The 103,123-nt window shown below is 74.1% G+C and carries 98 protein-coding genes and 1 pseudogene (1 of these 99 cut by a window edge); 33 read left to right on the top strand and 66 right to left on the bottom strand.

The window, feature by feature from the left end; translation table 11 throughout:
• Positions 1 to 45 precede the first annotated feature (45 nt).
• From hypE to ACFCY1_RS01510, 15 genes are all read right to left on the bottom strand, one after another.
• The gene (hypE, locus tag ACFCY1_RS01580) at positions 46 to 1,131 is read right to left on the bottom strand and encodes a hydrogenase expression/formation protein HypE (RefSeq protein WP_375873148.1); all 1,086 of its coding nucleotides are present in this window, start codon (positions 1,129 to 1,131) and stop codon (positions 46 to 48) included.
• A gap of 7 nt (positions 1,132 to 1,138) precedes the next feature.
• Entirely contained in the window at positions 1,139 to 2,308 is a 1,170-nt protein-coding gene (gene hypD, locus ACFCY1_RS01575) for a hydrogenase formation protein HypD (protein ID WP_375873137.1), read from the bottom strand.
• On the bottom strand, positions 2,305 to 2,610 hold the full coding sequence (locus ACFCY1_RS01570; protein WP_375873136.1) for a HypC/HybG/HupF family hydrogenase formation chaperone: 306 nt from the start codon (positions 2,608 to 2,610) through the stop codon (positions 2,305 to 2,307). The genes hypD and ACFCY1_RS01570 overlap by 4 nt, the downstream gene beginning before the upstream one ends.
• Before the next feature lie 6 nt (positions 2,611 to 2,616).
• Positions 2,617 to 4,965 (bottom strand): carbamoyltransferase HypF, encoded by a 2,349-nt coding sequence (gene hypF, locus ACFCY1_RS01565; protein ID WP_375873135.1) that lies wholly within the window; start codon positions 4,963 to 4,965, stop codon positions 2,617 to 2,619.
• On the bottom strand, positions 4,962 to 5,753 hold the full coding sequence (gene hypB / locus ACFCY1_RS01560) for a hydrogenase nickel incorporation protein HypB (protein ID WP_375873134.1): 792 nt from the start codon (positions 5,751 to 5,753) through the stop codon (positions 4,962 to 4,964). The genes hypF and hypB overlap by 4 nt, the downstream gene beginning before the upstream one ends.
• 31 nt (positions 5,754 to 5,784) lie before the next feature.
• A complete protein-coding gene (gene hypA, locus ACFCY1_RS01555; RefSeq protein WP_375873133.1) occupies positions 5,785 to 6,141 on the bottom strand; it encodes a hydrogenase maturation nickel metallochaperone HypA in 357 nt (118 codons plus the stop codon).
• A 116-nt stretch (positions 6,142 to 6,257) separates the two neighbouring features.
• Positions 6,258 to 6,362, bottom strand: a complete 105-nt coding sequence (locus tag ACFCY1_RS01550; protein WP_375873132.1) for a DUF6893 family small protein — start codon at positions 6,360 to 6,362, stop codon at positions 6,258 to 6,260.
• Entirely contained in the window at positions 6,356 to 6,877 is a 522-nt protein-coding gene (locus ACFCY1_RS01545) for a hydrogenase maturation protease (protein ID WP_074002680.1), read from the bottom strand. Before ACFCY1_RS01545 ends, ACFCY1_RS01550 begins: the two co-directional genes overlap by 7 nt.
• The gene (locus ACFCY1_RS01540) at positions 6,874 to 8,319 is read right to left on the bottom strand and encodes a hypothetical protein (protein WP_375873131.1); all 1,446 of its coding nucleotides are present in this window, start codon (positions 8,317 to 8,319) and stop codon (positions 6,874 to 6,876) included. The genes ACFCY1_RS01545 and ACFCY1_RS01540 overlap by 4 nt, the downstream gene beginning before the upstream one ends.
• A complete protein-coding gene (locus ACFCY1_RS01535; RefSeq protein ID WP_375873130.1) occupies positions 8,316 to 8,960 on the bottom strand; it encodes a DUF6084 family protein in 645 nt (214 codons plus the stop codon). Before ACFCY1_RS01535 ends, ACFCY1_RS01540 begins: the two co-directional genes overlap by 4 nt.
• Entirely contained in the window at positions 8,957 to 9,604 is a 648-nt protein-coding gene (locus ACFCY1_RS01530; RefSeq protein ID WP_234348427.1) for a DUF5947 family protein, read from the bottom strand. The genes ACFCY1_RS01535 and ACFCY1_RS01530 overlap by 4 nt, the downstream gene beginning before the upstream one ends.
• Complete coding sequence (locus ACFCY1_RS01525) at positions 9,601 to 10,080, bottom strand: thioredoxin (RefSeq protein ID WP_375873129.1); 480 nt, start codon at positions 10,078 to 10,080, stop codon at positions 9,601 to 9,603. Before ACFCY1_RS01525 ends, ACFCY1_RS01530 begins: the two co-directional genes overlap by 4 nt.
• Positions 10,077 to 11,864: a nickel-dependent hydrogenase large subunit gene (locus ACFCY1_RS01520; RefSeq protein WP_375873128.1), complete on the bottom strand. Its 1,788-nt coding sequence runs from the start codon at positions 11,862 to 11,864 to the stop codon at positions 10,077 to 10,079. The genes ACFCY1_RS01525 and ACFCY1_RS01520 overlap by 4 nt, the downstream gene beginning before the upstream one ends.
• A gap of 157 nt (positions 11,865 to 12,021) precedes the next feature.
• Entirely contained in the window at positions 12,022 to 13,113 is a 1,092-nt protein-coding gene (locus tag ACFCY1_RS01515) for a hydrogenase expression protein HypE (RefSeq protein WP_375873127.1), read from the bottom strand.
• Positions 13,114 to 13,245: 132 nt separating this feature from the next.
• Positions 13,246 to 14,934 carry an enoyl-CoA hydratase-related protein gene (locus tag ACFCY1_RS01510; RefSeq protein ID WP_074002683.1) on the bottom strand — a complete coding sequence of 563 codons (1,689 nt, stop codon included), beginning with the start codon at positions 14,932 to 14,934 and terminating at the stop codon, positions 13,246 to 13,248.
• A 147-nt stretch (positions 14,935 to 15,081) separates the two neighbouring features.
• On the opposite strand from ACFCY1_RS01510, the gene ACFCY1_RS01505 reads away from it, so the two are divergent.
• Both ACFCY1_RS01505 and ACFCY1_RS01500 read left to right on the top strand, forming a co-directional pair.
• Positions 15,082 to 15,513, top strand: a complete 432-nt coding sequence (locus tag ACFCY1_RS01505; protein WP_375873126.1) for a GNAT family N-acetyltransferase — start codon at positions 15,082 to 15,084, stop codon at positions 15,511 to 15,513.
• 85 nt (positions 15,514 to 15,598) lie between these two features.
• The gene (locus ACFCY1_RS01500; RefSeq protein ID WP_375873125.1) at positions 15,599 to 16,054 is read left to right on the top strand and encodes a hypothetical protein; all 456 of its coding nucleotides are present in this window, start codon (positions 15,599 to 15,601) and stop codon (positions 16,052 to 16,054) included.
• 145 nt (positions 16,055 to 16,199) lie between these two features.
• Here the strand turns inward: ACFCY1_RS01500 and ACFCY1_RS01495 are convergent, their stop codons facing one another.
• From ACFCY1_RS01495 to ACFCY1_RS01480, 4 genes are all read right to left on the bottom strand, one after another.
• Positions 16,200 to 16,343 carry a hypothetical protein gene (locus tag ACFCY1_RS01495; protein ID WP_159028516.1) on the bottom strand — a complete coding sequence of 48 codons (144 nt, stop codon included), beginning with the start codon at positions 16,341 to 16,343 and terminating at the stop codon, positions 16,200 to 16,202.
• 182 nt (positions 16,344 to 16,525) lie between these two features.
• Positions 16,526 to 17,110 (bottom strand): TetR/AcrR family transcriptional regulator, encoded by a 585-nt coding sequence (locus ACFCY1_RS01490; RefSeq protein WP_375873124.1) that lies wholly within the window; start codon positions 17,108 to 17,110, stop codon positions 16,526 to 16,528.
• 48 nt (positions 17,111 to 17,158) lie between these two features.
• Positions 17,159 to 18,550, bottom strand: coding sequence for an amidase (locus ACFCY1_RS01485; protein ID WP_375873123.1), 1,392 nt, complete (start codon positions 18,548 to 18,550; stop codon positions 17,159 to 17,161).
• Positions 18,537 to 18,746, bottom strand: a complete 210-nt coding sequence (locus ACFCY1_RS01480) for a hypothetical protein (RefSeq protein ID WP_375873122.1) — start codon at positions 18,744 to 18,746, stop codon at positions 18,537 to 18,539. Before ACFCY1_RS01480 ends, ACFCY1_RS01485 begins: the two co-directional genes overlap by 14 nt.
• Before the next feature lie 149 nt (positions 18,747 to 18,895).
• On the opposite strand from ACFCY1_RS01480, the gene ACFCY1_RS01475 reads away from it, so the two are divergent.
• Positions 18,896 to 19,828: an MBL fold metallo-hydrolase gene (locus ACFCY1_RS01475; RefSeq protein WP_375873121.1), complete on the top strand. Its 933-nt coding sequence runs from the start codon at positions 18,896 to 18,898 to the stop codon at positions 19,826 to 19,828.
• A 197-nt stretch (positions 19,829 to 20,025) separates the two neighbouring features.
• A complete protein-coding gene (locus tag ACFCY1_RS01470) occupies positions 20,026 to 20,766 on the top strand; it encodes an MgtC/SapB family protein (protein WP_375873120.1) in 741 nt (246 codons plus the stop codon).
• Positions 20,767 to 20,773: 7 nt separating this feature from the next.
• Here the strand turns inward: ACFCY1_RS01470 and ACFCY1_RS01465 are convergent, their stop codons facing one another.
• Positions 20,774 to 21,922: a PP2C family protein-serine/threonine phosphatase gene (locus tag ACFCY1_RS01465; protein WP_117485875.1), complete on the bottom strand. Its 1,149-nt coding sequence runs from the start codon at positions 21,920 to 21,922 to the stop codon at positions 20,774 to 20,776.
• A gap of 303 nt (positions 21,923 to 22,225) precedes the next feature.
• Between ACFCY1_RS01465 and ACFCY1_RS01460 the strand changes: the two genes are divergently transcribed.
• Positions 22,226 to 22,717, top strand: coding sequence for a signal peptide protein (locus ACFCY1_RS01460; RefSeq protein ID WP_375873119.1), 492 nt, complete (start codon positions 22,226 to 22,228; stop codon positions 22,715 to 22,717).
• Positions 22,718 to 22,775: 58 nt separating this feature from the next.
• Here ACFCY1_RS01460 and ACFCY1_RS01455 read toward each other — a convergent pair whose 3' ends face one another.
• From ACFCY1_RS01455 to ACFCY1_RS01350, 22 genes are all read right to left on the bottom strand, one after another.
• Positions 22,776 to 24,830: a transglycosylase domain-containing protein gene (locus tag ACFCY1_RS01455; protein WP_375873118.1), complete on the bottom strand. Its 2,055-nt coding sequence runs from the start codon at positions 24,828 to 24,830 to the stop codon at positions 22,776 to 22,778.
• Positions 24,831 to 24,929: 99 nt separating this feature from the next.
• On the bottom strand, positions 24,930 to 25,298 hold the full coding sequence (locus tag ACFCY1_RS01450; RefSeq protein WP_117485879.1) for a hypothetical protein: 369 nt from the start codon (positions 25,296 to 25,298) through the stop codon (positions 24,930 to 24,932).
• Between the two features lie 128 nt (positions 25,299 to 25,426).
• Positions 25,427 to 26,455, bottom strand: coding sequence for a winged helix-turn-helix domain-containing protein (locus tag ACFCY1_RS01445; RefSeq protein WP_375873117.1), 1,029 nt, complete (start codon positions 26,453 to 26,455; stop codon positions 25,427 to 25,429).
• Between the two features lie 28 nt (positions 26,456 to 26,483).
• Positions 26,484 to 27,767, bottom strand: a complete 1,284-nt coding sequence (locus ACFCY1_RS01440) for a zinc-ribbon domain-containing protein (RefSeq protein WP_375873116.1) — start codon at positions 27,765 to 27,767, stop codon at positions 26,484 to 26,486.
• A gap of 3 nt (positions 27,768 to 27,770) precedes the next feature.
• Positions 27,771 to 28,334: a phage tail protein gene (locus ACFCY1_RS01435; RefSeq protein ID WP_375873115.1), complete on the bottom strand. Its 564-nt coding sequence runs from the start codon at positions 28,332 to 28,334 to the stop codon at positions 27,771 to 27,773.
• Positions 28,331 to 30,292, bottom strand: coding sequence for a putative baseplate assembly protein (locus tag ACFCY1_RS01430; RefSeq protein ID WP_375873114.1), 1,962 nt, complete (start codon positions 30,290 to 30,292; stop codon positions 28,331 to 28,333). The genes ACFCY1_RS01435 and ACFCY1_RS01430 overlap by 4 nt, the downstream gene beginning before the upstream one ends.
• On the bottom strand, positions 30,292 to 30,714 hold the full coding sequence (locus ACFCY1_RS01425; protein WP_049657621.1) for a GPW/gp25 family protein: 423 nt from the start codon (positions 30,712 to 30,714) through the stop codon (positions 30,292 to 30,294). The genes ACFCY1_RS01430 and ACFCY1_RS01425 overlap by 1 nt, the downstream gene beginning before the upstream one ends.
• A complete protein-coding gene (locus ACFCY1_RS01420) occupies positions 30,711 to 31,028 on the bottom strand; it encodes a PAAR domain-containing protein (protein ID WP_049657623.1) in 318 nt (105 codons plus the stop codon). Before ACFCY1_RS01420 ends, ACFCY1_RS01425 begins: the two co-directional genes overlap by 4 nt.
• A gap of 74 nt (positions 31,029 to 31,102) precedes the next feature.
• Positions 31,103 to 32,881 carry a VgrG-related protein gene (locus ACFCY1_RS01415; protein WP_375873113.1) on the bottom strand — a complete coding sequence of 593 codons (1,779 nt, stop codon included), beginning with the start codon at positions 32,879 to 32,881 and terminating at the stop codon, positions 31,103 to 31,105.
• Entirely contained in the window at positions 32,878 to 33,630 is a 753-nt protein-coding gene (locus tag ACFCY1_RS01410) for a LysM peptidoglycan-binding domain-containing protein (RefSeq protein ID WP_117485891.1), read from the bottom strand. Before ACFCY1_RS01410 ends, ACFCY1_RS01415 begins: the two co-directional genes overlap by 4 nt.
• A gap of 60 nt (positions 33,631 to 33,690) precedes the next feature.
• Entirely contained in the window at positions 33,691 to 34,116 is a 426-nt protein-coding gene (locus ACFCY1_RS01405; protein ID WP_049657629.1) for a phage tail protein, read from the bottom strand.
• A gap of 103 nt (positions 34,117 to 34,219) precedes the next feature.
• Positions 34,220 to 34,825: a hypothetical protein gene (locus tag ACFCY1_RS01400; RefSeq protein ID WP_375873112.1), complete on the bottom strand. Its 606-nt coding sequence runs from the start codon at positions 34,823 to 34,825 to the stop codon at positions 34,220 to 34,222.
• A 2,906-nt stretch (positions 34,826 to 37,731) separates the two neighbouring features.
• Complete coding sequence (locus tag ACFCY1_RS01395; RefSeq protein ID WP_181970396.1) at positions 37,732 to 37,890, bottom strand: DUF6760 family protein; 159 nt, start codon at positions 37,888 to 37,890, stop codon at positions 37,732 to 37,734.
• Positions 37,887 to 38,372: a hypothetical protein gene (locus ACFCY1_RS01390; protein ID WP_074002702.1), complete on the bottom strand. Its 486-nt coding sequence runs from the start codon at positions 38,370 to 38,372 to the stop codon at positions 37,887 to 37,889. Before ACFCY1_RS01390 ends, ACFCY1_RS01395 begins: the two co-directional genes overlap by 4 nt.
• Positions 38,369 to 38,809: a phage tail protein gene (locus tag ACFCY1_RS01385; protein WP_049660364.1), complete on the bottom strand. Its 441-nt coding sequence runs from the start codon at positions 38,807 to 38,809 to the stop codon at positions 38,369 to 38,371. Before ACFCY1_RS01385 ends, ACFCY1_RS01390 begins: the two co-directional genes overlap by 4 nt.
• Before the next feature lie 83 nt (positions 38,810 to 38,892).
• Positions 38,893 to 40,425 carry a phage tail sheath family protein gene (locus tag ACFCY1_RS01380; RefSeq protein ID WP_074002703.1) on the bottom strand — a complete coding sequence of 511 codons (1,533 nt, stop codon included), beginning with the start codon at positions 40,423 to 40,425 and terminating at the stop codon, positions 38,893 to 38,895.
• A 199-nt stretch (positions 40,426 to 40,624) separates the two neighbouring features.
• Entirely contained in the window at positions 40,625 to 42,739 is a 2,115-nt protein-coding gene (locus ACFCY1_RS01375) for an ATP-binding protein (protein ID WP_375873111.1), read from the bottom strand.
• On the bottom strand, positions 42,736 to 43,446 hold the full coding sequence (locus ACFCY1_RS01370) for a DUF4255 domain-containing protein (protein WP_117485899.1): 711 nt from the start codon (positions 43,444 to 43,446) through the stop codon (positions 42,736 to 42,738). The genes ACFCY1_RS01375 and ACFCY1_RS01370 overlap by 4 nt, the downstream gene beginning before the upstream one ends.
• Positions 43,443 to 46,685 (bottom strand): hypothetical protein, encoded by a 3,243-nt coding sequence (locus tag ACFCY1_RS01365; protein ID WP_375873147.1) that lies wholly within the window; start codon positions 46,683 to 46,685, stop codon positions 43,443 to 43,445. The genes ACFCY1_RS01370 and ACFCY1_RS01365 overlap by 4 nt, the downstream gene beginning before the upstream one ends.
• A gap of 184 nt (positions 46,686 to 46,869) precedes the next feature.
• Positions 46,870 to 48,561: a DUF885 domain-containing protein gene (locus tag ACFCY1_RS01360; protein WP_375873110.1), complete on the bottom strand. Its 1,692-nt coding sequence runs from the start codon at positions 48,559 to 48,561 to the stop codon at positions 46,870 to 46,872.
• A gap of 44 nt (positions 48,562 to 48,605) precedes the next feature.
• Positions 48,606 to 49,136: a GNAT family N-acetyltransferase gene (locus ACFCY1_RS01355; protein ID WP_375873109.1), complete on the bottom strand. Its 531-nt coding sequence runs from the start codon at positions 49,134 to 49,136 to the stop codon at positions 48,606 to 48,608.
• A 65-nt stretch (positions 49,137 to 49,201) separates the two neighbouring features.
• Positions 49,202 to 49,678 (bottom strand): MarR family winged helix-turn-helix transcriptional regulator, encoded by a 477-nt coding sequence (locus ACFCY1_RS01350; protein ID WP_117485905.1) that lies wholly within the window; start codon positions 49,676 to 49,678, stop codon positions 49,202 to 49,204.
• 70 nt (positions 49,679 to 49,748) lie between these two features.
• Here ACFCY1_RS01350 and ACFCY1_RS01345 point away from each other — a divergent pair, with 70 nt between their 5' ends.
• Positions 49,749 to 50,684, top strand: coding sequence for an alpha/beta hydrolase (locus ACFCY1_RS01345; RefSeq protein ID WP_375873108.1), 936 nt, complete (start codon positions 49,749 to 49,751; stop codon positions 50,682 to 50,684).
• Between the two features lie 143 nt (positions 50,685 to 50,827).
• Here ACFCY1_RS01345 and ACFCY1_RS01340 read toward each other — a convergent pair whose 3' ends face one another.
• From ACFCY1_RS01340 to ACFCY1_RS01325, 4 genes are all read right to left on the bottom strand, one after another.
• Positions 50,828 to 51,436, bottom strand: a complete 609-nt coding sequence (locus ACFCY1_RS01340) for an SMI1/KNR4 family protein (RefSeq protein WP_375873107.1) — start codon at positions 51,434 to 51,436, stop codon at positions 50,828 to 50,830.
• A gap of 425 nt (positions 51,437 to 51,861) precedes the next feature.
• Positions 51,862 to 52,017, bottom strand: a complete 156-nt coding sequence (locus tag ACFCY1_RS01335) for a hypothetical protein (RefSeq protein ID WP_375873106.1) — start codon at positions 52,015 to 52,017, stop codon at positions 51,862 to 51,864.
• The gene (locus ACFCY1_RS01330) at positions 52,005 to 52,268 is read right to left on the bottom strand and encodes a hypothetical protein (protein WP_375873105.1); all 264 of its coding nucleotides are present in this window, start codon (positions 52,266 to 52,268) and stop codon (positions 52,005 to 52,007) included. The genes ACFCY1_RS01335 and ACFCY1_RS01330 overlap by 13 nt, the downstream gene beginning before the upstream one ends.
• On the bottom strand, positions 52,265 to 52,633 hold the full coding sequence (locus ACFCY1_RS01325; protein WP_375873104.1) for an ATP-binding protein: 369 nt from the start codon (positions 52,631 to 52,633) through the stop codon (positions 52,265 to 52,267). Before ACFCY1_RS01325 ends, ACFCY1_RS01330 begins: the two co-directional genes overlap by 4 nt.
• Before the next feature lie 289 nt (positions 52,634 to 52,922).
• Here ACFCY1_RS01325 and ACFCY1_RS01320 point away from each other — a divergent pair, with 289 nt between their 5' ends.
• The 3 genes from ACFCY1_RS01320 to ACFCY1_RS01310 are packed head-to-tail and all read left to right on the top strand — an operon-like array spanning position 52,923 to position 54,380.
• The gene (locus tag ACFCY1_RS01320) at positions 52,923 to 53,771 is read left to right on the top strand and encodes a helix-turn-helix transcriptional regulator (RefSeq protein WP_063780053.1); all 849 of its coding nucleotides are present in this window, start codon (positions 52,923 to 52,925) and stop codon (positions 53,769 to 53,771) included.
• Complete coding sequence (locus ACFCY1_RS01315) at positions 53,768 to 53,989, top strand: DUF397 domain-containing protein (protein ID WP_375873103.1); 222 nt, start codon at positions 53,768 to 53,770, stop codon at positions 53,987 to 53,989. Before ACFCY1_RS01320 ends, ACFCY1_RS01315 begins: the two co-directional genes overlap by 4 nt.
• Positions 53,990 to 54,014: 25 nt before the next feature.
• Complete coding sequence (locus tag ACFCY1_RS01310) at positions 54,015 to 54,380, top strand: VOC family protein (RefSeq protein WP_375873102.1); 366 nt, start codon at positions 54,015 to 54,017, stop codon at positions 54,378 to 54,380.
• Positions 54,381 to 54,435: 55 nt separating this feature from the next.
• On the opposite strand, the gene ACFCY1_RS01305 is transcribed toward ACFCY1_RS01310, so the two are convergent.
• Entirely contained in the window at positions 54,436 to 55,173 is a 738-nt protein-coding gene (locus tag ACFCY1_RS01305) for a response regulator transcription factor (protein WP_375873101.1), read from the bottom strand.
• Between the two features lie 215 nt (positions 55,174 to 55,388).
• Between ACFCY1_RS01305 and ACFCY1_RS01300 the strand changes: the two genes are divergently transcribed.
• Entirely contained in the window at positions 55,389 to 56,795 is a 1,407-nt protein-coding gene (locus ACFCY1_RS01300) for a hydrolytic protein (protein ID WP_375873100.1), read from the top strand.
• A gap of 297 nt (positions 56,796 to 57,092) precedes the next feature.
• On the opposite strand, the gene ACFCY1_RS01295 is transcribed toward ACFCY1_RS01300, so the two are convergent.
• Together ACFCY1_RS01295 and ACFCY1_RS01290 are read right to left on the bottom strand one after the other, a co-directional pair.
• The gene (locus ACFCY1_RS01295) at positions 57,093 to 58,316 is read right to left on the bottom strand and encodes a GNAT family N-acetyltransferase (RefSeq protein WP_375873099.1); all 1,224 of its coding nucleotides are present in this window, start codon (positions 58,314 to 58,316) and stop codon (positions 57,093 to 57,095) included.
• 580 nt (positions 58,317 to 58,896) lie between these two features.
• Positions 58,897 to 59,550, bottom strand: a pseudogene (locus ACFCY1_RS01290) (flavin-containing monooxygenase); the annotation flags it as partial.
• 84 nt (positions 59,551 to 59,634) lie between these two features.
• On the opposite strand from ACFCY1_RS01290, the gene ACFCY1_RS01285 reads away from it, so the two are divergent.
• Both ACFCY1_RS01285 and ACFCY1_RS01280 read left to right on the top strand, forming a co-directional pair.
• The gene (locus ACFCY1_RS01285; RefSeq protein ID WP_375873098.1) at positions 59,635 to 60,864 is read left to right on the top strand and encodes a saccharopine dehydrogenase family protein; all 1,230 of its coding nucleotides are present in this window, start codon (positions 59,635 to 59,637) and stop codon (positions 60,862 to 60,864) included.
• Between the two features lie 136 nt (positions 60,865 to 61,000).
• Positions 61,001 to 61,726, top strand: a complete 726-nt coding sequence (locus tag ACFCY1_RS01280) for a DedA family protein (protein WP_375873097.1) — start codon at positions 61,001 to 61,003, stop codon at positions 61,724 to 61,726.
• A gap of 39 nt (positions 61,727 to 61,765) precedes the next feature.
• Here ACFCY1_RS01280 and ACFCY1_RS01275 read toward each other — a convergent pair whose 3' ends face one another.
• Positions 61,766 to 62,749, bottom strand: a complete 984-nt coding sequence (locus ACFCY1_RS01275; RefSeq protein ID WP_375873096.1) for an aldo/keto reductase — start codon at positions 62,747 to 62,749, stop codon at positions 61,766 to 61,768.
• A 157-nt stretch (positions 62,750 to 62,906) separates the two neighbouring features.
• Between ACFCY1_RS01275 and ACFCY1_RS01270 the strand changes: the two genes are divergently transcribed.
• From ACFCY1_RS01270 to ACFCY1_RS01245, 6 genes are all read left to right on the top strand, one after another.
• Positions 62,907 to 64,226 (top strand): cryptochrome/photolyase family protein, encoded by a 1,320-nt coding sequence (locus ACFCY1_RS01270; RefSeq protein WP_375873095.1) that lies wholly within the window; start codon positions 62,907 to 62,909, stop codon positions 64,224 to 64,226.
• A gap of 169 nt (positions 64,227 to 64,395) precedes the next feature.
• Positions 64,396 to 65,340 carry an ABC transporter ATP-binding protein gene (locus ACFCY1_RS01265; protein ID WP_375873094.1) on the top strand — a complete coding sequence of 315 codons (945 nt, stop codon included), beginning with the start codon at positions 64,396 to 64,398 and terminating at the stop codon, positions 65,338 to 65,340.
• Positions 65,337 to 66,185: an ABC transporter permease gene (locus ACFCY1_RS01260; RefSeq protein WP_117485935.1), complete on the top strand. Its 849-nt coding sequence runs from the start codon at positions 65,337 to 65,339 to the stop codon at positions 66,183 to 66,185. Before ACFCY1_RS01265 ends, ACFCY1_RS01260 begins: the two co-directional genes overlap by 4 nt.
• A gap of 120 nt (positions 66,186 to 66,305) precedes the next feature.
• Positions 66,306 to 67,580, top strand: coding sequence for a sensor histidine kinase (locus ACFCY1_RS01255; protein WP_375873146.1), 1,275 nt, complete (start codon positions 66,306 to 66,308; stop codon positions 67,578 to 67,580).
• Positions 67,577 to 68,254: a response regulator transcription factor gene (locus tag ACFCY1_RS01250; protein WP_049649771.1), complete on the top strand. Its 678-nt coding sequence runs from the start codon at positions 67,577 to 67,579 to the stop codon at positions 68,252 to 68,254. Before ACFCY1_RS01255 ends, ACFCY1_RS01250 begins: the two co-directional genes overlap by 4 nt.
• Before the next feature lie 279 nt (positions 68,255 to 68,533).
• Positions 68,534 to 68,941, top strand: a complete 408-nt coding sequence (locus ACFCY1_RS01245) for a hypothetical protein (RefSeq protein WP_375873093.1) — start codon at positions 68,534 to 68,536, stop codon at positions 68,939 to 68,941.
• A gap of 110 nt (positions 68,942 to 69,051) precedes the next feature.
• Here ACFCY1_RS01245 and ACFCY1_RS01240 read toward each other — a convergent pair whose 3' ends face one another.
• The 3 genes from ACFCY1_RS01240 to ACFCY1_RS01230 all read right to left on the bottom strand — a co-directional run bounded on the left by ACFCY1_RS01240 (position 69,052) and on the right by ACFCY1_RS01230 (position 73,423).
• Positions 69,052 to 69,540 (bottom strand): SitI3 family protein, encoded by a 489-nt coding sequence (locus ACFCY1_RS01240; protein WP_375873092.1) that lies wholly within the window; start codon positions 69,538 to 69,540, stop codon positions 69,052 to 69,054.
• Positions 69,541 to 69,725: 185 nt separating this feature from the next.
• Positions 69,726 to 71,714: a hypothetical protein gene (locus tag ACFCY1_RS01235; RefSeq protein WP_375873091.1), complete on the bottom strand. Its 1,989-nt coding sequence runs from the start codon at positions 71,712 to 71,714 to the stop codon at positions 69,726 to 69,728.
• A gap of 233 nt (positions 71,715 to 71,947) precedes the next feature.
• Positions 71,948 to 73,423, bottom strand: coding sequence for an MFS transporter (locus tag ACFCY1_RS01230; protein WP_375873090.1), 1,476 nt, complete (start codon positions 73,421 to 73,423; stop codon positions 71,948 to 71,950).
• A 231-nt stretch (positions 73,424 to 73,654) separates the two neighbouring features.
• Between ACFCY1_RS01230 and ACFCY1_RS01225 the strand changes: the two genes are divergently transcribed.
• Positions 73,655 to 74,494, top strand: a complete 840-nt coding sequence (locus tag ACFCY1_RS01225; RefSeq protein ID WP_375873089.1) for a helix-turn-helix domain-containing protein — start codon at positions 73,655 to 73,657, stop codon at positions 74,492 to 74,494.
• Between the two features lie 114 nt (positions 74,495 to 74,608).
• Here ACFCY1_RS01225 and ACFCY1_RS01220 read toward each other — a convergent pair whose 3' ends face one another.
• Positions 74,609 to 75,475 (bottom strand): GNAT family N-acetyltransferase, encoded by an 867-nt coding sequence (locus ACFCY1_RS01220; protein WP_375873088.1) that lies wholly within the window; start codon positions 75,473 to 75,475, stop codon positions 74,609 to 74,611.
• Positions 75,476 to 75,587: 112 nt separating this feature from the next.
• Between ACFCY1_RS01220 and ACFCY1_RS01215 the strand changes: the two genes are divergently transcribed.
• From ACFCY1_RS01215 to car, 3 genes are all read left to right on the top strand, one after another.
• A complete protein-coding gene (locus ACFCY1_RS01215) occupies positions 75,588 to 76,115 on the top strand; it encodes a hypothetical protein (protein WP_375873087.1) in 528 nt (175 codons plus the stop codon).
• 70 nt (positions 76,116 to 76,185) lie between these two features.
• Positions 76,186 to 76,896 (top strand): FadR/GntR family transcriptional regulator, encoded by a 711-nt coding sequence (locus tag ACFCY1_RS01210; RefSeq protein ID WP_375873086.1) that lies wholly within the window; start codon positions 76,186 to 76,188, stop codon positions 76,894 to 76,896.
• Between the two features lie 93 nt (positions 76,897 to 76,989).
• Positions 76,990 to 80,532 (top strand): carboxylic acid reductase, encoded by a 3,543-nt coding sequence (gene car / locus ACFCY1_RS01205; RefSeq protein WP_375873085.1) that lies wholly within the window; start codon positions 76,990 to 76,992, stop codon positions 80,530 to 80,532.
• A gap of 52 nt (positions 80,533 to 80,584) precedes the next feature.
• Here the strand turns inward: car and ACFCY1_RS01200 are convergent, their stop codons facing one another.
• The 3 genes from ACFCY1_RS01200 to ACFCY1_RS01190 form a co-directional block, all read right to left on the bottom strand.
• Positions 80,585 to 82,360 (bottom strand): glycoside hydrolase family 3 protein, encoded by a 1,776-nt coding sequence (locus tag ACFCY1_RS01200; protein ID WP_375873084.1) that lies wholly within the window; start codon positions 82,358 to 82,360, stop codon positions 80,585 to 80,587.
• Positions 82,354 to 83,109: a tyrosine-protein phosphatase gene (locus tag ACFCY1_RS01195; protein WP_375873083.1), complete on the bottom strand. Its 756-nt coding sequence runs from the start codon at positions 83,107 to 83,109 to the stop codon at positions 82,354 to 82,356. The genes ACFCY1_RS01200 and ACFCY1_RS01195 overlap by 7 nt, the downstream gene beginning before the upstream one ends.
• Positions 83,110 to 83,218: 109 nt before the next feature.
• Entirely contained in the window at positions 83,219 to 83,818 is a 600-nt protein-coding gene (locus tag ACFCY1_RS01190) for a TetR family transcriptional regulator (RefSeq protein ID WP_375873082.1), read from the bottom strand.
• A gap of 247 nt (positions 83,819 to 84,065) precedes the next feature.
• Between ACFCY1_RS01190 and ACFCY1_RS01185 the strand changes: the two genes are divergently transcribed.
• The 5 genes from ACFCY1_RS01185 to ACFCY1_RS01165 are packed head-to-tail and all read left to right on the top strand — an operon-like array spanning position 84,066 to position 89,490.
• Positions 84,066 to 85,622, top strand: coding sequence for an ABC transporter substrate-binding protein (locus ACFCY1_RS01185; RefSeq protein ID WP_375873081.1), 1,557 nt, complete (start codon positions 84,066 to 84,068; stop codon positions 85,620 to 85,622).
• Positions 85,619 to 86,587, top strand: a complete 969-nt coding sequence (locus tag ACFCY1_RS01180; RefSeq protein WP_375873080.1) for an ABC transporter permease — start codon at positions 85,619 to 85,621, stop codon at positions 86,585 to 86,587. Before ACFCY1_RS01185 ends, ACFCY1_RS01180 begins: the two co-directional genes overlap by 4 nt.
• Positions 86,574 to 87,476 (top strand): ABC transporter permease, encoded by a 903-nt coding sequence (locus ACFCY1_RS01175; protein WP_375873079.1) that lies wholly within the window; start codon positions 86,574 to 86,576, stop codon positions 87,474 to 87,476. The genes ACFCY1_RS01180 and ACFCY1_RS01175 overlap by 14 nt, the downstream gene beginning before the upstream one ends.
• Entirely contained in the window at positions 87,473 to 88,489 is a 1,017-nt protein-coding gene (locus ACFCY1_RS01170; protein WP_375873078.1) for an ABC transporter ATP-binding protein, read from the top strand. The genes ACFCY1_RS01175 and ACFCY1_RS01170 overlap by 4 nt, the downstream gene beginning before the upstream one ends.
• Positions 88,486 to 89,490, top strand: coding sequence for an ABC transporter ATP-binding protein (locus ACFCY1_RS01165; RefSeq protein WP_375873077.1), 1,005 nt, complete (start codon positions 88,486 to 88,488; stop codon positions 89,488 to 89,490). Before ACFCY1_RS01170 ends, ACFCY1_RS01165 begins: the two co-directional genes overlap by 4 nt.
• Before the next feature lie 18 nt (positions 89,491 to 89,508).
• On the opposite strand, the gene ACFCY1_RS01160 is transcribed toward ACFCY1_RS01165, so the two are convergent.
• A complete protein-coding gene (locus ACFCY1_RS01160; RefSeq protein ID WP_049649569.1) occupies positions 89,509 to 90,594 on the bottom strand; it encodes a DUF5937 family protein in 1,086 nt (361 codons plus the stop codon).
• A gap of 106 nt (positions 90,595 to 90,700) precedes the next feature.
• Between ACFCY1_RS01160 and ACFCY1_RS01155 the strand changes: the two genes are divergently transcribed.
• Positions 90,701 to 90,850, top strand: a complete 150-nt coding sequence (locus ACFCY1_RS01155) for a hypothetical protein (RefSeq protein WP_199823037.1) — start codon at positions 90,701 to 90,703, stop codon at positions 90,848 to 90,850.
• A gap of 139 nt (positions 90,851 to 90,989) precedes the next feature.
• Here ACFCY1_RS01155 and ACFCY1_RS01150 read toward each other — a convergent pair whose 3' ends face one another.
• The 4 genes from ACFCY1_RS01150 to ACFCY1_RS01135 all read right to left on the bottom strand — a co-directional run bounded on the left by ACFCY1_RS01150 (position 90,990) and on the right by ACFCY1_RS01135 (position 92,869).
• Entirely contained in the window at positions 90,990 to 91,286 is a 297-nt protein-coding gene (locus tag ACFCY1_RS01150) for a hypothetical protein (RefSeq protein WP_049649570.1), read from the bottom strand.
• A gap of 269 nt (positions 91,287 to 91,555) precedes the next feature.
• Entirely contained in the window at positions 91,556 to 92,284 is a 729-nt protein-coding gene (locus tag ACFCY1_RS01145; RefSeq protein ID WP_159028338.1) for a hypothetical protein, read from the bottom strand.
• Positions 92,281 to 92,595, bottom strand: a complete 315-nt coding sequence (locus tag ACFCY1_RS01140; RefSeq protein ID WP_375873076.1) for a hypothetical protein — start codon at positions 92,593 to 92,595, stop codon at positions 92,281 to 92,283. Before ACFCY1_RS01140 ends, ACFCY1_RS01145 begins: the two co-directional genes overlap by 4 nt.
• Before the next feature lie 37 nt (positions 92,596 to 92,632).
• Positions 92,633 to 92,869 carry a hypothetical protein gene (locus ACFCY1_RS01135; RefSeq protein WP_375873075.1) on the bottom strand — a complete coding sequence of 79 codons (237 nt, stop codon included), beginning with the start codon at positions 92,867 to 92,869 and terminating at the stop codon, positions 92,633 to 92,635.
• Positions 92,870 to 93,469: 600 nt separating this feature from the next.
• Between ACFCY1_RS01135 and ACFCY1_RS01130 the strand changes: the two genes are divergently transcribed.
• A complete protein-coding gene (locus ACFCY1_RS01130) occupies positions 93,470 to 95,221 on the top strand; it encodes a peroxidase family protein (RefSeq protein ID WP_049649574.1) in 1,752 nt (583 codons plus the stop codon).
• 123 nt (positions 95,222 to 95,344) lie between these two features.
• On the opposite strand, the gene ACFCY1_RS01125 is transcribed toward ACFCY1_RS01130, so the two are convergent.
• Together ACFCY1_RS01125 and ACFCY1_RS01120 are read right to left on the bottom strand one after the other, a co-directional pair.
• On the bottom strand, positions 95,345 to 96,034 hold the full coding sequence (locus tag ACFCY1_RS01125) for a response regulator (protein ID WP_375873074.1): 690 nt from the start codon (positions 96,032 to 96,034) through the stop codon (positions 95,345 to 95,347).
• The gene (locus tag ACFCY1_RS01120; RefSeq protein WP_375873073.1) at positions 96,031 to 97,182 is read right to left on the bottom strand and encodes a histidine kinase; all 1,152 of its coding nucleotides are present in this window, start codon (positions 97,180 to 97,182) and stop codon (positions 96,031 to 96,033) included. Before ACFCY1_RS01120 ends, ACFCY1_RS01125 begins: the two co-directional genes overlap by 4 nt.
• A gap of 167 nt (positions 97,183 to 97,349) precedes the next feature.
• Here ACFCY1_RS01120 and ACFCY1_RS01115 point away from each other — a divergent pair, with 167 nt between their 5' ends.
• Positions 97,350 to 98,540, top strand: coding sequence for an alpha/beta hydrolase family protein (locus ACFCY1_RS01115; protein WP_375873072.1), 1,191 nt, complete (start codon positions 97,350 to 97,352; stop codon positions 98,538 to 98,540).
• Between the two features lie 72 nt (positions 98,541 to 98,612).
• Here the strand turns inward: ACFCY1_RS01115 and ACFCY1_RS01110 are convergent, their stop codons facing one another.
• Entirely contained in the window at positions 98,613 to 99,527 is a 915-nt protein-coding gene (locus ACFCY1_RS01110; protein ID WP_375873071.1) for an alpha/beta hydrolase family protein, read from the bottom strand.
• 99 nt (positions 99,528 to 99,626) lie between these two features.
• Between ACFCY1_RS01110 and ACFCY1_RS01105 the strand changes: the two genes are divergently transcribed.
• From ACFCY1_RS01105 to pip, 3 genes are all read left to right on the top strand, one after another.
• Positions 99,627 to 100,217: a TetR/AcrR family transcriptional regulator gene (locus tag ACFCY1_RS01105; protein WP_375873070.1), complete on the top strand. Its 591-nt coding sequence runs from the start codon at positions 99,627 to 99,629 to the stop codon at positions 100,215 to 100,217.
• Between the two features lie 175 nt (positions 100,218 to 100,392).
• Positions 100,393 to 100,836: a hypothetical protein gene (locus ACFCY1_RS01100; RefSeq protein ID WP_117485973.1), complete on the top strand. Its 444-nt coding sequence runs from the start codon at positions 100,393 to 100,395 to the stop codon at positions 100,834 to 100,836.
• Between the two features lie 89 nt (positions 100,837 to 100,925).
• Positions 100,926 to 101,885, top strand: coding sequence for a prolyl aminopeptidase (gene pip, locus ACFCY1_RS01095; protein WP_375873069.1), 960 nt, complete (start codon positions 100,926 to 100,928; stop codon positions 101,883 to 101,885).
• Positions 101,886 to 101,922: 37 nt separating this feature from the next.
• On the opposite strand, the gene ACFCY1_RS01090 is transcribed toward pip, so the two are convergent.
• Positions 101,923 to 103,123: the 3' portion of a DUF2264 domain-containing protein gene (locus ACFCY1_RS01090; protein ID WP_375873068.1), read on the bottom strand. 860 nt of this gene lie beyond the right edge of the window; the window shows 1,201 of its 2,061 coding nt (coding positions 861–2,061); its start codon lies beyond the right edge, outside the window; it ends in the stop codon at positions 101,923 to 101,925.

Raw genomic sequence — 103,123 nt, 5'->3', positions numbered from 1 at the left:
CCCCGGGAATCGCCTCCCGGGGCGGCGGCGTAACCGGTCGGGCCCTCAGCAGATCCGCGGCAGCTGCTCGCCCATCGGCAGGTCGACCACCCGGGTGCCGCCGAAGCCGGTCCGGGCGACGACCATCCCCGGGTGCTCCTCGACGCACTCGCCGATCACCACCGCCTCCGCGCCGAGCGGGTGGGCGCGCATGGCGGCGAGCACGGCGTCCGCCGAGAGACGCGGGACGAAGGCGACCAGCCGGCCCTCGTTGGCGATGTACATCGGGTCCAGGCCCAGCACGGCGCAGGCGTTGGCCACCGGCTCCGGGACGGGGACGGCCCGTTCGCTGAGCACCACGCCCACCCCGGCCGCGACGGCGATCTCGTTGAGCGCCGCGGCCAGGCCGCCCCGGGTGGGGTCGCGCAGCACGTGCAGGTCGGCGGTGGCCGCGAGCATCGCCTCGACCAGGCCGCCGAGCGCCGCGCTGTCGCTGCGCACCTCGACCCCGAACTCCAGGCCCTCCCGGACGCTCATGATCGCGACCCCGTGCAGCCCGATCGGCCCGCTGACGATCACCACGTCGCCGGGGCGGGCACGCTGCGGCCGGATGTCGACCCCGGCCGGGACGATCCCGATGCCGGCGGTGTTCAGGTAGATACCGTCCCCGTGCCCGGCCTCGACCACCTTGGTGTCCCCGGTGGCGATCTCGACCCCGGCGGTACGGGCGGCGGCGCCGAGCGCCCGGGCGACCCGGTCCACCACGGCCATCTCCACCCCCTCCTCCAGGATGAAGCCGCAGGACAGGTAGGCCGCCCGGGCCCCGCTCATGGCGAGGTCGTTGACCGTGCCGTTGACGGCGAGGTCGCCGATGCAGCCACCGGGGAAGAACAGCGGCCGCACCACGTAGGAGTCGGTGGAGAAGGCGAGCCGGGCGCCGCCCAGCTCCAGCACCGCGGAGTCGCCGAGCCCGGCGAGCACGGGGCCGCCGAAGGCCGGCGCGAACAGGTTCTCCACCAGCTCGGCGGACATCGCCCCGCCGCCGCCGTGGCCCATCACCACCCGGGGGTGGTCGCGCAGCGGCAGCGGGCAGCTCCAGCCGGAGAAGTCGGGCCGCTCGGCGCCCGGGTCCGTGCCGGGCCCGCTGAGCAGTTCGGTGTCAGCCAACGCGACCCGCCTCCTGAGGCTCCTGAAGCTCCCGACGTTCCTGCGGTTCCTGGGCCCGGACGGACGTCCCCGGTACGCCCAGCCGCCGGTACAGGTAGTACGCCGCGCACGCCCCCTCGCTGGACACCATCGTGGCGCCGAGCGGCGTGCGCGGTGTGCAGACGGTACCGAAGGCCTCGCACTCGTGGGGCTTCAGCAGCCCCTGCAGCACCTCGCCGCTGCGGCACGCGGCGGGCTCGTGGGTCGTGATCCCGCCGACGTCGAAGCGGTGCTCGGCGTCGTGGTCGCGGTAGCGCGGGGAGAGCCGCCACCCGCTGCGCGGGATCACGCCGATGCCCCGCCAGGGACGGTCGGCGACCTCGAAGACGTCCTCCAGCATGGCGCGGGCCGCCGGGTTGCCCTCGGAGCGGACGGCCCGCGGGTAGGCGTTGTCGACGGTGTGCTCCCCGCGCTCCAACTGCCGTACGGTGCGCCGGATTCCCTCCAGGATGTCCAGCGGCTCGAAGCCGGTGACGACGATCGGCACCCGGTGGCGTTCGGCCAGCGCCGGGTACTCGGCGGTGCCCATCACGCTGCACACGTGCCCGGCGGCGAGGAAGCCCTGGACCCGGCAGTCCGGCGAGTCCATGATCGCCTCGATCGCGGGCGGCACCCGGACGTGCGAGACCAGCATGCTGAAGTTGCGCAGCCCCTGCTTCCTGGCCAGGTGGACGGCCATGGCGTTCGGCGGGGCGGTGGTCTCGAAGCCGATGCCGAAGAAGACCACCTCCCGGTCCGGGTTCTCCCGGGCGATCCGCAGGGCGTCCAGCGGCGAGTACACCACCCGGACGTCGCCGCCCTCGCCGCGGACCCGGAACAGGTCCCGGTCGGTGCCGGGCACCCGCAGCATGTCGCCGAAGGAGCAGAAGACCACCCCCGGCCGGGCCGCGATCGCCAGGGCCCGGTCGATCATCTCCAGCGGGGTGACGCACACCGGGCAGCCCGGCCCGTGGATCAACTCGACCTCCTCGGGCAGGAGTTGGTCGATGGCGTGCCGGATGATGCTGTGCGTCTGGCCGCCGCAGACCTCCATCAGCGCCCACGGCCGGGTGACCGTCGCCCTGATGTCGGCGAGCAGCCCGGCGGCCAGCTCGGGGTTGCGGAACTCCTCCAGGTACTTCACCGTCCGGCCTCCTCAACCTCGGCCCCAGAGCCCGCCGCCGCCCCGGCGGCCTCCCAGGGATCGCCGAACTCCTCCTGCAACAGCCCGAGTTCCTCGAAGAGGGCGAGGGTGCGCCGGGCCGACTCCTCGTCCAGGCGCTGCAGCGCGAAGCCCACGTGGACGATCGCGTAGTCCCCCACCGCCAGGTCCGGCAGGTACTCCAGGCACACGTCCTTGACCACGCCGCCGAAGTCCATCACCGCCATCCTCGCCCCGTCCCGCTCCCCGATCTCCGTCACCCTGCCGGGCACAGCCAGACACATCCGCTCTCACTCCTCCCGGGTGGCCGTCGACCGGGCGGCCACCATCAGCTGGCCGAGCGCCAGACCACCGTCGTTGGGCGGCACCCGGCGGTGCCGCAGTACCGTGAATCCGTCCTCCCCGAGGCCGCTCGCGCAGGCCGAGGAGAGCAGTGCGTTGGCGAAGACCCCGCCGCTGAGCGCCACCGTGGTGGTGCCGTACCGGTCCCGGACGGCCGCGCAGCTCCGCCGGACCAGGTCGGCCACCGCACGGTGGAAGCGGGCGGCGACCAGGCCCGCGGGGGCGCCCGCGGTCACGTCGGCGACCACAGCGGCCAGCACCGGCCCGGGGTCGGCGGTCCAGCCGCTGGCCCGCGCCGACAGCCCGAACGCGTAGCCGTCGTCCGCCCGCGCCGCCGACCCGGCCCCGGGGCCGTCCGCGCGGCCGAACCCGCAGGCCGCCGCCTCCAGTTCGATCGCCGCCTGGGCCTCGTACCCGGCCCGGTGGCAGACCCCGGCGAGCGAGGACACCGCGTCGAACAGCCGCCCCATGCTGGAGCTCGGCAGGCAGTTCAGTCGCCGCTCCAACTGCCGTTCCAGCAGGCCGAGTTCCGCCGCCCCGGAGGCCCGGACCGACGGCAGCTCCGGCTGCCAGGGCAGCCCGGCCGCGCGCAGGTGGGCGAGCGCCGTCCGGTACGGGCGCTCGACGGCCGCGTCCCCGCCCGGCAGCGGCACGTACCCGAGGTGGGCGAGGCGGCGGAACCCGTCGTAGTCGGCCAGCAGCACCTCGCCGCCCCAGACCGCGCCGTCCGCGCCGTAGCCGGTGCCGTCGAAGGCCACCCCGAGCACCGGGCGGCTGCCGTCCAGTCCGTGCTCGGCCATCACCGCGGCGATGTGGGCGTGGTGGTGCTGCACCCGGTGCACCGGCCGGCCGGCGGCGGTCCGCTCGGCGTGCCGGAGCGAGCGGTAGCCGGGGTGCCGGTCGGCGACCAGCAGTTCGGGCCGGACGCCGCTGACCGTGCCGAGCTGCTCGACCGCCCGGTCGAAGGCCCGCAGGGTGGCCAGGTCGTCCATGTCGCCGATGTGGCCGGACAGCCAGGCGTAGCCGTCCCGGGCCAGCGCGAAGGTGTTCTTCAGGTCGCCGCCGACCGCCAGCGCCGGGCGCACGGGCACCGGCAGCGGGATCGGCAGCGGCGCATACCCGCGCGAGCGGCGCAACGGCAGCTGCTCGCCGTCCACCACCCGCACCACCGAGTCCTCGCAGGGCACGTGGATCGGCCGGTCGTGGCCGAGCCAGCCGTCGACCAGCGGGGCGAGCCGCTCCAGCGCCTCCCGGTCCTCGGTGACGATCGGCTCGCCGGAGAGGTTGGCGCTGGTCATCACCAGCAGGTCCGGCCCGGGGGCGGCGAGCAGCAGGTGGTGCAGCGGCGTGTACGGGAGCATCACCCCGAGGTCGGGGCTGCCCGGGGCCACGCCCTCGGGCACCGGCAGGCCGGTGCGGCGCAGCAGGACGATCGGCCGGACCGGACCGGTGAGCAGTTCCCGCTCGACCGGGTCGACGGGCAGCAGGCCCTCGACGGTGGCGAGGTCGCGGGCCATCACTGCGAAGGGCTTGCGGCCGCGCCGCTTGCGCCGGCGCAGCAGGGCGACGGCCGCGGCGTCGCGCGCGTCGCAGGCGAGGTGGTAGCCGCCGATGCCCTTGACGGCGAGGACCGCGCCGTCGGCCAGCAGCCGCCGGGCCTCCGCCAGGGCCTGCTCCCCGCCGAGGTCGGGGCGTCCGGGCACGGTCAGTGCGAGCCTGGGCCCGCAGGCGTGGCAGGCGACGGGTTGGGCGTGGAACCGGCGGTCGGCGGGGTCGGCGTACTCGCGGGCGCAGTCCGGGCACAGCGGGAAGCCGGCCATGGTGGTGTTGGCCCGGTCGTACGGCAGGCCGGTGACGATGGTGTGCCGGGGGCCGCAGTTGGTGCAGCTGATGAACGGGTGCCGGTGGCGGCGGTCGGCCGGGTCCGCGAGTTCGGCCAGGCAGTCGGCGCAGACGGCGGTGTCGGGCGGGATCAGGGTGGCGCGGGCGCCGTCGGGGCGGGAGGGGACGATGCGGAAGCCGGTGGCGCCGGTGGCGGCGAGCGGCGCGTGCTCCACCGCGTGCACCTGGGCGAGCGGCGGCGCGTCGCCGGCCACCCGCCGGCAGAAGGCGTCCAGCGCGTCCGGGCTGCCCTCGACCTCGACCAGGACGCCCTCGCCGGTGTTGGTGACGGTGCCGGCCAGTCCGAGTTCACCGGCCAGGGTGTGGACGAACGGCCGGAAGCCGACCCCCTGCACCAGGCCGCGGACGGCGACCCGCCGCCGCTCGCGGTCGAGCCCGGGGTGGGCGGCCGTCACGCGTGCTCCCCCACGGCGGTGTGGCCGTGGTCGTGGCCGTGGTCGTGATCCTGAGAGTGCCCATGGTCGTGGTCGTGAGAGTGCCCGTGGTCGTGCGGCGCCGCCGCGGCCATCACCGGCCGGTGCGGCCGCGCCCCGTCCAGGACGCCGAGCGCCCGGTCCAGCAGCGCCCCGACGCCCTCGCCCGTCCGGGCCGAGGTGTTCAGCACCTCCACCCCGGGGTTGACCCGCTGGACGTTGGCCAGGAACGCCGCCTCGTCGAACTCGGCCGCCGCCGCGAGGTCCGTCTTCGTCACCAGCACCAGGTTGGCCAGCCCGAAGGCCGTCGGGTACTTGAGCGGCTTGTCCTCGCCCTCGGTCACCGAGGCCAGCACCACCCGCAGCGTCTCGCCGAGGTCGTAGGAGGCCGGGCAGACCAGGTTGCCGACGTTCTCCACGAACAGCAGCCGGCAGTCGTCCGGCAGCCAGCCGTCCAGGTGCCCGGCGAGCATCCGCGCCTCCAGGTGGCAGAGCCCGTCGGTGAGCACCTGCTTCACCAGGGCGCCCGAGCGGGCCAGCCGGCGCGCGTCGTTCTCGGTGGCGAGGTCGGCGGTCAGCGCGGCGACGGGCACTCCGCGTCGCCGGGCGAGCCCCAACTCGGCCTCCAGCAGCGCGGTCTTGCCGCTGCCGGGGCTGGAGAGCAGGTTCACCGCGACCGTCCCCCGCGCGGCCAGTGCCGCCCGCAGTCCGCGGGCGCTGTCGTCGTTGCGGGCGAGGACCGCCTGACGGAGGTCGACCGTGCGGCACATCGGCATCAGCCTTTCTGGTTCGGCCCGGACGTCAAAGCTCCTGGGCCCACTCGACGTCGAGGATCTGCAGCTCGCGGCCGGACAGCAGCTCCACGCCGCCACCGCCGGAGCAGCTCGGGCAGCCGAGGTCCGGCGGCATGCCGACCGCCCACTCGACCGCGCAGGGGGCGCAGCGGGCCCGGGCCGCGACGGACTCGGTGTCCAGCGCCGCGCCCGCCACCAGCGTTCCGGCGCAGGCGAGTTCGAAGCAGAAGTCGAGGGCCTCGGGCACCACGCCGGCCAGCTCGCCGACCCGCAGCCGCACCCGTGCCACCCCGGGGGCCCCGTGTTCGCGCGCGGCCGTGTCCACCTGCTCGACGACGGCTTCGGCGATCGACATCTCGTGCATGGGTCCCTTCCCGGATCGGGCGGCAACGCGCCCCATTACAGGGCGAGGTGGCGGCGGCGGCCCGCAGCCGCGCCGCCACCGTCCGCGGGGCTGCGCCGTTCGCAGCAGTGCGCGCCTCACATCCGGGAGATGCGCACGTACCGCTTGAGGTCCGGCAGGTTCTGCCAGACCAGTGCGCCGATCCCGGCCAGCAGGGCCGCGCAGAACAGTTTCCTCAGCATGGTGTTGTCTCCTTCTCCGGCTGCTTCTCCGGCTGCGTGGCCTCGTCCACGACCCGCAGGACCATTCGCACCGCCTCCGCCACGGCGGCGGCGACGGGCTCGCTGAGCCCGATGCCCTCCTCCAGCGAGGCCGGCTCGCAGCCGACCACCAGGACGCGTTCGGGCGGCTCGCCGCCGGTGCCGGCGGCGAGCGTGGCGAGCAGGGCCAGTACGGCGTCGGGCCCCATCCGGTGCCCGTCGAGGGCGGGCGGTTCCGGCGGCTGTTCGGCGGCCGCCTCGATCAGGTAGAGGGTCCCGGGCGCCCCGCCCCGGTGGACGGCGTCCACCAGGACGGCGGTGCGGTGGCCGTCGAGCAGCCGGTAGGCCAGGTCGACGCCGCGCACGCCGACGTCGACCACCTCGACGCCCGCCGGCAGCGGGTGGGCGGACAGCCGCCGTACGGTCTCGACCCCGAAGCCGTCGTCGCCGAGGAAGATGTTGCCCACCCCGGCGACCAGCACCGTGCGGTCCGTCATGGCCCCTCCACCGGAGCGGCTCCGTCCAGCGCAGCGCTCCCGTCCAGCGCAGCGCTCCCGTCCACCGGGGCGCTCCCGTCCAGCGGCGTGACCTCGTCGGGCTGGAAGTAGCGGAAGCGCCCCTGGGCCCGCCACAGGTCGGCGCCCGGGTCGTCCTCCACCGTGACGGCCAGGTGCACCGAGCCGTCGAGGTCGTGCAGCACCGCCTCCACGATGCCGGTCCGCCCGTCCAGGAACAGGTCCTGGGCGTCGGTGCGCCGCCGTCCGGGCCGCAGCAGCACCCGGCTGCCGGCGCCCACCTGGTGGCCGTCGACCAGCACCCGGTCCCGCTCCGGGTCGACCCCGGGGTCGTCGCCCGGGTCCCACCAGGGCTGCTCGGGACGGCCGAGGGCGGTGCCGCCGGTGGCCTCGCGCAGCCCGCGGATCGCGCCGTGCAGCCGGTCCAGCACCTCGGGCGGCATGGACTCGGCCAGGTCGATCACCGCGCCGGCCCGGTCGTCGGTGCCCCGGGCCTCGCGTTTCTCCTCCTCGGTCAGGGCCGCCGTCCGCAGCGCCAGGATCTCGTCGATCTCGGTGGCGTCGTACAGGGTGCCGAGGCTCTCCGGGGCGATCCGCGGGTGGTCCTCCAGGATGATCGGCGAGGACAGCACCACCCCGCGCTCGCCCTCCGGCCCGGCCAGCACCGGCCAGGTGCGCTCGTTGCGGCACCGCTCGACGGCCGGGCGGGCCCACTCGGGCGGGTCGGTGACGGACAGGAAGCGGCCGTGCTCCAGCCCGAGCAGCAGGTGCGCGGAGACCAGCGATCGCGGCAGCGCCTGGTCGCGGGTGGCGTGCCGGGACGGCCGCCAGGCGGAGCTGTTCTCCACCTCCACGGTCAGCCGCTGCGCCCGGTACGGGCCGGGCAGCTCCTCGGCCCGCAGCCAGAGCAGGCCGTCGACCTGCTCGCGGCGCCGTATCACCCGGCCGACGACGGCGTCGCGCTCGTGCACCAGCCCGGTCTCGCCGACGCCCGGCAGCCGGAACGGCCGCTGCACCCCCTCGCCGGCCAACTCCTCGACCGGTACCAGGAGTTCGATCCGCTCCTCGACGCCCTCGTCCCATTCGACGAGGTCCCGGTCGGCCAGCTCCAGCCGTTCCACGGACTCGAAGCCGGCGGCGGTGGCCTGTTCGACGGTGCGCCGCTGGACCCGCAGGAAGCGCAGCTCGACCGCCAGCCGGTCCCCGTCGCGCGCCTCCATCAGGCACTCGGTGCGCTGGTGGGAGTGCTCGCCGCCCTGCGCGGTGTACTCGGGCGGCACCAGGACGCCGAACTGCCAGCGCAGCCGGTTCTTGGCCGCCGAGGCGCGGTACGGGTAGAGGACGTAGCCCTCCAGCAGCACCGCGTCGGCGATCTGCCGGGCGGCCGCGAAGCCGCGTTCGATCCGCTCCGGGAGGCCGCTCACCGGGCCCCCTCCCCGATCGCCGCGGCCGTGAGCAGCTCGCGCACCGTCGCCTCCCAGGAGGGCAGGGCCCGCCGCGAGCGGTAGGCCAGCAGTTCGGCCATGGCGTCCTCCGGCAGCCGCAGCCAGCCGCTGCCGGGGAAGTGCCGGTCGATCGCCTCCCGCCAGACCCGCACCGGCATCCGCACCCGGGCCTCCCGGTCCCACGGCACCGGGCTGACCTGGAAGCCGCCGGGGCCGGCGAAGGCGGTGCCGGAGAAGAGCAGCAGCAGCGGGACCTCGCCGCCGTCCAGTGCCCGGAAGTAGCGGGCCGAGGCGACGTCCTGGTCGTAGGTGCAGGGCACCGCGAGGTCGATCTCGGTCTCGCCGGTGAAGCCGGGGACGAGCAGCGGCACGGTGGCGAACTGGATCGGGTTGAGCGTGGTCGCCCAGCGCTCCCGTCCGCCGAACAGATCGGCCAGCCGCCCGCCCTCGTCCTCGCCGTACGGCCGGCGGACCGGTTCGATCCGCAGCTGGACCTGGAGGGCGAGGGCGTGCACCCGGGTGTCGGCCGGGGCCGTGATCCGCAGCCGGAAGACCAGGGTCGGACCGGCCGCGTACGGGTCGGACCGCACGCCGGTGCAGGCGAAGCCGAGCGCCGTCACGCCGTCACCTCCGCGGGCAGCGGGCGGGCCCGGTCGGCCAGGCGCGCGAAGAACGCGTCGAGTTCGGCCCGCGCCTCGGCGCCGCCGTCGAAGCCGTGCCAGCACCGCCGCAGCCGGCCGACCAGCTCGTAGCAGATGTCGATCGGCACCAGGAAGCACGCCACGCGCTCCTCGGTGCGGCGCACCAGCAGCGCCTCCACGTCGGGTTCCAGGGCGGCGGCCAGCCGGCTGCCGCCGAGGGCGCGCTGCCAGGCCTGCTCGTCCAGTTCGCTCTCGGTGGCGCCGGCCGGGCCGGGGTAGAAGGCCAGCAGCTGGTCCATCACGGTGCTGCGGAACAGGAAGGCGGTGCCGACCGGGATGCCTAGCACCGACCAGGCCTGCTGGTCCAACTCCCGTTCCGGGTCGGCGAGGTAGCGGTCCGGCACGGTGCGGTAGCGGCCGCCGGCCGCGCCCGGCTGCTGGAACAGCAGGCCGCAGGCGGTGCAGGCGCAGGCCAGGGCGCGGTCCTCGACGTCCACCAGGTGGCGGTGGCCGCCGGGCAGGTCCCGGCCGCAGAACGCGCACTGCTCGGGGCGCGGCGGCGCCGGTTCGCGCAGCCGGTGCAGCAGGGCGGTCCCGTCGCGGGAGATCCGGCGGGTGTTCATCGCGCCTCCGCGGGCTGTGGCGGGCGGGTGCCGATCTGGAGCAGCTGCGGGGCGCGTTCCAGTTCCACGACCGTCACCTCGGGCGCGTGGCAGGCGAGGACGGCCTGCGCCTCCTGTTCGCCGCAGCCGCAGCCGCAGCCGGTGGCCGTGCGGCGCAACCGCAGGACGCCGGTGGCCGGGTCGAAGCCGGCCGCCTCGACCCGCTCGGGCAGGGCCGCGAGCGCCCGCTCGATCCGGGCGGGGAGGTCCTCGGGGTGCAGGTCGTGCAGGAGCAGCAGCCCGGCCACGACCGGGTCGTCCAGCATCCGGTCCAGGGCGGTCGGGGGCAGCGCCGGCACCAGCCGGGCCAGGCCCTGGCCGTAGAACTCCATGAGGTCGCGGACCAGTTGCTCACCGGCCCGCTCAGCGTCGGCGCCGCTGTCGGCCAGCGCATCCAGGGCCTGCTGGATCCGCAGCCCGGTCTGCTCGGCCGTCATGCGGTGAGCCCGCTCAGGCCGGTGGGCACGTGCATGGTCTGCACGGTGCGCCCGCCGCCGACGTACATGTGCACGCCGCAGGGCAGACAGGGGTCGAAGCTGCGGACCGCGCGCATGATGTCGATGCCCTTGAAGGTGTCCGGCGGGTTCTCCTCGAAGATCGGGGTGTTCTGCACCGCGTCCTCGTACGGGCCGGGCGTGCCGTAGCTGTCCCGGACGCTGGCGTTCCACGGGGTGGGCGGGTACGGGTGGTAGTTGGCGATCTTGCCGTCGCGGATCACCATGTGGTGCGAGAGCACGCCGCGCACGGCCTCGGTGAAGCCGCAGCCGATCGACTCGTCCGGCACCTCGAAGCGCTCCCAGGTCTGGCTGCGCCCGGCGCGGACCTCGTCGAGCGCCTTCTCGGCGAAGTGCAGGGCGGCGGCGGCCGCGTACGCCTGGAAGTAGGTGCGGGCGCGGTTGCGCTCGATGGCGTTGCTCCACTGCGGGATCTTCCACTCGAAGGTGACCTCGGGCTTGGTCATCGAGCGGGGCAGGTTGATCTGCACGCTGTGGCCGGTGGCCTTGACGTAGCCGATGTCGACCAGCCCGGACAGCGCGGTGGACCACAGCCGGGCGATCGGGCCGCCGCCGGTGTCGAGGGCGAGGTGGTCCTTGCCGTCGAACCAGCGCGGGGACATCACCCAGCTGTACTTGTCGTCGAAGTTGCGCTTCTGCGGCTGCGGGATGGTGTGCTGGTTCCAGGGGTGCCGGGGGTCGACGGGGTTGCCGAGCGGGTCGTGGGTGACGAACAGCTCCTTGCCCTGCCAGTCCTCGTAGTAGGAGCTGCCGAGCAGGATGCGGATGCCGAGGTTGATCTCGGTCAGGTCGTTGGTGACGAGCTTGCCGTCCACCACGACGCCGGGGGTGACGAACATCCGCCGGCCCCAGTCCGTCATGTTGCGGTACGTGAAGTCGCAGTGGTCCGGGTCGTTGAGGCTGCCCCAGCAGCCGAGCAGGACCCGGCGCCGGCCGACCTCCTCGTAGCCGGGCAGGGCCTGGTAGAAGAAGTCGAAGAGGTCGTCGTGCAGCGGCACGACCTTCTTCATGAACTCGACGTAGCGCATCAGCCGGGTCAGGTAGTCGGTGAACAGCTGCACCGTCGCGACGGTGCCGACGCCGCCCGGGTAGAGCGTGGAGGGGTGCACGTGGCGGCCCTCCATCAGGCAGAACATCTCCCGGGTGTACCGGCTGACCTGGAGCGCCTCGCGGTAGAACTCGCCCTCGATCGGGTTGAGCGAGCGCATGATGTCGGCGATGGTCTTGTAGCCGTGGTCCCCGGCGTGCGGGGACTCGGTGCGCTCGGCGAGCTCCAGCACGCCGGGGTTGGTCTCGCGGACCATCCGCTCGCAGTAGTCGACCCCGACCAGGTTCTCCTGGAAGATGTTGTGGTCGAACATGTACTCGGCGGCCTCACCGAGGTTGATGATCCACTCGCCCAGGTGCGGGGGCTTCACCCCGTACGCCATGTTCTGCGTGTAGACGGAGCAGGTGGCGTGGTTGTCGCCGCAGATCCCGCAGATCCGGCTGGTGATGAAGTGGGCGTCGCGCGGGTCCTTGCCGCGCATGAAGACGCTGTAGCCGCGGAAGACCGAGGAGGTGCTGTAGCACTCCGCGACCCGCTTCTGCTTGAAGTCGATCTTCGTGTGGATGCCCAGGCTGCCCACGATCCGGGTGATCGGGTCCCAGGACATCTCGGTCAGGCCGCTGCCGTCGCCGGCCGCCCTGGTGGTCGGTGTTGCCATCGTGTCTGTCGTGTCCTTGTCTCTGGGAGCGGGGCCTCGGCGAGCGGGGGCCGTGCGGACGGGGGCCGTGGGAGCGGGGTCCCCGCGGAGGGGATCCCGGCGGACGGGGCGGGGGAAGGCGGCGGCCGCACACCGGGCGGTGTGCGGCCCCGCGGCGTCACCAGGGCGGGCGGTAGCCCGTGGTCAGGCGGCTGCCGGTGCGGCGCCACTTGGGTTCCTTGTCGAGGGTCTTCTGGGTGATCGCGCGCAGCCGGCGGATCACCGAGCCGTACGCGCTGCTGGCGGCGGTGGAGACGTGCGAGCCGGGCGGCGGGTCCATGAAGGGCATGAACTTGTCCGGGAAGCCCGGCATGGTGCAGGCGATGCAGATGCCGCCCACGTTCGGGCAGCCGCCGATGCCGTTGGTCCAGCCGCGCTTGGTGACGTTGCACTTGACGACCGGGCCCCAGCAGCCGAGCCGGACGAGGCACTCGGGCGTGCCGTAGTCGGTGGCGAACTGCCCCTGCTCGTAGTAGCCGCCGCGGTCGCAGCCCTCGTGCACGGTGGCGCCGAACAGCCAGGCGGGCCGCAGCTTGTCGTCGAGCGGGATCATCGGCGCGGAGCCGGCCAGCTGGTACAGCAGGTAGGTGAGCGTCTCGGCGAAGTTGTCGGGCTGGATCGGGCAGCCCGGCACGCAGACGATCGGCAGTCCGGCCTTGGACTTCCAGTCCCAGCCCAGGTAGTCCGGCACGCCCATCGCGCCGGTCGGGTTGCCGGCCATCGCGTGGATGCCGCCGTACGTGGCGCAGGTGCCGATCGCCACCACGGCGGTCGCCTTCGGGGCGAGCCGGTCCAGCCACTCGCTGGTGGTGATGGGCTGGCCGGTGGCGGGGTCGTCGCCGAAGCCGCACCAGTAGCCCTCCTTCTTGATCTTCTCGTTGGGGATGGACCCCTCGACGACCAGCACGAACGGCTCGATCTCGCCGCGCTCGGCCTTGAAGAACCACTCGACGAAGTTGTCCGCGCCCTGGACCGGGCCGCACTCGAAGTCGATCAGCGGCCAGTGCACGGCGACCTTGGGCAGGCCGGGCAGCGCGCCGGTGACGATCTCCTCGATGCTCGGCTGCATCGCGGCGGTCAGCGAGACGGAGTCGCCGTCGCAGCTGAGGCCCGCGTTGATCCAGAGGATGTGCACCGCGTCGGCGTCGGGCTTCGCGGCGGCCTCGGCCGTCCCGGCCGTCGAAGCGGTTGGAGCTGTTGCAGCACCCATGAGGATGCCTCCTCGGGGATGGGAGCCGGAGGGAATGGCTCGAAGCCAGTCTTAGCAACGGTCCGGGCCGGGCGCCGGTCCGCGCGGCGGGAGCCGGCGCCCGGGGAGGCAAGCCCGGCGGGGCCGTTCGGGTCACGCTCGCGCGGCGGGCCCCGTCGGCACCGGGCGCTTGTGGACGAACGCGGAACGCAGCGCGTGATACGGCGATTCGGGTGTGAAGAACTGCCGGTGCATCACCGCGAGCTCCTCCTCCCGGTACGCGTCGAGCGGCTTCGTCCGCTCGTCGGCCTCGCGCGCGGCCTTCTTCGCCGCGATCCGCTGCTGGGCGGTCGGCGAGGCGGCGAGCAGCCCGGCCAGGTGGGCCGCGGACGGCCCGAACTCCTCCGGCCCGCAGGCCAGCACCCGGTCGACCAGGCCGATCCGCTCGGCCGTGGCCGCGGAGACCGGGAGCGCCTGGCGGGTCAGCCGCTCGGCCGCCGCCGCGCCGACCCTGCGCGGCAGGGTGTACGTCCAGTACTCCGAGCCGTGCAGCCCCATCAGCCGGTAGTGGGGGTTGAGGACGGAGCCGGCGCGGCACCACACCTCGTCCGCCGCCAGGGCCAGCATCACCCCGCCGGCCGCCGCGTTGCCGCCGACCGCGGCGACCACCAGCCGGTCGGTGGTGGTGAGCACCGCGTCGACCAGCTCGTCCATCGCGGTGATGTTGTCCCAGGACTCGACGGCCGGGTCCGGCGCGGCCTCGATCACGTTGAGGTGGATGCCGTTGGAGAAGAAGTCCCGGCCGCCGCCGAGCACCAGCACCGAGGTCGGACGGGCCGCGGCGAAGCGGTACGCGGCCAGCAGCCGGCGGCAGTGGCCGGTGGACATCGCGCCGCCCGGGAAGGAGAAGCGCAGGAAGCCCACCGGGCCGTCCTCGCGGTAGCGCAGGTCCGACCAGACCGGGCCGTCCCCCTCCCCCGGCATCAGCGGCGCCGCCACCTCCGGCAGCGCCGGCAGCAGCCCGCCGAGGGCCGTGGCCGCCGGGAGCTTGACGCCCGCCGGGCCGCCGGGGGTGCGGCGGCGGAGCTCGGGGATCCAGACCGCGCCGTCCGAGGTGGCCCGGCAGACGGCGCCGGCCCGGGTGGCGATCAGCTCGCCCGGGCGTCCGCGCAGCACCGGCTCGCGGTGCCCGCCGTGCAGGTACCAGGCGCCTCCGCACAGCTCGTCGAGCACCCCGGGGCGCGAGTCCGCCGCGCGGAGCCTGCGCAGCACCGCCTCGGTGGGGTCGGCCGCCCAGTCGATCCGGCGCTCCTCCTGGCGCAGCGCGGGCCGGGTCCGTACGGTGCCGCTCCAGCCGGGGCCGGACTGCGGCTCCGGCGCGTACCCGCCGGAGGCGAAGCGTTCGACGGCGAGCAGCGCGGCCGCCACCGCCGCGTCGGCGACCTCGTTGCGGTACAGGTCGCTCTTGCCGTACCCGGGCAGCCGGCAGGGCGCCCAGGCCCAGACCGGCCCGGCGTCCAGCTCCGCCTCGGCCTGCAGCACCGTCACGCCCCAGTCGGTGCGGCCCTCCTGGACGGCCCGGTCGAGGGAGGACGGGCCGCGGTCGCCCGGCGGGCCGGGGTGGACGACCAGGCAGGTGAGCTGTGACCAGAGCTCGCGCGGGATCGCCGTGCGCAGCATCGGCGCGAGCACCAGGTCGGGTTTCAGGCGGTGCACCGCGTCGAGCAACTCCTCGTCGTCACCGGCCAGTTGGACGTCCACGGTGTGGAGCCGGTCGCGCAGTTCGGCGTGCAGCCGCTGGCTGAGGCTGTTGAACGCGCTGGCGAGGAGAAGAATCCGCATGTACGACTCCGACGGGGTGGGGTTCCGGGAACCCGGCGATCATCGCTTCCGCCCCCGTGACGCCCCGTCCCGTCCGGTATGTCGCGCCGCGCGTTCACCCGAGCGGCCGGAGCCGGGCGGCGGGGCCGAGCGGGTAGCATGTAAGGTATGACTCCGAGCAGTGACCCTTACGAGATCCGTCCCGGCGTGCCCACCGTCGAGGTCTTCCGCCGCCTGCGCACCGACGCCGGCCTCTCCGACAAGGCCCCCGAGGCGGTCGCGCTCGCCCTCCCCAACACCTGGTACGGCGTGGTCCTCCACCACCAGGGCGAGCCCGTCGGCATGGGGCGGATCATCGGCGACGGCGGCACCGCGTTCCAGGTCACCGACATCTGCGTCCATCCCGCACACCAGGGCCACGGCCTCGGCAAGCGCATCATGGCCGCCCTCACCGAGGAACTGGAGCGCCGGGCACCCGCCACCGCGTACGTCTCGCTGATCGCGGACGGGCCCGCGCGCTTCCTCTACGAGAAGTTCGGCTTCGCGGACACCGCCGCCCACGACTCGATCGGCATGTACCGCCTGATGGGCGGGCGCTGACGGCCCGACGGCCCGGACTGTCGGTGGCGCGGTGTGTACTGGTGCCCGACCCGCCGCCCGCCCGCACGACCCCGGAGGCACCCCGATGGCCCGACTCCACGTCCGTTCCGGCCTCGACCCCGACGAGCCGGACACCCCGGCGGCCGCCCTGGTCGTCGACCCCGACGGCACCCCGGGGGAACAGGCCCTGGAACGCCTCGGCGGGCACTGCTACGAGGGCGACGAGGTCCTCTACCTGGTGCAGACCGACGGCTGGGCCGAACACAGCTACGACGGGGGCCTGCTGACCGTCGCCGTCGCCGTCCACCCGGCCGTCCTGGAACGGGCGGAGATCGACCCGGCCGGCTTCCCGCTCCGCTCGGCCGCCGACCCGACGGCCGTCCTCGTGCTGCGCGCCGAGACCGCCGTCGCCCCGGACGTGGCCGAGCGGCTCGCCGAAGGCGCCGCCGTCCTCCTCGGCCCGCCGGACGCCCCGCTCGACGACCTCCTCGGCCCCGACGGCGACTGGCCGATCATCCTCGCGGGGCCCCCGCAGCCGTAGGCGGCCGCTTCGGCCACCCGCCCGGCCGGTTTCATCCGGCCCGGAGACGGCGGAGGGCGCGCCTACGTCCTGCGGCGGCGCAGCAGAAAGGGCCCTTCCGGTGGCGACCGGCGGGGCCCTTCTCCCACGCCGAAGCGTGGGCGTGTCACTCGGAGTCGGCGACCACCTGGATCTCGTCCTCCCGAAGGATGAGGTGCTCCTCGCCTTCGATCGTGATCTCGGTGCCCGCGTACGCACCGGACGGCTTCTTGTCCGTACCGGACGCCGTCGCCTTGCTGTCCCCGGCCATGTCTCCTCCTTTCGGTCGACACGGTGTCGACCCGCGCCGATCCTGCCATGACCAACCGTCACCGGGCCATCGCCCTCGGTGGAGCAGGGCAGCCCTGCCGAGGCCAACCTGTCGATGGCATCGGCGACTTGATGTCATTTCAGAATGTCGGACGCGCCGCCGACGACGCACCCCGCTCAGGGTCAGGTCGACTGACGCCGCTCCCCGTCCGGGTCGCCGAGGAGGTCGGTGACCAGGTGGCGGGCGTAGGCGGGGGTGAGGCCGGAGGGGCGGAAGAGGATGCGGTACATCAGGGGGGCGACGAGGCGGTCCATGGCGGTCTCGACCTCGGGGGCCTCCTCGCCGCGGGCGCGGGCCCGGGCGAGGACGAGGCCGAGCTGGTCGGCGGCGTAGGCCGAGCACTGGCCGGCGTTGCCGCCGTCCGGGTCGCCGAGGAGGGCGTCGCGGACGTAGGCGCGGCCGGAGGCGGAGGCCATCTCGTCGAGGAACTGTTCGGCCCAGGCGGTGAGGTCGGCGCGCAGGCCGCCGCGGTCCTCCGGTTCGGTGTCCGGGCGCAGCCGCTCCACCGCGACGTCCGACAGCAGCTCGGCGAGGTCGCCCCAGCGGCGGTAGACCGTGGACGGGGTGACGCCGGCCCGCTGGGCGACCATCGGCACGGTGAGCGCCTCGCGGCCCACCTCCGCGAGCAGTTCGCGGACCGCGGTGTGCACCGCTTCCTGGACGCGGGCGCTGCGCCCGCCCGGGCGGGCCATCTGGCGAGGACTCATACCGTCATCTTAAAGCGTCGCCTTTGCGTTAAGGCGGGCCGGGCCCGGTCAGACCACCGGCGCCAGCGCCCGCGCGGGCTGCGTGCGCTCGTAGGCATGGCCCACCCGCAGCAGCGTGCGCTCGTCGAAGGGCCGTCCGAGCAGTTGCAGGCCGATCGGCAGGCCCGCCGCGTCCTGGCCGGCCGGGACGGTCAGGGCGGGCAGGCCGGTGACGTTGGCCGGGGCGCAGAGCCGGACGTAGGCGTCGGCGACGCCCTCGGAGGTGCCGTCCGGCCAGGTGACCGTCTCCTGGCCGGCCCGGACCGCCGTGGTCGGCACCGTCGGGGCGGCGATCACGTCGACCTCCTCCAGGACCCGTGCCCACGCGTCGCGGATCAGCGTCCGGGCCCGCTGGGCGCGCAGGTGGTCGCCCGCGTCGATCAGCTCGCCGGCCTCCAGCAGGACCCGGACGTCCGCCTGGTACAGCTCGGGGACGGTGCGCAGGGTGCGGGCGTGGTAGGCGGAGGCCTCCGGCGCCACCAGGCCCCACAGGGTGGGCAGGAGGTAGCGGGCCAGCGGGACCTCCACCTCGACGGGCCGGGCGCCGAGCGCCTCCAGCCGCGCGACGGCGCGGTCGACGGCGGCCGCCACCTCCGGGTCGACGTGGTCGACGTAGTGGTTGACCGGCACGCCGATCCGCACGCCCGTCAGGTCCGGCTCCCGCTCCGGCCGGTAGTCGACGGCGGGGGCGGCCACCGAGGCGGGGTCGCGCGGGTCGTGCCCGGCGAGGGCGGCCAGGACCAGCGCCGCGTCCTCCACGGTGCGGGTGATCGGGCCGACGTGGTCGAGCGACCAGGACAGCGGGGTGACGCCGTGGCGGGGCACCAGCCCGTAGGTCGGCTTGAGGCCGACCACCCCGTTCAGCGCGGCGGGCACCCGGATGGAGCCGCCGGTGTCGGTGCCGAGGGCGAAGGTCGCCGCCCCGGCGGCCACCGCGACGGCGGACCCGCCGCTGGAGCCTCCGGCGACCCGCTCGCGGTCCCAGGCGTTGGCGGTCTGCGGGGTGGTCAGGCCGTAGGCGAACTCGTGGGTGTGGGTCTTGCCGGCCAGGACCGCGCCGGCGGCCCGCAGCCGGGCGGCGACGGTGCTGTCGGCGGCCGCGCGGTGGCCGTCCCGGACCCGGGAGCTCGCGGTGGTGGGCGATCCGGCGACGTCGATCAGGTCCTTGAGCCCGACCGGGACGCCGTGCAGCGGCCCCCGGTACCGGCCCCGGGCGATCTCCCGCTCGGCCTCGCGTGCCGCGTCCCGGGCCTGTTCGGCGGCGACGGCGACGTACGCGCCGAGGTGCGGCTCGACCCGGTCGATGCGGCCGAGGACGGAGTCGACCAGCTCGACGGGGGACAGCCGCCGCTCCCGGATCCGCGCCGAGGCGGCGGCGATGGTCAGCTCATACGGCTGCATCGGGGCGCCCCCCTTCCGCGCGGAAGGCGGCGGCGGGCGGGGTGTCCCCGAGGTCCAGCTCCCGCAGGACGGCGACGACGGACCGGATGTGCTCGGCGGTGGCCGCCACCGCGGCGTGCCGGTCGGCCGGCAGGTCGAGCCCGGCCCGGGCGGCCCGGCGGGCCGCCTCGGGCGGGGTGAGCTCCGCATTGGACATGGATGCGCTCCTGATCGTGGGCGTGGCGGGGGTGGTGCGAGGCACCACGAGGCACCCCGCCAAAAGCTAAGAGTTTGCGTTAGCGAGACTGTAGGTTCTATGGTCGCGTTAACGCAAACGAATGGCTTTTGCAGCGGAGGAAGCGCCCCATGCCCAACACCCCTACCCCCTCCTGGACGGTCGGCGACCTCACCGTCCACCGCGTCGACGAAGTCCCGCTGCCGCCCGCCACCGGGCCGTGGCTGCTGCCCGACGCCACCCCCGAACTGGTGGCCGGCCAGGACTGGCTGCGCCCCGACTTCGCCGACGCCGACGGCGTGCTGCGCCTGGACAGCCACAGCTTCGCCGTCGTCGTGGACGGGCTGCGCGTCCTCGTCGACACCGGCATCGGCAACGGCAAGCAGCGGGCCAACCCGGCCTGGCACGACCTGCGCACCGACTACCCCGAGCGCCTGGCCGCCGCCGGCTTCCCGCCGGACTCCGTCGACCTGGTGGTCCTCACCCACCTGCACGCCGACCACGTCGGCTGGAACACCCGGCAGGTGGACGGCGCGTGGGAGCCCACCTTCCCCGGCGCGCGCTACCTCACCACCCGCGCCGAGCGGGAGTTCTGGGCCGGGTACCCCATGGACGAGGCGCGCGCGCAGCTGTTCCGCGACTCGGTGCTCCCGGTCGAGCGGGCCGGCCTGCTGGACCTGGTCGACGTCCCGGCCGAGGGCCTGCGGATCGTCCCCGGCCTGCGCCTGCTCCCCACCCCCGGCCACACCCCGGGGCACGTCGCCGTCGAACTGACCAGCCGGGGCCGGACGGCGCTGATCACCGGCGACTGCCTCCACCACCCCGTGCAGCTCGCCCACCCCGCCATCGGCGCCTGCGTCGACATCGACCCCCGGCGGTCCGCCGCCACCCGCCGGGCGCTGCTCGCCTCCCTCGCCGGTACCGACACCCTGCTGCTCGGCACCCACTTCGCCCCGCCCACCGCCGGCCGGGTCCTCGCCGACGGGGAGGCCTACCGGCTGCGGCCCGTGCCCCCGACGGCCGGGGAGAGCGGCCCGCCCGTCGGCGCCGACGGAGCGCGGTGAGTGCGCACCGGGCGGGGCCGCCGAGCCGGCGCGCCGTCGGTTCGCCTCCGCTCGACCCCCTGACCGTCAAGTCGGCCCGTCCGAGCGCCGGTCCGATCGTCTGATGAACCGTAGGCTCGACGGCACCCGCTTCGCCGAACCGGGATCGGTGCCCGCCCTCCCGGGGGCGGGCGGGACGATTGAGACGGCAGGAGGAGTTGAGGACGCTGGGAGCGTTCGTCGAGCCCTTCGGGCAAGGATGGGTCCACTTCACCGACTTCGCCATCGCCCTGGTGCTGGCCAGCGCGATCGGCCTGGAACGGGAGATCAGACAGAAGGCCGCCGGACTGCGCACCTACACCGTCGTCGGCCTCGGGGCGGCACTCTTCACCCTGGTGAGCAAGTACGGCTTCAGCGACGTGGTCCAGTCCGGCGTGGTCACCCTGGACCCGTCCAGGATGGCCGCCCAGATCGTCTCCGGGCTGGGCTTCATCGGCGCTGGGGTGATCTTCGTCCAGCGCGGCTCGATCCGGGGGCTGACCACGGCCGCCACCGTCTGGCTGACCGCCGCGATCGGCACGGCGGCGGCCGCCGGACTGCCGCTGCTCGCCACCGCGGCCACCGCCGCCTACTTCTTCGTCGGCTACGTGCTGCGGCCGCTCACCCACCGGCTGCCGAGGCTGCGCACCCGCCCCGTCAGCTGCCACGTCACCTACACCGAGGGCAACGGCCTGCTGCGGCTGCTGCTCGCCCGGATCACCGCCGCGGGGTTCGCCGTGGCCGAACTGGCGACCGTGGACCGGGCCGGGCCGCCCGACGAGGGCGGCGGCGGCGTCGACGAGCGGATCGCGGAGGTGCACATCACCGTGCACGGCCGCGGGGACCTGTCCGCCCTCACCGCCGAACTGGCCCGCCTCCCGGGCGTCCTGACCTGCGCGGTCAGTCACGCCGAGGACTGAGGCCGGCTCAGTCCGCCGACCCGGCCGGCACCGCCGGCGCCACCGGGGGCGTCCGGACGGCGAGCAGGGCGGTGTCGTCCGTCAACCGGCCGCCGGTGTGCCGGAGGACCTCGGCCGCCACCTCGTCGACCAGGCGCCCGGGGTCGACCGCCCCGGGCCGGGCGGCCAGGCGCTCCAGGTGGTCGCGCAGGGCGAAGAAGGCGCCCGTCCGGTCGCGGGCCTCGGTCACCCCGTCCGAGACGATCAGGACCGTCTCCTCCGGGCCCAGGCTCAGCCGCCGGACCTCCGGCAGCCCGCCGGCCAGCTGGGCCAGCCCGAGCGGTGCGCCGTTGCCCGGCGGCAGCTGGCGCACCCCCGCGGGGCCGAGGACGTGGGGGCTGTCGTGGCCGAAGTTGACCACCTCCACCTCCCCCGGCGCGTCGGCCGGGAACCAGACGACCACCGCCGTGGCGAACCGCTCCTCCTGCTCCCCCAGCCGCTCCGCCAGCAGGTTCTGCCGGTGCAGCCGCTCCTCCAGCCAGGACGCGACGGTGGCCAGGTCCGCCTCGTGGAAGGCGGCCTCCCGGAAGCAGCCCACCAGGGCCGCCGCCGCGGAGACCGCCGGCAGGCCCTTGCCCTGGACGTCGCCGAGGATGACCCGCGCCCCGAACGGGGTGGCCAGCACGTCGTAGAAGTCGCCGCCCACCCGGGCCTCGACGTCCGCGGCCAGGTAGCGCGCCGCCGAGTCCACCCCGCCCCAGCCCGGCGGCACCGGGCGCAGCACCACCTGCCGGGTGGTCTCGGCCGTGCCCTGGAGGTGGTGGACGTAGGCGGCGGCCCGGGCACGGAAGATGCTGATCGGCACCGAGACGGCGGCCCCCGCGATCACCAGCAGGAAGTCCTCGATCCCCTGGGACTTGCTCCAGATGCTGTCCAGGGCCGGGTAGGCGACGACGGCGAGGAGGGCGAACAGCGTGGTGGCCGCCGGCCCGCAGAGCCCGGCGGCCACCACCGGAACCATGGCCAGCCAGCTGACGGACGCGAACGTGACGGGGGTGGCCGCGTCCACGCCCACCACCGCCGCCAGCACCGCCAGCGGCACCAGCCAGGACCGGTGGCCGTACCTGATCAGCACCGGCAGCCGCGGCCCCGGCTCCTCGACGGAACGCGCCCGCAAGCCGTTCCTCCCGTTCTCGCGACGTCCCCCGCTGTTCGGGCGCCCCGCCCCGGCGCGCAGCCGCCCGGCGGAGGTTGCGCCCAAGGTACGGGGCTCGGTCACGGCAGCGGCGGTGCGGCGGCGTGGTGGGTCCGGCGGTCGCACGTTCGGCCCAGTCGGAGCACCGCTCGCGACACCCCGCCCGGGCCCGGCACCGCTCCACCGCGTGCGGCTTTCCGAGTGAGGGGGCAGGGTGGTCCCGTACGGACCTGCCCGAACCACGCGGCGCCACCGGTGACCCGGCGGCCGGCCGAAGGAGGCGCCATGCGCACCCTGAAGATCCCCCGTCGGAGCCTGGCCCTGGCCGCGGCCCTCGCCGCCCTGCCGACCGCCGCGCTCGTCGCCCCGGCCCAGGCCGCGACCGGTGCCCGGACCGCGACCGCCGCCCCGCCGGTGTCCTTCGTGGAGCTCCCCGAGACCGCGCTGCCGCGCGACCACGCGACCCGGCCGATCACCGTCACGTACCGCAACGACTCCTCGGCCGACCGGACGGTGGCCCCGCAGATCCTGGTCGAGTCGCCGGACAACGGGCCCTTCCTCAACCCGGCGAGCATCCGGATCGAGGTGCTCTCCCCCGACGGCCACTGGCGCGCCATTCCGCTCGGCAGCCAGACCGGCACGCTGTACACCCGGCTCGTCCCGGCCAAGACCGTCCTGCACGGCCACCAGACCCTCACCGCGCACTACCGGGTCACCGTGGTCGGGAAGGCACCGCTCCAGGGCACGGTCGAGCCCCGGGTGGCGCTCTACCGCTGAGTCACCGGCCCCCCGAGCCGGTGCCACGGGACACCGGCTGCCCTGGGTCACCGGTGGCTCAGGGCAGCTGCACCGGCGTGAAGGTGCCGGCCGGGGTGCCCGCCAGCGCGCCGTCCATGGCGTCGCGCCAGATCGGGCCGGCCAGGGTGCCGCCGAAGGCCTGGCCGACCACCTGGCCGCCGATCCGCTGGCCGTCCAGCGGCTTGGGGTTGTCGGTGTCGCTGACCACGGTCGCACCCGCCATCTCCGGGGTGTAGCCGACGAACCACACCTGGCGGCTGTCGTTGGTGGTGCCGGTCTTGCCCGCGCTGTCCCGGCCGGTGAGGCCGGCCGTCTGCCCGGTGCCGTCCTCGACCACGCCCTTGAGCATCGCGCTGACCGTGTCGGCGGTGCCGGCCGACATCACCGCCGAGCAGTTCGCCTGCGGCACCGCGAGCGGCTTGCCGTCCGGGCCGGTCACCGAGGCGATGGCGGTCGGCGCGCAGTAGGTGCCGTGGGCGGCGAAGGCCGCGTAGACGGCCGCCATCGTCAGCGGGGTCAGGTCGTTGCTGCCGAGCGTCATCGACGGGACCACCTGGAGCTTCTCGCCGCCCGCCTGCTGGGTGATGCCCAGCTTGTTCGTCATCCGCGCGACGTTGCACAGGCCGGTGTCGGCCTCCAGCTTCGCGAAGTAGGTGTTGACGGACTGCGCCATGGCCGACTTCATGTCGAACCGGCCGGTGAGGCTCTGGCTGTCGTTGTGCACCTGCCCGGAGGACGGGAACCTCCCGCCCGAGCAGTCCGTCATGGCCGGCCACGGGATGCTGTAGTCCGTGGTGTAGGCCTGGTCGGCCGGGATGCCGCTCTCCAGGGCCGCCGCCGCGACGACCGGCTTGAAGGTCGAGCCGGTCGGGAACCCGAGCCCGCCGCCCATGGCCTTGCCGGCGTTGTAGTTGATCTGGGTCTGGTGCTGCTTGCCGTCGACGCCGTACGGGCGGCTCTGGCCCATCGCCAGGATCCTCCCGGTGCCCGGCTGGACGATGCTCATCGCGGTCGCCGCCTGGTCGCCCGCGTCGACGTGGCCGGTGACCGAGGCCTGGAGCGCCGCCTGGGCCTTCGGGTCGAGCGTGGTGCGGATCTGCAGGCCGCCGCGCTTCCAGACCGCCTTCCGCTCGGCGGCCGAGGCGCCGAAGGCCGGGTCGGTGAGCACCGTCTCGCGCACGTAGTCGCAGAAGAAGCCCTCGCCCTGCTTGGCCAGGATGCACCCCTGCTGCGGCGCCTGGACGTTCAGCCCGAGCGGGGCGGCGATCGCCTGCCGAGCCTCCTCCTGGGTGATGTGCCCGTACCCGGCCATCTTGCGCAGCACGGTGTCGCGCCGCTCCTTCGCCGCCGTCGGGTTGACCGTCGGGTCGTAGCCGGTCGGCGACTGCACCAGGCCCGCCAGCAGCGCGGCCTGCGGCAGGGTGAGGTCCGCGGCGTGCACGCCGAAGTAGCGCTGGGAGGCCGCCTCGATGCCGTAGGCCTGCTCGCCGAAGAAGGTGATGTTCAGGTAGTTGGTGAGGATCTGGTCCTTGCTCAGGGTCTCCTCGACCTTGATCGCGTACTTCAGCTCCTGGATCTTGCGGCCGACGGTCTGCCGCTGCGCCTCGGCGACCTTCTGCGGGTCGTCGCCCGCCTCCTCGACGAAGACGTTCTTCACGTACTGCTGGGTGAGGGTGGAGGCGCCCTGGGCGGTGGTGCCCGAGGAGGCGTTCTTGTCCAGGGCGCGCAGCACGCCCTTGAGGTCGATCGCGCCGTGCTCGTAGAAGCGGTTGTCCTCGGTGTCCACCAGCGCGGTCTTCACCAGCGGGGAGATCCGGTCCGCCGGGACGACCGTGCGGTCCCGGTCGTACACGGTGGCGATCGTGCCGCCCTGGGCGTCGAGGATCGTCGTGGCCTGGGACAGCGGAGGGGTCTTGAAGTCGTCGGGCAGGCTCTGGAAGTCGTCCGCCGCCGACTGCGCGCCGAGCCCGACCGCCGCCACCGCGGGCAGCACCATCCCCGCCGCCACCACCCCGGCGACCACGCTGACCGCGACCAGCCGCGTCCCGTGTCCCAGCTTCCGTATGCCCGCCACCACCCGCAGTTCCGCCATGACGCGTGACCGTACGCGGCGCAGATGAGGAACTCCTTGGAAGCCCGGCCCGCCGCCGGGCGCGGACGGCGCACCCGGCGGCAGGCCCGTGGGGCGGGGTCAGCAGGCCTTGACGTACCAGACCGGGCCCCAGTCTGCGGTGGGGTCGCCGTAGGGGGCGCCGGGCGTGGTGTAGACGAGGTTCTTGGACTTGCCGTACATCTTCGCCTTGAGGCCGGTGGACTGGTTGTTGTACCAGGACCCGCCGCTGTTCAGGCCGTCGGGGATCTCCTGGAGGATGCCGCAGTCGCTGAAGCGGAACATGAGGTGCTGGTAGTTGCTGTACTTGTAGCCGCAGATGTAGCCCTTGGGGCAGTCGGCCGGGGCCGCCGAGACGGCCGGCTGGGCGTTCGCCACGGGGGCGAGGAGCGTGGCGGCGGCGGCGAATCCGGCCGCGAGGACGATGCCGGCCTTGTGGACGAAGCGCATGGGGGACCTCCTGGGAGCAGTGACGTCGTGGTGCGGGCCGCCGGGTCCGGCGCCCGCACCTCAGTCTCGGAGTCCGGGGCACCGCCGCTCGACGTGTTTCGGCCTGGCCCGAATCACGGACGCACCGCTCAACTCCCGTACGAACCGGGCACATCGGGAACGCCGGGCCCGTCGCCGAGCAGTCCGAGGCCGAGGGCGGTCGGGCTGTGCAGCGCGGTGTTGCGGTACCGGGAGGTGCCGATCAGCCTGGCCTCGCGCAGCACGGTGGCGTGCTCGCTGGCGCTGGAGGGGGTGATCCCGGCGAGGGCGGCGAGCTCCTTCGTCGAGCAGCCCGGGTGGTCGGCGACCACCCGCAGCACGGCGGCCCGGGTGCGCCCGAGCAGGGCGGTCACGGTGGGCCCCGACCCCGCCGGGGCCGGGTCGGGGCCGAGCAGGTCCGGCCAGCCCGCGGGGCGGCCGTCGTCGATCGGGAAGGTGACCGCGGGCTGGGGCAGGCCGTGGGAGTCGTCGCTGACCATGGCCCGCTTGGCGAACACCGAGGGGGCCAGCAGGACGCCCTGCCCCTGGAGCCGCAGGTCGTGGTCGACCCTGCTGCGGACCTCCAGCACCGGCGGCCTCCAGCGCATCCACCGGGGGCTGGCGCCGGCGAGCAGGAGCTCGACGCCCCCGCCGAGGAACTGGCGCATCCGCACCGCCCGGTCCGCGGCGTAGCAGTCGGTGATCCTCGACCAGTAGCGGCCGACCAGGTGCTCGTAGAGGAGGCCGAGGCTCTGGGCGAGTTCCTCGCGCAGCGCGCCGTCCTCGGCCAGGCGGCGGGCCCACCCGGGGACGGGCTGGTGCTCGGCGATCGCGGCCAGCTCCGCCGCGACGAGCCGGCCCGGGGTCGCCCGTACCCGCTCCAGCAGCTCCTCCGGCCGGCCTGCCACCGCGGGCATCAGGAAGGTCGGCCCCCAGCCGTCCGCCGGTGCCAGGGAGAGCGCCATCCGGGCCCGCTCGGGCAGCCGCCCCAGGACGCTCCGCCGCCACGGGTCCAGCCGCGCCGCGCGGCTCCGGTCCTGTAGGGCCCGCGCCGCGGCCAGGAGTTCGGCGAACGGCATCGGACCCGCCGGCCGGGTCCTGGCCAGGTCCTGGGAGGTGAAGTGGATCCGGTAGACCATGGGTTCCCTCCGGTGGCGGGCGACGGGGTCAGGTGCGTTTGAAGAACTCCACCTCCGCGAGCGCGATGGCGCGGCCGGGGCCGGTCCCGGCGGCCTCCCGGACGGTGAGCTTCACCTGGGTGACGTCGCTGATCCCGGTCTGGACGGTCTGCGGGCCCGGCTGGTCGTTGAGCGGGACCTGCTGGGTGTGGACCTCGCCGTCCTTCCCGGTGACCTCCAGGGTGAGGACGACGGGGCGGGCCTGCTGCTGGAACTGCTGGGGGTCCGGGGAGGCCCCGGTGTGGACGATCAGGTCCACCAGCCGGAACGGGCCGCGGAAGGAGAAGGTGACGGAGTCCCCGATCGCGGGCGCGCCCCAGTAGGTGTTGCTGAGGCCGTCGTCGGCCAGGGTGGCCGGGTGGCCCTCGACGGCGGCGCTCGCCGAGGTGGCGGCGGGGGCGATCGGCGCGGTGCCGCGGACCTTGTCCAGGACGTCCTGGAAGACCCGCTGACCGGCCGGGAAGAGCAGGACCCCGGCCACGACCACCGCGACGAGCGCGAGCAGGGCGATGGTGCGGCGCAGCGCGTTGCCCGAGCCGCCGATCCGCACCCGGCGCCGGAACGGCCAGCGGGTGCGCCACCAGGGCAGTTCGGGGACGGCTTCGGTGGGGGTCAGCGGTGCGGCGCAGCGGCGGCAGAACTTCCGCCCGGGCAGGTTGGGCGTGCCGCAGCTGGGGCAGGGCGGGCCGTCCTGGGTCTCGACGGCCTCGGTCGCCCGGCTGACGGGGCGGGGCGCGACCGGCTTGGCGGGCTGGACGGCCACCGGGTCGGCCGGGGCTGCGGGGGGCTGCGCACCGGGGACCTGCGCTGCGGGGTCGGGGGCCGGGGTCCGCACGGGGGCCGGGCGTACGGGGGTCGGCCGTACGGGGGCGGTCGCGGGGCGCGGGGGGTCGGCGGCGGCCGGGGGTTCGGCGGCCGGGGCCGGGGCAGGCGGTCGCGATGCTTCGACCCGCTCCTTCGCCTCCTGCTTCGCCTCGCCGTCCTTGGCTTCCGGTTCGGCGCGCGCCGTCCGGCGCGAGGCGCTTCGCCGTACGGGTTCGGCGGGAGCGGGGGTGGGCGTGGGCGTAGGAGCAGGCGCGGAGGCGGGCGTCGGCTCAGGCGTCGGCGCAGGCGTCGGCTTCGGCGCGGGGGCCGGCACCGGCTCGGCCTGCGCGGGCGCGGGCACGGCCGACGCGGCACCGGCGGTGCGCGACCAGCCGAGGTAGGCGCCGCAGTTGCCGCAGAAGTCGTCCCCCTCCCCGTTGGCCGTTCCGCATTCGGGGCACACCGGCATTCGTCAGCCCTCCGCTCGCCCGGGTGGGCCGGGCAGGATCTCCACCCGGCAGGTCAGATGGACCGGACAGCCGGCCCTGACGACGGACCGCACCTGGTCCTCGTCCGGTTCCGCTCCGCGCAGCGGCCAGACCCGGACCAGCAGCTCGCCGCTCGGCGCGGGCGGCAGCGGGGCGTCCGGGTCGGCGGACCAGGAGGCGCCGCCGCCGTCCACGATCTCGGCGCCGACGCCGAGCACCAGCCGCAGCCGTTCGGTGAGGCCGCGCCGGGTGCCGCGCCAGCGGTGCAGTTCCACCGCGCGCCCGACCACGGCGCGGCGCACCTCGACCGGCCAGGCCGGGTCGACCTCGACCGCGACCCAGGAGGCCAGCCAGTCGAGGAAGTCGGCGGGCGCGAGGCCGGGTCGGAAGTAGGCGGGCAGGTTGTCCAGGGTGGCGAAGACCGGGGCGAGGACGGTGTCCAGGCCGGCCGTGAACCGCTGGGCGAAGTCGTCCTCGGCGAACAGCGCGGGCAGCAGTTCGCCGATCGGGTGCGGGCTGGGCAGCCCGGGGACGGCGGCTCTGGTCATGACCGCCCGTCCTCGGCCTGCGCGGTGACCACGACCTGGTGCTGGTGGGAGAAGACCAGGGCGTCCGGCGGGACCTCGACCCGCTCGGTCGGCGCGCCCCGGCGGCCGGTGATCGGGTCGGCCGGGAACAGCCGCAGTTCGTCGACGCCCGCGACGGCGGCCACCCGCTGGAGCACCGCGAACACCTCCCCGTACTGCACCGCCCGGCCGAACGGCCAGCCCGTGCCGTCGGCGCCGCCGCGCAGCGGGTTGAGGTACCGGTAGAGCGCGGCGAGCACCTCCTCGCGGACCCGGTCGGGGTCGGCGGCGCGGGTGGTGAGCCGGGCGACCACCGTCACGCCCTGGTAGGCGGGCGGCTGGACGACCAGCCGGGTGCCGATCAGCCGCCGCTCGTCGAGGGCGGTCGCGACGGAGGCCAGCACCTGGTCGTCGGGGATCAGCTGCTCGAAGCGCAGCCGGTCGCCCTCGTCCGCGACGGCGTCGGGGACGACCAGCACCCGCACCGCGCCCGCCTCCCCGCCGGTGGCGGGCACGCAGCTGATCCGGGCGGCGGACGGCGCGGCCTGCCGGGCGATCAGCTCGAAGTCCCCGGCGGTGACGGCACGTTCCTGCAGGCGCAGCTGGTGCGGGGCGCGGGCCTTGGCGTTCTCGACGGTCTCGCCGTCGACCCCGCCGCGGGCCGCCTCCCGGTTGTCGACCCGGGCGATGTACGGGACGGAGCTGCGCAGCACCGTGATGGTGCCGCGGGCGACGTTGCCCGCGATCCCGCCGCCGGTGCGGTAGCGCGGGACGCGCAGGTGGGCGCCCTTGGGCGGGACGGCGCCGAAGGCGCGCAGGCTGCCGTCCGGTTCGCGGACCGCGGGCGGGAAGAGGAACTCGCCGGTGGTGGCGTCCAGCACCACGTGCCGGTCGGTGGGCGAGGACTCGCCGAAGTGCTCGACGACCGTCCACCGTTCCCAGCCCTCGCCGGCCGCGACCTCGACCACCGGGGGCTCGCCGTCGAGCAGCACCGGGGGCCGGGCGAGCCGGAAGCGCTGGCCCGCGACGCCCTCCGAGGTGCCGAGCGGCGCGTCGGTGACGGTCTGCGCGTGGACGGCGGTGGCGGTGCCGCCGACGGTGAACACCTCGGCCCGGCGGATGGTGGGCGACTCGGAGTAGAACGGCTGGCCCGGCTGCGGCTCGGTGACCCGGCAGCGCAGCCAGCCGGCCCGCCGTCCGGCGACCACCGAGGCGGTGTGCCCGGCGGGCACGAAGACGACCACCTCGCCGGGCCGGTTGAGGCCGCCGGTGGTGTCGCTGCCGGTCTCGCAGGCGATCCAGCGCGCGCCGTCCCAGACCTCCCAGGCCAGCGGCGGCTGGCGCGGGTCGACGCCGACGCCCTCGACCCGGCTGTCCAGCCGGACGACCAGGATGCAGCGCGGCACCACGGCCGGCAGGGCGAAGAGCATGGCGTCCCCGGCCACCGGGCGCTGCTGGAAGCACCGGACGTCCGCGCCGTCGGCCAGTCGGGCCGTGCCGTCGGACTGCTCGCCGGAGGCGGAGACGGTGACCAGCCGCTCCAGCGAGCTGGGGACGATCGGCAGGTCCTCGGCGGTGGAGAGGACGACCGCCTCGTCGGTCTCGGTGCGCAGCGTGGAGACCTCGGTGCCGGCCCGCAGCAGGACGGTCTCGGTCTGCGGGGCGGAGAGCCAGAAGTCGACCTCGGCCCGGGCGGCGGCCGGCGGGAAGAGCCGGATGCCGAGCAGGTCGAGGAAGGCGGCGTAGTTCTTCTCCGGCACCCGGTTCAGCCGGTAGAGCAGCTGGTCCACCAGGTAGGCGAAGGTCTCGATCAGGGTGACGCCCGGGTCGGAGACGTTGTGGTCGGTCCACTCGGGGGCGCGCTGCTGGACGTACCGCTTGGCCTCGTCGACGAGTTGCTGGAAGCGGCGGTCGTCCAGGTTCGGGGAGGGCAGGGCCATCAGTTCGCAGACCCCTCGGCCGAGTTCGGGTGTTCCGGGATGGTGTAGAAGGGGAAGACCAGGTTGCGGCGGTCGTTGGTGGCCCGCACGGTGTAGTGGACGTCGATGTAGAGGGTGCCCTCCTCGACGCTGTCGAAGGCGATCACCACGTCGTCCACCTCGATCCTCGGTTCCCAGCGCTCCAGCGCGATGCGCACCTCGCGGGCGATCCGCCCGGCGGTGGTGCTGTCGCCGGTGGCGAAGACGTACTCGTGGATGCCGCAGCCGAACTCGGGGCGCATCGGCCGCTCGCCGGGGGCGGTGCCGAGGATCAGCCGGATCGCCTCCGCGAGTTCGCGGTCGCGCTCCACCAGGGCGATGCCCCCGGTGGCGTTGACGCGCAGCGGGAAGGCCCAGCCGCGGCCGATGAAGCTGCCCGTCATACGGCACCGCCGATCAGCACGTTGAACGCGCCGACGGTGACGGTGGCGCCGCAGGTGGTCTTGTCCCCCACGCGCGCCGCGGGCAGGCCGCCGATCAGCACCACTCCCCCGGCGAGCGCGCCCGGGGAGGGCAGCACCACGTCGCCGGGGCCCAGCGCCAGGTGCGGGGGGACGACGCAGGCGTGGACGGTGCCGACGACGGCGGCGGGGCGGCCGCCGATCAGCACGGTCGCCACCTTGAGGGCGCCCGGCGGCGGGGTGGTGAGGGCGCCGCCGTGATCGGTCAGGTCGCCGGTCCGGGCTGCGGGGGGCATGTGCGGTCTCCGTTTCGGATGGTGCCCGCTGGTCGTGGGGCACGCGTCTACTGCCAAGTGTCTGTGACGATACGTCAGTTGATCCGGACGATGGCCCCCTTGAGCACCGCCTCGGCGCCGCCTTCCACGGTGACCGCCGTCGTGCCCCGGACGGTGACCGATCCGCCGCGCACGTCCACCGTGCCGGTGCCCGCGTCCAGGGTGATGCCGGAGGGGGAGAGCCGCACGGTGCTGCCGGCCGCGCCGCCGAGGCCGTGGACGGTCAGCACGATCTCGCCGCGCTGCTGGTCCAGCTTGACCTCCAGCTTGCCGTCGCCGCTCGCCAGCCGGACGCCGGACTTGCCGCCCGGTACGTCCAGCAGCTCCATCCGGTGGCCCGAACGGGACACCACGGAACGGCGGTTGACCTTGCCGGAGCCCGTGTCGACCAGCGGCACGTCGTGCGGGGAGGGCCGGTCCACGCCGTTGTAGAGCCCGCCCAGCACGTACGGACTGTCCAGGTCGCCCTGCTCGAAGCCGACCAGCACCTCGTCGTTGACCTCGGGGCTGACGACCCCGCCGCCCCCGGCGCCGCCCCACTGCACGGTGCGCACCCAGTCGGAGACATAGGTGTCGTCCAGCCAGGGGAACTTGAGCTTCACCCAGCCGCGCTGCCCGCCGCCCGGCTCCCGGACGTCGGTGACCACGGCGACGGCCAGGCCGGGTATCCGCGGCCCGCGCGGCGGCGCGTTGCCGCCGCTGGTCAGCCCGGCCAGCGACCGGTCGGGGGCCGCGCTGACCACCACGGTGGTGCGGTAGCCGCGGAACGGTTCGAGCAGGTGGCGCACCCCCGTGGCGGTGTAGCGACCGGAGAAGGCGGCGCCGACGTTGCCCAGGGCGACCGCGGTGCCCGCCCGCAGCCGCGGGTTGCCCTCGGCGACGACCTCCAGCTCGCCGAAGCCGGCCGCCACCGAGGCGGCCAGCGACCGGGCCACCGAGGCGGTCTCCGCCTGGGTGCGGTACGGGGTGTCGGCGACGGTCAGCCGGGCCCGGCCGGGGAAGGCGGAGGTCACCGCCGAGGGGCTCATCCCCGGCTGCACGGTCTGTGACGTCACCGCGGGCTCGGTGGCGACCAGGGCGCTCTTGGTGGTGACGTTCCAGCCGCGCGCCTCGACGGTGTCCGCCCCTCCGGCGCCGGTCAGCACGCCGCGCAGCTCCAGCAGGTTGCGCCCGTACTCCAGCACCAGCGGGTTCTGCGGCGCGGGGGTGGAGGGGGCCGGCGCGCCAGAGGCGGGGTCGGGCTTGACGAACTCCAGCTTCCCGTCGTCGTCCACCCGCACCTGGGCGCCGCTCTCCTGCGCCAGGAACTGGAGGAACTCCCAGTCCGGGACATTGGCCTGGGAGAGCTGCTGGTGGACGACCGGGAAGGCGTCCACCCGCCCGCAGGTCAGGCCCGCTCCGGAGGCGACCTCGCGGACGATGTCGGCGGTCGTCATGTTCCGGAAGGCCTTCACCCGGCGCCCGCGCATCAGCCGGTGGGTGACGGCCGAGGCCCGCACCACGGTGTACGAGCCCGTGGTGTCCACCTCCAGCTCCAGCGCCGTCACCTCGCCGGTGAACAGCCGCGCCCGGGTGTTCCCCTGGACGGTCACCACGGACACCTTCAGCGGGGTGCCGATGGTGATGCCGGTGGCGGAGAGGAAGGTGTGGTCGGCGTCCCGGAAGGACAGCACGGCGGTGTCGGGCAGGCCGACGCTCTCCTCGATGTCGCAGGAGACCAGCTGGGTCGCCCAGATCGGCGGCAGCGGGCCGGGCGCCTCGACGACGGGGTCGGCGGCGAAGGAGCGGCCGCCGCGGGCCTCGGGCGTGGTCATGGCCGTACCCCCTGCGCGGAGCCGCTCGGGGTCCGTCCGCTCTGGGTGAGCTCCTCGATCCCCGGCACGATCAGCTCGGCGCCCGGGATCAGCGCCAGCGGGTCGTCGATGTCGTTGGCCTCCGCGATGGTGCGCCAGGCGGTGGCGTCCCCGTAGGCGCGCCAGGCGAGCAGCGGCAGGCTGTCGCCGGCGATCACCCGGTGGGTGCTGCGGGCCTCCGGCGAGCCCGAGGTCGGGTTCTGGCCGGCCGGGTCGACGCTGGCCTCGTCGATGGTGAGCGAGCAGACCGCCCGCAGCGGCTTCCCGTCCACGTCGAAGAGCGAGTAGGTGACCGAGAGGCCGGTCAGCACCCCGTTGAACGACGTGGTCTTCAGGGTGCCCCAGTCCAGCCGGATCCACGGGCTGGCCGGCGTCTTGCGCGCCAGGCTGGCCGGGGTGGGCACGCAGGCCGTCATCAGCTGCTCCACCGCCCGCTCCACCGAGTTGTCGTGGGTCGCGGTGGAGTCCAGGAACACGTCGAGGGAGAGCGAGCGCGGACCGCTGCCGACGAACTCGGGCAGCGCGGACTCGCCCGCCATCCGGGACGGGGTGCGCCGCCACTCGGTGGTCTTGCGCAGCACCAGGGTCGCCGGGTTGAACTGGAGCCGGAGCTGCGCGAGCGTGCCGCCGGGCTGGGCGCCGACCGTGGACGGTGGCTCCATGATGGTCAGTTGGGCCCGGGTGACGCTCGCGGGGACCGCTGGGGACATCCTGGTGCTCCTTCCGTGGGTCGGGCCGTCGGGCGGGGGTTGGGTAGGCGGGTGGTGGGGTCAGAAGGGGCGCAGGCCCGCGTGGGCGATCTCCAGGGTCTCCATCGCGGCCTGGGAGTTGGCCGGGTCGAAGGACGGGCCCTCCCAGCGCACCGGGACGATCCCGAGCACCTGCCAGCCGACGATCCGGCTCAGGTCCGGCCGCAGCGCCACGATCTCGCCGTCCTTCGGCTCGACCTTGCGGACGATCTCGGACAGCCAGCGGGCGATCTTCGTCGTGTCGGCGGTGACCGCCCGGGTCAGCGTGATGTTCGTCCAGGTGATGCGGCCCGGCAACTGCCAGGCGAAGCCGTTGTTGCCGCCCTCCGCGTACTGCTCGATCTCGACCTGGGCGCCGAGTCCCGAGCAGGTGGTGAACTCACCCAGGTCGTTGCCGCCGATGGTCAGGCTGAAGAACACGCTGGTCGCGAAGATGGTGTCGGTCATCGGTTCGGCTCCCTGCTCCCTTGCTTCCGGTCACGTCGCCGCGGCCCGCTGGCGGCCGTCCGGCTGGTGTGCGTCGTTCTGGTGTGCGTTTCCCGCTCCGCGCTCAGCGGCGCAGGTCGTACGGCTTGCCGCCGCGCTCCCGGCCCCTGCGCAACTCGGTGCGCAGCAGCCGGCCGACCGGTTCGACCAGCCGCCGGGCCAGTTCGTCGAGGTCGGCGGGGTCGGCGGACGACGCGGCGGGCGGTCCGCCGGGGGCGCTCCCCGGGGTGGTCGCGGCGGTCGAGGCGGCCGGGGACGGTGCGGCGCGCTGCACCGTGGTGGGCGTACGCGCCGGTACGGCGGTCAGCGGCACCCCGGTCAGGCCGTTCTGCTCGGCCACCCGCTGCAACAGCCGCGCCGTGGCGGGCGAAGGCGGGGCGGGCGGGGTGACTGCGGCGTTGGCGGCCCTGGTGGCGGTGGTGGCGTGCCCGGCGGGCAGGGCCCGTGACACGACGAGCGCGGGTGCGGTGGCGGACACGGTGGCGGCCGGGACGGCGGGCTGCTGCGCCGGGGACGGCTGCGGGGGCCGGGACGTCGCCGGGAGGCGCTGGACCGGCGCGGCCGTCACGGGCCTGAGCCGGACGACCGGCGGGCGTGGGGCGGCGGCCGCCGCCGTCGTGGACGCCGTACCGGGGGTGCCGGGGCTCGGGCGGCCTGCCGACGTCGGCATGGCGGAACGCTGCAACGCCGGGGCGCTCGGGTTCGGGACCACCCCACGGGGTCGGTCGGGCACGGCGTACGACGGATTCGCGGGTCCGGCTGCGGTCGGGCCGGTGCCTGGCTGCGCTGACGGGTGCTCCGCCGCCCGGTCCGACGACCGCCGGGAGAACGCGCGTTGCACGGCAGCCATGACCCCGCGCGACGCCCCCGCATCGGAGACGGCCGCCGCCGGGGTGCTGAACCGCGCCGGGGGGCCGAACCTCGCCGGGCCCGCCTGCGGAGCCGACGTCCTGGCGGTGGCACCGCTGCCGTCCCCGGTGCCCGACGGGCGCCGCACCTGCGCACGCGCGTGCTGCGGAGCACCCGTGGCCGGCGCGGCCGCCGCTCCGCCGTCCGTACGGGAGGCGAGCGCGTTGGGCCAGACGGCCGGGACCACGGGCTTGGCGGGCGCCGTGCCCGCGCCGGTGGGCACGGAGGTGCCGGTCGCGGGCGGCGCCGGCGGAGTGGCGAGGGCGACCGTCATCCGGCGATCGCCGAGCAACCCGCGCCGCTGGCCGATGAGTTGGACGGCGCGCTGCACGCCCAGACCGCCGGAAGCCGGACGTGCGGGAACCGTCACGGGAACCACCTGGCCGCTGCCACCTGCGGGCGCGGCGCCCGCAGGGCGGGGCCGGGCGCCGGGGACGATCGGCTGCGCGGAGGTACCCGGCCGCCGCTCCGGGCCGCCGCCGGACGGCGAGGCGGCGGCGGTGCCCGTCGTCCCCTGCCGGGTGTCGGAGGCCGCCGGGCGTCCGGCGGCCGGTCCGCGATGGCTGTGTTCCCCCTGCGGGTGCGCACCGTGGGTGCCGGCAGCCGGGCTGGTCGAACCCGCCGATCGTCCGCCATCACCGCTCCGGGACGGGGAGTTGGGCTCCGCCGGGCTGTCGCCGGGCTGCCCGACGGCGCGCTGCACGGGCAGCCCCTCACCGGTCACCGTCGAGGTGACGGCAGGGACGGCCTGGCCTGCCGCCGGAGGCGTGATCCGCTGGACCGGTCGGCGCCCGCCGAGCAAGGGAGCGGCGCCCCCCGCCACGGCCGCCGTCGGCGGCAGCGCGTCGAGCGGCGCGCCCAGGCCCCCGCGCGTCCGGGCAGGGGCCGGGTCGGGCTGGGTCGGCGCTGACGGCGCGGGCGCGGACGTCGCACGCTGGACGGACGCGCCCTCGGCGGTCCCACCCCTACGGGCGGGGGCCGGGTCGAATTGGGTCGACGCTGACGGCGCGGGCGCGGACGTGGTGCCCTCGACGGTCCCGCCCCGACGGGTGGAGGCCGGGTCAGGCTGAGCCGACGCGGCACGACCGGGAGCCGGTGCTGACGGCGCGGGCGAGAACGTCGCACGCTGGACGGACGCGCCCTCGACGGCCTCGCTCCTGCGGGCGGGGGCCGAACCGGTCTGGGTTGGCGCAGCATTACCGGAAGTCGGCAAGGACGGAACGCGCTGAACAGACGTGCCCTCGGCGGTCCCACCCCTGCGGGCAGGGGCCGAACCGGGCTGAGCCGACGCGGCACGACCCGGGGTCGGCGACGACGAGGGTGCGGGCGTGCCGGTCCCGGACGGCGCGCGCTGGACGGATGCGCTCCCGGCGGACCCACGGTCGGGCCGCACCGGTGCCGAGTTCCCCGACCCGGCGGCCGTACGGGCACGGCGGGCAGGGGTGGTGGCGGCGTCACGGCCCCCGCCGCCGGACGGCCGGGCACCATCGGTCCCGCCCGCCTCGGAGCCGGTGGGCCCCGGGTCGGCGGCGGAGACGACGGGCATGGCCGGCGCACCCGAAGGGGCGTCAGCGCCCCGGGGGCCGCCGGTGGCCAGGGGCGAGGCACTGGCAGGCAGCGCGGTCAGGGGCGCGCCGAGGACCGGGCGGGCGGCCGCGCCACCACCCGACACGGCGGCGCGCTGGACCACCCCCGCGCCCCGGTCGGGCACAGCGGCGGCTCCCGCACCCGGCGGCGTCCGTACGACAGCCTCGGGGTTCGCGGACGGCCGCGAGCCGTCGGCGGATTCGGCCGTCGCCGCCGCGAGTGGCGGCGGCGCGTCCGTCGCCCGGCTCGACGGCTCGGCGACGGCATCCCGCCTGCCGACCGCCCCCGGGACGGCCGTCACCGGGCGCACGGGCAGGGCCCGGGGGCGCCGCGCGACGGTCAACGGTGCACTGACGGAACGCGGACGGACCGGACGCTCGGCCCCGTAGGGACGCGACGAGGCAGCGCCCACAGCGGGCGTCACCCCGGCAGGAGCCGACCCACCGGGCGTCCCGGCATCATTCGCCGACACCGCAGGACGAGGTGAACTCCCCTGGGCACCACCGGACTTCGGCTCACCCTGCTCCGCCGCCCCGGCTGCCGTCGCCGCAGGCCCCGGCGCACCGCCGGAGGCCCCGCCCGCACGTGCCGGACGCGGCCCCGAGCGCACCGGAAGCCGCCGCAGCCGGACGGACCGCTGGACCGGCCGGGCCTGCCGGGCCGCCGCCGACTCCCCGCTCTCCACGGGCTCTTCCGCCCCGGACTCCCTCGGGAGGACCGGCACGACGAGTTCGTCTCCACCCGTGCGGACGGGCGCCGGAGAGCCCGGCCCCGCCACGGCCCGCAGGATGCCGGCCGGCGCGGTCGGGAGGACCGCGTGGCCGAGCGGCCCGCAGAGCGAGGGGTCCTGCCAGGCGGTGAGCCGGGACCGGAACCTCAGGCCGTCGCTGACGCCGTGGCCCGGCCCGGCCAGGGTCGGGACCAGCGGCGCGACCGCGCGCCAGCCCCCGTCCCCGGCCGCCCGGCGCCGCTGAACGACCTCGCCCGTACCACCGGACGCACCGTCAGCACCGCCGTCGCCGACAGCGGCGTCGCCGTCGCCCCGACGCCGGCCGATCCAGTCCCGAAGCCCCACCCGGCTCACCCGCCTTCGCTGATGCGGGTGTTGAGCCGGGCGATCTCCCTGACCCACTGCCCGCGTTCGCGGTGGGTCAGGTCGAGGATGTCCTCCCGCTGCCAGTGGAAGTGGTAGGCGATGTACGCGATCTCCTCGTACAGCCGAGCAGGCGCGTACGTCACGATTCCCCCAGGCGCCCACCGGCGAGGTCGACCTCGAAGGCGCCGTCGCAGTGCGGGCAGGTCACCGCGGCGCGCGTGTGGCCTTCGCTGTTGATCCGCTGGTAGAGGTCCTGGAGGAAGGCCACGTCGGTGGCGTACATCCGCTCGACGATCCCGGCGTGCACGTCGGTGAGGTCGCCGAGCCGGGTGATCACGTGGCTGAGCAGCACCACGCTGAGGTAGGCCGGGTTCTCCTTGACCCGCAGGTCGATCTGCGGCATCAGCTCGTCACGGGCGGTGGCCAGGCGCATGGCACCGTGCCGGTGCACGGTGCCGTCGTCGTCCACGTACCCGATCGGCAGCTCGAACTCGAACTCGGTGTGCGGCACCCGCCCCCGGGGCTGCGCCGCCGCCGCTGCCGCCGGGGCCTGCTGCTGCGGCGCGGTGTTCTGGGGGGCCGGAGCCCGTTCCAGCAGCTCCTCCAGGCCGATCTTGCGCCTCACTCGACCGAAATCTCCTCGAACACGATGGTCACGGTCTCGGTGGCGGCGCTGGACTCGCCGGCGCTGAGGGTCGGGCCCTCCCAGCGGCTGGCCCAGGCGTTGAGGAGCTGGATGCGCCGCAGGGTGGCACCGGTGGTGTCCTTGACCTCGATGGTGAGGTTCTGCCGCGCGGTGTTGATCGCCCCGTTGTTGAGGGTCTCCTTGATCCAGTCCGTGAACGCGCCGCTCTTGTCCAGGCCGCGGGTGATGGTCACCTCGCCGGGGAGCCGGGCGCCGGGCTGCTTGCGGACGATCAGTTTGCCCTCTTGGGTCACCTGCTTGTACTCGACGACGTCCTGTTCGACCGTCAGGTTGCTGATCTCCTTGACGGACTCGACGTTGTAGCCGCCGAGTTGGACGCCGAATATGTGTGTGGAGAGCGGATCGCCTTCAGCCATGGGTCTGTGTCACCTTCCGATGCGAGGGGTGCCGAGGGTGCCGGGGAGAGGCACGGAGGGGTGGTGCCGACCGAGCCGGCCGGTCATTCGTTGACGAGGCTCGTGCTGTCGGAGAACTGGGACAGCCGGAACACCACGAACTCCGCGGGCTTCACCGGGGAGACGCCGATCTCGCAGATCACCTGGCCGAGGTCGATGGACTCCGGCGGGTTGTTGTCGCGGTCGCACTTGACGTAGAAGGCCTCGGCCGCGGTCTGGCCGAACAGGGCCCCGCGCCGCCACTCCTCGGTGAGGAACGCGGTGATGTTCCGGCGGATGCTGGACCACAGCCGGTCGTCGTTGGGCTCGAAGACCACCCACTGGGTCCCCAGGAGGATGGACTCCTCCAGGTAGTTGAACAGCCGGCGCACGTTCAGGTAGCGCCACGCCGGGTCGGAGGAGAGGGTGCGAGCGCCCCAGATCCGGATGCCGCGCCCGGGGAACGCCCGGACGCAGTTGACGCCGATCGGGTTCAGCAGGTCCTGCTCGCCCTTGCTGAGGCGCAGCTCCAGGTCCACCGCGCCGCGGATGACCTCGTTGGCGGGCGCCTTGTGCACGCCGCGCTCGGCGTCGCTGCGGGCCCACACCCCGGCGACGTGCCCGCTCGGCGGGACCAGCACGTTGCGGCCGCTCGCCGGGTCGAACACCTTGATCCACGGGTAGTAGAGCGCGGCGTAGCGGGAGTCGAAGCCCGCCTCGTCGTTGCGCCAGGTGCGCATCCGCTGGGCGTTGAGGCCGGGCGGCGGGTCCAGGACGGCGATCCGGTCGCCCATCTGCTCGCAGTGCGACATCACCGCCAGCTGGACGGTGCGCAGGCCCTCGTCGTCGAGGTCGCCGCGCTGGTAGGCGCTCATCAGGTCGGGGACCGCGACCATGGTGATCTCGTCGATCGCCTCCAGGCCGCCGAAGCCGGTCCGGGCGGCGGCGTCGCCGACGTACTCGGCGGGGTCGAGCCGGCCGGCCGGGGCCGCGGCCGGCGCGGGCGCGGCGGCCAGGGCGTGGCCGCGGCGCTCGGGGCGGCTCGGCGCGGTGCCGGGCTGTTCGGCGACGGCGACCAGCTTCGACTCGCGCAGCTGGGTGACGACGTAGCCCTTGGTGCTCTTGCGGGTCGAGACGTCGTACGTCTCGACGACCTCGGCGCCCCGGCGCACCAGCAGCCGGAACCGGTCGTCGGGGACGTTCTCGCCCTCCGCGTCGACGACCTCGACGGACACCTCGCCGCCCGCGCCGGGCAGGGCGGAGAAGAGGAAGCCGGCGATCTCGACGGGCGGGGCCGCGGTGACGGCGGGGGCGGCGCCGGGCGTCCGCCGGGCCGGGTCGCCGACCCGCACGACGTAGGCGGAGCCGCCGCCGTTGGCGAAGAAGCCGTACACCGAGTGGGCCAGGTAGGTGCCCTCGGTGAAGCCGCCGAACCGCTGGACGTACTGGTCCCAGTTGGTCACCAGTGTGGGCTCGTGGAAGGGGCCGGTCTCGGCGAAGCCGACGAACGCGGCGACGGCCGTGCCGACGCCCTCGATCGGCCGGGCACCGGACTGGACCTCCTCCACGTACACGCCCGGGGTGAGGTACGACGGCATACGCGCTCCTTCGGCTGGCCCTGCATTTTCGCCGGTCATTCGCCCCCGAGTCTGCTGCCAGGGCGGCACCCGGGGACATGTCCCCAGGTGCCGGACCGGGGGCAATGCCGCTGCCCCCGGCGGACACCGCCGTACGTACCCACCGGCCTCCGCCACCCCGGAAGTACTCGGCCGTGCCCGCCGGCCACGCGGGAGGCGCTCAGCCGTGCCCGGCGTCGCCGAGGACGCCCAGCCACGGCCCGAACTCGCTCGCCAGCACCAGCCGGCCGAGCTTGCGGTACTCGCCGACCACCGCGGAGACCAGCTGGGCCATGCCCAGCGGGGCGCCCGTCCCGGCGGCCAGGTAGGCCGCGGAGACGGCGCAGGCCCGGATGGAGCCGCCGGTGAGCTCGAAGTTCCGGGCGCAGTAGTCCAGGTCGAGGTCGTCGCCGCGGGGCACCAGCGGTCCCAGGCAGCGGTCCCAGAGCCGGCGCCGCTGCGCCTCGTCCGGGAGCGGGAACTCCGCGATGACGTCCAGCCGGCGGGTGAACGCCTCGTCGAGGTTGGCCCGCAGGTTGGACGTCAGCACCGCGATGCCGTCGAAGGACTCCATCCGCTGGAGCAGGTAGGCCGTCTCGACGTTGGCGTGGCGGTCGCGGGCGTCCTTGACCTCCGAGCGCTTGCCGAACAGCGCGTCCGCCTCGTCGAACAGCAGGACGCCGTTGACCTGCGCGGCCTCGGTGAAGATGCGTTCCAGGTTCTTCTCGGTCTCGCCGATGTACTTGTCCACCACGGTGGCGAGGTCCACCACGTACAGCTCCATGCCGAGTTCGGCGGCGACCACCTCGGCGGACATCGTCTTGCCGGTGCCGGACTCCCCGGCGAACAGGGCGACCACCCCGTTGCCCCGGCCGCCGCCCGGGCGCATCCGCCAGCTCCCGAGCACCTGGTCGCGGTGCCGGGCCCGCAGCACGAGTTCGCGCAGCCGGCCCGCGGTGGGGGCGGGCAGCACCAGGTCGGACCAGCCGACCGCGGGTTCGATCCGGCGGGCGAGCCGGGCCAGGCCCGCGCCGTTCTGCGCCCGCACCGCCGTCCGCAGGTCCTCGGCCCGCACCGGGCGGTGTTCGGCGGCCGCCGTCCGGGCCGCCACCGAGGCCGCGCGCGCCACCTGCTCCTGGTCCAGCCGGTACGCGGCGACGGCCTCGGCCAGGTCCTCGCTCAGCTCGCCGCCCGGCTGCCCGCCCAGCGCCTGGGCCCACTGCCCGGCGCGGTCGCGCTCCTCCGGCGGCGGGACGGTGACCACCACGGGGCTCCGCGCCGCCCAGGCCGGGTCCCAGACCTGGGGGCCGTGCACGACCAGCGGGACGCCGTCGAGTTCCGCGCAGAGCTCGCGCAACAGCGCGGCCCGCTCGGGCCGTTCGGGTTCGAGCCGGTCCAGCGGTCCGAGCACCACGCCGCCCCCGCCCAGCCGCGCCTCGCGGGCGAGCACCCGGACGGTGCCCTCCGGCCGGCGGGCGGCGAGCGCGGCGGCGTCGACCACCAGCGGCGGCGGGCCGTCGGCCGCGAGGGCGGCCACCGCGAGCGGGCCGGCGTGCCCGCCCCGGTCCAGCAGGTGCACCAGTCCGCCGTCGGCGGCCAGCGCGCGCAGCCGCTCGTCCGGCCGTTGGAGGCGGGGCCCGGGACCGGCGCGGTGGGCGAGTCCGGCGAGCGCGCCGGCCGGCTCGTCGTCGCCGAGCAGGTGGGCCGTCACCCGGTCCGGGACACGCAGGGTGCGGGAGAGCAGTGGGCGGTCCGGCTCGGTGATCTCCAGCAGGCCGCCGGCGACCAGCGGGGCCCGGGCGGAGAACCGGAAGCGGCCGGCGCCGGCCCCGGGCAGTCCGCACAGGTCGAGGGCCAGGCCGATGGTCGCCCGGCGGCGGGTCAGGTCGTCGTTGAGGTAGCCGTAGAGCTGCTCGAAGCGGGAGTCGAGGTCGGGGGCGAGCGCCACCAGCAGCAGGTCGAGGTCCACCGGGAGCAGGCCGAAGGCGGCGGTGAGCCGCCCGAGCCGGGATCCGGGCGGCGGCGCGGGCCCGTCGCCGGGGTGCGCGGCGGCGCGGTGCACGGTGGCGGAGGCCGCCAGGATGCGCTCCACCGCGTCCGGGCCGAGGTACTGGCCGCGGTACGGGTCGTCCGGGTCGGGGTCGTCGGCGCGGCGTTCGCGCACCGCGGCGCGGACCCGCTGCTCGACCCGGTGCAGCCGCTCCCAGAGGTGGTCGTGGCCGGGCGGCGCACCGTCGACCGCCTCGTCCAGGTCGACACTCACAGCGTCCTGCCCCTCGTCCAGGTCCACGCTCATCGCGCCCTGCCCCTCGGCCGGCGGCCGGGCGGCAGCTCGCGGTCCCGGGGCGCGGCGAAGCCGTCAGGACCGGGGTCGGTGGCGTCCTGGTAGCGCAGTCGGCGGCCCGGGCCGTCGGCGGGCGGCGGGCCCGCCGGGGTGGTGTCGCCGGCGCGCAGCACCAGCCCCTCGGTGACGGGCGGTCCGGCCGGGGTGCGTCCGCCGGGCAGCGGGGCGAGCACCCGCAGGTCGACGGAGGGCCGCAGCTCCCCGCCGAGCGAGGACCAGACGTCGGACACCGACGGCAGGCCGGTGTCGCGCCCCGCGATGTCCAGTCCGACGGTCAGTCCGAGTTCGGCGAGCGTGCCGGTGAGCAGCCGGGCGGGCAGCGTGTCGGTGGCGGTCAGGCACTGCAGCACCTCGGCGAGCAGCCGGTGTTCGTCCTGCGGCCGGTTGGTCCAGGCGGTGACCAGGTAGGCCAGTTCGAACCAGCGGGGCGCGGGGCGGTGGCCGGTCACCAGGCCGTCCGCGTCGTGCTCCGCGACGGTGCCGGCCTGTCGGCGGCCGGTGTCCTCGCGGAGCCCGTACAGGAAGACGCTGACGGTGGGGGCGTTGCGCCGGGCGGCGAAGTCCCGGGTGGGGGCGTCGAAGACGACTTCGATGCCGCGTTCGGGCAGCCCGGTCTCGGCGAGCAGCTGCCGCAGTGCCTCGTCGACCTCGTGGATCACCGGCGCTCCACCTCTCCGGGCGGGCCGATGCTGCCCTCGACGACGAGGAAGGGGCAGGTCACCGGGGAGAATCCGGGGCCTTCGGCGGTGATGGTGCGCGGCCCGGTCTCGTCCTTGGGGAGGATGAGCAGCTGGCCGGCGAAGGTCCCGTCGCCCTTCGGGCGGGTGGGGGCGGCCGCGGCGGTGATGCCGGGCTGCCAGGTGAACCGGACGGGTGTGCCGGGCGGGAAGTCCACGCCGCGCACCGAGGTGACGAAGCCGGGCTTGCCGATCGGCGGTACCGCGACGATGCGGGGCTGGAGGATGCGCAGCGGGGTGCCGGCCCGGTGCGGTCCGGGGGTGGCGTCGGTGCCGGTGGTGGTGAGCTCGGCGGTGATGGTGGTGTCGAGCGCCGCGACGGGTGAGAGCACCACCCGGACGACCGCGCTGCGGCCCGGGGCCAGGTCGCTCACCGTGCAGGTCCCGTTGCGGCAGCCGGGGGGCAGGGCCCCGGTGGGCACGCCGGCGGGCAGGCCGAGGGTCAGGCGCAGTCCGGTGGCGCGGGCCTGGCCGGTGTTGCGCACGGTGTAGCTGACGGTCACGCGGCCGCCGACGTAGCCGGGGTTGGGCTGGGCGCCGACGGTGATGTCGGGACCGGCCTGCGGCGGCGGTGCCGGGGCGGGCGCCGGGGGCGGCGGCGGTGCGGGGCTGGGCGTCACGGTCGGGGTGGGTGTGGGCGTCGGGGTGGGCGTCGCGGTCGGCGAGGGGGTCGGGCTCGGGCTCGGCGAGGGGGTCGACGGTTCCAGCACCGGCAGGAAGGTCCGGGCGGAGTCGTCGTCGGGGTACGGGTCGACGACCGTCCCGGTGACGGTCCAGCCGAAGTCCGGGACGCCGGGCCGGGTGCCGACCAGGGTGGCCTTGATCCGGACCACCTGGCGCGGGGTCAGGGTGCCGAGTTCGCAGCGCAGGGCGGCCGCGTCGCACGTCCCGGTCGGGGTGGTCAGCTTGTCGAGCCGGGCGCCGGTCGGCACCGAGACGGTGAGGGCGGTGCCGGGTGAGGGCGCGGGGCCCTTGTTGGTGACGGTGACGGTCACCTCGGTGCTGCCGTCGACGGGGACGGCCGGGGTCCGCTCGGGCACGCTGACCGCCAGGTCGACGGACTGCTGGACGGCCGGCTCCTTCTGGCGGCCCGGCAGCCGCCAGTCGAGCTCGGTGAGCTTCGCGCTGGCGAAGTCGTAGACCTTGAGCCCCTCCGGTGAGTTCGGCGGCGCGGCGCGGCGGGACGTCAGGACCAGCTGCGCGCTGTTCGCCGTCCAGGCGACGTCGCGGGGCTGGAAGGGCCCGGTGGTGGGGCGGTCGGGCAGCGGCCGGGTGCAGGCGCCCTGGCCGAGCCCGGTGGGCACGACCACCGTGCAGTCCTCGCCGGTCGGCGAGGTGACGACGATGCCGTCCTGCTGGTTGTTCCCGCCGTCACCGGCCTTGCGGTTGAAGGCGATGCGGCGGCCGTCGGGGGCGAAGGCGGGGCTGTCGTCGATGACGTCGCAACTGCCCGGGCAGGCCGTCCGGCTGAGGTCGGTCTGCCGGGTGAGGTCGTCGGCGGTGACGGTCCAGACGTGCAGGTTGCCGGCGTTCCCGTTGACCACCGCCGTCCGGGAGAAGGCGATCAGCTTGCCGTCGGGGGACCAGAACGGCTGGCCGTCGGAGGCGCCCTGCTGGCCGGCCGGCGGCTGGACGGTGCCGATGATCTTCCCGGTGGCGACCTCGGCGATCAGCACCCGCCCGGGCCGGGCCGGGTCCTGGCCGGTGGCCGGGGTGCTGCGGCTGAACACGATCAGCCGGCCGTCCGGGGAGATCGACGGGTCGGTGTCGCGGTCGTTCGGGCCGCGTCCGGCGAGGTTCATCGGCTGCGGGTCGGCGCCGTCGCCGTCGGCGGTCCAGATCCGCTGGATCCGTCCGGCCGGGCCGTCCTCGTAGCGGGTGACCACGATCCGGCGGCCGTCGGGTGTGTAGGTCTGGCGCTCGTACCAGGGGTCGAAGCCGGGGCGGGGGTGGAACAGCGGGTCGGCGCCCGGGTCGGTGCTGGTGTTGTCGGCGGCGGCCGGGTCCTCGCGGAGCACGCTGATGCCGAGGTCGCGCGGGTCGGAGCCGTCGGGGAGGACGTCCTCGACGTCGGCGACGTTGGCGCCGGAGGCGCTGGTCTGCTCGACGACGGGGCCGCCCTCGGTCTGGGTGCCCAGCCAGGTCGGCGTGGCGATCAGCCGGTTGGCGCGGTAGAGCACCTTCGGGGCTTCGCAGTTGCAGGTCAGCGCCCGGTAGAGGTTCACCACCGGCGGCCGGGACGGGTCGGGCTGCGGGGTCGGGTCGTTGGGGTCGAGCAGGTCGGCGCTGAGGAAGAGCACCCCGCTGCCGTCGGCCAGCCAGCCGGCCGAGCCGGTCTTCCAGGTGGAGCCGGTACCGGGGAAGAAGGCCTTCTCGCCGCCGGTGGGCGAGGTGAGGACCAGGGTGCGGCCCTGGGCGCCCTCGTCCCGGGTGTAGACGATCTCGTTGCGGTGGGCGTCGTCGTTCACCGGGTTCCAGGCCGGGTCCACGGCGTCCCCGCTGGTCACGCTGGTGACCTTGACGGGCGCGCCGCCCTCGAACGGCCGCAGGTAGATCTGACGGTGCGACGGTTCGCCGTCGCAGGAGTACGCGATCCACTTGCCGTCGGGCGAGACCGTCGGGTGGGTCTCGTCGGCCGCGCCCTCGGTGATCCGGCGCAGGCCGCTGCCGTCCCGGTTGACGGCCCACAGGACGTGCCGGGGGCCGGCGTCCCCGGCACGGGGCTCCAAGGCCTCGAAGACGACGCCCTTGCCGTCGGGGGCGAGCGCGGGGTGGGCGGTGTCCATCCCGGTGGTGAGCCGGTGCACCGCGCCGGCCGCGTCGCGCAGGTACACCTGGGGCAGCGGGCCGTCCCGCAGGCTGGTGAAGACGAGTTCGCCGCCGCGGGCGGACGGGTCCCGGTCGAAGTGGATCGGGCCGGGCCCGAACAGCGGGGCGCTGTCCGTCATGCCGGTCACCCGGCCGAGGCCGCGGTGGTCGGTGCCGGCGAAGACGATCCGCCCGGCCGCCGGGTCGACCGCGGCCGCCGGGGCCGCGGCGGCGCCCTGCCCTCCGGGGGCGGCGCCGGCCAGGGTCACCAGGGCCGTCGCGAGCGCGAGCAGCGCCGCGAGGGCGGCCCGGGCCGGCCGCCGGGCGGAGCGGGGAGTGGCGGTGGCGCCGATCACGGCTCGACCTCACAGGTTGCAGGGGCGGTCTCCCCCGCAGTCTCCCGGGCCCGGGCGCCCGGGGACAGAGCCCGGGCACCCTTGGCGGGGGAAGCACCTCCTGTCCCCAAAGGGCAGACCGCCGGCGCCGTGCACGGGAAGTCGGCCGGGCCGACTTCCCGTGCGGGCCTCCGCCGTCTGCCTACAGCGCGGCGAGGTGGTCGACCAGGTCGTCGAGGCCGAGCGAGCCCAGCGACAGCGCCTTCATGTGCCAGGCCTTGAGGTCGAACGCCGCGCCCTGCCTGCGGCGGGCGGCTTCCCGCCCCTCCAGCCAGGCGCGCTCGCCGAGCTTGTAGCCGATGGCCTGCCCGGGCCAGCCGAGGTAGCGGGCGATCTCGCTGCCGCGCATGTCGGCGGGGCTGCCGTTGTAGGTGGCCATGAACTCGGTGGCGAGCTCCGGGGTCCAGCGCTCGCCGGGGTGGAAGCCCGAGTCGACGGGGATCGGCAGGCCCAGGTGCATGCCGATGTCGATGATCACCCGGATGGTGCGCAGCATCTGCTCGTCGAGGAAGCCGAGGCGGTGGGCGGGGTCGGTGAGGAAGCCCAGGTCGTCCATGAGGCGCTCGGCGTACAGGGCCCAGCCCTCGACGTTGGCGCTGACCATGCCCAGCGTGCTCTGGTAGCGGCTCAGCCGGTCGGCGACGGCGACCCACTGGGCGAGCTGCAGGTGGTGGCCGGGGACGCCCTCGTGGTACCAGATGCTGACGAGCTGCCAGGTCGGGAACGCGTCCCGGCCGAGCGTGGGCAGGTAGGTGCGGCCGGGCCGGCTGAAGTCCAGGCTGGGGCCGGAGTAGTACGGTGCCGCGGCGCTTCCGGCGGGGGCGATCCGGGACTCCACCTTCCGCACTGGTCCGGAGATGTCGAAGTGGGTGCCGTCGAGGGCCTCGATCGCCCCGTCCATGATCTGCTGAAGCCAGTCGCGGATCCCCTCCTCGCCCGTGACCCGGTGGCCGTGCCGCTCCAGGTGGTCCATCGCGTCGAGGGCGCCGGCCCCGGGCAGCACGCGCCCCGCCTCGGCCCGCATCTCGGCGGCCGTCCGGTGGAACTCGCTCCAGGCCCAGGCGTAGGCCTCGTCCAGGTCGACGTCGGCGCCGGTGTGGTGGCGCACGGCGAGCCGGTAGCGGTCCCGGCCGACGGCGTCCGGGGTGTCGGCGGTGGCGGGGGCGTAGCTGTCGCGCAGCCAGCTGCGGAACTCGGCGACGGCGGCGGTGGCCTGGCCGGCGGCCGCGTCCAGGTCGCCGCGCAGCCGGTCGGGGCCGGGGGCGACGAAGTCGGCGAACCAGCCAGCGCCGGTGCCCGCCCGCTGGTCGGTGGCCTCACCGGTCCAGGCGGTGAGCTGGTCGATCACCACGGCCGCCTGGCGGGGCGCGGCGAACAGGCCCCGGGCCATCCCCTCGGTGAGCGTCGCCCGGTAGCCGTCGAGCGCGGCGGGCACGTTGCGCAGCCGCCCGGCCACGGCCGCCCAGTCCTCGTCGGTGACGGTCGGCATGTAGGTGAAGATCTCCCGCACGTGGTGCACGTGCGCGCCGATGTTGCGCAGCTGGCGGAAGTTCTCGCCCGCGTCGTGCAGGGCGAGTTCGGCGGTGAGGCGCTCCCGCAGCAGCCGGGCGCAGGCCCGGTCGGCGGGATCCTCGGTGGCGGGTGCGGTGTCGAGCGTACGGAGGGTGCGCCGGGCGATGTCGGCGAGTGCCTCGAACCCTTCCGGGGAGAGGTCCGGCTGCCGTTCGTCGCCGGGGTGCAGGCCCAACCAGGCGGCCTCCAGCGGGTCGTGTGCGGCCACCTGGTCGAGGTGGTGGTCGGCGATGGTGCGCGGGGTGATCTTTTCATCTGCCATGCGGCCATCCTGGCGCACCGTCAGAACACACCGCCGCCCGGGTGTCAGGGCCTCAGCAGTCCGCCCACCCACCAGTCGTGCGGCTGGCCGTCGTTGGCGTAGTCACGGTTGCGCAGGGTCCCCTCGACGGTGAAGCCGAGCTTCTCGGCGACGGCACGCGAGCCGGTGTTCCCGACCATGGCCCACCACTCGATGCGGTGCACGTCGATCGTGGCCCAGCCCCAGTCGCACAGGGCCCGGGCGGCCTCCACCGAGTACCCGCGTCCGCGCTGCTCCTTGACCGCCCAGTAGCCGAGCTCCCAGACGCCGCGCCGCCTGAGGCTCAGGCCGTACAGGCCGACCAGGGCTCCGGTGTCCTTGCGGAACGCGCCGAGGGTGTAGTCCTTGTCCTCCGCCCACTGGGCGGGCAGCCGCTCGCCGACCAGGTGCTCCGCGTCCGCACGCCGGTAGGGCACCGGCACCGGGGTGAAGAACTGGATGTCCTTGTCCTGGCAGGCCTCGTACACCGCGTCCACGTCGGCGGGCGTGAAGGCCCGGAGCAGCAGACGGTCGGTCTCAAGCGTCACTGGATCCATCGCGGCAGTATGACCACCGTCGGCAAGCGGCGGCCAGTGAATATCCGGACCGGCCATGGAGCGCGTCAGCCCGTGGGCATGCCGATCTGGTCGCGCTCCAGGGCGGAACGCAGCTCCGCGAGGGCCTGCGCGGCGGCCGCCACGGGGGACGTCTTGAGCGCGTCCGCGGTCAGCTCGGCCAGGCGCTCGGTGAAGGTCCCTTCCGCCGTGTCGACCAACTCCCGGCCTTCGTCGGTCAGTTCCAGCAGTGACGACCGGCGGTCCGAGGGGTTCGGCACGCGGGCGACCCAGCCCTGCCGCTCCAGGCGGTCGACGCCCTTGCTGGTGGACCCGATGCCGACGGCGAACTCGGCCGCCAGGTCCGCCACCCGGGCCCGGGGGTGGTCGCGGAGGTGGCGCAGGAACTCGAACTGGGACGTGACGATCCCGTGCCGCTCGCGGAGACGGTCGTTGAGGGCGTTGTACAGGCGCGTCTCGCATCGGACGAGGTCGGCGAAGAAGCTCGGGAGGTCGACCGTCTCGCCGGTCACTTTAGATGCCATGGCATATAGTCTACGTTAGATGCCTCGGCATATAGTGCCGAAGAAGCCACTTGCGACAGGAGCAGCCATCATGAGCAAGGAACAGCGCGCACAGGTCGACGCGATGCTGCGGCAGCCCCGGCCCGACGGCCCCCAGTCGGTCGAGGAGATCCGGGTCGGATTCGAAGCGCTGATGGCCCGGATGATCGTCCCGGACGGCCTTCGCACCACGCGGACGACGCTCGGCGACCGACCGGCGCTGTACGTCGAGCCGGGCGACGAGCTGGGCGAGGGGACACACACCGGGACGATCCTGTACTTCCACGGCGGCGGCTGGGTGTTCGGCTCCCCCGAGACGGCGATGTCGCTGACGGGGAACCTCGTGGCCAGGACCGGGTTCAGGGCGTACTCGCTGGACTACCGGCTCGCCCCCGAGCACCCGTTCCCGGCCGGGATCGAGGACGCGCTGGGCGCCTACCGCGCCCTCCTCGACAGCGGCGAGGACCCGGCAAGCATCGCGTTCGCCGGGGACTCCGCCGGCGGCGGCCTCAGCGTCACCACCTGCCTCGCCGCCCGCGACGCCGGCCTCCCGCTGCCCGCCGCGATCGTGGCCTTCTCCCCCGGCCTCGACGCCACCAGGACGGGCGAGAGCATGGACACCAAGGCGGGCATCGACCCGATCTTCACCCGCGAGAACCTGGAACACACCGGGGCCATGTACCTCGCGGGAGCCGACCCGCACCAGCCCCTGCTCAGCCCCGCCGTCCTCGCCGACCCGACGGGCTTCCCGCCGATGCTCCTCCAGGCGGGCACCAACGAACTGCTCCTGGACGACTCCACCCGCATGGCCGCCCGCGCCCGCGCGGCCGGAGTGGACGTGGTCCTCGACATCACCGCCGACGTACCCCACGTGTTCCAGTCCTTCGCCGGCGTGCTCGACGAGGCCGACCGGGCACTGGACCGCGCGGCCCTCTTCCTTGCACAGCACGTGCAGAATTCCGACTCCGCGGCCGGGTCCGCCCAGTAGAGTTCGGAGCCCTCCGGTCCGTATGGTCGCGACCCGGCCCGGCCGTCATGGTTGTGAAGGTTCTCGGCCTCCGTGTCATACGGGCAACCATGCGACCTGTGACTCCGTCCCCGGTCTCGGCCGGATGGCGCAGCTTCGGATTCTCACAGTTGTGACAGATCCTCGCGATCGCGGTGCCGCCTCTCGATGCGGTCGACCGGCGCTCTCAGGGCGGGTGAGGTCAGTTCCAGGTTGCGGTTGTCGCGTCCGGCGAGCATGTGGTCGAGCCAGCGTTCGTACCAGGCCAGGAAGTCCGTGGCCGACGAGACGTTGGGGCCCCAGAAGCCGTCAGCGTTTCCGGTGACGACGCGGCCCGCCAGGGGACCTGTGATGCCGAGAAGCACCAGGTCGGAGCACCCCGCCTCGATGATGTGCAGGAACAGGTCACTTCGGTGAGACGGGCCGCCGGCGAACGTGAACCCCCGAGGGCGGCCGGGCTCCCCGTGGGGGTCCATCGTGAAGAGCCGACATGACTGCAAAGGCAGCAGGCCATAGAAAGGCGATGCCCCGCCCCCGCCCAGCATGGTCAGGAAGCTGCGGTAGGGGTCGGGCAGTTCGATGTGGCGGTCGGCCTCGAACTCGGCGACCTTCGCGTCCGGCAACGGGGGTTTGAGGCGGAACCCGTGCTTCTCTTCACCGAAGGAGTAGCTTCGCAGCGCGGCATAGGGCACCTTGGCGAGCTTGCGTCGGATACGGGCGATCCGGGAGTCCATGTGAACTCTTCTCTCTGTCCTCCGCAAACTACCTGCTGTGGACAGTGATTCTCAATCCCGTGTCAGTTCGACCGGTCGGATGACATCGCGCCTGAGAACTGGCACAGGATCCGAGAACCTACCGGCTGGGCCTCACGACAACTGGACGACCGGCATTCCGAGTTCGGCCCGAGTAGCACCATGCGCAGGAAGTCGGCCGGGCGACTCTGCTGGCGAAGTCGATTTGCCGGGTATGTCGCAGCGAGCACTTCGTGACAAAACAGCTGGAAGCACCCATCCCGTGGTCTCATATGGTGAGACAAACCTGTCGCCATACCACAGAACCAGCCCTCGACTTTGCCAGCAGAGTCGCCGGGCCGACTTCCTGTGCACAGACGCCCACGCCGCCCGGCGGGTCCGGCCGGGCGGCGTGGGCGGGTCGGGCTTCAGGCCACCGGTTGGCGGTCTCGGCCAGGGCTGGGAGTTGCGGCGCGTTCATCCGGGCGGTGGGGCATCCGCAGGACGGCGACCGCGCCGAGGCCGACGACGGCGATGGCGAGGAGCAGGAGGAGCGGGAGGACGAGGTCGATCAGGAGTCGCACGGGGCCTCGGTCCTCTCGTAGTGCCGGAGGATCGCGAGGAGGTTGAGGACAGTACTGGCGGGAGCCATGCCGAAGCGGACCGAGACGCGGCCGTCGACCCCCACGTGGTCCGTGGCCACGCCGGGCCAGAGGAGGCCGAACTTGCGGCCCCGCTCCTGGAGTTCGTCGAGCAGGGAGGCGACCTCCGGCTCGGTGTAGGTGCGCATGATCGCGTCGGCCGGCCCGGTCGGGCGGCGGTGGTCGGCGGTCACGCGGCGGCGTCCAGCTCGAACCAGACGGATTTGCCCGATTTGCGAGACTCCGTGCCGAAGCGGTCGGTGAGCGAGCGGACGAGACGCAGGCCCCGGCCGGAGACGGCGAGGAGGTCGGAGCCGTCCCGCCGGATCGGGACGATGGGGCTGCCGTCGCTGACCGAGACCCGGAGCACGTGGTCGAGCAGCGCGATGACGACGAGCGGCGCCGCACTGCCGCCGTGGCGCCAGGCGTTGACGAACAGTTCGAGGAGCGCGACCTCGGCATCGGCGACCAGGTCGGCGTCCCACCCGGCGCGCGCCGTGAGCTCGCGCAACTCTTCGCGCGCGGCCGACCAGTCAGGGGGGATTTCGTGGGGGAACACGATGAAACCTCCGAGAGGGCTTCAGAGATGACCTTCGATCGACCAAACGCTCGATCGAAGCGATGGCATGACGGAAAAACGCAGCCGCCTACCAGGATTGGTCACGCAGGGCATGCGGCCAGCTACACTCAGCATGACGTGAGAGCCATCACATGTGCAAGCTGGCTCAACTAATCTGCAAAATCTCACATCGAACCCGAATTCGGTGCCACTCTCTGTCTGTTGTCGGTAGCGCCTATGCGATCAGCAAGGGCAGACTGGTCCACCGAGAGGTCAGGAGGGGCATCGCATGGCGGTATCAACCGTTCGCCGTCGTCGGCTGGGTGAGGAACTGCGAAGGCTCCGCGAGCAAGCGATGATCGCCGCAGACGCAGCAGCTGACGCCACGGGCATGAGCCTGGCCAAACTGAACAGGATCGAGAACGCCCGCTCAGCTGCCAAGATCGAGGACGTCAACAAGCTCCTCGACCACTACGGCTGCCACGACGAGGAGTTCCGCGCCGGCCTGATCGCCATCACGAAGGACGGCAGCAAGCGCGGCTGGTGGCTGAGCTACCGCGACGTGATCAACGTGTCCGCGACCGACCTGATCATGCTCGAAACCGAGGCTTCGACCTTCAAGACCTACGAACCCGCCTTCATTCCAGGGCTCTTCCAGACTGCCGAATACGCGCGGCTGGTCATCGACCGGCTCCGGACCACCAACGGCGGCACGGTTGACGATCTGGTGCAGGTCCGCATGGCACGGCAGTCCATCTTGACCCGCCCGAATCCCGTCGAGGTCTGGGCGGTCATCCACGAAGCCGCGCTCCGAGCCATCGCCGATCGTCCCGACGTCATGGGCCCACAACTCGACAAACTGCTCACCCTGAGCCGGCTGGCGAACGTCAACATCCAGGTGATGCCATCGGGTGCGGCAATACACCCGGGCATGAGCGGTGCGTTCGCTCTGCTCGGATTCCCTCAACGGAAGGACCTCGACGTCGTGTTCGTCGAAGGCCTGCTGGCCGGTTTCTGGGTCGAGGACCCGGCCGATGTCGAGCTCTATCGGGCGAAGTTCCAGGAGATCACGGCTGAAGCGCTTTCTGTCGGCTCCTCGCTCGAGTTCATCACCGCACAGAGAGAACGGATCAAGTGACCCACTACTCCAATGCCGCCGCGACTGGCTTCCCCTTCCGGAAGTCGAGCTACAGCGGCGGCAACGAGAACTGTGTCGAATACGCCCTCCTCCCTGAGGCTGTAGCAGTCCGCGACTCGAAGGACCCTTCCGGCCCCGCCCTGGCCTTCGACCGCGCGGCCCACTCCTCCTTCCTCGCCGCCGTCGCCACCGGCGAGTTCGACTTCGGGCTGCTCTGATCACCCCACAGAGAGGCAGGCTCACATGCCCATATCCCTGAACCACACCATCGTTCCGGCTGTCGACAACGAGGCGGCAGCCCGCTTCTTCGCCTCTGTCATGGGCCTCGAATACCAGGGCGCCGACCGGCACTTCGCTCCGGTGCGGGTCAACGACTCCCTCACCCTGGACTTCATGACCGTCGAGGACCCGGTCGGCCATCATCTGGCCTTCGACGTGGACCCGGCCTCCTTCGACGGGATCCTCTCCCGGCTCCGCGAGGCCGACGTGCCTTTCGGCGACGATCCCCGCGAGCCCGGCAACGGTCGGACCGACCACCCGTTGTGCCCTCGCGGGCTGTACTTCACCGACGACGCCGGGAACCTCTACGAGGTCATGTCCCCCGCGTGAACTCCTCCGCTCCACGCGGTGCCCCGCCCACCCGGGCGGGGCACCGTCATTGCCGCTAGATGAGGCCGCGCCGCATGGCGTAACCCACCGCGTGGGCCCGGTTGCGGAGGCCGAGGCGGGTGATGATCTCGTGCAGCACGTTCTTGACCGTGCGCTCCGAGTACGACGTCTTGGCGGCGATCTCGCTGGTGTCGAAGCCCTCCGCCACCAGCTTCAGCATCTCCGCCTCCCGTGCAGTTAACGTCGAGAGGGTCAGGCCGCGCCCGTCGAGCATGGTGCGCTGGAGGATGCCGATCCGGTCGAGCAGTTCGCCGAGCAGGTCGCCGGGCATCACGCCCTCCCCGTTGGCCAGGGCGGTGATGAGGTTCACCAGCCGGTCCTGGTCGGCTTCCGAGCGGCGCAGCACGGCGGCGACCCCGTTCTCCACGATGGTCTGCAGCCCGCCGGCCTCGAAGTGGCCCACCACCAGGCCTATCCGGCCGGTGGTGGCGAGGCGCAGCCGCCGCAGGTGTTCGGTCACCGTCTCCGTCAGCGCGTCGACCACCAGCAGGGAGACCTCGGCCTGCCCGGCCTCGCTCTCGTTCAGCAGGACGACCTCGGGCCGCTGGCGCAGTTGTTGGACCACGCCGGTCTGCAGGATGAGGTCCTCCGCGTAGACCGCCACCCGCACCTGGCTGGGCCTGCCGCGGAGTTGGGCGGGTACGCGCGGGACGGCGGCGCCGGCGGGCTTCGGTGCCACCGTGGTGCGGCGGGCTGTGACGACTTCCTCACGGGTTGTATCGGTCGACGTCATCGAACTGCTCCATTCTGCAAGTGCCTGCGAGGGTGACGGCCGGGCGCCGCGGGGCGGTGCCGGCCGGGGGCTTGGGGGCGGGTCACGTGGAGCCGGGCCGGGCCCGCGACGGGACCGGGCGGGGTCTCCGGTCGGTCCGTACGGGCAAGGGGTGTGGCCCCCAGCTTGCCCGTACGGCCCTCTTCTCCGGCGCGGTACGGCCCTACCGTCACGCTATGACCACATCCGCCGAACTCGGCCTGCCAGCACTCACGGTGGCCCCCGGTGGCGTGGCCACCACGACCCTGACGGTCCGCAACGACCTCGACATCGTCGAGGCTTACACGTTCGAGGTGGTCGGCGACTGTGCCGGCTGGACGAAGGTGGAGCCGGCCCGGGTCTCGCTGTACCCGGGGACGTCCGAGACCGTGACGGTCCGACTGGCCCCGCCGCGCTCCCCCGCCACCCGGGCCGGCGAGTTCCCGCTCGGAATCCGGGTGCTGCCGGTCGAGCGCCCCGACCTGGTGACGGTGCCGGAGGCCACGGTCACCGTGACGCCGTTCCAGGAGCTTCAGGCCGCGCTGGCCCCGCGCCGTCGCCGCGGCTGGCTGCGCGGGCGCTACCGGGCCTCGGTGCGCAACCTCGGCAACGCTCCGACCGGTGTGACGTTCACTCCGGGGCAGGCCGGTGAGGACCTGCGGTTCCGGGTCACGCCGGAGAAGCTGCGGCTGGAGCCCGGCGAGTCCGGGGAGGTGCGGGTGCAGGCGCGCACCCGCAAGCTGATCTGGTTCGGCAAGCAGGCGACCTGGCCGTTCGAGGTGACGGTGGGCCCGGAGGAGCGGGCGGACGGCAAGGACGCGAAGGACGGCAAGCCCGGCAGGGACGGCAAGGACGCGAAGGAGGAGAAGGCGCCGGAGGCCGCACCGGGCACCGCGCAGCCGCCCGTCCAGAAGCCGCTGCTGGACGGCGAGTTCCTCCAGCTGCCGATCTTCCCGAAGTGGCTGCTCGCACTGCTGGCGGCGCTGATCGCGCTGCTGCTGGCCTGGTTCGCCCTGGTCCGCCCGGCGGTGCGCAGCTCCGCCAAGCAGGCGGCCGAGAAGGCCGTCGCCCAGCAGATCGCCACCCCGGCCCCGCCCGCCGGCGTTCCGGCCGGTGACACACCGGGCAGCCCCGGTACCGGGAGCACCCCGGGCGGCCAGACCAAGCCGGGCGCCGGGAAGCCGACCACCGGCCCGGGCAGCCAGGGCGGTCCGGGCGGCCTGGCGGTGCCGGGGACCGGCCGGCAGAGCTCTGCCGCGATCGACGTCGTGACCGAGACCGGAACCGCCAAGACCGGCAGTTACCAGGTGCCGCACGGCAAGGTCTTCGACATCACCGACCTCGTGGTCGCCAACTTCCAGGGCGACCAGGGGCTGGTGACCATCATGGCCGGCAACACGACCATCACCACGATCGCCTTGGAGACCTTCCGCAACCAGGACTACCACTGGGTGACTCCCCTCCAGGTCCCCGAGGACCAGGCCGTGACCGCGAACGTGACCTGCGAGGTGCCGGGCACCCCGGCCTCGGGCAAGCAGGCGCCCACGTGCCACGAACTCCTCAACGTCAGCGGGACCCTGAGCGACATCCGGCAAGGAAACTGAGCGTTTCCAGGCCGTTCGTCTCCGAATTCCCGCTCCTCCCCCACGTCCCCCTCACGTCTCGTGACCATGTCAATACCCGACGGACACTGTTGCATCGTGCACCCGTCCGAACCAAACCGACCCGCCCGTAACCTGCTGTGATCTGCCCCTGAGGGCAACCGGCCTGGTCCCTGAGGGCAACCGGTACGCCCCCACGGGCGGTTCGGGATGCCCGACCCGGAAAAGCCGAACGCCGGTCCCCGCCCAACCAGGGCGGGGACCGGCGTTCGGTGTCTGTCGCGGGTGGCGGCCGCCGGATCAGAACCAGTGCAGGCAGTGCGGCGTGCGCTCGGCGCGGAACAGGGCGTCGGCGAGGGCGGCCGCGCCGGGGCGGTGGGCCAGGACGTGCCCGGCCCGGACGAGCGCGCTCGGGGCGGTGCCGCCGAGGTAGACCGCGCCCAAGTCCCGGATGTCCAGGGAGAGGTCCGGCTCCCGGTCGGTCGGGACGCACTCGGCCTTCCCGTCCCGGACGGTCAGCAGGTGGCGGTGGTGCTCGCCGAGGAACGGGTCGTCGACGTCCAGGACGAGCTCGCCGTCCGTGAACCAGCCGCGCGAGGTCAGCGCGCGCGGGACGTCCAGCAGCCGTACCCAGAGCCAGTCCGTCTCGCCGCCCGGCTGGACGGCGCGGAAGTCCTCCAGCTGCCAGCGCAGCGGGTGCTCCGCCGGGACGTGCTTGAGTACGACCTGGGCGGCCAGGTCGTGGCCGAGCACGAACCGGGCGAGGTCGGTGTAGCCGGCGTCGTCGACGGCGATGGTCTCGTCGACCGTCAGGGTGTCCCCGTCCATCGAGTAGCTGGCGTACCCGTCCGGCGTTCCGTCGGCGCCGCGGTGGACGGCGACGTGGCGCACCGTCGGGGCGGTCGGCACCTGGCCCGCGCCCAGCTCCCACCAGCGGCGCGGCCGGGACAGCGCGCCGGGCTGGGCGCGGCGGTAGCGGTCGTAGACCTCCTCGAGGATCCGCCCGCAGTCGGCCCGCTTGAACAGCTCGACCGAGCCGCCCACCTGAGCCCCGGCCGCCGACCGCGCCGCCCGGGGCGCGGCGAAGGCGGCCTGGTGGCGCTGCACCGTCAGCCGCTGGGTGTACGTCGCCGGGCCGTAGCCGAACCGGCCGTAGATCCCGGCCTCGGAGGCCAGCAGCACCGACAGGAACTCTCCCCGGCCCCGCAGCTCGGCGAGCTGGTGCCGCATCATCGCGGTGAGCACGCCCTGGCGCCGGTGGGTGGGCAGGACGCCGACGGCCGTCACCCCGGAGGTCGGGACGACGACCTGCCCGGGCAGGGTGAGTTCGAAGGTGTACGCACCGGCGGTGCCGACGGGCCGCCCGTCCGCCGCCACGGCGAGCAGGTTGCGGTCCATCTCGGTCGCGGCCCACCAGACCCCGCCGCCGTCCGCGCCGGGGGCGTCCGAGAAGCGCCCCAGCGCGGTGTGGAAGGTGGCGACGAACGCGTCGAGGTCCTGGTCGGTCGTGGAACGGATCTCCATGTGGTGCTGCTGCCTCCCCGTGTTGCCGGCGCCACTTCGTTTGGCGCCCCCCGAAGTTCAGCGCGGCCGCGCGACCGGGTCAACCGAATTAGGGGGCGTCGGATCAGGGGGCGTCGGAAGTCCCTCCGTGCCGGCGGTCCGGGTGGCCCGCGCCGCGCAGCAGCGAGCCGAGCGAGAGCATCGCGGACAGGCCGAGCAGCACCGTGGACCAGAACCAGAAACGCACCCAGGTGTCGGGGACGGGCAGCAGGACCGCCAGCACCGCCGGATACAGGACCAGCAGCCACGCCAACCGCCGCTCGGCTCCGGCCTGTTGGCGCAGCCGCCCGGCCGCCCGCTCGCCCTGCCCGGCGGCCCCACCGGTGACCAGCCGCAGCCCCTCGGCGGTGGTCAGCCGACACGTGTGCACCAGCGCCGCGATCATCGTGAGGAGCAGGGCGAGCCCCAGCAACTGGGCCCATTCGGGCACGCTGGGCTGGCCTGACGTGGTGACCACCAGCATCGGCACCGCGAAGAGCAGGGTGCTCGACGCCTCGAAGGCGACGAGCCGGGCGGCGGGGGTACGGGGCGCGGCCACCAGCGTGCGCTGGAAGACGGTCACCTGCCGGGCCGTGCGCTGCAGGTGGGGGACGAACTGGACGGCGCTCGCGCCGGTGCCGATCACGCCCACCCGCTTGGCCGACAGGTCCAGGTCGTGCCGCCACCCGGCGGAGTGGAACGCCTCTCCGGTGAAGCCGGCCAGGCCGGGCAGCGCGGGGACGGCCGGCTCCGAGAGGGGCCCTTGGGCCATCACCAGCAGCCCGGCGCTGAGCGGTCCGGCGCTGGTGTCCAGCTCCCAGCGCAGCCGCTCGGGGTCCCAGGTGGCGCGCCGCAGTTCGCAGCCGAGCCGCAGGTGGGGCGCCAGCCCGTACCGGCCGACGCAGTGCTTCAGGTACCGCTCGATCTCCTCCTGGGGCGCGAAGCGCCTGCTCCAGGCGGGGTTGGGTGCGAACGAGAACGAGTACAGGCGCGAGGGCACGTCACAGGCGCAGCCGGGATAGGCGTTGTCCCGCCAGGTGCCGCCGACCTCGTCGGCCCGCTCCAGGACCAGCAGGTCGCGGTGGCCCTCCCGCAGCAGCCGGATGGCCGTGCCGAGGCCCGCGAATCCCGCGCCGACGATGACGACGGACACGTGTCCGGGCGAGGCGTCGGCCGCTTCGCGCTGGGCCGGGCTCGTGGTGTGCGGGTCGGTCATGGTTCCCCTCCGGCCGAAGATTGTTCGAACTTAATGCTATCGTCGACGCAACGATCGTAACTCTCACAATAGATGGAGTGGCGAATGAGGATTCTGGCTCTCGGAGGCCCCGGAGCGATGGGCGCCGTGGCGGTACGCGTGGCCGCCGGACTCACCGGCGTCACCGAGATCGTCGTGGCCGACCGGAACCCGGAGGCGGCCCGGACGCTGGTGCGCCGGCTCGACGAGGGCGGCACGGGTGGCGCGCCGATGCGGGCGCTGACGGTGGACGTGACCGACGGCCGCGCCCTGCACGCCGCCCTGGAGGGCGCGGACGCCGTCCTCAACACCGTCGGCCCGTACTACCGCTTCGGCCTGACCGTGCTGCGGGCCGCGATCACGACCGGCACCCACTACCTCGACATCTGCGACGACTGGGAGCCGACCCTGCGGATGCTCGGCCTGGACGAGGAGGCCCGGGCCGCCGGGATCCGTGCGGTGGTGGGCATGGGCGCGAGCCCCGGTGTCAGCAATCTGCTGGCCACACGTGCCGTCCGGCACCTGGACCAGGTCCAGGACCTGTACACCGCCTGGCCCGTCGACGTCTCCGGCAGCGGTGGGGACGACGAGCAGCTCAGCGACCCCGACGGACGCACCAGCGCGGCCGCCGTGCACTGGATGGAGCAGATCAGCGGGAAGGTCGCGATGGTCAGCGGCGGACGGCTCGTCCACCGGCGGCCGCTCCAGCCGGTCGCGCTCTCCGTGTCCGCCGGACGCACCGGCACGGCCTACACCGTCGGCCACCCCGAGCCGGTCACCCTGCACCGCAGCTTCCGCCCGGCCGGCGAGGCCGCCAACCTCATGGTCGTCACCCCGGGCACGCTCGCCTACCTCGACGTCCTGCGCCGTGAGATCGACACCGGGAAGCTCACCAACGAGACCGCGGCCGCCGCACTCGCCAAGCCCACGGTGGGCCGCGCGCTGCGGGCCACCGCAGGTGCCATGACCCGCAAGGGACCCGGCTCACTGCCCCCGTTCTTCGCCGCCGCCACGGGCACCCGCGACGGCCGCCGCGTCACCGTCCTGGCCCGGCTCGCCGACACGCCCGGCGCCTCGGCGCTGATCGACGACATGGCGGAGGCGACCGGCCTGCCCCTGGCGCTGGGACTCGCGCAACTGCTGGACGGCACCGGTGGCCGCCCCGGCGTCCACCCGCCGGAGACGGCCATCGACGCCGACCGCTTCTTCCTCGACCTGGCACGCCACGTGCCCGGCCTTCCCGGCGACGACGGCCCCCGCGACGGCGTGGTCATCGACGTGACCCCGACCCCGTGAGACTCGTCCACCGCACCCGCGGCCGCCCCGGTCCGGATCGGGGCGGCCATGACGGCCGACCTCGCCCCGCGCCCCCGACGGGCGGCAGGCACTACATTGGAGCGGAGAGGGGCGCCGATCCCGAACGGGGTGGCCGATGCACTCGATCACCGACTGGCTGAGCGGCCTGTCCGGCCCGGTCGTGTGCGTGGTCGTCGCGGCCCTCGTGTTCGCCGAGGACGCCCTCTTCTTCAGCTTCTTCCTCCCGGGCGAGACCGCCGCCGTCCTCGGCGGGTTCCTCGCCCACCAGGGCAGGGCCCCGGTCTGCTGGCTCGTCCTGGCCGTGGTCTGCGCGGCCGTCCTCGGCGACACCGCCGGCTACGAGATCGGCCGCCACCTCGGCCCGAGGATCCTCGACACCCGCCCGATGCGGCGCCACGCCAACCGGGTCGACCAGGCGCAGGAGCTGATCCGCCGACGCGGGCCGGCCGCCGTCTTCTTCGGCCGGTTCGTCGCCTTCTTCCGCGCCATGGTGCCCACCCTGGCCGGCATGTCCCGGATGCCCTACCGCCGCTTCGTCCTGTTCAACGCCCTCGGCGGGCTCCTCTGGGGCGTCGGGTTCACCCTGCTCGGCTACTTCGCCGGAGCCGCCTACGCCCGGGTCGAGGGCACCGTCGGCCGGGTCCTCGCCCTGGTGATCGGCGCGCTCGTCGTCGTCTCCCTCGCCATCTGGTGGTTCCTGCGCCGACGCGGGTCCGGGGAGGGCGACCGCACCCCGGCCCGGGCCCAACGGGACGGAGAGCAGCGGGACGGAGAGCGGCGGGCGGAAGAGCGACGGGAGGAGGAGCGGCGGGACAGCGGGCAGCGGGGCGGACGGCCCTGACGCCGCCGCCCCCTCACCGGCGCCGGCCGCCGCTTCCGGTCACCAGCGGCCGTGCACCTGCGCCCGGATCCGCCGGTCGTACAGCTCGCGCACGGCGGCCAGGGTGGCCGGCGGGAGCGGCGCCGAGTCGGCGGCCGCCGCGTTGGCCCGGGCCTGCGCCACGTTGCGCGCCCCGGGGATCACCGTCGTCACCCCCGGCTGCTGGGTGACCCAGCGCAGCGCCGTCTGCGCCGAGCTCACCCCCTCGGGCGCGAACCCGGCGAACTCCGCCGCCGCCTCGACGCCCGTCGCGAAGTCCACCCCGGAGAAGGTCTCCCCCTGGTCGAAGGACTCGCCGTGGCGGTTGTACGTGCGGTGGTCGTCCGCCGCGAAGACGGTGTGCTCGTCGTACCGGCCGGACAGCAGCCCCGAGGCCAGCGGCACCCGGGCGAGGATGCCCACCCCGGCCGCCTCGGCGGCGGGCAGCACCTGCTCCAACGGCTTGAGCCGGAACGCGTTCAGGATGATCTGCACGCTCGCGACGTTCGGGCGCGCGATCGCGGTCAGCGCCTCGGCACAGGTCTCCACGCTCACCCCGTACGAGGCGATCCGCTCCTCCGCCACCAGGGTGTCCAGGGCGTCGAACACCTCGTCCGAGGAGTAGACCGGCGTCGGCGGGCAGTGCAGCTGCACCAGGTCGAGCCGGTCCACCCCCAGGTTGTCCCGCGAACGGTCGGCCCAGGCACGGAAGTTGGCGAGGTTGTAGTGCTCGGGCCGCTGCTCGACCCGGCGGCCGAACTTGGTGGCGACGAACACCCCGGCGTCCGGGCGGTCCTTCAGGAAGCGGCCGATCAGCCGCTCGCTGCGGCCGTCGCCGTAGACGTCGGCGGTGTCGAAGAGGGTGACACCGGCCTCCACCGAGGCCTCCAGCACGGCGAGGGCGTCCTCCTCCCGGACATCCCCCCAGTCCGCACCGAGCTGCCAGGTGCCGAGTCCGACGATCGAGACGGGGCGGCCGGTCCGGCCGAGTACGCGCTGTTCCATGGGGGCGAGCCTCTCACGCGGCGCCCCCAGCGCACCACGCCGCACGGTGGGCACACCTCGTCGTACCTCGTCGTACCGCGTCGCACCGCCGACGGCTCCGGACGTCCGGGTGGGAAGCTGGGGACACCGACGTCGGCACCACCTGCGAGGCCCACCCGTGACCGTATCGATCGCCCTGTTCACCCAGGACCTGCGGCTGCACGACAACCCGGTCCTGCATGCCGCCCGCGCCGCGGCCGACCGGGTCGTCCCGCTGTTCGTCCTGGACCCCGCCGTCGAGGACGCCGGGTTCGCCGCGCCCAACCGGCTGGCGTTCCTGGCCGACTGCCTCGCCGACCTGGACGCCTCGCTGCGCCGGATCGGCTCCCGGCTGGTCGTGCGCCGCGGCGAACCCGCCGAGCAGACGGCCAGGGTCGCCGCCGAGGCCGGTGCCGCCACCGTCCACGTCGCTGCGGGCGTCAGCGCCTTCGCGCACCGGCGGGAGGAACGGCTGCGCGCCGTGTTCGGCGACCGCCTGCACGTCCACGACGCCTCGCTGACGGTCGTCCCGGCGGGCCGGATCACCCCGGCCGGCCGGGACCACTACGCGGTCTTCACTCCGTACCACCGCGCCTGGCAGCGGACGCCCCGCCGCACGGTGCTGGGCGCGCCCCGGACGCTCGACACCCCGGACGGCATCGGCGGCGAGAGCCTCCAGCCCACCGGGCCGCTCTCGCCCGCGCTGCCGCCCGGCGGCGAGAGCGCGGCCCGGCGGCGGTGGCGGCGCTGGGACGTCGACGCGTACGCGCGGGTGCACGACGACCTCGCCGCCGACGCCACCTCCCGGCTCTCCCCGTACCTGCACTTCGGCTGCCTGTCCGCCACCGAACTCGTCTCGCGCGCCCTGCGGCACGACGGCGAGGGCGCGCAGGCCTTCGTCCGGCAGCTCGCCTGGCGCGACTTCCACCACCAGGTGCTCGCCGCCCGCCCGGACGCCGCCCACCGCGACTACCGGGACAGGGACGACCACTGGCACCGGGACGAGCGCGAGGCCGAGGCCTGGCGGCAGGGCCGTACCGGGTACCCGATCGTCGACGCCGGGATGCGCCAGCTCGCCGAGGAGGGCTGGATGCACAACCGGGCCCGCCTGCTGACCGCGGGCTTCCTCGCCAAGTCCCTGTACCTGGACTGGCGGATCGGGGCCGCCCACTTCCTGTCGCTGCTGGTCGACGGGGACGTGGCCGACAACCAGCTCAACTGGCAGTGGGTCGCCGGCACCGGCACCGACACCCGCCCCAACCGGGTGCTCAACCCGCTGCGCCAGGCCGACCGCTACGACCCGGACGGCGCGTACGTCCGCCGCTGGGTCCCCGAGCTCGCCCACCTGCCCGGCCCGGCCGTGCACCGCCCCTGGCTGCACGGCGCCGACTACCCGGCGCCGCTCATCGCCCCGGACGCCCTCACCGAGCGGTTCCGCCGGGGGCGGGGCCTGGACTGAGCGCGACGGCGGGCGGGCTGAGCCAGGAGGCGGACGGGCGCACGGTACCCCGGTACTACGGCCCCGGCGATGATCGGCCCCGGGTACCACGGATCGCCGCACCGTCGAACCTAGCGTGGAAGGTACCGGCGGCCGGGACGACCCGGCCCACGAACGTTGAGGGTGAGCGATGATCGAGGCGCACCAGCTGACGAAGCGGTACGGGGAGAAGACCGCCGTCGATCGGCTGGACTTCACGGTCCGGCCGGGTACGGTCACCGGCTTCCTCGGGCCCAACGGGGCGGGCAAGTCCACCACCATGCGGATGATCGTCGGACTGGACGCGCCGACCGGCGGTTCGGTGCGCGTCAACGGCCGCCGCTACGCCGAGCACGCCGCCCCGCTCCAGGAGGTCGGCGCACTGCTGGAGGCCAGGTCGATCCACCCCGGCCGCTCGGCGTTCAACCACCTGATGGCGCAGGCCCACACCCACGGCATCCCGCGCCGCCGCGTCGACGAGGTGATCGAGCTGACCGGCCTGCGGTCGGTGGCACGGAAGCGGGCCGGGGCGTTCTCGCTCGGCATGGGCCAGCGGCTCGGGATCGCCGCCGCCCTGCTGGGCGACCCGGCGACGGTGATGCTCGACGAGCCGGTCAACGGGCTCGACCCCGAGGGCGTCCTGTGGATCCGCAACCTCCTCACCTCGCTCGCCGCCGAGGGCCGCACCGTCTTCGTCTCCTCCCACCTGATGAGCGAGGTCGCCCTCGTCGCCGACCACCTGATCATCGTCGGCCGGGGCCGGCTGCTGGCCGACACCACCGTCCAGGACCTGGTCCGCGAGGCCGGCGGCGACGCCGTCACGGTGGCCAGCGCCGACCCGGCCCGGTTGCGCACCCTGCTCGCCGGCCCCGGCGTGGAGATCACCGGCCGCTCCGGCTCCGAGGAACTCCTCGTCACCGGCCGCACCGCCCGCGAGATCGGCCTGACCGCCGCCTCGCACGGCATCGCCCTGTTCGAACTCGCCACCCGCACGGTCTCCCTGGAGCAGGCGTTCATGGACCTGACCCGGGACGCCGTCGAGTACCACGGCACCACCACCACCGCCACTGTCGAGACCCCGAGGAGCGCGGCATGAGCACCCTCGCACCGAGCCAGACCGCCACGCCCGCCGGCCCCGGGCCCGAGCGCCCCGTCTACAAGGTCACCGCCGCCCGCGTGCTGCGCTCGGAGTGGGCCAAGCTGTGGTCCCTGCGCTCCACCTGGATCACCCTCGGCCTGGCCCTGCTGTTCCTGGTCGCGTTCGGCCTGATCGCCGCCGTCCAGTTCAAGTCCAGGCTCGACTCCGGCCGGCACCTGGACCGGGACTTCTCCGACGCCACCGCCCTGAGCCTGTCCCTGTTCGGCACCAACTTCGCCCAGCTCGCGCTCGGCGTCCTCGGCGTGCTGATCGCCGCCGGCGAGTACTCGACCGGCATGATCCGCTCCACCCTGGCCGCCGTGCCGCGCCGCCTGCCGGTCCTCTGGTCCAAGGCGGCCGTGTACGGCGTGATCGCCCTGCTGCTCGGCACCGTCGGCGTGTTCGTCGCCTTCCTCACCGACAGCGGCATCCTGTCCGGCACCCGCGTGGCGATGGACCTCTCCAGCGCCGGCGCCGTCCGCGGACTGCTCGGCGCGGGCCTCTACCTCGCCCTCGTCGGCGTGATCGGCGTCGCCCTGGGCGCGCTGCTGCGCTCCGTGGCCGGCGGCATCTCCGTCCTGGTGGCCACCCTGATGCTGGTCCCCGGCCTCGTCTCGCTGCTCCCCACGTCCTGGCAGAGCCACATCAGCCCGTACCTGCCCAGCCACGCGGGCGAGGCGATGTTCGCCCTGCACCACGACTCGACCACCCTGTCGCCCGCCGCCGGGCTGGCGGTCTTCCTCCTGTGGACGGTGCTCGCCCTGGCCGGCGCAGCGGTGCGCCTCGTGCGCAGCGACGTCTGAGAGACTCCGGTGCGGCACCCGGTCCACCGGGTGCCGCAGCCCCGCCCCTCCCTCGTACGACAGGTGACGACCGTGAGCCACCTCGACACCCGGGGACCGGTCCCGTCCGCGCCGCCGCCCGTGCCCGACCCGCTCCCCTCCCACCCGGCCTTCGCGCGCCTGGCCCGCCTGGGCCAGCGGATCCGGCAGGCCGACCGCTCCGACCCGTGGGTCCTGGACACCGCCGTGGTCGTCATGGTCCTCCTGATGTTCGGCCTGCCGGACCTCCTCCACGGCGACGTCGACCACGCGCGCGAGCACCGGATCCACTTCACCCGGCTGCCCCTGGCCGCGACCCTCGCCCTCCAGGCGGGCCTCGTCCTGCCCCTGCTGTGGCGCCGGCGGCGCCCGACGGCGGCGTTCGCGGCCATCATGACCGTCTTCGTCGTCCAGTGGTCCACGGGCGCGGCACTGCGGGCCGACGCCGCCCTGCTCGTCGCCCTCTACAGCCTGGCCCTGCACGGGAGCCTGCGGCACCTGGCCTGGGCGTGCGCGGCCATGGCCGCGGCGAGCACCCTGGTCGCCGCGGAGGTGTCCTCCGGGCTGCCCGTCGGCGACGCGCTGTTCTTCCTGTTCAGCGCCGCGACGGCGGCCGTCGCCCTCGGCATCGCGGTACGGATCCGCCGCGCCCAGCTCGCCGGGCTGCGGGAACGCGCGGCCCGGCTGGAGATCGAGCGCGACCAGCGCAGCCGGCTGGCCGCCGTCACCGAGCGCACCAGGGTCGCCCGCGAGATGCACGACATCATCGGCCACAACCTGTCCGTCATCGTCACCCTCGCCGACGGCGGCGCCTACGCGGCCGAGGCCTCCCCCGAGCGCGGACGCGAGGCGCTGCTGCTGATCGGCGACACCAGCCGCCAGGCGCTCGGCGAGCTGCGGCGGATGCTCGGCGTCCTGCGCGACCAGGGCGAGGACGCCGAACTCACCCCGCAGCCGGGCATCGCCGACGTCGACGGGCTGTGCGCCCGCATCCGCGCGGCCGGCCCCCAGGTGGTGTACACGGCCGCCGGAGACCTCGACGCCCTCGACCGCGGGGTCCAGCTGATGGCCTACCGCATCGTCCAGGAGTCGCTCACCAACACCCTGAAGCACGCCGGCCCCGGCACCCGGGCCCACGTCACGCTCACCTCCGAGGACGACCGGCTGCGGGTGCGCGTACGGGACAGCGGCCCGCCCGACGGCCCCCCGCCGTCCGCCCCCGGCCGGCCGCCCCGCGAGGGCCACGGCCTCGCCGGCATACGGGAACGCGCGGCCCTGTACGGCGGCACCGTCACGGCGGGCCCCGGGCCCGGGGCAGGATGGACCGTGGAGGCCGTACTCGACCTCACCCCCGACCCGACAGGCGGCCCCGCGTGACCACCCTCCTCATCGTGGACGACCAGCCCTTGCAGCGGTACGGCTTCCGCATGCTGCTGGAGAGCCAACCCGACACCGAGGTCGTCGGCGAGGCCGCCCACGGCGCCGAGGCCGTCCGGCTCACCGCCGACCTGCGGCCCGACGTCGTCCTGATGGACATCCGCATGCCCGGCATGGACGGCATCGAGGCCACCCGCCGGATCGTCGCCACCGGCGGCCGCTCCCGCGTCCTCGTGCTGACCACCTTCGACCTCGACGAGTACGCCCACTCCGCCCTGCGGGCCGGCGCCAGCGGCTTCCTCCTCAAGGACGCCCGCCCCGAGGAGCTGCTCTCCGGGATCCGCGCCGTCGCGGTCGGCGACGCCGTCGTCGCCCCCGCCATCACCCGGCGCCTCCTCGACGCGTACGCCCACCACCTGCCGACCCGACCGCCGGGCGCCGCCCCCGTCGAGGACAGCCGGCTGAACGCCCTCACCGACCGCGAGCGCGAGATCCTCGTCGCCGTCGCCCAGGGCTGGAGCAACAACGAGATCGCGAGCCGCCTCGTGCTCGCCGAGTCGACCGTCAAGACCCACGTCAGCCGCGTGATGGCCAAGATCGGCGCCCGCGACCGCGTCCAGGCCGTGATCTTCGCCTACGACCGCGGCCTCACCCGCCCCAACCCGCCCGTCTGACGGCCGCCCGGCCCCGGCCGCCCCTGCCGCGCGCGCCGAAGCCCGGCCCGGAGAACCGGGCCGGGCGTGATATCCGCCCCACGGCACCGCGATGGCGGCCCGCTGGGGTGGAGACGGTCTTCGCTCGTTCAGGGCCCCTCCCTCGATCCGCAATCGCTCCCGCCGACCGGGCTCCGGTCAACGCCGGACTGCCCACCTTCACCCGCATGTGCGATATCCGGTGCGGCCCCTCTCCGAGACGATGAGCCCAGGAGCTGTACACGCTGACAGGGAGGCCATATGAACCGCTCTCGTTTCGGGATGCGACACCTGGCACGCATCGCGGCGGCCGCGGGCTGTGCCGCGGTCCTCGCCGTCACCCAGGCCTCACAGGCCTACGCGGCAAGCCGAACGGTCAGTTTCGAGTACGAGCACCTGTGGATCACCCCGGAGTTCGAGGCCGGCGACGGCAACATCCACTTCACTGTGAAGAGCTGCGACCACCCCAAGTCGGACATGACCGTCACACTGCGCCGAACCGATGGAATCAACACGGACCTCGGCCACGAGACCATCCTGTGCCACGAGGGCTACAGGGCCACGTTCGACGGACTGCGGGGAGGTACGTTCGAGTTCGAACTCGGCAAGCTCGACAACGGGAAGGCGTTCAAGGGCACCGCCACCTACTCCTTCACCGCCCCCAAGTAGCGACAGCGAAGTTCAGGCGGGCCCCGACCTGCCGAGTTCATCAGGCAGCGGCCGGGCCGTATGGAGACCGGACAACCGAGGCTGGAAGCACTCCGTCAGTTCCACGGGGTTCAGTCCCAGTCGGTGAACTCGTGCGTCCGGCGGCGGTAGGTCCTCGGGAGGGCGGCGAGGCGGTTCGGCGGCCAGAGGTCGGAGCGCTCGTTGAGGACCAACTCGCCGTCCTGGCGCACCAGCCAGACATCCTCGTAGTCGAGGTGCAGGACCGCGTCGCCGGGCACCTGCGCGAGGAGGCCGTCGGTCAGGCGGGCCATGTCGTCCTGCTGGCCGGGGATGTCGGTGTGCTTGCCCAGCCGGAACGCTACCGAGACGGTCGGGGTGAAGACGCGGCCGCCGATCCGCGGGTCCCTCCAGGGAGTGGGCCTGCAAGGGGTCACCCGGATCCAGGTGCCGTGCTCGGTGAGCGCGCCGTCTCCGAGCAGGGTGTCGACGCTTGCGGTGGCGTCGAAGAGCCGCATCGGCCGGGCGGCGTCGGTGAGGCTCCGGGCGACCCCGGCCGTGGTCCACGTGGTCACCAGGTCGAGGCTGTAGGAGATCGCCATCTCCGTCCCTCCCTCTTTCTACGGGCTGAGGGAGACCACCTTGCCGTACATGTCGATCACCGTGATGGTCGTGCCCGCCCCGAACACAGGACAACCGCCCCGTGTCATCACGGGGCGGTTGTCCACGGAACGGCGGGGTGACGTGGTGATGCCCCGGCGGGCATCACCACGTCACGTCCTCACTGTCAGGCGAGCTTCTGGCAGAGCAGCGCGTAGGGTCGGGCCGCCCAGAGCTGCCACCAGGGCTGGGTGTAGGCCAGGCCCGCGGCGACCTCGTCGTTGGCGCACTGGCCCTTGGCGAAGCCGTAGGAGAAGTCGCCGCCGGCGGCCGCGGCGGGACGGTTGTCGCCCTTGTCGAACCAGAGCGTGCGGGTCGATGTCCCCAGCGGGGCCGCGGACTTGGCGCAGAGCGCGCCCATGGTGCGGCCGTCGCGGCTGTAGCCGGTGAGGACGGAGCCGGCCGGGCACTGGGCCTTGGCGTAGCCGGGTGCCCAGTCGGTGGTCACGTAGGTGCCGCCGTGGTCGACGACGTACGCGTGGCCGGCGTCCCAGAGGTCCGGCTTCGTGACGTCCGTGCACAGGCCGTTGTCGCCGCCGTGGCTGAGGCCGATCAGCCGGGTGCCGTCCGGGCAGGAGGCCTTGAGCGCGCGCGGGTCCCAGTCCGGCCGGGTCTTGAGGTAGGCGGAGCGGTTGTCGTCGAACAGGCCGGCGCTGAGCGCGGTCCAGTTCACCAGGGGCACCGGGGACTGCCCGGCGCCCACCGAGACGAGCGGCCATTCGCGGTGGAAGGCGAGGAAGGGCAGGTCGGCCTCGAGGATCGGGGTGCCGAGGATGGCGAGCCGGGCCATCAGCGCCCCGTTGATGTCGAGTCCGCCGTAGAGGGCGGCCGTGCCGTTGACGGTCGGCGTGGTGCTGGTGCCGTCGAGGACGACGGAGCCGTTGACGGCGGCCCGCAGGTACGGCTCGATGGAGGCCTTCACGCCGACCGTGTCGTACAGGGCGATCGAGCCTTCGGCGAGCAGGCCGGCCTTCGCCGAGGCGGAGCCCCTCAGGTCGAGGCGCAGCGGGGAGACGGTGGAGTTCCCGGGGTCGGTGGTGGTGGTCCAGCCCGGGCCCTTGACGTAGTCGGAGTGGACGCCCCACTGGCCGTCGTACGCCTGCTCGGCGTCGAGGGTGACGGTGCCGTCGGCGCTGACGTCGGCGGAGAGGGTGAAGGCCAGGTTGATCACGACGGGCAGCGGGCCCACCATCACCACGGGGCTGGCGCTGTACGTGGCGAGCGGGATCCGGACCGGCCCGGTGCTCGCGGAGAGGTTCGCGCTGACCCGCCAGTCCGCGTGCGCGCCCAGGGTGAAGCCGACCCGGGCCTGCTGGGGGTCGATGAGGCCGAGGCCGCCCTGGTAGGAGAAGTCGATCGCCGGGTGGAGCGAGACCGAGCCGGACAGCTTCGCCGAACTGCCGTCGGGCAGCGGGACGGTGGCGTCGGCGCTCAGCCCCAGGCTGCCGGAGACGGAGCCCTGGCCGGAGGTCGCTCCGAAGTCGGTGACGACCTTGACGCCGCCGATCTGCGGGTGGACCTCGAAGCTGCTCGGGCTGACGGCGCTGCGCAGGTTGGTGCTGGTGCCGCCGAGCAGTTCGGGGAGGGTGGCCGGGCGGGTGGTGACGGCCACCTTCCCGTCGGCGGTCGACTGCACACCGGTGACGGCGACCAGCGCGCCGTGCGGGGCCGCCGGGGTGGGCGGGCTGTCGATCAGCTGCCCGGGCTGGACGGCGGACGCGGCGTCAGCGGCCGTGGCCTGGGCGGACAGCGACTGCGGACCTGCGGTGGCCGGTGCGAGCACGGCGGTGCCGGTGCCCGGGTCGAAGGAGGAGAGCGCGAGGACGGGAGCGGTGGTGGCGGTCGCCGGCGCGCTGCCCTGCGCCGGGGCCGCCACCGTGGCCGCGGCCGTGCCGGACGTCGGGGGCGCCAGCGTCGCCGACGTGCTCGGGTCGGCGGACGAGGCGGACGGGTCGGTGGGCGCGGTCGGCGCGGTGGTCGAGGGCGCGGTCGTCGAGGTGGTCGCGGTGGTGCTCGCGGCGGCCGGTGAGGCCGCCGCCCCGGTGAGGGCGGCGCCGCAGAGGAGGAGCACGGTGGTTGTCGCCGCGGCTGACAGCGTCAGCTTGCGCACGGTCACGTGGAGGGTCCCTTCGGGGTCAACGGTGCTGGGGCAGTGGTGACTTGTGGCGGGACGCACAGCTCGGAGTCGTCGCACGGACTCTCGAACCGCCGGGTAACATAGCACTGACGGACAGCCCTGTTGACTGGTTCATGCAAATCCCGGGTCACGACCACCGAGACTTCACCGCGCTGGGGCGGGGCCTTCCCCTCGGGTTCACCCGGCACTCGGCGCCCGGCACCGTGGCACCGTCAGCCGCCCCGCCTGCCGAGACGGGCCGTGGCCGGGAGGCCGACGAGCAGCAGGAGTACGGCCGCCGCCGCGTAGGCGAGGTGGTGGCCGCCCAGGGACAGCTCGCCGTGGCCCGCCGCGCCGATGCTCTGGGCGATGCCGGCGAGGACGGTGGGGCCGATGCCGCTGCCGATCTGCAGGGCGGTGGCCGTGACCGCCGAGGCGGTGCCGTGGGCCTGGTCCGGCACCTCGCGCAGACCGGTGACGGTGATGGCGGGGAAGGCCAGGCCCTGCCCGATGCCGGTGACGACCAGGCCGGCCAGCACCGGTCCGAGGTACGGGCTGTGCTCCCCCGCCGCGCACCACAGCAGCACGCCGCCGGCGGTGAGCAGCAGGCCCGCGGCCAGCAGCGGGCGCGGTCCGCGGGTCCTCATCAGCCGCCCGGAGACCAGGGCGGCCGCGGCCACGGCCAGGCTGACGGGGAGGACCGCGAGGCCCGAGACGGCCGGCGGCATGCCGCGCACCTGCTGGAGGTAGAGCGGCAGCAGGAACAGCGACCCGGTGACGCAGAAGTAGAACGCGCCGGCCACCACCGCCGCGGTCCGCACGCCCGGCGTGCGCAGAAGGTCCCGGTCCAGCAGGACCGCGTCCCCGCCCCGGGTGCGCCCGCGGCGCCACCACAGCCAACCCCCGGCCACGGCGGCCGCCAGCAGCGCGGCCGCGAGCGGGCCGCCGCCGGGGCGGGAGGCCAGGTCCGCGCTGAGGACGGTCAGGGCGATCGCCGCCACCAGCGCCCCGGCCCCCGTCACGTCCAGGGAGCCCCGGCGGTGCCGCTCACCCGGTGGCAGCCACCGCACGGCGGCCACGGCGGTGATCGCCGCCGCCAGGGCCTGCAGCGCGAACACCCAGCGCCAGCCCAAGGCGCCGGTGACCACGCCGCCGAGGACCAGACCGGCCCCGTAGCAGCCCGCCTGCGCGGCGGAGAACACGCCCAGCGCGCGCGAACGCATCGGCCCGTCGGCATAGACCGAGGTCAGCAGGGCCGTGGCCGCCGGCATGGTGATCGCCGCCCCCGCGCCCTGCAGCACGCGCCCCATCACGACCGCCCAGAACGCGGGCGCCGCGAACGCCAGCGCGGCGCCCGCCGCCACCGTCACCAGGCCCCCGACCAGCACCCGCCGACGCCGCAGCCGGTCCGCCATCGCCCCGCCGCACAGCAGCAGCCCCGCGAACGCGAGGGCGTAGCCGGTCACCGCCCAGGACAGGTTCTGCGCCGAAGTGCCGAAGCGGGCGCCCACCGAGGGCAGGGCGCTGTTGAGGACGGCGACACCACCGGCGTCCAGGCCCGCCGCCGCGCTCAGCACCGCCAGGGGCGCGTACCGGACGGACGGCGGGGCTTCGGGCCCCGGGCCGGCGGACTCCGGTCCCCCGGGACGTACGGGCCGTACGGGCATGGGCGGGGCAGGCGAGAACGGTTCGCCGGGACGTGCGGGCATGGACGGACTCCAAGGACGAAGGACGCGCTCCGGGAACGACGGACGCGCGAACGCGCCGACACACCGGAACCGGCCCGTCGGCGACCAGGGCCGCCCGCGTCGCGCGGCGCCCCCGGCAGCCACTCTGCGCCGCCGCGCGCACCGCGACGAGACACCGCCGCGGGCAGGCCCCGCCGGGGGTGGCCCTGACAGGGCTACCCCCCGCGCCGCCAGGCGACCGATACTCGCCGCATGGCACCATCAGCGGCACTCCCCGAACTGGCCCACTTCCTGCGCACCCGCCGGGCCCGACTGACCCCGGAGGCCGCCGGTCTGCCCCGCACCAGCACCCGCCGGCTGAACGGACTGCGCAGAGCCGAGGTCGCCACCCTGTCCGGCATCAGCCCCGAGTACTACACCCGGCTCGAACAGGGCCGTCAGCGCCGCCCCTCCCCCGAGGTCCTGGACGCCCTCGCCACCGCCCTGCAGCTCGACGCCGACGCCCGCCGCCACCTCCACCGCCTCGCCACCGGAAACCCCGTCCATCAGGCAGGCCCGGCCGCCGTGGCCCCGGACGTGCCGGAGGCGACCCTGCGGCTCCTCGCCTCGATCACCCCGTGGCCCGCCCATGTGGTCACCCCCATGCGCGACATCCTCGCCTGGAACGACGCCGAGGCCTGGCTGCTCCTCGACTACGCCGAACTCCGGCCCGAGCAGCGCAACTTCGCCTGGTTCGTCTTCTGCGACCCCCGGGCACCCCGGCTCCTCACCGACTGGGAGAAGACGGCACGCGGCAACGTCCACCGCCTGCGCCACGCCCTGGCCGCCGACCCCCACAACGAACGCGGCAACCGCCTCGTGGCCGAACTGACGGCGCGCAGCAGCCGGTTCGCCGCCTTTTGGGAGGAACACGACGTCCGCGGCCCGGCCACCGGCAGCCACGGCTTCCACCACCCCCGGGCCGGCCGGCTCGACCTGGACTACACCGCCTACGTCATCCCCGGCACCCACAATCTCGAACTCGTCGTCCTGACCGCGGCCGAGGGCTCCCCCAGCCACCGCGCCCTGCGGCAGGCCGCGGCGGACCGCTGAACCGGCCCACGCCCGGAACCAGTTGGTGTCGGCAGGACGAGGGCGCGCCCGGCCGGCTCACCGGGCGTGCCGACGGCCGACGGCCTCGGCCGAAGGGCCCGGGCCGTAGCGGTGTCAGGCCTTGCGGATCCGGTCGCCGATCTCCGGCCGCGCCTCGAACCCGGCCGCCCGGTACGTGGCGACGCCGCCGACGTTGGAGCTCGGTGTGCACACGCGAACGCTCGACGAGCCCAGCTCCCGCAGCGCGGCCGCCCCGGCGAGGGTGATCGCCCGGCCGTAGCCGCGACCGCGGTGGTCCTCGTGGACGCCCATCGGCTCGACCAGCCCCGGCCTCCCCGGGCCGGCCGACCAGACCGTCACCACCGCCGCCGGGCTGCCCCGGTCGTCGTAGGCGCCCAGGCAGCGGGCGTCGGCGGCGTACGGCCCCGCCGATATCCCCTGCCAGTACGTGCGCGTCGGCCGCGAGGTGCCGAACGCCGACCGCAGTACGTCGGCGAAGTCCTGCGCCTGCTCCGGGCCGATCGCCCTGATCCGTACGCCCGGGTCCTCCACCGCCTGCGCGAGGTCGCGGAACAGCGGCGTCCACGGCTCGTCGACGCCCCAGCCCTCCTCCGTCAGCAGGTCGTGGAGCAGCAGGCCCAGCGGCGCCTCGACGGACACCGCGCCTTCCGGCAGCACGCCGCGCTCCGGCAGCGAGACGTCCTCGACGAGCCGCCGTGCCAAGTCCTCGTCCCGGAAGGCGTCGGGAGCGACCGTCATCCGCAGCGCCGTCGGCGAGTCCAGCATCCCGACGGCGAGGATCCGCCCGTCCCGGCTCCAGGTCCGCACCACCGCGGCCGTCTCAGCCGTGCCGAACCGACAGTTCCAGCCGATGTCCCCCGCGTGCAGCTGCATCGGCGCTCCGTCGTCCTGCCACTCCCGCAGCGCGCCCATGGCTTCGCGCACCCCGCCCGCGGTCGGCGTTCCCAGCACAATCGTCATGGCCGGAATCTGACACCCCGCCCAGGATTTCCGCAACCCGTTTACCGGCCGGCCGGTAATTCTCCTGGTGGTTGTGAGCACTTGCGGGAGGTCGCATACTGACAATAAGGAAGTGGACACCATGAAGCTGCTAGCGGAAATCGACAGAATGGTCGCCACCGGAAAGGTGGTGACCTCAGCGAACGACGAAGCCGTCGCGGACATCGTCCTCGCCACGATCACGAGTGGCGTCACGGCCTCGTTCTACCTGACCCGCGCCCAGGCCGCGCTCGTCAAGGAGCGGTTCTGGACTCCGGAGCGGATCCGCCGCACAGGACTCCGCCCGATATCCCCCGAGGAAACCGAAAGGATCAGGGTGGAGCTGGGCGTCAGGGTGAAGAATTTCAGGTGCACCCCGATCACGTGCGGCTGCGGCCATGTCTACGACGCATTCGACTTCATTCAGCAGGGGATCCGCGAACACGGCCTCGACGTCGTCAATTCCGTATTCTCCCTGAAGGACTCGACTTTCCTCCAGGTCAATCCGTCCTTCGTCCCGATCTGCCCCGTGGACGACCGGAGGCTGAGCCGCACCCACAGCTCCGACGGCGGGATCGAGTACGACTGCGACGAGTACGGCGGGTGCTGCTACCAGGAGTGACGCTCCGTACCCGGGGCCCCGGGCCGACGAGACGATGTTCAAATGTCTGATGTTTGTATATGGTCCTCCCATGACACGCATCAGCGCGCCGCGGCGCACGGCCAGCCTGTCCGCCCAGCTCGTGGAGAGCCTCCGCTCGCACATCGAGACGGGGGGCTGGCCGGTCGGGACGCGGATCCCGCCGGAGCAGGCCCTCGTCGAGGAGCTCGGGGTCGGACGCAGCACGCTGCGGGAGGCGATCGGTGCGCTGGTGCACCTCGGCCTGCTGGAGCCCAGAGCCGGTGACGGCACCTATGTGCGCTCCTCCAGCGAGCTCCAGTCGGTGATGGTGCGGCGGGCGGGCTCCGCGAAGCGGGACGACGTGCTGGAGCTGCGGACCGTTCTGGAGGAGTACGCCTCGGGCGCCGCGGCCCTGCGCCGCAGCGAGGGGCAGGTACGGCAGCTGCGGGAGCTGCTGGCCGACGCCGAGGCGGCCGCCGCCGGCGAGGACGCCTCCGCGGCCACGGACGTCGACGCGCTCTTCCACCGGTCCGTCGTCCGGGCGAGCGGGAACGCCCTGCTGATCGAGGTGTACGACCACCTCGGCACGGCGCTCACCTCGCACCTGGGGGGCCCGACCTGGAACGCCGCCCACGCCGAGGAGCACGGGGGCCTGCACCGGCGGCTCGTCGACGCGATCGAGACCCGGGACGAGGGCGGCGCCCGCGAGGCCGCCGCCGCGATCGTCCGGCTCACCCGCGACCACGAGATCGCCGACGCGCGTGCGGCCGAGGAGCGTTGAGCCCGCAGCCCTCCCGACTGATCCGATCACCCCATACGAACGGCACCACCGTCCACCTGAACAGGATTTTCTCGGCTGCATAGGAGATCATTCGTGTCCCTCTCGCACCTCCCCGCCGACGAACTCGACGCGCGTACCGACCGACGAAGCGCCCACCTGTACGCGACCGACCCTCAGTTCCGCGACACCGCGCCCCTGGACGCCGTCACCGAGGCGATCCGCCGCCCCGACCTGCCGCTCGCCGAGCTGGTGGCCACCGTGCTGGAGGCGTACGCCGACCGTCCCGCCCTGGGCGAGCGCGCCACCGAGCCGGTCACCGACCCGGAGACGGGCCGCACCACGCTGCGCCTCCTGCCGCGGTTCGACACGCTCACCTACGGCGAACTCCGGGAGCGGGTGGGCGCGGTGGCCTCCGAGTGGCGCCACCACCCCGAACATCCGCTGGGCCCCGGCGACTTCGTCGCCCTCCTCGGGCCCACGAGCGCCGAGTACGCCGTGGCGGACCTGGCCTGTGTCCGCTCCGGCGCGGTGTCCGTCCCGCTCCAGTCGGGGGCTTCGGCGGCGCACCTGGCCCCCGTCGTCGAGCAGGCCGGACCGCGCCTGCTCGTGGTGGACGTCGACCAGCTGGACGTCGCGCTCGAACTCGCGGCGAACGCCGCCTCGTTGGGCAGGATCGTGGTCATCGGCCACCGGCCCGAGGCCACCGCCCACCAGGAGGAGCTGGAGTCCGCGCGCGCCCGGCTCGCGGCGCTGGGCCGCGGGGTGGCCCTGGACACGCTGGCGTCGACCGTCGAGCGGGGAAGGGCGCTGCCGCCGCTCCCCCGGGTCCCCGACGGATCGGCGCCCGACACGCTGAGCTCGCTGATCTACACCTCGGGAAGCACCGGCACCCCCAAGGGGGCCGTGTACACCGAGCGTCTGGTCCGGAGCTTCTGGCTCGACTACGTGCCCGGCCGGCCGGTGCGGCCCGCCATCGTGCTCAACTTCCTGCCGTTGAGCCACGTGATGGGCAGGGGCGCGCTGTTCGGGACGCTCGCCAAGGGGGGCCTCGCCTGTTTCACGGCGTCCAGTGACCTGTCGACGCTCCTCGAGGACCTCTCCCTGGTCCGTCCCACCGAGCTGCTCATGGTGCCCCGCATCTCCGACCTGCTCCTCCAGCACTACCGGGCGGAGCTGTCCCGCCTGGCCGGGACCGGCGGCGACGCGGCCGAGCAGGTGAGCGCCGGGCAGGTGATGGAGGAGCTGCGGGAGGAGGTCATGGGCGGCCGCCTCCTGTCGGCCGTCAGCGCCTCGGCCCCGCCGAGCGCCGAGACCACGGCCTTCGTCGAGGACTGCTTCCAGGTCAGGCTGATCGACGGCTACGGGTCGACGGAGGGCGGGGTCGTCTTCCTCGACGGCCGGGTGCAGCGCCCGCCGGTGACCGACCACAAGCTGGTCGACGTGCCCGAGCTGGGATACTTCGGCACCGACACGCCGTACCCCAGGGGCGAACTGCTGATCAGGTCCGAGCGGCTCGTCCCGGGGTACTTCCGGCGCCCGGACGCCACCTCCGAGGTCTTCGACGAGGACGGCTTCTACCACACGGGCGACATCATGGCCCGGCTCGGCCCCGACGAACTGCGGTACGTCGACCGCCGCTCCAACGTCATCAAGCTGTCCCAGGGCGAGTTCGTCGCCGTCTCCCGCCTGGAGGCGCTCTTCACCGGCAGCCCGGCCGTCCGGCAGGTCTTCCTGTACGGCAGCGGCGCCCGCGCCTACCTGCTCGCGGTCGTCGTGCCGACCCGGGACGCCCTCGACCGCGTCGACGGGGACGCCCGGCGCCTCAGGGCGGTCCTGCGGGAGTCCCTGCGGGAGACCGCCACCGAGGCTGGGCTGAACTCCTACGAGATCCCCCGGGACCTGCTCGTCGAGACCGAGCCGTTCACCCAGGAGAACGGGCTGCTCTCCGGGGTGCGCAAGCCGTTGCGGCCGGCTCTGACGAAGCGGTACGGCGAGCGTCTCGAAGCGCTGTACACCGAGCTGTCCGACCGCGAGGCCGAGGAACTCCGGACGCTGCGTCAGGCCGGCACCGACCAGCCGCTGCCGGCGACCGTGCTCCGGGCCGCGCAGGCGCTCCTGGGACTGGACGAGGGTGTCGTGGAGCCCGACACGCGCTTCCTCGAACTCGGCGGCGACAGCCTCACGGCGCTGTCCTTCTCCCAGCTGATGAAGGAGATCTTCCACGTCGACGTCCCGGTCGACGTGATCGTCAACCCGGTCAACTCGCTGCGGCAGGTGGCCGATCACGTCGAGCGGGCGCTCGCGGCGGACCACCGCCGTCCCACCGCCGACAGCGTCCACGGCCCGGACGCGACGCGGCTCGACGCGGCCCAGCTGCGGCTGGAGGCGTTCCTCGACCCGCGGACCGTCGAGCAGGCCGAAGGGCGGAAGCCGGCCGGTCCGCTGCCCGAGGCCCGGACCGTCCTGCTGACCGGCGCCAACGGCTACCTGGGCCGCTTCCTGTGCCTCGAATGGCTGGAGCGCGTGGCGGAGCGCGGCGGCACGCTGGTGTGCGTGGTCCGCGGCTCCTGCGCCGAGGAGGCCCGGGCCCGGCTCGACGCGGCCTTCGACAGCGGCGACCCGGATCTCGTGGAGCGCTACCGCGCGGCCGCCGCCCGGCACCTCCGGGTGGTCGCCGGCGACATCGGGGAGCCGCGTCTCGGGCTCGACGAGGAGACCTGGCAGCGGCTGGCCGACACCGTGGACCTGATCGTCCACCCGGCGGCACAGGTCAACCACGTCCTGCCCTACGGCCAGCTGTTCGGCCCCAACGTGCTGGGAACGGCCGAACTGATCAGGCTCGCGGTCACCTCCCGGACCAAGCGGTTCACCTACCTGTCGACGGTCGCCGTCGTCTTCGGGAACGCGGCGGCCGCCGACGAGTGGGCGGACATCCGCACCGCCGGCGGGGTTCGCGACCTCGACGGTGACTACGCCGACGGCTACGCGGCCAGCAAGTGGGCCGGCGAGGTGCTGCTGCGCGAGGCGCACGAGAGGTTCGGCCTGCCGGTCGCCGTCTTCCGCTCGAACATGATCCTCGCGCACCCGCGCTACCGCGGTCAGCTCAACGTCCCGGACGTCTTCACCCGCCTCGTGCTGAGCCTGCTGGCGACGGGCGTCGCACCCGGCAGCTTCTACGCCCGGGGCACCGGCGACGGCCGCGCGCACTACGACGCGCTCCCGGTGGACTTCACCGCGCGGGCCGTCACCGCGCTCGGCGACGACGCACGGGAGGGCTACCGGACGTACAACGTGGTCAACCCGCACGACGACGGCATCTCGCTCGACACCGTCGTCGACTGGCTGGCGGCGGCCGGGCACCCGCTGACCCGCGTCCAGGACCACGCCGAGTGGATCGAGCGCTTCGAGACCGCCCTGCACGGCCTGCCCGACCGCCGGCGGCAGCACTCGCTGCTCCCGCTGCTGCACGCCTTCGCCGAGCCGGCCCAGCCGGTCGCCGGATCCGCCCTGCCGGCGGACCGTTTCCGGGCGGCGGTCCGGGCCGCGGCCCTCGGCGACGGGAACGACATCCCCCGGCTGTCACCGGACCTGATCACCAAGTACGTGGCCGACCTCCGGGCGCACCGCCTGGTCTGACACCACCCCCGTGGCCGCCGCGGGGCCCCATCGGCCCCGCGGCGGGCCCGGCTCAGCTCCCGGCGCCGGCGCGGTGGCCGTGGCGGAAGAGCGGGGCGCGGGTGTCGAAGGGGACGTCCTCGCGGGCCGCGGCCACCGCGGCGTCCGAGGCGGGCAGGTCGAACGGCAGGGTCGCGGTCATCGGGGCGCGGCCGAGCGCGGCGTCCAGGACGACCTCGTCGGCGGCGCCGAACTCCCCGATCAGCAGGGCCGCGTGCGGGGCGAGCGGGGTCAGCACCGCGGGCCGCTCCAGCTGGGCCGCGAAGACCGTGGGGACGACGGCGGCCAGCGCGGCGAGCCGGTCCGCCTCGGCCGGCTCGAACTCCAGCGAGCCGCTGTGGAAGTGCCGCTCCAGCAGGCCCTCGCGCCGCTCGTACGGGGTGGCGAGGCGGACGACGGCCAGGTCGGCCAGCGCCGGGTCCTCGACGACGGTGCCGTACCGGGCGGCGACGGCCGGGTCGACGCCCTCCACGTACAGCCGGGTGGCGCTGCGCGGCTCGCCGGCCAGGTGGACCACGGAGCGGCGCTGGACCTCCAGGCCGAGCGCCCGGCCCTCCGGGGCGCCGACCAGTTCGGCGGCGGCGTCCGGGTCGGCGTACGGGTCGTCGAAGAGGCCGAGGCGGAACTTGTCGCGCAGGATGCGGCGGACGGACTCGTCCAGCCGGGCCTCGGTGACCGCGCCGGAGCGGAGGGCGGCCAGGATCAGCTCCGGGTCCGTCTCGCCGCCGAGCTGGTCGGCGCCCGCGTCCAGGGTCAGCGCGACCTGCTCGGCGACGGACAGCTCCTCGACGCCCCAGTGCCGCGGGGGCAGAGTGACCACGCCGGGGACGTCCATGCCGGTGATGGCGTTGAAGTCGGTGCAGACCACGCCGTCGAAGCCGTAACGACCGCGCAGCAGGCCGGTGATGACGTCCCGGTTGAAGTTGGCGCCGACCTCGGCGAGGCCGCTGCCGGAGGGGATCGCGTAGGCGGGCATGATCTGCGCGGTGCCCGCGGCGAAGGCCGCCTCGAAGGGCCGCAGGTGGGTCTCGAACTCGCCGCCGGGGTAGACCAGTCGGCGTCCGGCGGCGAAGTGCGAGTCCTCGCCGCCGGCCTGCGGGCCGCCGCCGGGGAAGTGCTTGGTCATGCAGGCGACGCTGTCCGGGCCGATCGGCCCGCCCTGGAGGCCCTCGATGTAGGCGGCGATCATCCGCGAGGCGCGCTCCGGGTCCTCCCCGAAGGTGCCGCTGATCCGGGCCCAGCGGGGCTCGGTGGCGAGGTCGGCCATCGGGTGGATGGCGACCCGGATGCCGACGGCGCACAGCTCGCGGCGGATCAGGTCGGCGTAGCGGCGCACCAGGTCGGGGTCGTCGGTGGCGGCGAGGCCGATCGGCTCGGGGCCGGTGCTGAAGCCGCCGCCGGTGTGGGCGGTGGCCGGGTTGGCGGTGAAGCCGTGCCGGGGGTCGGAGGAGAGGGTGACGGGGATGCCCAGCCGGGCGGCCGCGGCGAGGTCCTGGACGTGGTTGTTCCAGGCGGCCATCGCGCGCGGGTCGGGGACGGCCATCATGGCGAAGTGGGTGAGGCCGCGTTCGGTGATCAGATCGGCGCCGGAGGGGAACGGGCCCTGGTCGCCGGGGAGCATCCGGCCGTGCAGCATCTGCGCGGCCTTCTCCTCCGGGGTCATCCGGGCCAGCAGGTCCTCGACCCGCTTCTCGACGGGCAGCCGCGGGTCCTCGTAGGGCTCCATGGTGCCGTTGTGGTTGAGGTCGCGGAAGGGCGTGCCGTCGGTGTGGTGCAGGACGGTCAGCATGCCGTCACCTCGGCGGTGTTCGACGCGGCGGCCTTGGTACGGAAGGCCTCGATCGTCTCGGCGGTGACCCCGCAGGCGGCCAGGAAGCCGGCGGCGCCGCCGTGCCTGGCCCGGACCAGGTCGAGGAAGGCGCTCATCGCCCCGGCGGGGGCCTCCAGCAGCGGGGCGGGGACGACCAGCCGGCCGGCCTCGACCTCGTTGAGGGCGGCACGGTTGCGGTCGGCGAGCCCGGCCCAGATCTGCTGGATCGCCTCGTTGGTGCGGGCGTAGTCGGCGACGATCTCCTCGGCCGGCACCCCGAGCAGCTCCAGCAGCAGCGCGGTGAGCAGCCCGGTGCGGTCCTTGCCGGCGGCGCAGTGCACCAGCACCCCGCCGGGGCGGACGGTGGCCTCCACGGCGGCGGCGAGGGCCCGCGGCGCGGACTCGGCCATCAGCAGGTAGAAGGCGCCGAGGTCCTCGGCGGTGGTCATGGTCCGCATGGCCCGCGCGAGTTCGTCGTTGGTCGGCTCGATCCGGGCGGCGACGACGGCGATGCCGGCGGCCTCGGCGGCGGCCCAGTCCTCGGGGCCGGTCTCGGCCTCGCCCCGGAGGTCGACGACGGTGGTGATGCCGTGCTCGCGCAGCCGGGCGACGACGGCCGCGTCGGCGGCGGGGAAGGGCTGGGCGGAGCGGAACAGGGCGCCGGGACGGATCCAGCGGCTCGCGGGGTCGGCGAGCGCTGCGGGGTCGCGGAAGTTGACCAGGGACATGCGGGGGCCTTTCGGGTCGTGCGGGGGGGTGTGCAAAAGGGGAAGAGGGCGTGCGGTGCCGTCCGGGCGGCCTGCGGCGCGCCCGGGAGGGACGGGGTACGGGGTCGGGTCAGCCCGCGGTGGCGAGCACGTCCCGGTAGGCCTTGACCCAGTCGGTCAGGGTGCCGCTCTCCGAGCCGATCAGGACGTGGCGCCGCACCATGCCGCCGAACATCGCGCCGAGCGCGGTCGGACGCAGGTCGGTGGCCGGGTCGACGTCGAGCCGCTCGGCGGCGATGGTGACGGTGCGTTCGGTGAAGGCGTCGATGACGACCAGGGCGTAGTTGTGCACGGAGTGCACGTCGAGCAGGCCCCGGCGCAGCCGGCGGCGGCGCTCGGTGTGCTCGACGGGCTCCTCCAGCCGTCCGCCGGTGACGGTCAGCGCGTGGTCGAGCGCGGCCCAGAGCGGGAGTTCGGCGGGGGCGGCGGCGAAGGCGTCGAGGACGACCTGGCCGAAGTCCCAGCCGAACAGCAGCGCCTCCTTGGCCGGGTAGTAGCGGAAGAAGGTGCGGTGGGCGACGTCGGCGCGGCGGCAGATCTGGTCCACGGTGGTGCGCTCGTAGCCCTGCTCCTCGAAGAGGTCGAGCGCCGCGCTGCGGATGCTGTCGCGGGTGCGCGCCTTCTTCCGGTCGCGCATGCCCTGCTCCGCCGCGGTGTCCGTCCCCTGCATCGTTCTTCCGCTCCCGTTCGGTGAGTTGAGTGTCGGTCGTGTCGGTGGGTGGGGCCGCCGAGGGGGCCGCCATGAGTACGGAACCACGTCCGGCCGGGCCCGCTCAAGGCGAGCGCCGACTCTTCCGGGTTTCGTCATCCGGAATTTGCACAACTGCCTTTTGGCAGTCCTGCCACTTCCGGAATGGTGTGTCGCGTCGGCGGCCGCACTCCCCCTGGCCGCCCCCACTCCCCCGAACCGAGGAACCATGAAGCGGCACTACCTCCTGGCATCGGCGGCCCTCGCCGCCGCGCTCACCCTCACCGCCTGCTCCGCCTCCGACGACGCGCTGTCCGGCACCGGCGGCGCCGCCGGGAACACCGGCGCGGCGGCCGACGGGCCCGCCGTGGACGGCGGCACGCTCAAGATCGGCCTGGACCGGCCGTTCGCCAAGCTCGACCCGGCCGACGGAACGCTGATCCAGATGCCGATGATGGTCCTCGCCAACGCCCTGTACGACCCGCTGATGGTCAACGGCGACAACGGCACCGTCCAGCCGTACCTCGCCAAGTCCTTCACGCCCAACACCGACGCCACGGTCTGGACCCTCGACCTGCGCGAGGGCGTGACCTTCAGCGACGGCAAGCCGCTGGACGCCCAGGCCGTCGCCGACCATGTCGCCCGGCTCGCCAAGCCGGAGAGCAAGTGCGCCTGCGCCCTCGACGCGGCCGCCATCGCCACCACCGCCGTCACCGGCCCCACCACCGTCGCCTTCACCCTCAAGGCCCCCGACGCCGCCTTCCCCAACCTGTTCACCCGCTCCCTCGGCTACATCTCCGAGGCGCCGTCCGGCGACTCCCCCGCCGTCGGCTCCGGCCCGTACACCGTGGAGAGCGTGCAGCCCGGAGTCTCCGTCACCCTCGCCCGCAACCCCGCCTACTGGGGCACCAAGGGCCACGCCGACAAGCTCGTCTACCGGGTGCTGTCCGACGCCGACAGCCGCTACCAGTCGCTGCGCTCCGGCGACACCGACCTGATCTGGACCGAGACGCCCGGCCAGCTCAAGCAGGCCGCCGCCGACGGGCTGCGCACCGCCACCGGGCCCGGCTCCACCAGCACCGTCGTCTTCAACACCAAGGCCGCGCCCTTCGACGACGTCCGGGTCCGCCGGGCCGTGCAGTACGCGATCGACCGCGAGGCCCTGGAGAAGGTCGTCTTCCTCGGCCAGGGCGCCGTCTCCGACGGCCCGATCGGCTCCCGCTCCCCGTACCGCACCGCCGGCGCGTACCCGGCCCACGACACGGCCAGGGCCCGCGCCCTGCTCGCCGAGGCCGGCCACCCCGACCTCGCCTTCGACTACCTCGTCGACAGCCGCCCCGAGGCCCAGCAGCGCGCCACCGTGCTCCAGCAGATGCTCGGCGAGGCCGGGATCAGGATGACCATCAAGCCGATGGACAACGCGAGCCTGGGCACCGCGATGCTCCAGCGCAAGTTCCAGGTCCTGGACTTCATCACCAGCATGTTCGGCGACACCGACACCGCGCTCGGCAGCCTCTACCTGCCGAACTCGCCGTACAACTTCATGGGTTGGACCGACCCGGAGGCCGCCAAGGCGATCGCCGAGGGCCGCGCCTCGACCGACCCCGCCAAGCGCTCGGCCGCCTACGGCCAGGCCGCCCGGCGGGTCGTCGACGAGGCGCCGATGGCCTTCCTCACCGAGAACACCGTCGGCTTCCTCTCCACCGCCAAGGTCGGCGGCCTGCCCGACCTCTCCAAGCGCACCGTCCTCAACGTCTCCCCCGCCACCCTGTGGGTGAAGCGATGACCCCCGGCACCCGGACCGCCCTGCGGTACGGCGGACGGGTCGGCCGCGCCGCGGCCGTCCTGCTGCTGGTCACCGTCGCCGCCCTCGCCCTGCCCCACCTGATGCCCGGCTCGCCCGCCGTCGCCGCCCTCGGCCCCACCGCCACCCCCGAGCAGATCTCCGCCTACGAGGCCGGGCTCGGCCTGGACCGCAACCTCCTCGCCGCCACCTGGCAGTGGATCGGCGACGCCCTGCACGGCGACCTCGGCCACTCGCTGTCCACCGGAGCCGCCGTCACCACCGAACTCGCCGACCGCATCCCCGTCACCCTCGAACTCTTCCTCGCCGCCCAGCTGGTGGCGCTCTGCCTGGCCGTGCCCGTCGCCCTGCTCTCCGCCTGGCGGCCCGGCGGCACCTTCGACCGGATCGCCACCGCCGGCACCTTCGGCTGGCTCGCCGTCCCCGGCTTCGCCCTCGGCCTGCTGCTGATCTGGATCGCCGCCGTCCAGCTGCGCGTCCTGCCCGCCACCGGCTGGACCCCGTTCACCGAGGACCCGGCCGAGAACCTCCGCCACCTGGTGCTGCCCGCACTCACCCTCGGCCTCACCGAGGCCGCCGTGTTCACCCGCACCCTGCGCGGACAACTGCTCGACACCCTCGACCAGCCGTACATCGCCGCCGCCCGCAGCCGCGGCATGGGCACCACCCGGCTGCTGCTGCGCCGCGCCCTGCGGCCGTCCAGCCTGCCGCTGGTGACGCTGATCGGGATCGGCATCGGGACCTCGCTCGGCGGGTCGGTGCTGGTCGAGTCGCTGTTCGCGGTGCCCGGCGTCGGCAGCCTGGCCTCCGCCGCCATCGCCGGCCGGGACTTCCCGGTCGTCCAGGCCGTGGTGGTGGTCAGCGCCCTCGGCGTGGTCGCGGCCACCTTCGCGGTCGACCTGCTGTACCGCACGATCGACCCGAGGATCGCCCATGAGCACCGTTGAGCCCACCGTCGTCACCGTTCTTCAGGCCCGCACCGCCCGGCGACGGCCCCCGGCCGGTGTGCTCACCGCCGCGGCCTGGCTGGCCCTGGTCGCCCTTGCCGCCCTGCTGCTGCCCCTGCTGCCCGGCTTCGACCCGCTGCACGGCGACTTCGCCCACCCCTCCGCCGCCCCCGGCCCCGGCCACTGGCTGGGCACCGACGCCGCCGGACGGGACGTCCTGCAACGCACCGTCGCCGGCGCCCGCGCCTCGTTCACCGTCGCCGCCCTGACCATCCTGGTCGGCCTGCTCGGCGGCGGCGCGCTCGGCCTCGCCGCCGGCTGGTTCCGCGGCCCGGTCGACAAGGCGATCGGCTTCGCGACCGACCTGCTGATGTCCGTGCCCAGCCTGATCCTGGTGATGATCACGGTCTCGCTGCGCGGCCCGAGCCTCACCGTGATCGGCACCCTCATCGGGCTGTTCACCGTCCCGCACTTCACCCGGGTGGTGCGCGCCGTCGTGCTCTCACTCGGCGAGCGCGGCTTCGTCCAGGCCGCCCGCATGATCGGCACCGCCCCGCTGCGGATCCTGCGCCGCGAGATCGTCCCGCACGTCGTGCCGGTCGCCCTCACCTTCGCCTTCACCGCCACCACCGTCGCCATCGTCGCCGAGGGCTCGCTCAGCTTCCTCGGCTTCGGGCTGCGCCCGCCGGAGCCCTCCTGGGGCGGCATCATCGCCGAGGGCCGCACCGCGCTCGGCAGCGCGCCGTGGATCTCGCTGGCGCCCGCGGCGGTGCTCTGCCTGACCGTCCTCGCCCTCAACTACCTCGGGGAGCAGCTGCGTTCGGGCACTCCCGCCGCCGCGAAGCCCACTGCCCCGAAGCCCACCGCCACGAAGGGGGTGCGCGGATGACCTCCGCCCCCGTCCTCGACGTCCGCTCGCTGGACACCGTCCTGCACACCCCCGACGGCCGCGCCCTGCACGTCCTGCACGGCGTCGGCCTGAGCATCGCGGCCGGCGAGTGCCTCGGCGTGGTCGGCGAGTCCGGCTCCGGCAAGTCCGTGCTCGCCCGCACCGTCCTCGGCGTCGAGTCCCGCACCACCAGGGCCGTCGCCACCGGCGAGATCCGGCTGAACGGCGAGGACCTGCTCGCCGCCACCCCCGCCCGCCGCGCCGAACTGCTCGGCACCGGCATCGCCATGGTCCACCAGGACCCGATGACCTCGCTCAACCCGGTGGTCCGGATCGCCGACCAGGTCACCGAGTCGATCACCAACCGGCGCCGCCTCTCCCGGCGCGAACGGCTGCGCACCGCTGCCGAACTGCTCGCCGCCGTCGACGTCCCCGACCCCGCCCGGCGGGCCCGCGCCCACCCGCACGAGCTCTCCGGCGGCCTTCGCCAGCGCGTCGGCATCGCCGCCGCGCTGGCCGGCGAACCCGCGCTGCTGCTCGCCGACGAACCCACCACCGCCCTCGACGTCACCGTCCAGCGCACCGTCCTCGACCTGCTCGACCAGCACCGGGTCGAACGGGGCCTGGCCACCCTGCTGATCACCCACGACATCGGCCTGCTGTACGGGCGGGCCCGGCGCATCGCCGTCATGTACGGCGGCCGGATCGTCGAGACCGGCCCCACCGAGGCCGTCACCCGCGACCCCCGGCACCCCTACACCGCGGCCCTGCTGCGCTCCGTCCCCCGGGTCACCGGGCCGCTGCGCCGCACCCTGCCCGCCATCCCCGGCTCGCCGCCCGACCTCACCCGGCCCACCCCCGGCTGCCCCTTCGCCCCGCGCTGCGAACGGGCGACGGAGCTCTGCACCACGACCGCGCCGCCCGCCCACGCCTCGGCGGACGGCCACACCGCCGACTGCCACTTCCCGCTCACCGAAGCCGACATCCCCGACGAACTGGAGCCCGCGGCATGACCACCTCCCCCGAAGCCGTGGGCCCCGACGCCGCCACACCGGGACGGCCCGTCCTGGAGGCCACCGGCCTGAGCGTCGTCCACCGCACCCGCTCCGGCCCGCTGCACGCCGTCAGCGGCGTCGACCTGGCCCTGTACCCGCGCCGCACCCTCGCCCTGGTCGGCGAGTCCGGCTCCGGCAAGAGCAGCATCGCCAAGGCCCTGCTGCGGCTGCCCCCGCCCACCACCGGCACCGTCACCCTCGACGGCACCGACCTCGCCGCGCTCTCCCCGCGCGCCCTGCGGGCCGTCCGGCCCCGCCTCCAGATGGTCTTCCAGGACCCGCTCTCCTCCCTCAACCCGCGCCGCCGGGTCCGCGACCTCGTCGCCGAGCCCCTCGACGCCCACCCCGACCCGGCCCGCGACCGCGAGGAGACCGTCACCCGGCAGCTGGAGGCCGTCGGCCTGCCGCCCGCCCTGTTCGGCGACCGCCGGCCCCACCAGCTCTCCGGCGGACAGGCCCAACGGGTCGCCATCGCCCGGGCGTTGGCCGCCGGGCCGCGCGTCCTGATCGCCGACGAGGCGGTCTCCGCGCTCGACGTCTCGGCCCAGGCCACCGTGCTCAACCTGCTGCGCGGGCTCACCGAGGAGCGCGGACTGGCCGGCCTGTTCATCTCCCACGACCTCGGCGTGGTCCGGGCGGTGAGCGACGAGGTGGCCGTGCTCCAGCTCGGCCGCGTCTGCGAGCGCGGCCCCACCGAGGCCGTGCTCGCCGCCCCGGCCCACCCCTACACCGCCGCCCTGCTCGCCGCCGTCCCCGAACCCGGCCGCCCGCTGCGCGACACCGGCCTGCTCCCCGCCGACCCGCCCTCCCCGCTCGCCCCGCCCAGCGGCTGCCGCTTCCGCACCCGCTGCCCCCTGGCCGACTCCCGCTGCGCCACCGAGGAGCCCCGCCACCGGGAAGTGGCACCCGGCCGCACGGTGGCCTGCCACCGCCCGCTGGTCGGCGCCGCCCAGGCCTGACCTCCCGGGACAGCACACTTAACGCAGGACGGACTCCAGGAAGTCGCTGCCGATCCGGGCCACGACCGACAGGTCGAGCTGGTGGAGGACGTAGCGGCCCCGGCGGCGGGTGGTGAGCAGCCCGGCCTTGCGCAGGACGGCGAGGTGGCGGGAGACTTCCGGTGCGGTGATGTCCTGTGAGTCGGCCAGCTCGCTCGTCGAGTACGCCCCGCGCGCGAGGTGGCGGCACAGGTTCATCCGCATCGGGTGGGTCAGCGCCTCCAGGCGCAGCTTCACCGTCTCCACCGACTCGGCGCCGCCGACCTCGTGGGCGGCGGCCGGGTACTGGATCACGGGCTGCCAGCCCGGCGCGTACAGGGCGAAGAAGTGCGGCCAGCCGAAGACGGTCGGCAGCAGGGTGACGCCCGTGCTGCCGGCCTCGGTACGGCCGTGCACCAGTTTGTCGACGACGATGCGGGTGCCGTGCCCGTCCTCCTCCAGGCTCAGTACGGAGGAGGTCGCCGCGAGCGCCTCCGCCAGGCCCTTGCGGCGCAGCAGGTCGGTCTTGTGCCGGGCGTCGGCGGCGAGCTGGACCTGGACGCGGCGCCAGGCGTCGGCGAAGAACGCCCGGTCGCAGTCCTCCAGGAGGCGCCGGATCCAGGCGCGGGTGCCGGTGGGGTCGGCGAGCGTCCGTTCGACGAAGGCCGCCTGGCGCGGGCCGCGCGCGGCGGCGAGGTCGAGCGCGCGGCGCCGCGACCGGCCGTCGGTCAGCGGCGAGGGCATGCCCTGCGAGTAGCGGCTGCTGTTGCAGGAGATCTCCAGGGCCGAGCCGACGAAGGTCTCGTCGTCCAGCTGGTCGAGGTCGTCCAGTTCCTCGGCGAGCGTCTCCCGGGGCCGGGGCGGCATCAGGAAGTCGGAGCGGGTCGAGCGCCACATGAAGTCGGCCTCGACGAGCCGGTCGGCGAGCTCCGGTTCGAGCGTGGCGGAGGTCGCCGTCGTCCACGCGTGCAGGCGTGGGTGGTGAGCGGGCTCGGCCAGCGCGTGCAGGGCGTTGCCGAGTTCGGCCAGCGGCGAGGGGCAGAAGATGATCCGCTCGTGCGGCAGTCCGGTGATGTCTATGGTCACGCTCACCCCACCATGGTGCCGGATCGGGCGGCGGCGCCGTCCCGTCGTTTGACCAGTACCGTCAATCGACGGGACGGGAGGGGCGCGCCGGGCGCAGGGTGAGGACATGAACGCACTGCAGCAGCACCTCCTCGACAGCCACCGGGCCGCCCAGCGCGGCGAACCGGCCCCGCCCCTGCCCGGCACCCACGACCTCGCCGTCCTGCGGGCGGTCGCCGGCCGCATCCGCGCGGCCCTCGGACTCCGGCGGTCCTAGCGAGACGGACGCGCGGTGCTACGAACACCTCGGCTTGCCGATGCCTTGGACACGGGTCCGAGGTCGAATCCGCCCGTCATCACAGGATGGCGGGCGGATCCGTATCACCCCTGCGCTTTTCGTACGCAGGCGCGCGGTGTCACCGCGCGACGAAGCCGAGGGGTACCGAATTGCTGGTGTTCGACGAATTGACCTGATCCTTCGTCTTGGCGTCCGAGAGGGCGATCGTCCCCTCACTCGTATCCAGACCGTCGGGGCATACCGAGTCGGCCGCCCTGCCGACGTCCACCCCGGTCGCGGGCACGGTCAGGCTGTGCTTGCTGTCTTCGTCCGTGAACACCGCCCAGCGCGCCAGGCCGAGGTCACTGCCCTCCAGATGAACCGGTCCGCCCGCCTCGACCTGGGGCGGGTAAACGGAGGTAATGTGCATGCCCATCCTGTCTCGCCTCCTCTTCTCTCACGCGTGCCGTCGGTCGGAATTAGCCCCGGTGGAGCAAGACCTGAATCCAATCTAAAAGCCCACCGGCGGCTGGGCAACCCCATTCGGTCGGGAAACACAGTTTCATGGAGATACATCAACAACATCACCACCAAGATGATTCGCTGACGAATCATTGATAAAATGCCCCTGTCGGGACGTGGGCGCAGCACTCCCCTTTGCGCACGGCCCGGGAGAAACCCGATCCGGCGGGACACGCGATGCCGCTACGGATTCTCGAAGACGATGTCCAGACTATTGCTCGTGTTGCCCGGCGCGATCTCGTTCTGCGTATCGGCAGTGGAGAGCCAGACCTTTCCGCACCCGTTGGCCAGCCCCGGCGGGCGCTTCGACGTCGCCAGGTAGCCGACATCGCTACCCTTGGCATCCGTGATGACCGTCCTGCCGTCTTCGTCCGCGAACACCGCCCAGCGCACCAGGCCGAGATTGCTGCCCTCGAAAGTGACCGGCCCCCGTTCCTCCACGTCAGGGGGGTCGACCCTGTCGATGCGGGGAACGAGTCGCTTGACGTGAACGGTCACGTCTCCGGACCCGTAGGTCTCCGGTGGGCAGTCCGGCGGGCTCGTGACGGCCAGCCGAACCTTGGGATCGCCGGAGGAGAGCCCGCTGCCGACGCGGACGGCGACATCGAGGTCGATCCGGTCCCCGCTGTCGTAGACGTCGAGATGGGCGCCCGCGCACCTCAGGGTGGAATTCCCCGGCGACCGCTCGCCCCGGAAGGTCCCCGGCCGGCCTCCGTTCCGGCTGAACCCCACGACGTCCTCCTCGAAGGTCAGCCCCGGATCGGCGGTGAGGACGAGGTCCGCTCCCGCGACCCCCTCCCGCGCGTCGACCACCCGGAACGCGGCGGTGACGACGGAACCCGGGTCGGCCGGGACGTCCTCGGCCGTCACGTCCAGCCGGCCGCCGCTGCCTCCGGTCTCCACACCGCTCACCAGCCCAGCACGGTCACCCAGACCTCCCCGGCCGACGGGAAGCTGCTGGCCTGGGGATCGAATGCCCATTCACACGTCACCAGGATCTCACCCTTCTGGGCGTCCTCAAGGCTGGCCTCCGCCTTCACATGGATCCTTCCGATGTTCAGGTTCGGATCATCGGTGTAGTGCCCGGAGTAGCCGGACACGAAGGCGACCGCCCTGTTGACGCACTGCTCGAACGAGAACTGCCGCGTCAGGGTCCTGACGGATGCGTCGCTGGACCGCGGAAAGTCGAAATGGCACTGCTCGACCTGGATGATCGGCGCCACACTCACTCCGGTCACTGTCTTCCCTTCCCGTTTCCCGCTACATCCCACCCGTCTCGGCGATGACCAGGATCCGCGCCGAGGCCTGGAAGTTGTAGTCGGGGCCGGCGTCCCGCGGGCGCAGCAGGAACGTCACCTGGACCGCGGCGGTATTACCGGCCAGTTTCCCCACGGAGCAATCGACGTGCTCCTTGCCGTAGGGGGCTTCACCGGGATTGTAGGGCCCCCTCAGGAATTCAAGGGAGAACGCCTGGATAGCGGCTTCGGCATTCTTCACGGGGTGACTGAAGGTGGCAGTACCATGCCATATCAATGGCTCCGTGCTGCGGCCGTGCTCATATGGGACGGCATCGACGACCGTGAATTCTATTCCCATGATCTGATCTCCGGACTCGCCCTGCGGATCCTGACCGCCGGCCGGTCAGTCCGTCACGGCCGGCTTGCCCCCGTTCGAGGTGTCCGTCGCCTCCTTCGCCCTCGTCCCGCTTTCGGCGCTGTCGGGGTCCGGAGCGAGGGGTCCGGCCCGGCCGGCCGACGGTTCGCACACTTCCCAGCGCACACCATCCCGTCCACGATCGCAACCCGGTGCGGTACGACTACCCGGAGCGACCGGCCCGCGGGCTCACGCCCCGAGGAACTCCGGACCGAAGTGCCGCGTCTGGTCCGATCGTGGGCCGACAGGTGACCGCCCACCACCCCGGGCGGGCTGCCCGGGTCAAGGCACCGGGCCTTTGCGGTGGTGTTCGGCGGCCGGGGTTACCCGCACGGCGGAGTGCGGGCATGCGTGCGGAGCGGCCGTGACCGAGTCGGCCGTGAAGCCCCCGGGTGAGAGCGCCCCCGGCGCCGTCACCCGGACGACGGAAGGAAGAGTCCTCCGATGACCACGGACACCACGACGGCCGACGCGCCCGCCGACGACGTCGCCACCCGACGGGAGGAGGCCCGCGCCCGGCTCCTCGACCAACTCCTGGGCCACGACGGACAAGCAGCGCTGAATCCGGACGGCCTCCGGGTCGCCGACCCCACCTTCACCGGCCACGGCTGTCCGCTGCGCCTGGACCTGGGCGACGGCACCCGCCCCGCGGAGCCGCACACCCCGGTCGCGTTCCGGGACACGGTGGTGGAGACCGGCACCTACACGTGGCTGTTCCCCGCGCTGCACGGGTACGTGCCGGGCGACGATCTGATCGAGGAACTCGGCGCGCCCGGCGGTCAGATGGACCTCAACCCCCCGCTCCCGTTCGACAAGAGGCAGTGCGCCGAGCTCGGCGAGAAGATCGACGACAAGTACCTGGCGAAGCCGTCGAAGCCGTCGACGGCCCCGGCCGAGGCCGGCATCCCGGCGGGCTACACCTACCTCGGCCAGTTCCTCGACCACAACATCACCTTCCAGGCCGACGTGACCTTCGACAGCAACACCATCGGGGACACGACGAACTTCCGCAGCGCCAGGGTCGACCTCTCCCACGTCTACGGACTCGGTCCCAAGACCCAGTCGTTCGCGTTCTACGACAACCTCGACGTCGGAAAGTTCTGGATCGACCCGAACCGCGACTACGACGTGCCCCGCAACCCCCAGGGCGTCCCGGTCATCGCCGACCCGCGCAACGACAACACCATCATCTCGATCCAGATCCACCACGCCTTCATGCTGTTCCACAACGCCGTGGTCGACATGCTGAAGGGCTCGGTCCCGGACGTCGCCCTCTTCGACACGGCCAAGCAACAGGTCGTCTGGCACTACCAGTGGATGATCCTCAACGACTGGCTTCCCAGGATCGTGAAGGACTCGGTGTACGCGAAGGTCAAGGCGGCGGCCGAGAACAAGGAAGCCCCCTTCCTCCTCTTCAACCCCCCGCAGGACAAGCCGGTCGCGCTGCCCCTCGAATTCACCGCCGCCGCCTACCGGCTGCATTCGCTGCCGGTCGAGGAGTACCGCCTCAACAACACCACGACCGGCCACCTCTTCAACTTCCGCAGACCGTTCTCGCCGCTGCGCACCGAACAGGTCATCGACTGGCACCAGTTCTTCGTGATCCCGGGGGCCACGCAGCAACCCCAGTACGCGAAGAGGTTCGACAGGAAGATCATCCACGCCTTCCTCCAGATGCCGCCGCCCATCGACAGCCCCCTGACGTGGCTGGAGGACTCCACGGAGAAGGAAGGGCTCCCGGACGGAAACCCCTACCAGGGCCAGCTCTACTCGCCGCTGCTCTCCATCGCCATCCGGAACCTGCGCCGCGCGAACTCCTTCGTCCGCAAGGACGGCACCAAGGGGCTGCCCTCCGGGGAGGACCTCGCCAAGGAGGTGTACGCGAAGTACAGCTCGGGCCACGATCCTTACACGCCGAAGGACTTCGGGCTGCAGGACTTCGACCACGTACCGCCCTGGTACTACGTCCTGGGCGAGGGCGCGCTCGAAGAGAAGTCGGACGTGGGCAGCCTCAAACTCGGCACCCTGGGCAGCGCCGTCGTCGGCGAGGTGATCGCCGCACTGATCAAGGCCGACCCGGGTTCGTACCTCAGCCACAACAGCAGGAACTCGGCGAACCCGTGGAAGCCGACGTTCGGCAAGGACCCCGGCACGTTCTACATGGCGGACCTCGTGCGCATCGCCGGACTCGTGTGACGACAGGCCCCCGGGCCCGGCCGCCGAAAAGGTCCTCACGTCGACGGTGCTCGTGGTCGGCTGCGGGGAACGGGGGCGGAGCTCTTGATGAAGATCAGGTCCACCGTCCCGGCCGGTGAGGCGTCAGCCCGTGGACGGGGGGTTCCCACCCGCGGTGACCACGCCCGTCTCATAGGCGATGACGACCAGCTGGGCCCGGTCGTGGGCGTCGAGCTTGGCCAGCAGCCGCCGGACGTGGGTCTTGACGGTCGCGATGCTCAGCCCCAGATGGTCGGCGATCCCGCGGTTGGGCAGTCCCCGGGCCACCAGTCGGAGGACTTCCCGTTCCCGTGGGGTCAGGCCCGCCAGCTCCCGGGCGAGCCGCGGGCGCGGCTCGTGGCGTCCGGCGAACTCGCGGATCAGACGGCGGGTGACGGCGGGCGCGAGCAGGGCGTCGCCCGCGGCGACCACCCGCAGGGCCGCCAGCAGGTCGGCGGGGAGGATGTCCTTCAGGAGGAATCCGCTGGCTCCGCCGCGGAGTGCCGCGTACACGTACTCGTCCAGGTCGAAGGTGGTGAGGACCAGCACGCGGGTGCCGACGGCGTCCGGGTCCGCGCAGATGCGCCGGGTGGCCTCCAGACCGTCCATGCCGGGCATCCGGATGTCCATCAGCACGACGTCGGGCCGCAGCCGCAGGGCGAGTTCGACGGCCTGCTCCCCGTCGGCGGCCTCGCCCGCGACGGCGAGGTCCGGCACGCTCTCGATGAGCAGGCGGAAGCCCGTCCGCAACAGCGCCTGGTCGTCGGCGATGAGGACCCGGACCGGCCGGTTCACCGTGCCGCCTCCGATCCGCAGGGCAGCCGCGCGTGCACCCGGAACCCGCCCGTCGCCAGGGGGCCGGCGGAGAAGGTCCCTCCGCACATGGCCGCCCGCTCCCGCATCCCGACGAGCCCGTGCCCGCCGCCGAGACGCCGGAACGGGAACCGGGACGGGAGCTGAGACGGCAGCCGGGCCGGCGCGTCGTTGACGACCTCGATCTCGACCGCCTCGGGATCCACCCGGGACAGGCTCACCCGGCAGTCCGCCGATCCCGCGTGCCTGACGACATTGGTGAGGGCCTCCTGGACGATCCGGTAGACCGCCAGTTCCACCCCCGGGGGGAGCGGTGGATCCGGATCGACGGACAGCTCCACGCGCGGGCCCGCGCCGGCCGCGAGCGCGGGCAGGTCCGCCAGACCGGGGGCGGACCCGAGTTCGGCTCCGTCACCGGGTGAGCGCAGCACGCCGAGCATGCGGCGCATCTCGGTGAGCGCCGTCCGGCCCGCCGTCCCGACCAGGGCGAGGGTCCGCTCGGTCTCCTCCGGGTTGGTGGAGGCCACCGCGCGGGCCACCTCGGCCCGGACCGTGATGACGGTCAGATGGTGGGCCACCACGTCGTGGAGCTCGCGGGCGATCCGCAGGCGCTCGTCCGTCACGGCCTGCCGGGCGGCGAGTTCCGCGTACGACCGCTGTTCCCTCAGCGCGGTGCCCACCAGCCAGGGCAGGGTCATCATCAGGGACGCGAAGACGACGCCCCCCGCGACCTCGGAGGCCGGGACCGGTCGCGGCCCGAGGGCCATGGCCGCCGCGACGGCGCACAGCGAGCAGCCGAGCGCCGTCGCGGACCGGCGCCGCGGTTCCCGCGCCGCCACCGTGTACAGGGCGGTCCCGACCGGGACCCAGGACGCCTCCCATCCGGTGGACACCACGGCGAGGACCGCTCCGGCCAGGACCGTGTACAGAACCCGGACGGGCCACCTGCGCCGCACCGCGACCGGCAGCCAGACCACCGCCGCCACGACCCCCGCGCCCCAGCCACCGCTCAGCGTCTCGCTCACGCCGAACGCCAGGGCGAGGAGCACGGCCGCGACCGTGTCCACGCCCTGCCACTGTCCGTCCCGCAGACGTCCGGCCACCAGCGGCCGTGACTCACCGTCACCCATGCCGGCCACGCTATCCAAGCGGGGCCCAGGACCCGTCAGCCCGGAGGACGTCATCTCACGGGCTGAGTCATCCGCGCGACCGATGCCCGTCGTACCCTCCTGGGCTGACACCGGGTTCCTCCCCGGGGGCGAAGCCGCCCGGCTCGTCGGCCGGAACAGTGGAACGCATGAATCGGAGAACACTGCTGTCCTCGGGCGCCGCACTGGCCGCCGCCCTGATCCCGGGTCCGCTCGCGCCGGCGGCCGTCGCGCAAGCGGGGCAGGAGGAACCCGTGCGGTTCCAGCTGCCCGCCCCGAACGGACCGTACCCGCTGGGTACGGTCGCGCTGCACCTGGCCGACACCGCGCGGCCGGACCCCTGGGTGCCCTCCCGCCCCTGCCGTGAGCTGATGATCAGCATCTGGTACCCCGCCCGCGGCCGCGCGGACCGCCCCACCGTTCCCTGGATGCCTCCGGCGGCGGCCGACCGGTACCTGAGCATCCTCGGACTGCCTCCCGGCCGGGTACGGTTGGGATCCACCCACGGCCACGAGGGCGCTCCCGTCGGCGGCCCGCCCGGCCCCCTGCCCGTCGTGCTCTACTCCCCCGGCGCCGACGCGTCACGGTCGTTCGGCACCGGCGTCGTGGAGGACCTCGCCAGCCACGGCTTCGTGGTGGTCACCGTCGACCACACCTACGACGCGGCGGCGGTCGCCTTCCCCGGCGGACGCGTCGAGACGAACCCGACGGGCGGGATCAGCGACTACGCCAAGGCCCTCGCGGTCCGTACCGACGACATCCGCTTCGTCCTGGACCGGCTCGCCGTCCTCCGCGCGGGTGGCCACTCCGGCGTCTGCCGCACCCCGCTGCCCGCCGGCCTGCGCGGGGCGCTCGACCCGCGGCGCGTCGGGATGCTCGGCCACTCCCTGGGCGGCGCCACCACCGCCGCGACGATGCTCACCGACGGGCGGATCACGGCGGGCATGAGCCTGGACGGGGGCGCGGCGGGCCCGGTGGTGGACGCCGGGCTCGACCGTCCGTTCCTGGTCGTGGACACCCCCGGCAAGGGCGGCATGGAGAACAACCCCGCCCTGCGCGCGTTCTGGTCGCACCTGCGCGGCTGGCGCCTGCACCTGACCGTACGGGGAGCCGCGCACCAGTCGTTCGGCGACGACGTGCTGATCCTGCCGCTGATCGCCCCTCTCCTGGGGAGGTCGGCGTCCGATCTGGAGGAGGATGTCGGGACGATTCCCGGGCACCGGGCACAGGCGTTCCAACGCGCCTACCCGCGAGCCTTCTTCGACCTCCACCTCCGCGACCAGGGGCGGCTGCTCGACGGCCCCTCCCCCGACTTCCCCGAGGTCGACTACGCCCGGTGAACGCCTTGGCTCCGGCCTCGCACGGGGATCACGCCCCGGGGAATCCCGCGGGGCGGCGAATACGGGCCGGGGTCAGTCCTTGTGCCGGAAGGACGCCTTCCCGGCGGCTTCGGTGTCGGCGCGGAAGCGGGACCACGCACCGGGGCCGAGTCCGAGGGCGTCGAGGAGGTACGCGGCGACGGCGTCGGCGACGAGGGCGACCCGGTCGGCGTCCGGGTCGGTGGTCTCGCTCACGGCCTCCCCGGCGATGCCGCCCAGGGTGTGCTCCCCGCCGGGGACGACGAGGAGCCGCTTGGGGGCGGGGCTGAGGTCGAAGGCGTCGAGGAACCAGTCCGGTCCGCGCGTGGACATCCTCGACTGATCCCTGTCGCCCGCGATGACGAGCGCCGGCGTGGTCATGGTGGAGTAGTCCGGCCGCATGAAGGGCAGGTGCTCGACGGCGAACGGCGTGAGCGAGTCGCCCGTGCCGGTCGCCGCGATGAGCACGCCCGCCGTCGCTCCGCCGTGGGAGAGGTCCTCGCCCGGGACGCCCTGGGCGTCGAACACCCGGGCGCCCAGCAGGGCGCCGACGGTCTGGGCGCCCCAGGAGTGCCCGACGAGGGCGACACGGGTCCGGTCGGCGCGGTCGATCAGGTCGCCCGCCTCGGCCAGGACGGCGTCGAGGTGGTCCAGCACGGCGTGGAGATCGTCGACGCGCACGCGCCAGATGGTGCCGAACCGCGGATCGTCGAACCCTATGGCGTTGCGGCGCGAGTCCAGGTGGGTCGGCTGCACGACGACGAAGCCGGCGGCGGCCCAGCGGTCGACCAGCGGCTCGTAGCCGTCCATCGACCACGCGTTGCCGTGGGAGAACACGACGACCGGAAGGCCGCGGCCCTCGGCCGGTGCGGTCACCTTGACCTGTAGGGGCACCGCCCGCTCACCGGCGGGAACGGTGATGGGCTTGACCGCGACGGTCTTCGTCCGGGATTGCGCGGGAGTGAGCATGTGCGGACTCTCTGTCGGGAGGACGCGTGCCGCATACTTGGCGGAACGATGTTCCGCTCACATTAGCGGAACAATGTTCCGCGAACCAGAGGTGAGACCTTGTCCCCATCGGCCGGCTCCAGAGCGGCAGGCGCACAGCGCACCCGCCAGTCCCTGCTCGCGGCCGCGGCGCAGGTGTTCGTCGAGCAGGGCGTCCAGGCGCCCATCCGCGACATCGCCGGCCGGGCCGGCGTGGGCCTGGGCACCGTGTACCGCCACTTCCCCTCCCGGGCGGAGCTGGTCGTCTCGGTCTACCGGCACCAGGTGGACGAGTGCGCGCAGCTCGCCGCCGACCTCGCGGGGTCGCCGAGGCCGGGCGAGGCCCTGGAGCGGTGGATGGACGCGTTCGTGGAGTTCCTGGTCACGAAGCACGGACTGGGGGCGGCGCTCCAGTCCGAGGACCCCGGCCGGCAGAGCCTGCACTCCCTGATGCTCGACACACTGGTCCCGGCCTGCGCCTCGCTCCTCGACGCCGCCGCGGCCCGGGGCGAACTCGACCCGGACGTCACCGCCTACACGCTGATGCGCGCGGTCGGCAACCTGTGCATCCTGGGCCCGGGTTACGACCGCGAGCATGCGCGGGCCATGGTCTCCCGGCTCCTCGCCGGCTGCCGGACCACCATGCCCCCGGACGGTCCCGCGGCGGCCTGACGACGGGAATCCGCACGGTCTTGCCACGGGACGCACCGTCGGGGTCACCATCGATCAGGCGACCCCGTCGGGACGGGGAGATGCGCCGGAGGCCGGGAACGGCCGCGACGTACAATCGCGGCGAAAACGAAGCGCCGGGCCGGGGTTCCGGCACCGGCGTGAGGGAGGGGACAGGATGTTCGGTTCGGAGAAGAAGCTCAACGACATGGCGGCGCGGCTCAGGCCCGACCTGAGTCGGGAAGCGCTCGGCGTCGGGCCGGACTTCCCGGGCATCGCCCCGAACCCGGTCCTGAGCAGGGACGCACGGAAGCGCAATGCGGAACTGCGCACGGGGGCGCTCGCGCTCGGCGTTCTCGTCGACTGGCGGGAGATCAGCAGCGGCGGCAGTCCACGCGTGGCCCTGATGCTCGACGTGGAGACCATCGGCGGCATCTCGTTCCGCGGCATCGCGGACGAGAACCTCACGATCACCGAGATCACCCGACTCGCCCCGGGGCAGACGTTTCCCGTGCGCTACCGGCCGGCCGTCATGGACCACTACGTCGCCCTTGCCCGGGACGCGGACCCCGCCCACGTGCAGCGGCTCTCCGACGAGATCGCGAGCCGCAAGCGGACCTGACCCGAAGCCAGTCGAGTGCGAACCGGCTCCGGGGCGGAGCGCCAGCGGCGCCTTCCGCCCGTTGCGGCCCCCGCGTACGATCGGCGCTCATGGTTGACCTCTATCCTCCGACCGAGCCGTACGACACCGGGTTCCTGGATACCGGAGACGGCAACCGCCTCTACTACGAGCAGCTCGGCAACCCGGACGGCAAGCCCGCCCTGAACGTCCACGGCGGCCCGGGTGCGGGGGCGCCGCGACGGCCGACGCGGGCCTGGGACCCGGAGCGCTACCGGGTGATCCGCTTCGACCAGCGCAACTGCGGCCGCAGCACCCCGCACGCCAGCGACCCGGCGGCGGACATGAGCCTGAACACGACCCGGCACCTGATCGACGACATGGAGCGGCTGCGCGAACACCTCGGTGTGGAGCGGTGGTTGCTGAACGGCGCCTCCTGGGGGTCGACCCTCGTCCTGGCCTACGCGCAGCGGCATCCAGGGCGGGTCACCGAGATCGTCATCCCGGCCGTGACGACGGCCCGGCGGGCCGAGATCGACTGGCTCTACCGGGGTGCCGGGCGGTTCCACCCGGAGGCGTGGGACCGGTTCCGCGACGGCGTCCCGGAAGACGAGCGGGACGGCGACCTGTTGGCGGCGTACGCGCGGCTGATGGAGAACCCCGACCGCGCCGTCCGGGAGAAGGCCGCCGCCGACTGGCTCGCCTGGGAGGACGCGGTCGTCTCCAACGAACCCAACGGTTCGCCCGGTATGTACAGCGACCGCGAGGTGGACGAGCGGATCGCCTTCGTCCGGATCTGCGCCCACTTCTTCAGCCACGGCGCCTGGCTGGAGGAGGACCAACTGCTGCGCGACGCCCACCTGTTGGCCGACATCCCGGGCGTGCTCGTCCACGGCCGGCACGACATGGGCTGCCCGGTGCAGACGGCCTGGGAGCTCGCGAAGGCGTGGCCGGGGGCACGGCTCCACATCATCGAGGACTCCGGGCACGCCGGCAGCGAGGCGATGGGGCAGGCGACCCGGACCGCCATCGAGGAGTTCAAGAACCGCTGACCCCCAGGCCTCGGAGGCGACCTCGCCAGCCCCGAACTCAGGTCGCCGGACCGCGGTCGACCGGGGCCTGCCACGGCAGGACCGGGCGGACCAGCAGTGTCCGCCCGTCCGGCCATGTCAGTCGGACCTCGGCGCCCGCCACCCGGACCGTCACCTCCGGCGCCGGGGGCGCCCCCGGCACACCGGTCAGCAGCACGGCGCCGACCACCACCTCGACCTGTTCTGACGATTCGTCACATACCCGTGCCGGAGCGGGCGGGAGCACGAGGAGGGGCACGGCGCAGCGGTGGCCGAAGGCGTTCGCCCCCTCGCGGCGGTGCACCTCCGCCGCCGTCCAGCCGTGCAGCCCGAGCACCGCGCTGACCAGCCCCGGCCCGTTCGCGCCGGGTGCCGTCCGGACGGCCGCGCCGGGAAGCTCCCGCAGGACCGTCTCCGGCTCCGCCTCGGCCGCCAGTGCGTAGCCCCCCTCGCGCAGGCCCCAGCCGGGCGGCCGGCGCAGGCCGTGCACCCTGATCTCCCAGGGCCCGGCCGGCACCGAGACGCTCACCACGGGCGGCGGGGCCGCGCCTGGGACGGGCCCGCCGGGGGGCAGCGGCCGGTGCCAGGAGGCGGCGTACCGGTCGGTCACGGCGAGCGGGTGGATGCGCTCGCGGCGGGTGGCGGTGCCGTCGGGCAGGAGCAGCGCCAGGTGGTTGTCGATCCGTGGCGCCTCCGGGCCGATCACCGGCCCGGTGCGGGTCGAGTAGGCGAGCCTGGCGTAGTGCGGCTCGTCGCGTTCGACGGCCGGCGGGGCGGTCAGGTAGCAGGAGCCGTGGTTGAGCACCCGGACGAGCCCGTCGGCGGCGGTCCGGTGGACGAGGAACCCGGGGACGGGCAGCGCGGCCGTCAGGTCGGCGCGCTCCCGCGCGAGCGGCTCCTCGGGCGCCGTCCACACCGGGTGGCCGGCCGGGAGCAGCAGCCCCAGGAACCCCATGGCCGCCGCGTACGGCGAGCCGGGCGAGCTGTAGACCTGGGCGGCCGCGCTCTGCTCCCCGTACCAGCCGAGCGGGAGCAGGCCGCGCGGGTCGGGGGCGCCCCGCTCGGTGAAGTGCCGCAGCACGCCGGAGGCCAGGCGGCGGGTCTGCCCCGGGGTGAGCGGGGTCGCGTCGTCCAGCGCCCCGAGCCAGAACGGGGCCAGGCAGGCGAAGCGGTAGCTCAGCGACCGCCCCTGGTGGAGCACCGCGCCGTCCGGCCCGAAC

The organism is Kitasatospora sp. NPDC056273 (assembly GCF_042268845.1).
In the GTDB taxonomy this organism is placed as follows: Bacteria; Actinomycetota; Actinomycetes; order Streptomycetales; family Streptomycetaceae; genus Kitasatospora.
The sequence above is the reverse complement of the archived record's forward strand: the minus strand, read 5'-3'. Positions and strand labels throughout refer to the sequence as shown.

What these genes read in the sequence shown, in the direction of transcription:
- ACFCY1_RS01570 (WP_375873136.1), bottom strand. Translation starts at nt 2,610, where the DNA reads ATGTGTCTGGCTGTGCCCGGCAGGGTGACGGAGATCGGGGAGCGGGAC.
- hypB (WP_375873134.1), bottom strand. Translation starts at nt 5,753, where the DNA reads ATGTGCCGCACGGTCGACCTCCGTCAGGCGGTCCTCGCCCGCAACGAC.
- hypA (WP_375873133.1), bottom strand. Translation starts at nt 6,141, where the DNA reads ATGCACGAGATGTCGATCGCCGAAGCCGTCGTCGAGCAGGTGGACACG.
- ACFCY1_RS01550 (WP_375873132.1), bottom strand. Translation starts at nt 6,362, where the DNA reads ATGCTGAGGAAACTGTTCTGCGCGGCCCTGCTGGCCGGGATCGGCGCA.
- ACFCY1_RS01545 (WP_074002680.1), bottom strand. Translation starts at nt 6,877, where the DNA reads ATGACGGACCGCACGGTGCTGGTCGCCGGGGTGGGCAACATCTTCCTC.
- ACFCY1_RS01530 (WP_234348427.1), bottom strand. Translation starts at nt 9,604, where the DNA reads ATGAACACCCGCCGGATCTCCCGCGACGGGACCGCCCTGCTGCACCGG.
- ACFCY1_RS01525 (WP_375873129.1), bottom strand. Translation starts at nt 10,080, where the DNA reads ATGACGGCCGAGCAGACCGGGCTGCGGATCCAGCAGGCCCTGGATGCG.
- ACFCY1_RS01520 (WP_375873128.1), bottom strand. Translation starts at nt 11,864, where the DNA reads ATGGCAACACCGACCACCAGGGCGGCCGGCGACGGCAGCGGCCTGACC.
- ACFCY1_RS01515 (WP_375873127.1), bottom strand. Translation starts at nt 13,113, where the DNA reads ATGGGTGCTGCAACAGCTCCAACCGCTTCGACGGCCGGGACGGCCGAG.
- ACFCY1_RS01510 (WP_074002683.1), bottom strand. Translation starts at nt 14,934, where the DNA reads ATGCGGATTCTTCTCCTCGCCAGCGCGTTCAACAGCCTCAGCCAGCGG.
- ACFCY1_RS01505 (WP_375873126.1), top strand. Translation starts at nt 15,082, where the DNA reads ATGACTCCGAGCAGTGACCCTTACGAGATCCGTCCCGGCGTGCCCACC.
- ACFCY1_RS01500 (WP_375873125.1), top strand. Translation starts at nt 15,599, where the DNA reads ATGGCCCGACTCCACGTCCGTTCCGGCCTCGACCCCGACGAGCCGGAC.
- ACFCY1_RS01495 (WP_159028516.1), bottom strand. Translation starts at nt 16,343, where the DNA reads ATGGCCGGGGACAGCAAGGCGACGGCGTCCGGTACGGACAAGAAGCCG.
- ACFCY1_RS01490 (WP_375873124.1), bottom strand. Translation starts at nt 17,110, where the DNA reads ATGAGTCCTCGCCAGATGGCCCGCCCGGGCGGGCGCAGCGCCCGCGTC.
- ACFCY1_RS01485 (WP_375873123.1), bottom strand. Translation starts at nt 18,550, where the DNA reads ATGCAGCCGTATGAGCTGACCATCGCCGCCGCCTCGGCGCGGATCCGG.
- ACFCY1_RS01480 (WP_375873122.1), bottom strand. Translation starts at nt 18,746, where the DNA reads ATGTCCAATGCGGAGCTCACCCCGCCCGAGGCGGCCCGCCGGGCCGCC.
- ACFCY1_RS01475 (WP_375873121.1), top strand. Translation starts at nt 18,896, where the DNA reads ATGCCCAACACCCCTACCCCCTCCTGGACGGTCGGCGACCTCACCGTC.
- ACFCY1_RS01460 (WP_375873119.1), top strand. Translation starts at nt 22,226, where the DNA reads ATGCGCACCCTGAAGATCCCCCGTCGGAGCCTGGCCCTGGCCGCGGCC.
- ACFCY1_RS01455 (WP_375873118.1), bottom strand. Translation starts at nt 24,830, where the DNA reads ATGGCGGAACTGCGGGTGGTGGCGGGCATACGGAAGCTGGGACACGGG.
- ACFCY1_RS01450 (WP_117485879.1), bottom strand. Translation starts at nt 25,298, where the DNA reads ATGCGCTTCGTCCACAAGGCCGGCATCGTCCTCGCGGCCGGATTCGCC.
- ACFCY1_RS01445 (WP_375873117.1), bottom strand. Translation starts at nt 26,455, where the DNA reads ATGGTCTACCGGATCCACTTCACCTCCCAGGACCTGGCCAGGACCCGG.
- ACFCY1_RS01440 (WP_375873116.1), bottom strand. Translation starts at nt 27,767, where the DNA reads ATGCCGGTGTGCCCCGAATGCGGAACGGCCAACGGGGAGGGGGACGAC.
- ACFCY1_RS01435 (WP_375873115.1), bottom strand. Translation starts at nt 28,334, where the DNA reads ATGACCAGAGCCGCCGTCCCCGGGCTGCCCAGCCCGCACCCGATCGGC.
- ACFCY1_RS01430 (WP_375873114.1), bottom strand. Translation starts at nt 30,292, where the DNA reads ATGGCCCTGCCCTCCCCGAACCTGGACGACCGCCGCTTCCAGCAACTC.
- ACFCY1_RS01425 (WP_049657621.1), bottom strand. Translation starts at nt 30,714, where the DNA reads ATGACGGGCAGCTTCATCGGCCGCGGCTGGGCCTTCCCGCTGCGCGTC.
- ACFCY1_RS01420 (WP_049657623.1), bottom strand. Translation starts at nt 31,028, where the DNA reads ATGCCCCCCGCAGCCCGGACCGGCGACCTGACCGATCACGGCGGCGCC.
- ACFCY1_RS01415 (WP_375873113.1), bottom strand. Translation starts at nt 32,881, where the DNA reads ATGACCACGCCCGAGGCCCGCGGCGGCCGCTCCTTCGCCGCCGACCCC.
- ACFCY1_RS01410 (WP_117485891.1), bottom strand. Translation starts at nt 33,630, where the DNA reads ATGTCCCCAGCGGTCCCCGCGAGCGTCACCCGGGCCCAACTGACCATC.
- ACFCY1_RS01405 (WP_049657629.1), bottom strand. Translation starts at nt 34,116, where the DNA reads ATGACCGACACCATCTTCGCGACCAGCGTGTTCTTCAGCCTGACCATC.
- ACFCY1_RS01400 (WP_375873112.1), bottom strand. Translation starts at nt 34,825, where the DNA reads ATGCCGACGTCGGCAGGCCGCCCGAGCCCCGGCACCCCCGGTACGGCG.
- ACFCY1_RS01385 (WP_049660364.1), bottom strand. Translation starts at nt 38,809, where the DNA reads ATGGCTGAAGGCGATCCGCTCTCCACACACATATTCGGCGTCCAACTC.
- ACFCY1_RS01380 (WP_074002703.1), bottom strand. Translation starts at nt 40,425, where the DNA reads ATGCCGTCGTACCTCACCCCGGGCGTGTACGTGGAGGAGGTCCAGTCC.
- ACFCY1_RS01375 (WP_375873111.1), bottom strand. Translation starts at nt 42,739, where the DNA reads ATGAGCGTGGACCTGGACGAGGGGCAGGACGCTGTGAGTGTCGACCTG.
- ACFCY1_RS01360 (WP_375873110.1), bottom strand. Translation starts at nt 48,561, where the DNA reads ATGGCAGATGAAAAGATCACCCCGCGCACCATCGCCGACCACCACCTC.
- ACFCY1_RS01355 (WP_375873109.1), bottom strand. Translation starts at nt 49,136, where the DNA reads ATGGATCCAGTGACGCTTGAGACCGACCGTCTGCTGCTCCGGGCCTTC.
- ACFCY1_RS01350 (WP_117485905.1), bottom strand. Translation starts at nt 49,678, where the DNA reads ATGGCATCTAAAGTGACCGGCGAGACGGTCGACCTCCCGAGCTTCTTC.
- ACFCY1_RS01345 (WP_375873108.1), top strand. Translation starts at nt 49,749, where the DNA reads ATGAGCAAGGAACAGCGCGCACAGGTCGACGCGATGCTGCGGCAGCCC.
- ACFCY1_RS01340 (WP_375873107.1), bottom strand. Translation starts at nt 51,436, where the DNA reads ATGGACTCCCGGATCGCCCGTATCCGACGCAAGCTCGCCAAGGTGCCC.
- ACFCY1_RS01320 (WP_063780053.1), top strand. Translation starts at nt 52,923, where the DNA reads ATGGCGGTATCAACCGTTCGCCGTCGTCGGCTGGGTGAGGAACTGCGA.
- ACFCY1_RS01310 (WP_375873102.1), top strand. Translation starts at nt 54,015, where the DNA reads ATGCCCATATCCCTGAACCACACCATCGTTCCGGCTGTCGACAACGAG.
- ACFCY1_RS01305 (WP_375873101.1), bottom strand. Translation starts at nt 55,173, where the DNA reads ATGACGTCGACCGATACAACCCGTGAGGAAGTCGTCACAGCCCGCCGC.
- ACFCY1_RS01300 (WP_375873100.1), top strand. Translation starts at nt 55,389, where the DNA reads ATGACCACATCCGCCGAACTCGGCCTGCCAGCACTCACGGTGGCCCCC.
- ACFCY1_RS01295 (WP_375873099.1), bottom strand. Translation starts at nt 58,316, where the DNA reads ATGGAGATCCGTTCCACGACCGACCAGGACCTCGACGCGTTCGTCGCC.
- ACFCY1_RS01285 (WP_375873098.1), top strand. Translation starts at nt 59,635, where the DNA reads ATGAGGATTCTGGCTCTCGGAGGCCCCGGAGCGATGGGCGCCGTGGCG.
- ACFCY1_RS01280 (WP_375873097.1), top strand. Translation starts at nt 61,001, where the DNA reads ATGCACTCGATCACCGACTGGCTGAGCGGCCTGTCCGGCCCGGTCGTG.
- ACFCY1_RS01275 (WP_375873096.1), bottom strand. Translation starts at nt 62,749, where the DNA reads ATGGAACAGCGCGTACTCGGCCGGACCGGCCGCCCCGTCTCGATCGTC.
- ACFCY1_RS01265 (WP_375873094.1), top strand. Translation starts at nt 64,396, where the DNA reads ATGATCGAGGCGCACCAGCTGACGAAGCGGTACGGGGAGAAGACCGCC.
- ACFCY1_RS01260 (WP_117485935.1), top strand. Translation starts at nt 65,337, where the DNA reads ATGAGCACCCTCGCACCGAGCCAGACCGCCACGCCCGCCGGCCCCGGG.
- ACFCY1_RS01245 (WP_375873093.1), top strand. Translation starts at nt 68,534, where the DNA reads ATGAACCGCTCTCGTTTCGGGATGCGACACCTGGCACGCATCGCGGCG.
- ACFCY1_RS01240 (WP_375873092.1), bottom strand. Translation starts at nt 69,540, where the DNA reads ATGGCGATCTCCTACAGCCTCGACCTGGTGACCACGTGGACCACGGCC.
- ACFCY1_RS01230 (WP_375873090.1), bottom strand. Translation starts at nt 73,423, where the DNA reads ATGCCCGCACGTCCCGGCGAACCGTTCTCGCCTGCCCCGCCCATGCCC.
- ACFCY1_RS01225 (WP_375873089.1), top strand. Translation starts at nt 73,655, where the DNA reads ATGGCACCATCAGCGGCACTCCCCGAACTGGCCCACTTCCTGCGCACC.
- ACFCY1_RS01220 (WP_375873088.1), bottom strand. Translation starts at nt 75,475, where the DNA reads ATGACGATTGTGCTGGGAACGCCGACCGCGGGCGGGGTGCGCGAAGCC.
- ACFCY1_RS01210 (WP_375873086.1), top strand. Translation starts at nt 76,186, where the DNA reads ATGACACGCATCAGCGCGCCGCGGCGCACGGCCAGCCTGTCCGCCCAG.
- ACFCY1_RS01200 (WP_375873084.1), bottom strand. Translation starts at nt 82,360, where the DNA reads ATGCTGACCGTCCTGCACCACACCGACGGCACGCCCTTCCGCGACCTC.
- ACFCY1_RS01195 (WP_375873083.1), bottom strand. Translation starts at nt 83,109, where the DNA reads ATGTCCCTGGTCAACTTCCGCGACCCCGCAGCGCTCGCCGACCCCGCG.
- ACFCY1_RS01190 (WP_375873082.1), bottom strand. Translation starts at nt 83,818, where the DNA reads ATGCAGGGGACGGACACCGCGGCGGAGCAGGGCATGCGCGACCGGAAG.
- ACFCY1_RS01185 (WP_375873081.1), top strand. Translation starts at nt 84,066, where the DNA reads ATGAAGCGGCACTACCTCCTGGCATCGGCGGCCCTCGCCGCCGCGCTC.
- ACFCY1_RS01180 (WP_375873080.1), top strand. Translation starts at nt 85,619, where the DNA reads ATGACCCCCGGCACCCGGACCGCCCTGCGGTACGGCGGACGGGTCGGC.
- ACFCY1_RS01175 (WP_375873079.1), top strand. Translation starts at nt 86,574, where the DNA reads ATGAGCACCGTTGAGCCCACCGTCGTCACCGTTCTTCAGGCCCGCACC.
- ACFCY1_RS01170 (WP_375873078.1), top strand. Translation starts at nt 87,473, where the DNA reads ATGACCTCCGCCCCCGTCCTCGACGTCCGCTCGCTGGACACCGTCCTG.
- ACFCY1_RS01165 (WP_375873077.1), top strand. Translation starts at nt 88,486, where the DNA reads ATGACCACCTCCCCCGAAGCCGTGGGCCCCGACGCCGCCACACCGGGA.
- ACFCY1_RS01155 (WP_199823037.1), top strand. Translation starts at nt 90,701, where the DNA reads ATGAACGCACTGCAGCAGCACCTCCTCGACAGCCACCGGGCCGCCCAG.
- ACFCY1_RS01150 (WP_049649570.1), bottom strand. Translation starts at nt 91,286, where the DNA reads ATGGGCATGCACATTACCTCCGTTTACCCGCCCCAGGTCGAGGCGGGC.
- ACFCY1_RS01130 (WP_049649574.1), top strand. Translation starts at nt 93,470, where the DNA reads ATGACCACGGACACCACGACGGCCGACGCGCCCGCCGACGACGTCGCC.
- ACFCY1_RS01120 (WP_375873073.1), bottom strand. Translation starts at nt 97,182, where the DNA reads ATGGGTGACGGTGAGTCACGGCCGCTGGTGGCCGGACGTCTGCGGGAC.
- ACFCY1_RS01115 (WP_375873072.1), top strand. Translation starts at nt 97,350, where the DNA reads ATGAATCGGAGAACACTGCTGTCCTCGGGCGCCGCACTGGCCGCCGCC.
- ACFCY1_RS01110 (WP_375873071.1), bottom strand. Translation starts at nt 99,527, where the DNA reads ATGCTCACTCCCGCGCAATCCCGGACGAAGACCGTCGCGGTCAAGCCC.
- ACFCY1_RS01100 (WP_117485973.1), top strand. Translation starts at nt 100,393, where the DNA reads ATGTTCGGTTCGGAGAAGAAGCTCAACGACATGGCGGCGCGGCTCAGG.
- pip (WP_375873069.1), top strand. Translation starts at nt 100,926, where the DNA reads ATGGTTGACCTCTATCCTCCGACCGAGCCGTACGACACCGGGTTCCTG.